This is a genomic window from Streptomyces sp. NPDC041713 (assembly GCF_055591085.1).
Map to the genome: position 1 here is coordinate 173014 of NZ_JBVIZY010000008.1, position 111624 is coordinate 284637.

A 111624-nucleotide genomic window follows, 5' to 3' on the forward strand; every position below is an offset into this window, starting at 1 on the left:
AGGGCGGCCGCCGCGAACCGCGACAGCGCCTCCACGAACCATCCGATCTTCTCGACGTCGCCGGTGGAGACGGCCACGACCTCACCGGCGGCAACGCGTCGGGTGAGCGCGGAGCCGAGTGCGGCCGTCTTGCGGGCGAGCAGCTGCTGCACGCGGGCCGCGGCCGTGATCCAGTTGGTGACCGCGGTGCGGTGCAGCATCGTGTCGCCCACCGCGATGCCGACGCCGAGCAGGCCGATCAGCGCGCCGGCGAAGGCAAGCCGGCCACCGGAGCGGTCGAGCACGGCCTCGACGGCGACGCCGACCATGTACGGCAGTCCCGCGATGCAGGAGAAGTGGAGCAGGCCCCAGGCGAGGGACTTGAGTTGTCCGCCGAGCTGGTTGCGGCCCAGCCACAGCAGGAAGCGCGGCCCCGACCGGGCATCGGGTACGCCGGGGTCGGGGAACGGAAGGTCGCGAATCTGCATGACGTCCCAGGGCTCGGTGCGGCGGCCGTCGCTCCGGACCATGACCGAGGGAGCGGACAGCGGTTGCAAACCGTGAAAGGTTCACCTCGCGCGGCACTCCGAGGCAAACGGTTTTCCGCCTCGGGGTAAAGAATCGGCCCTGTCCCGGAGTGGGCCGTGGGGCCGTGGGGGAGTACCGCGGACCAGGTGCGACCATGGGCGGATGCGTATAGCCGGTGTGGTGCGAATCGGGGTCGCGGCAGCGGCCTGCGGTGTTCTTCTGACGTCCTGCGCGAGCGGGAACGACGACGGTTCCGGAGACGGCGACGCCGGTCACGGCAAGGGCGCCCAGGGCAGCGGCAAGGGTGCCGCCGCCGCTGATCTTCGGCGCATCCCCGACGTGGGCGACGGTTTGCAGTCCAAGATCCCCGAGAACTCCCGCCAGGTGGTCGCGGTCTACGGCGACGGCGTGAACTCCGCCGACTCGACGGTCGTGCTCTACACGAAGTCGTCGGACCAGGACAAGACCTGGGAGAAGGCCCGAAGCTGGCCCGCGCACAACGGAAAGAAGGGCTGGACCACCGACCACCGGGAGAACGACAAGCGCAGCCCGGTCGGCGTGTTCACGCTCACCGACGCGGGCGGGGTGCTCGCGGACCCGGGCGCCAAGTTCCCGTACACGAAGTCGGCGTCCATCCAGGCCCCGCACTACTGGCCCAAGACGCACTGGCACGACTTCGACTACGTCATCGCCATCGACTACAACCGCGCCAAGGGCACGCCGCCGAACGACCCGACCCGGCCGCAGGGGCAGGAGAAGGGTGGCAGCATCTGGCTGCACATGGACCACGGCAGCGGCACGTCGGGCTGTGTGAGTCTGTCCAAGTCGGGCATGGAGTCGCTGCTGCGCACGCTCGACCCGAAGCAGCACCCGGTCGTGGTGATGGGCGACAAGGCGAACCTGCGGGCGTGAACCGTCGGGCAGCACCAAGGGGGAGTGCGGGGTCGGGCGGCACCACGTGGAAGTGAAGCGTCGGACCGAGCCAGGTGGACGTGAAGCGTCGGGCCGCACCATTGCGGTGATCGGGAACTGCCCATAGAAATCCCCCATGAGAAGACGCGTCATGTCCATGCTCGCCGGCGCGGCCCTCGCCGCGAGCACTCTCCTCGGCGCAGGCCCGGCCACCGCTGACGGTGCCGTCGATCGCCCCACGGCCGACACCGCCCGGCCTGCCGCGACGCCCCCGCCCGAATTCGGTTCCGACTGGCACGATCCGGTCACCGCGGCCCCGCCGGTGCCGAGACCGCACACCAGGTCATGCGAAGTGACCGTCGCGGAGGCCCAGTTCAAGGACTTCACCCCGTACGAAGGGACCTACTCCCCTCCGAAGAAGTGCGGTGCCGGGCGCTGGGGCAAGGTGGTCCTGCGCCTGGACGGAAAGGTGAAGGGACGGCAGTACGACCGGCTCGGCTACCTGCGCATCGGCGGCGTCGAGGTCTTCCGCACCTCGACACCGGAGCCCTCGGCCGACGGCATCACCTGGTCCGTGGAGAAGGACGTCACCCGCTACAGCGAGACGTTGAGCCGGGGCCAGCAGGTCGAGATGCTCATCGGCAACGTCGTCGACGACACCTACACCGGGATCATCGACGTCAAGGCGACGCTGACGTTCTACGCGCAGGAGAAGCGCCCCGCCACGCCGCAGGCGACGCCCGACCGTGTCATTCCGCTCGCGGACGGCACGTCCCTCACCACCCCGCGCAACAGCGAACGCATCGTCGCCGAGGTGTACGCCACCGGCTCCGGCGGCGGCTGCGAGGAGTACTGGTACCTGACCGTGCCGGACGCCGCGCCCTACTCCTGCAAGGCCGACAAGGGCCCCTACCGCGAGGTTCAGGTCACGGTCGACGGTCAACTGGCGGGCATCGCCGCGCCGTTCCCGACCGTCTGGACCGGCGGCCGGTCCAACCCCTTTCTCTGGTATGTGATCCCCGGGCCCCGCGCCTTCGACATCAAGCCCGTCGAGTACGACCTCACGCCCTTCGCCGGCATCCTCAACGACGGCCGTCCGCACCGGGTGGAGGTCTCCGTCGTCGGTGTCCCCGAGGCGCAGACCGGCTGGAGCACCCCGGTCAACGTCCTGGTCTGGCAGGACGAGAAGAGCGAGCACGTCACGGGCCGGCTGACCCGCCACCAGGAGGGCGCGCCGGTGAACGAGTCGACGTACAAGCCCGGTTCCGGACAGGACCCGCACCGCTTGGACACGACGGGCGGCCACCGGCTCAGCCTCTCGGGGTACGTGAACACCTCGCACGGCCGCGTGACGACGACCGTGAACCGCACGCTTGCCACCACCTCGGTCCACCGCTGGACCGACGGCGAGGCGAGGGACGCGCTCGAGGCCACATGGACCGACCGCGAGACGGTCACGACGGGCCGCAGGGCCGTGCGCACCGACCGCACGTACAGCATGGACGGCACGACGACCCTCGGAGCCGGTGACCGGCTGCGGACCGAGATCTCGCTCGGCGACCGGACGGAAAGCCGCACGAGCCACATGGGCGGCGGTGGGCCGCGCGGCAACGGCAACTGGTCGGTACGGGACGACCGTTACGACGGCGACGCGACGTACACCGCCAATGTCCCGCGCGACCAGCGCCATGCCGTGGGCACGTCGCGCGAGCGCTACCGACTGATCGGCGACACGGGCTGCTACGACCGCACCCTCGCCACGGCCCAAGGCACCCTCACCGAGGACCGCCGGCGCTGCTGACCGGCGGTTGACCGAACAGCACACGGAGAGCCCGGCGGCCGCACGCCGCACGCCGCCCGCCGCACGCCGCAGCGGCACGCCGCACGCCGCAGCCGCACGCCGCACACCACGCGTCCGCCGCGCGGCCGCCGGGCTCGCTACGCCTCCTCCGGCTTCTCCGAATCCATGCCGGGCCGCGCCTTCTTCCACAGGCCACGGGTGAAGTCGGGGATCGCCTGCGGCGCGCCCTTCGCCTTGATCGACAGATGGCTCAGCGGTACGGGCGAGGTCCAGGTCGCGGCGTCGTACACGTCGAAGTCCGGCACAAGGCCGAGCCGCATGGTCTGCATCAGCCGGAAGACCATGATGTAGTCCATGCCGCCGTGCCCGCCGGGCGGATTCGCGTGTTCCTTCCAGAGCCAGTGGTCGAAGTCGGCGTACCGGGCGAAGTCGCCCCATTCGTCGTTCGTGTGGTCCGGCTCGATGTAGATGCGCTCCGGGTAGTCCTCGAAGACGCCGCGCGTGCCGCCCAGGCTGTTGATGCGGCTGTACGGGTGGGGCGTCGACACGTCGTGTTCGAGGCGGATCACCCGGCCCTTCGCCGTCTGGACGAGACTGATCGTGCGGTCGCTCTCGATGTACGTCTCCTTCCAGCTGGGGTCGCCCGCGGGCATGTGCGCCTTGCGGTACTCGGCGAGGCCGAGCGAGGGCGTGCCGAAGCTGGAGATGTGCGTGACGCGGTCGCCGCGGTTGACGTCCATGTAGTTGGCGACCGGGCCGAAGCCGTGGTTGGGATAGAGATCGCCGCGCAGCCGGGTGTGCCACAGACGGCGCCACGGCCCCTCGTAGTAGTCGGGGTCGAACATCAGGCCGCGCAGATCGTGGTTGTACGCGCCCGCGCCGTGCAGAAGATCGCCGAACTTGCCCGCGTGCGCCATCCGCAGGACGCGCATCTCGTTCTTGCCGTAACAGCAGTTCTCCAACTGCATGCAGTGCCTGCGGGTGCGCTCGGAGAGGTCCACGAGCTCCCACAGCTCGTCCAGGCGCAGGGCGATGGGGCACTCCACGCCGACGTGCTTGCCGTTCAGCATCGCCGACTTGGCCATCTCGAAGTGGAAGTCCCAGGGCGAGGCCACGTAGACGAAGTCGATGTCACCGCGCTTGCACAGGTTCTCGAAGTCGTGCTCGCCCTTGGTGTACGTCGCCGGGGCGGGCTGGCCCGCGGCCGTGACCTTCTTCGCGGCGGCCGCGGTCTTCTCATTGACCGGATCGCACAGCGCCACGACCCGGACGCCGGGTATCGCGAGGAACAGGTCGATCATGCTGCCGCCGCGGTTGCCGAGCCCGATGATCCCGACCCGGACCGTGGAACGCCGCTGGAACGGTACGCCGATCATGGTCTTGCCCTTGCGCGCGGGAGCCTCGGCGGTGTCCGGCACCGAGGCGTCCGCGGCGGTGGCGGCGTCGGCGGTCGCGGGGGCGTCGGCGTGCGCCGTCCCGCCCGTGAGGGCGCCGACCCCGAGACCCGCGCCGGCGAGCCCCGCCGTCCGGAGCACCGCACGGCGCGAGCGGCCGTCTCCCCGCGTGCCCTCGGCGGCGTCGTCGTCGGGGCGGGTGGCGTCGGGAGTCGGTGTCGCGTTCTCGTCGTGCATCGGACCTCCGTAGCTATGGGCGGCTGGTCTCTACCACTGGGGCGGAAGCCACCCTGATGGGGGGAGGGCCGGTGCGCAAGAGGCCGAAGTGGTCGGGGAGTTGGACTTCTGCGTCGTGACGCGAAAGGCTCGCCGCCTTTGTTCGCCGGGGACGTCCTGGTCCGCGCCGGGTGGGGCTTTCGCCGCCCGGCGGAGCCCTACGGCCGCGTCGCACGCTCCAGTTCCAGGAGCACGGAGTAGTAGCCGCGGCCCGTCGCGTGGTCCATGCCGACCTCGCACATGCGATTGGCCGAGAGGTGGGCGTCGAAGGGGCGGGAGGTGACCTCCGCGGCCTCCTTGCGCGTGGCCGACTCCGTGAGTTCCTTGTGGAGCATGCCGCGGTCGCCCGCGAAGGCGCAGCATCCCGCGTCGTCCGGGACGACCACCTCGTCGGCGCAGGCCTCGGCGACGGCGCGCAGGTCCGCCTCGTCGCCCAAGTGCTGCATGGAACAGGTGGGGTGGAGCACGGCGGAGCCGACCGTCCGGCGCACCGTCAGGTGGGGGAGCAGCTCGTCGGCGGCCCAGACGATCGAGTCGACGACGGTCAGTTCCCGGTGCAGTTCGCGGTTGTCCGGGGTCAGATAAGGCACGACCTCGTGCGCGATGCCCAGCGTGCAGGAGGATGCGTCGACGACGAGGGGCAGGCGGCCGCCCGCGGTCCAGCCCCAGGCCGCCTCGACGATGCGGTTGGCCATGACCCTGTTCCCCGCCTCGTACCCCTTGGAGTGCCAGATCGTGGCGCAGCACGTTCCCGCGACATCGTCCGGGATCCAGACCGGCCTGCCCGCGCGCGCGGAGACGGCCACCACGGCCTGGGGCAGGGAGCGGTCGCCCGGGCCCCCGAAGATGCGGTTGACACAGGCCGGGTAGTAGACGGCGGTGACGTCCGCACGCGCGGTGCGCGGCAGCCTGCGCGCGGCGGCCGCGGGGATCTGGGGCAGCCACTCCGGGACGAGGTCGGGGCGGACCGCCTTGCGCGCGGTGCGCGTCACCGCCGTGAGCAGCCGGTCGCTGATCCGGTCGGCGGCGGCCACCGCGAGCCGCGCGGACGCCTCGACCGCCTTGAAGTTCTTCGCGGCGAGCGCTGCCGCCTTCTCCTCGCGGGGCGAGTGCCGGGCGTGCCGGAAGTCCTTCATCAGGGCTCCCGTGTCGATCCCGACCGGGCAGGCGATGCGGCAGGTGGAGTCGCCGGCGCAGGTGTCCACGGCGTCGTATCCGTACGCCGCCACCAGGCCGTCCTCGACCGGCGACCCTTCCGGCTGGCGCATCATCTCGCGGCGCAGCACGATGCGCTGGCGCGGTGTCGTGGTCACGTCCTCGCTGGGGCAGGTCGGTTCGCAGAAGCCGCACTCGATGCACGGGTCGGCGATGAGCTCCACCTTCGGGATGGTCTTGAGGCCGCGCAGATGGGCCTTCGGGTCACGGTCGAGGACGATGCGCGGGGCGAGGACGCCGTCCGGGTCGATGACCTGTTTCGTGCGCCACATCAACTCCGTCGCCTTCGGGCCCCACTCCAGCTCCAGGAACGGCGCGATGTTGCGGCCCGTGGCGTGTTCGGCCTTCAGCGAGCCGTCGAAACGCTCCACGGTCAGCCGGCAGAAGGCGTCCATGAAGGCGGCGTACCGCTCCACGTCGGCGGGGACTGAGGCGTCGAAGGCGAGCAGGAAGTGGAGGTTGCCGTGCGCGGCGTGGCCCGCGACGGCCGCGTCGAAGCCGTGCCGCGTCTGGAGGTCGAGCAGGGCCTCGCAGGCCTCGGCGAGCCGCCCCGGCGGCACGGCGAAGTCCTCGGTGATCAGCGTCGTCCCGGAGGGGCGGGAGCCGCCGACCGCGGCGACGAAGGCCTTGCGCGCCTTCCAGTAGCCGCCGATGGTCTTCGCGTCGCGCGTGAAGGTGTTGGTCACCGAGGCCACGGGCGCGACCAGTTCGAGCCCGTCGAGAGCTTTGGCGGCGGCCGCCTCGTACGCGTCCTGCGCGGCCTGGTCCGGAGCGCGGAACTCCACAAGGAGCGCCGCGGTCGACTTCGGGAGGCCCGCCCAGTCGGCGGGCACACCCTGCACGCTCACCGACGCGCGCAGGGTGTTGCCGTCCATCAGCTCGACGGCGAGCGCACCGGCCGCGTTGAACAGCGGCACAGCGGCCGCCGCCGCGGGCAGCGAGGGGAAGAACAGCAGGGCGGTGCTCGTGTTCCGGTCCAACGGCAGCGTGTCGAAGACGACCTCCGAGATGAAGCCGAAGGTCCCCTCGGAACCGACCATCAGACCGCGCAGGATCTCCACAGGGGTCGCGCCGTCGAGGAAGGCGTCGAGGCGGTAGCCGTTGGTGTTCTTGATCGCGTACTTGGCCCGGATGCGGGCCACCAGTTCGGGGTCCGCCGCGATCTCACGCTTGATCGCCAGCAGACCCTCGCACAGCTCCGGTTCCGCGTGCGCCAGTTGGTCGTCGGCGTCCGGAGCCGCCGTGTCCACGACGGTGCCGGAGGGCAGGACGAAGGTCAGTGACGCCACGGTGCGGTAGGAGTTGCGGGTGGTGCCCGCGGTCATGCCCGACGCGTTGTTCGCGACGACGCCCCCTACGGTGCAGGCGATCGCGCTGGCCGGGTCGGGGCCGAGCACCCGGCCGAACCGGGCCAGTGTGGCGTTGGCCCGCACCACCGTCGTACCGGGGCCGATTCGGGCCCGCTCGCCGCCGCCGAGCACCTCCACGCCCGACCAGTGCTTGCGGACGTCGACCAGGATGTCCTCGCCCTGCGCCTGGCCGTTCAGGGAGGTGCCCGCCGCGCGGAAGACGACGTCGCGGCCGTTGCCGTGCGCGTACGACAGGACGGCCGACACGTCGTCGATGTCCTCGGCGACGACCACGACCTGCGGAACGAAGCGGTAGGGGCTGGCGTCCGAGGCGTACCGCACCAGGTCGGAGACCTTCGTCAGGACCTTGTCCGCGCCGAGCAGCGCGGTCAGACCGGAGCGCAGCGGTTCCGGGGTGCCGGCGGCCCGCCGGTCGGGCACGCGGTCGTGCGACGGGCCCTGGACGCGCGACGCGGGACCGGGGCGCAGGGCGTCCGGCTCGGGCTCCAGCAGTGGCATGAGCGCTCCTCGGCGGTTGCGGTGGCGTACCCGGCGGTCGCGTACCCGGCGGTGGTGCTCGGCGGTGCGGACGGTGGTGCCCGGTGGGCCGGAGGCCTCAGCAGCGGCGGACGTCCGGCACGTCGAACAGCGCGTTGAGGAGCACGCCCAGCTGGGCGCGCTGCTCGGAGTCCAACGGAGCCAGAATGTCCTCGGCGGCGGTGCGGCGCGCGCTGCGCAGTTCGCCGAGCGCCTTGAGGCCCGCGTCGGTGAGCTCGATGCGGATCACCCGGCGGTTGGTGGGGTCGGGCGCGCGTCGTACGAGATCGGCGGACTCCAGGCCGTCGACCAGGGTGGTGACGGCGCGGGGGACGACTTCGAGGCGCTCGGCGAGGTCGGCCATGCGCGGCGGGGTCTCGTAATGCGCGAGGGTGCGCAGCAGGCGGGACTGGGCGGGCGTGATGCCGATCGGCACCAGATGGCGCTTCTGGATCCGCTGCAGCCTGCGGGTGAGCCGCAGCAACTGTTCGGCGAGCAGGCCGTCGGGGTCCGGGGTGTTCATGCGGGAACATTACCAGGACCTTGTGCATTGTGAGTATAGGTAACAGTGAGCTATGCTCCCTGAGTCATCGTCGTCCGAGATCCCGAAGGAGCCCATGCGCCACGACGAACCCACCTGGACGCCGCAGCCCTCTGCCCCCGGCGAGGAGCCGCAGCCGCGCCAGATGCGCCGCATCCTCCGCCTCTTCCGTCCTTATCGAGGCCGCCTCGCGATCGTGGGCCTCCTGGTCTGCGCCGCCTCGCTCGTCTCGGTCGCGACCCCGTTCCTGCTCAAGGAGATCCTCGACACCGCCCTGCCCGAGGGGCGTACGGGCCTGCTGAGCCTGCTCGCGCTCGGCATGATCCTCAGCGCGGTCGTCACGAGCGTCTTCGGCGTCCTGCAGACGTTGATCAGTACCTCCGTGGGGCAGCGCGTCATGCACGACCTGCGCACCGCGGTCTACGGCCGGCTGCAGAGCATGTCCCTGGCCTTCTTCACCCGCACCCGCACGGGCGAGGTCCAGTCCCGCATCGCGAACGACATCGGCGGCATGCAGGCGACGGTCACCTCCACCGCCACCTCCCTGGTCTCCAACCTCACCAGCGTCATCGCGACCATCGTCGCCATGCTCGCCCTGGACTGGCGGCTCACCGTCGTCTCGCTGCTCCTGCTCCCCGTCTTCGTCTGGATCAGCCGGCGCGTCGGCCGCGAGCGCAAGAAGATCGCCACGCAGCGCCAGAAGCAGATGGCCGTGATGGCGGCGACGGTCACCGAGTCCCTCTCCGTGAGCGGCATCCTGCTCGGCCGGACCATGGGGCGCGCCGACTCCCTGACCAAGTCCTTCGCCGACGAGTCCGAGCAGCTGGTGGACCTGGAGATCCGGTCGAACATGGCGGGCCGCTGGCGCATGTCCGTGATCTCGATCGTCATGGCCGCGATGCCCGCCGTCATCTACTGGACCGCCGGCCTCGCCTTCCAGTTGGGCGGCCCGACCGTCTCGATCGGCACCCTCGTCGCCTTCGTCTCGCTCCAGCAGGGGCTGTTCAGGCCGACGGTGAGCCTGCTCTCCACCGGTGTGCAGATCCAGACCTCGCTCGCGCTCTTCCAGCGCATCTTCGAGTACCTCGACCTGCCGATCGACATCACCGAGCCCGAGAAGCCGGTCCGCCTCGACAAGATCAAGGGCGAGGTCCGCTTCGAAAGCGTCGAGTTCCGCTACGACGAGAAGTCGGCGCCCACGCTCCAGGACATCGACATCGCGATACCCGCGGGCGGCAGCCTCGCCGTGGTCGGACCCACCGGCTCGGGAAAGTCGACCCTGAGCCACCTCGTCCCCCGTCTCTACGACGTCTCGGGCGGCCGCGTCACCCTCGACGGGGTCGACGTGCGCGACCTCGACTTCGACACCCTGGCGCGCGCCGTCGGCGTGGTCTCCCAGGAGACGTACCTCTTCCACGCCTCGGTCGCCGAGAACCTCCGCTTCGCCAAGCCGGACGCCACCGACGAGGAGCTCGTGGCCGCCGCGGGCGCCGCCCAGATCCACGACCACATCGCCTCCCTCCCGGAGGGGTACGACACCGTGGTCGGCGAGCGCGGACACCGCTTCTCCGGCGGCGAGAAGCAGCGCCTCGCCATCGCCCGCACCATCCTGCGCGACCCGCCGGTCCTCATCCTCGACGAGGCGACCAGCGCCCTGGACAACGGCACGGAGCGGGCGGTCCAGGAAGCCATCGACGCCCTGTCCGCCGACCGGACCACCCTCACCATCGCCCACCGGCTCTCCACCGTCCGCGGCGCCGACCAGATCGTGGTCCTGGACGCCGGACGCACCGCGGAGCGCGGCACCCACGAGGAGCTCCTCGCGCGGGACGGCCGTTACGCGGCCCTCGTCCGCAGGGAGGCCCAACTGGAGCCCGCGACATGAAGATATGTCCGGAATATAGACATTTGCGGGTTACCGTGCCTCCATGCAGACCAAGATTCCGCGACGGGGCACGATTCGACTGACGCGGCGGGGCAAGATCGCCCTGATCGCGACCGGAGCCGCCGCTGCGGTCACCGCCGTGACGGTGCCGCTGCTGCTTCCTGACGACGACGCGAAGCCGCAGACCCTGACCATCCCGGAAGGGTGGCGTTCGGGTCAGGTGTACGCGGCCGTGGACAAGGCCCTCGGGGTGCCCAAGGGCACCACGAAGAAGGCCCTCCCGAAGGCCGGGCTCAAACTTCCCCGGGACGCCCACGGCAACCCCGAGGGCTATCTGTTCCCGGCCACGTATCCGATCGATTCCCGGTCGACGCCGGCCTCCGTGCTGTCGTACATGGTGAATACGGCCCAGCAGAAATTCAGCGGGGGTCAGGTCACGGCGGGCGCCGACCAAAATGCCGCAAACGGCTACCAGACCGTCACCATTGCGAGCATGATCGAGGCAGAGGCGGGCTCCAAGGAGGACATGGGCAAGGTCGCCCGGGTCATCCAGAACCGTCTCGACCGGGGGATGCCGCTGCAGATGGACTCCACCATCAACTACGCGCTCAACCGTTCCACCCTGGCGACCAGCGAACGCGACACGCAGATCAAAAGCCCGTACAACACCTACGCGCGCATGGGGCTGCCGCCCACGCCGATCAGCAATCCCGGCGAGGAGGCGATGCGGGCGGCGACCAATCCGACCCCGGGGGACTGGCTGTACTTCGTGACCGTGAAGCCGGGGGACACACGTTTCACAGCGAGCTTCGAGGAACACCAGAAGAACGTGGGCGAGTTCAACAAGGCGAAGTAGCGGGAGGCCAGAGGGGGTTCTTTCGGCCGCCGGGCCGGCTTCGCCTTGACCTCGACCGTGGTTCAGGTACAACGCTTTTCACCGACCATACCGCTCAGTATGCAGAGGAGCCGACCGTGGCCGCACCGATATCACGTGCCTTCCCCGACGTCCGGCGCGCGGACGCCGGGACGATCCTCGTCAGCTCCTGGACGCTGCCGGCCCCAGGGGTGCAGAAGCAGGCCGCGGACCTCGTGATCGAGGAGTGGGAGCAGCAGGAGCGCCCGGCGGGCATGCTCTCGTTCACCACGTTCCTCAGCGAGAACGGCCGCGAGGTCCTCAACTACGCGCAATGGACGGACGACGACTCCTACCGCAGGTGGACACGGGCGGCCAAGAGCGCCGAGGACAGGGGCAAGGTCGACCGCATGGTGCTGGGCATCGGGCGGCCCGGCGAGGTGCGCTACGCGATCTACCGCAGCTATGCGCCCGACGAGGGCGCGGACCGGGACCCCGGCGCGCTGGTCACGCCCGTGTTCGAGACCGAGGGCCCGGACAGCCAGCGCGCGTTCGTCGACGGAGTCATCGGGATCCTGGAGCGGACCCGGCCGCCGGGGCTGCTGGCCGCGCACTTCCATACGAGCAAGGACGGCCGGCGGGTGCTCAACCACGCGGAGTGGGCGGACATGGCGTCCTGGCGGCGTTTCAACGAGGGCGGCGGCACCGTCGAACTGGCCATGATGATCGACAGCCTGGAGGGTGTCACCCCGGTCCCCACGCTGCCCGCCGTGCCGCGCTACCTCCCGTACAAGAGCCTGGTCAACGTCGCCGCGCCCTGACCCGGTCGCGCGCCCCGACACCGATCGCCTCCGCCATCCGCCATCCGCCATCCGCCGTCCCCGACACCGATCGCCTCCGCCACCCGCGACGGCGAGCGTGCCGCCGGATCACACCGCGGCGGGCGCCCCCGCCAGCAACCGCTGGATGTCGCGGACCGCCGCACGGCCCGCCCGGTTGGCGCCGATCGTGCTGGCCGAAGGCCCGTACCCCACGAGGTGTACGCGCGAATCGGCCGCGGCCCGGGTGCCCGCGAGACGTACGCCACCGCCTGCCTCGCGCAGCCGCAGAGGCGCGAGGTGCTCGATCGCCGGGCGGAAGCCCGTCGCCCACAGGATCACATCCGCGTCGACGCGGCGCCCGTCGTCCCACGCCACCCCGGTCGGCGTGATCCGGTCGAACATCGGCAGCCGGTCGAGCACGCCGTCCGCCCTGGCCTGCCGGATGGCGTCGTTCACCGGCAGCCCGGTCACGGAGACCACGCTCTGCGGCGGCAGGCCCTGGCGCACCCGCTCCTCGACCATGGCCACGGCCGCCCGGCCCCAGTTCTCGTCGAACGGGCCGTCCCGGAAGACCGGGGGCCGCCGGGTGACCCAGGTCGTCGAGGCGGCGTACGGGGCGATCTCCATCAGGTGCTGTGTGCCGGACGCCCCGCCGCCCACGACCACGACCCGCTGCCCCCGGAACGCCTCGGGCCCCGGGTAGATCGCCGTGTGCAACTGCCGCCCACGGAAGGTCTCCTGGCCGGGATAGCGCGGCCAGAACGGCCGGTCCCAGGTGCCCGTCGCGTTGATCAGCGCACGGGTCGAGAAGGTGCCGGTCGACGTCTCGACGAGCAGCCGTCCGTCCGTGCCGGAGCCGGAGTCGTCCTCCCGGACCCTGTACACGTCGACGGGGCGCCGCACGCGCAGGTCGAAGCGGTGCTCGTACTCCTCGAAGTACTCCCCGATGACCTCCGACGACGGGCGGGCGGGGTCCGCGCCGGTCAGCTCCATGCCGGGGAGCGCGTGCATGCCGTGCACCTTCCCGTACGTCAGGGAGGGCCACCGGAACTGCCAGGCGCCGCCGGGCCGGGGCGCGTGGTCGAGGACCACGAAGTCCCGGTCCGGTTCGAAGCCGACCCGGCGCAGGTGGTAGGCGCCGGACAGACCTGCCTGTCCGGCGCCGATGACGACCACGTCCACGACCGCATCCACGTCCTGGCCCGCCGCTGTGGCGGCCGCGTCTCCTGCCCCGATGTCGTTCACGCTTCTACTAACTTCGTCGGGGTTCGGGATCTTCCCGGAGGAAGGTGTGAGATCCCGCGGGCGGGACGCCCGGGCTCAGCGGCCCCCCGCCACCAGCAGGGGAGCCCCGCCCGGAGCCGACGCCGGGCGGCCGTTCGACGCCGGGACGCCCGCGAGCGGTGAGGCGGGAATCCGCGGCAGCAGCCCGCGCGCGGCCAGCTCCGGAATGACGCCCTCACCGAACCAGTACGCCTCCTCCAGGTGCGGATAGCCCGACAGCACGAAGTGGTCGACGCCGAGCGCGTGGTACTCCTCGATCCGGTCGGCGACATCGGCGTGGGCGCCGACCAGCGCCGTGCCGGCCCCACCGCGCACCAGGCCGACGCCGGCCCACAGGTTCGGAGAGATCTCCAGCTTGTCGCGGGAGCCGCCGTGCAGCGCGAGCATGCGCTGCTGGCCCACCGACTCGCTGCGCCCGAGCGCCTCCTGCGCGGCGGCGACGGTGTCCGGGTCGAGGTCGTCGAGCAGCCGGTTCGCGGTCGCCCACGCGTCGGCGGCCGAGTCGCGCGAAATGGTGTGCAGACGGATGCCGAAGCGGACCGTGCGCCCCTCCTTCTCGGCGAGCCCGCGAATCCAGTTGATCTTCTGCTCGACCTGCTCCGGCGGCTCCCCCCAGGTCAGATAGACATCCGTGTGCCGTGCCGCGACCGGCCCCGCGGCCGCTGACGAGCCGCCGAAGAAGATCTCCGGCAGGGGGTCCGGCGGGAGCGCGGTCAGGCCGCCCTCCACCTGGTAGTGCTCGCCGGCGAAGTCGAACGGCCGGCCGCTCCACGCCCCGCGTACGACCGAGAGGAACTCGTCGGTGCGGGCGTAGCGGCGATCGTGGTCCAAGTGGTCGCCGAACCGCCGCTGTTCCGTCGAGTCGCCGCCGGTGACCACGTTGAGCAGCAGCCGGCCGCGGGTGATGCGCTGGTACGTCGCCGCCATCTGCGCGGCGAGCACCGGGGAGAGCACGCCGGGGCGGAACGCGACGAGGAACTTCAGCCGTTCGGTGTGCTGGGCGAGGGCGACGGTCGTCAGCCAGGCGTCCTCGCACCACGTGCCGGTCGGCGTGAGGACCGCCTCGAAGCCCAACTGCTCGGCGGCCTTGGCGATCTGGGCCAGATACTCGATGTCGGGCGCGCGCACGCCGCTCACCGGGGTGACCCGGGAGCGCGTGATGCCGCCGTCGGTGTAGGCGTGCCGGTCGACGAGGGTGCGGCCGTCGCCGCCGGTCGGCAGGAACCAGTGCAGGTGGACGGTCATGGTCAGGACTCCTTGCGGTACGAGCGCGGCGCGGTGGTGGAGGGCGGCAGATCGCCGTTGAAGCGGGTGTCGACGTAGTCGCCGAAGTCGATGCGGCGCGGGATCAGCTTCAACTCGCTGAAGGTGTCGGCGATCTCCTGTTCGGAGGTGACGACGTCGCGGTCGACGGCCACCGGCACCCGTGTGCCGTTGGTCCGCTTGACCGCGTCGAGTGCGACGCCGTAGGGCAGGCCGGTGTCCTTCGCCCAGACCTTCGCCCAGGCCTCGGGGTGTTTGAAGACCCAGTCCTGGGCCCGGCGGAGCCGCTCCAGGTAGTCGGAGATGGCCTTGGACTTCTTCTTGTCGGCGAGGGCGCCGGGCGCCGCCGCCTGGAAGCCGAGGCCGTTGACCAGCCCGTCGCCATCGGTCAGGACGCGCCCCTTCTTGCCCCGCAGGACCTGCGAGGTGTACGGGTCCCAGACGGCCCAGGCGTCCACCTTGCCGCTGGTGAACGCGGCCAGGGCGTCGGCGGGCTGCAGATACTTGACCTTCACGTCCTTGAAGTCGAGCCCGGCCTTCTTTAGGGAGGCGACCAGCTGGAAGTGCGCCGACGAACCCTGCGCCACGGCAACGGACTTGCCCTTGAGCTCCTGGGGCTTCTTCAGGGGCGAGTCCTTGGGCACGAGGATCGTGTCGCCCGCCGCCGTGCCGTGCGTCGCGGCGACGACGGTGATCTTCGATCCGGCGCCCGCGGCGAAGACGGGCGGGGTGTTGCCGATGGCGCCGACGTCCACTGCCTTGGCGTTGATGGCCTCCAGGAGCGGGGGTCCGGACGTGAAGGTCGACCAGCGGATCTTGTAGTGGAGGTCGTCGAGTTCACCGGCCGCGCGCAGCACGGCCTCCGAACCGCCGCGCTGGTCACCGACGTTGAGGGTCAGCGACCCCTTGCCGTCGGTGCCGCCGCCGGCGCCACCGATCGAGGTACCGGCGGAGGAGGTGCCGGAGCAGGCGGTGAGCAGCAGGGCCAGGGGGAGCAGCAGGAGGGCGGGGGAGAGGGCGGGGCGGGGTGGTCGCATGGCGGGTCCGTTCGGTTCGGTCGGGGAGCGGGGCGGGGCGGGGCTAGCAGGCCGGTCGCGGGGCGGGGCCGGACAGGTCGGCGCGGACTTCGTTCAGAGGGCAGGCGCGTCGGCGTCGACGCCGAGCCGTCGGAGCAGCTCCGCGCGCAGTTCGCCGAAGCGGGGGTCGGCGATGCCGCGCGGACGCTCCAGATCGATCTCGGTCTCGTACGCGATGACGCCGCCGTCCATCACGAGCACCCGGTCGGCCAGGAGCACCGCCTCCTCGACGTCGTGCGTGACGAGGAGCACCGCGCAGCCGCGCCGCTGCCACAGCTCGTCGACGAGCCGCTGTGCCTTGATGCGGGTGAGGGCGTCGAGCGCCCCGAACGGCTCGTCGAGCAGCAGCAGGTCGGGCTCGCGCACCAACGCGCGGGCCAGCGAGGCGCGTTGGGCCTCGCCACCGGAGAGCGTCTTGGGCCAGGCGTCGGTGCGGTGCTTCAGACCCACCTCGGTCAGGGCCTGCTCGGCGACCTCCCGGTCGGGCTTGCCGGGCAGCCCGAGCAGTACGTTGCGCCACACCCGCTTCCACGGCATCAGCCGGGGCGCCTGGAACGCGACGGCCTTGCGGCGCGGCACCAGCACGGTGCCCTCGATGTCGCGGTCGAGGCCGGCGAGGATCCGCAGCAGCGTCGACTTGCCGCAGCCGCTGCGGCCGAGCAGCGCCACGAACTCACCCGGCCTGACGTCGAGTTGAAGGTCGTCGATGACGGGACGGCCGTCGAAGGTGCGGGTCAGCCCGTCGACGCGTACGGCGGACGGCGCGGTGCCGTCGGCGGGGGGCCGCGGGGTGGGTGCGGGTGCGGTCACCGGCCGGTGAACGTCGGTCGCCATTGGAGCAACAGCCTTTCGAGGGTGCGGACGACGAAGTCGGCGCTCAGGCCGAGGAAGGCGTAGACGACGAGGCAGACCACGATCACGTCGGTGCGCAGGAAGTCGCGGGCCTGGACCATGAGGAAGCCGATGCCTGCGTCGGCGTTGACCTGTTCGGCGAAGACCAGGGCGAGCCAGGAGACGCCCAGCGAGTACCGCAGTCCCGTCATGGCCCCCGGGAGCGCGCCGGGCAGGATGACATGCCGTACGAGACCCCACCGCGAAAGGCCGAGCGACTCCCCGGCCTCGATCAACTGGGCGTCGACGCCCCGGATCCCCGCGTACACGTTCAGATAGAGCGGGAAGGAGACGCCGAGGGAGATGATGGCGATCTTGGGCGCCTCGCCGATGCCGAACCAGATGATGAAGAGCGGGATCAGCCCGACGAACGGCACGGTGCGCAGCATCTGCACGCTGGCGTCCACGAGGTCCTCGCCGAGCCGGAAGAGCCCGGCGACGAGCGCGAGCGCCGTGCCGACGACGGTGCCGAACAGCAGCCCGAGGGCCACGCGTTGCAGAGAGACGCCCATGGCGTTAGGCAGGGACCCCTCCCGGATGAGATCACCGGCGACCCGGGCGACGGTCCCGGGCGAGGCGAGCACGTCACTGGCGAGTACGCCGGTGGCGCTCAGGATCTGCCAGAGGGCGAGCAGGGCGAGCGGCCCCGAGGTGCGGCGCAGCCAGCGCGGGACGCGGGTGCGACGGCGGGATGCGGGGACGAGGGCGACGAGGTCGGGTCCTGGTGCGGGGGTTGCGGGGATCGCGGGGGTCGGTCCGGGGAGTGGCTCGGAGCGGGGGTGGGTGTCGGGAGGTGTGGGCTGGTCCTTGACGAGGGAGATACCCGATATGTCGGGCGTCGGTGGCTGTGGCGGGGCATGGCTGATGCGCACAGGTACTCCGTGGAGGCGTGAGGGTGGAGGCGTGAGGGAGGGGTGGCTTTCGGGCCGAGGGGTGCCGGGAGCCGGGATGCGGGGTGGCGCTCGGGCGTACGGCGGACAGGAGTACGTGGCGACCAGCAGGTCGGGCCCGAGAGCCGGCTCTACGGGTCAGGCCCGAGAGTCGGCTCTACAGGTCAGGCCCGAAAGCCGGCCCTGCGGACCAGGTCGATCGAGAAGTGGGCCCGAGGAGCAGGGACACGTACTCCCGCCGGTCCACGCGAGCGACACGAGGCGCCTGCCGGGCAACCGGGCGGAGAGGGAAACGCGAAAGCGGGTGAAAGGGCGTCAGCAGCCGCGGCGACACGCGGAGGAGGCCACCCGCAGCAGGTCGATATGACCGCGCGTGGTGAGCAGGGCTGAACGCAACATGCCGCAGAACGTAGCCAGATCGCGCACGCACGGTCAATGGCGTCTCGAAAGACGGACTCCCGGTATCAGCGGATGGAAGGGCGAGTGCGGGAGAATGGGCGTATGTCCGATGCATTCACCACCCGGGTCCTGCAGGTCACCACCGGTTCCACCGAGGTGGTCGCCGACCTCACCGCCGACGTCGAGGCCTTTCTGCGGGAGGCGGCAGGAGGCCGCGACGGCCTTCTCAACGTGTTCGTGCCGCACGCCACGGCGGGCATCGCGATCCTGGAGACGGGAGCGGGCAGCGACGACGATCTGCTCGCCGCGCTGCACAGCCTGCTCCCCGCCGACGACCGCTGGCAGCACCGCCACGGCAGCCCGGGCCACGGCCGCGACCACGTCCTGCCCGCGCTGGTCCCGCCGCACGCGACCCTGCCGGTCGTCGGCGGACGCCTGCAGCTCGGGACGTGGCAGTCGGTGTGCCTGGTCGACACGAACGTCGACAATCCCGACCGCAAGGTGCGGTTGAGCTTCCTGGGCTGATCGCGTCCGGCCCTCCCTGGTCAGGCTCCGGCCGCGCAGTCCGGGCATCTGCCCCGGAACGTCACCTCCGCCACGGCGACGGTGAAGCCGTACCGCTCGGCGGGCGGCAGCGCGGTCAGCGGGTCGCCGTCGGGATGGACGTCACGGATCGCGCCGCACCCCGAGCACACCAGGTGCTGGTGGGGGTGGTGGGCGTTCGGGTCGTAGCGCTTGGCGCGGCCGTCGGTGGCGACCTCGGCCACCTCGCCGAGCGTGACCAGCTCGCCGAGGGTGTTGTAGACGGTGGCGCGCGATATCTCCGGCAGCCGTTGCGTGGCCTGGGCGAGCACCTCGTCGGCGGTGAGATGGACGTGTTCGCCGGCGAGCACCTCGGCGACGACGCGGCGCTGGGCGGTCATCCGCCAGCCGCGCTCGCGAAGTCGTTGCAGCAGGTCACTCATGACCACCAGCCTCACTGTGCGAAGTCCCGTCGAAAACCGTGCAGAGTCCCGTCGAATGAATGCGCGTGCGCCTGTCTGTCGTATTGACTTGGACTAGGTCCATCGTAGGATCGGTTCCGGCTGACAGCCAAGGGACAGGGCAACAGCAGGGAACTTCACGTGACTTCAGGAGACGGGCCCGCACGGCCCGGCATCCGGATCCGCGGCTCGCGCACCGCACGCCTCGCGAGCGGTCGGTCGGACCTGTGCCCCGACTGTTCCACCACCCTCAGCTCTTGAGCACCGTGATCCGCCCCCTCCGGAAGGATTCCCATGACTGAGAACCACGATGCGATCGTCACCGACCCCAAGCCGGAGGAGACAGGGGGAGGTTGCCCGGTCGCGCGCGCCGCACACCCGACGCAGGGCGGCGGAAACCGGCAGTGGTGGCCGGAGCGGCTGAACCTGAAGATCCTGGCGAAGAACCCCGCTGTGGCCAACCCGCTCGGCGAGGAGTTCGACTACGCCGAGGCGTTCAGCTCGCTCGACCTGCCCGCGGTGAAGCGGGACATCGCCGAGGTGCTGACCACCTCCCAGGACTGGTGGCCCGCCGACTTCGGCAACTACGGCCCCTTCATGATCCGGATGGCGTGGCACAGCGCAGGCACCTACCGCATCAGTGACGGCCGCGGCGGCGCCGGCGCCGGCCAGCAGCGCTTCGCCCCGCTCAACAGCTGGCCGGACAACGCCAGCCTCGACAAGGCCCGCCGTCTGCTGTGGCCGGTCAAGAAGAAGTACGGGCAGTCCCTGTCGTGGGCCGACCTCCTGGTCCTCACCGGCAACGTCGCCCTGGAGCAGATGGGCTTCGAGACCTTCGGCTTCGGCGGCGGCCGCGCCGACGTGTGGGAGCCCGACGAGGACGTCTACTGGGGCCCCGAGACCACCTGGCTCGGCGACGAGCGCTACACCGGCGACCGCGAGCTGGAGAACCCCCTCGGCGCCGTCCAGATGGGCCTCATCTACGTCAACCCCGAGGGCCCCAACGGCTCTCCGGACCCGATCGCCGCCGCCCGCGACATCCGTGAGACGTTCCGCCGGATGGCGATGAACGACGAGGAGACGGTCGCCCTGATCGCCGGCGGCCACACCTTCGGCAAGACCCATGGCGCGGGCCCGGCCGACGCGGTCGGCGACGACCCCGAGGCCGCCCCGATGGAGCAGATGGGCCTGGGCTGGAAGAGCTCGCACGGCACCGGCGTCGGCGCCGACGCGATCACCAGCGGACTCGAGGGCATCTGGACCGACACCCCGACCACCTGGGACAACAGCTTCTTCGAGATCCTCTTCGGCTACGAGTGGGAGCTGTTCAAGAGCCCCGCGGGCGCCTTCCAGTGGCGGCCGAAGGACGGCGCGGGCGCGGGCACGGTCCCCGACGCCTTCGACTCCGCCAAGACGCACGCCCCGACGATGCTGACGACCGACCTCTCGCTGCGGTTCGACCCGGTCTACGAGCCGATCTCGCGCCGCTTCAAGGAGGACCCGCAGGCGTTCGCGGACGCCTTCGCGCGGGCCTGGTTCAAGCTGACCCACCGTGACATGGGCCCCGTCGTGCGCTACCTCGGCCCGGAGGTCCCGACCGAGACGCTGCTCTGGCAGGACCCGCTGCCCGAGGTGACGTACGAGGGCATCGACGCCACCGACGTCGCCGCGCTCAAGTCGCAGATCCTCGGCTCGGACCTGTCGGTGTCCCAGCTCGTCTCCACCGCGTGGGCGGCGGCGTCGTCCTTCCGCGGCAGCGACAAGCGCGGCGGCGCCAACGGCGCGCGCATCCGTCTGGAGCCGCAGCGCGGCTGGGAGGTCAACAACCCCGACCAGCTCGCCACGGTCCTGCACACCCTGGAGGGCATCCAGGAGTCCTTCAACTCCGGCCGGAGCGACGGCAAGCAGGTCTCCCTCGCGGACCTGATCGTGCTCGCGGGCGGCGCCGCCGTCGAGCAGGCCGCCAAGGACGCCGGGTTCACCGTCGAGGTTCCCTTCACGCCGGGCCGCGTCGACGCGTCGCAGGAGCAGACCGACGTGGAGTCGTTCGCCGCGATCGAGCCGGCCGCCGACGGATTCCGCAACTACGTCGGCAAGGGCAACCGGCTGCCCGCCGAGTACCTGCTCCTGGACAAGGCGAACCTGCTCACGCTGAGCGCCCCTGAGCTCACGGTCCTCGTGGGCGGTCTGCGGGTGCTCGGCGCGAACCACCAGGGCTCGAAGCACGGTGTGTTCACCACGAGCCCCGGCACGCTCACGAACGACTTCTTCGTGAACCTGCTCGACCTGGGCACGCAGTGGAAGTCGACGTCCGAGGCGCAGGACACGTTCGAGGGCCGCGACGCGGCCACCGGCGAGGTCCGGTGGACCGGCACCCGCGCGGACCTGGTCTTCGGCTCCAACTCCGAGCTGCGGGCGCTCGCCGAGGTGTACGCGAGCGACGACGCGAAGGAGAAGTTCGTGAAGGACTTCGTCGCGGCGTGGGTGAAGGTCATGAACCTCGACCGGTTCGACGTCGCCTGATCCGGCTCCACGCCGGGTGAAGTGACCACCACGTCCAGGCCGGCCCACCACCACGGGCCGGCCTGGACGTGCGTCGGGCGAGCGGTCGCCGGGGCAGCGCGAGGGTGCTGGTGGGCGGTGGAGGCCGGTGGGCGGAAGCCGTCTCCGTGGCCGAGCAGACTCATAAGGCAGCCTTATGGGGTCATAAAGATGACCCGCCTACTTACTTAGGCATGCCTTAGTTTAGGCTTCCCCTTGAGTCACTCCATCACCGCTCGAAGGGAACCTGAACATGCCTCGCCCTCTGCGGGTAGCCATTGTCGGAGCCGGCCCTGCCGGGATCTACGCCGCCGACGCGCTGCTCAAGTCCGCAGTGGCGGTCGAGCCGGGTGTGTCGATCGACCTCTTCGAGCGGATGCCGGCGCCCTTCGGCCTGATCCGTTACGGCGTCGCCCCCGATCACCCGCGGATCAAGGGCATCATCACCGCCCTGCACCAGGTGCTCGACAAGCCCCAGATCCGCCTCTTCGGCAACGTCGACTACCCGCGCGACATCAGCCTGGACGACCTGCACGCCTTCTACGACGGCGTGATCTTCTCCACCGGCGCCACGGCCGACCGTGCGCTCGACATACCGGGCATCGACCTGGACGGCTCGTACGGCGCGGCGGACTTCGTATCCTGGTACGACGGCCACCCGGACGTACCGCGCACCTGGCCCCTGGAGGCGGAGAAGGTCGCCGTCCTCGGCGTCGGCAACGTCGCCCTCGACGTGGCCCGCATCCTCGCCAAGACCGCCGAGGAGCTGCTGCCCACCGAGATACCGCCGAACGTCCACGAGGGCCTCAAGGCCAACCGGGCCAAGGAGATCCACGTCTTCGGCCGCCGCGGCCCCGCCCAGGCGAAGTTCAGCCCGATGGAGCTCCGGGAGCTGGACCACTCGCCGAACATCGAGGTCATCGTCGACCCCGAGGACATCGACTACGACGACGGCTCGATCGCGACCCGGCGCGGCAACAAGCAGGCCGACATGGTCGCCAAGACCCTGGAGAACTGGGCCATCCGCGACGTCGGCGACCGGCCGCACAAGCTGTTCCTGCACTTCTTCGAGTCGCCGACCGAGATCCTCGGCGAGGACGGCAAGGTCGTCGGGCTGCGCACCGAGCGCACCGCCCTCGACGGCACCGGCAACGTCAAGGGCACCGGCGAGTTCAAGGACTGGGACCTCGGCGCGGTCTACCGGGCCGTGGGCTACCTCTCCGACGAGCTGCCCAAGCTGCCCTGGGACGTCGCCTCCGGCACGGTGCTCGACCGCGCGGGACGGGTGATCGAGGAGAGCGGCGACCACCTGACGTCGACCTACGTCACCGGATGGATCCGGCGCGGCCCCGTCGGCCTCATCGGCCACACCAAGGGTGACGCCAACGAGACGGTCGCCAGCCTCCTTGAGGACCGCGAGAACGGCCGGCTGCACGTCCCCACCTCGCCCGAGCCCGAGGCCGTCGACGCCTTCCTCGGCGAGCGGAACGTCCGCTTCACCACGTGGGACGGCTGGTACCGCCTCGACGCCGCGGAGAAGTCGCTCGGTGAGCCGCAGGGCCGCGAGCGCGTGAAGCTCGTCGAACGCGAGGACATGCTCAACGCCAGCGGCGCGTAAGGACACTCGCTCCGGCCGTCGGCCCCGGCACCCCTGCGGTGCCGGGGCCGAACGGCTTTCGCGACCGTCCGGGGTGGCCCCGGACCGGCGGTGAGGGAGCCGCCGCTTCCGTACGAGGCTCAGGCCACGTGCTTCAGCAGTTCCGTGGCGAGCGGGCCGGCGGACGCCGGGTTCTGGCCGGTGACCAGGTTCCGGTCGACCACCACGTACGGCGCCCAGGGCTCGCCCTCACGGAAGTCGGCGCCGGCCTGCACCAGCCGGTCCTGCAGCAGCCACTTGGCGCGGTCGGCGAACCCCGCCTGGCCCTCCTCGACGTTGGTGAAGCCGGTCAGGCGGTAGCCCGCGACGGACGGGGCGCCGTCGGCCGAGACGGCGGCCAGCAGGGCGGCCGGGGCGTGGCAGACGATGCCGAGCGGCTTGCCGGACTCCAGGGCCCGGGTGAGCAGCGCGCCGGAGGTGGCGTCGACGGCCAGGTCCTCCATGGGGCCGTGGCCCCCGGGGTAGAAGACGGCGGCGTAGTCGTCGAGGTCCACCTCCGCCAGCTCGACCGGGCCCTGGAGCTCGGTGAACGCGGCCAGAGCGGCCTCGACCCGGTCGGCGCCCTCCTGGCCGCCGTTGAACTCCGGGGCCAGGGAGCCGCGGTCGACGGTGGGGACGACTCCGCCCGGGGTGGCGACGACGACCTCGTGGCCTGCGGCCTTGAACGCCTCGTACGGGGCGACCGCCTCCTCGGCCCAGAAGCCGGTCGGATGCCGGGTGCCGTCGGCCAGCGTCCAGTGGTCCGCGCCGGTGACTACGAACAGGATCTTCGACATGCGGTGCTCTCCAATGACGGGCCCCCGTAGGGGCGGGGAGGGGGGAGGGGCGGACGACGCTAATCGGCGTTCTGGCACCCTGACCTACTGACCTACTCACGGGCTGACGCCGGATCTTCGGTGCGGCGATGTCCTCGACGGTAGACCGGACAGGCGCGGCCAGCGAGTAAGCGCATCGAGTAAGGCGGGGAGGCGGCGGAACCCGATGGCGTCCATGGACGGCCCGCGCCGGGCGCACGATCCGTCGTACGAACAACACCTCGGGCACCGGACCCCGCTCCCCGCTCACCCCGACCGGCCCGTCTCCTCCGTACCCGACGTCGTCCGGACCATGCGGCGGCTGCTCGACCTCGATGCCGGTCGCGGGGCGCGCGCCGCCGTGCCCGTACTCCCCGAAGTCGCGCGCACCGTTCCCGAACTCGGCGCGGAACCGGCGCGGCTGGCCACCCTGGACAGTGAACTGCTCGCCGCGCTCGCCGAGTTGTGCGAGGTCATCGGCTGGATCCTGTTCGACGCGGGGCTCCACCGCCGGGCCCACCGGGCGAACGCACGGGCGTTGGCCCTTGCCGAGCTCTGCGGCGACCGCTGGACGGGCCGGCTCGTCCTGCTGAACCACAGCATGCTCCAGGCCCACACCGGCAACCCACGCGGCGCCCTGGCCACGGCATCCCGCGTACCGGGACCGCGCCCCCTGCCGGCCAGGGTCGGCGCACTCGTCCTGATCCGCCAGGCCCACGCCACCGCCATGCTGGGCGCCGACCATGCCGCCACCCGGCGAATCGGCCGGGCCAGGGATCTTTTCCTGGACGGCGTGTCGGCGGGCGACCCGCCCTGGGCCTGGTGGATCGACGAGACCGAACTCCTCGGGCACGAGGGCTGGGTCGCGGCCCGGCTGCACCGCTGGGATCAGGCCATTCCGCTCCTTCGCCGGGCCGCCGCCGTCCCGGACGGCCCCTCGTACCGGGAGCTGTTCACCGCCGAGCTGCTCGCCGCGCTCGTGGGGGCGGGTGCCTGGCGGGACGCCGAGGAACTCATCCGCGAGGTCGCGCCGCGCGCCGCCCGCATCGGGTCGGCCCGCACCGTGCGGTCGCTGGGAGCCACCGCGGCCCTGCTGCTGAGGCGCGGCGCCGGCGTGCCGTCCGCGGCGCGTGACGCGGCGGCTCATCTCTCGGAGTCGCTCAGCGCCCCGGAGCTCCCGTCCGCAGACCGTCCATGACGAGGTCCATGAGCCGGCCCGCCCGGGTCTCCCAGTCGGTGCGCGGATCGATCTGCCAGATGCCGGCGATGGCGAGCAGGAAGTCGTCGGGGGTCACCCCCGGCCGGATCGTGCCGGCCTCCTCGTTCGCCCGCAGCAGCAACGTGATGGCCTCGGTGAGCGGGCCAGGACCCACACCGGCCAGGCTGCCGAGCGTGCTCGTGGCCTTCCGTATCGCGTCGGCCAGACCGGCCTTGGCCATCCCGAACCGGACGAGGCGGTCCATCCACTCCCGCAGCGCCCGGTCGGGGGCGCGGCACTGCAGCAACTGGCAGGCCGCGTCGCAGACCTGCATGACCTCGTAGCGGTACACCTCGAGGACGAGCGACTCGCGGTTGGGGAAGTTGCGGTAGAACGTGCCCTGGCCGACCCCCGCCTTCTTCGCGATCGCGCTGAGCGGCGCGTCGCTCGCGCGCGTCAGCTCCTCCAGGGCGACCTCGAGGATCCGCTCGCGGTTGCGCTGTGCGTCCGAGCGCAGGGGCGCGTTCTTGTGGTGACCCATGGGCTCTCCTTCCGCTCTCGCGCAGCACGGCTTGGTTGCGCCTTGCTGAGCGGACAACTGTCCGCTAGGTTCAAGCACTAACGGACGAGTGTCCGCTTAGACTCACCATAGCGGCAGACATCGCCGCCGGGGACCCCGCCGCCACCGTGCGGGGGAACGTCCCCCTGCACAGCGCCACATCCTCCCGAACTTCCCGCCGAACCGCCTCGTTCGACGCGATTCGCGAAAGAAGGCTGCTCATGGCTCCATCGACGTCCAGTGCCGTCACCCTGAACATCAACGGCGAGAAGCACTCACTGTCCGTCGACCACCGCACCACGCTGCTCGACGCACTGCGCGAGCGGCTCGATCTGACCGGCACCAAGAAGGGCTGCGACCAGGGCCAGTGCGGGGCCTGCACCGTGCTGATCGACGGCCGCCGCGCCGTCTCCTGTCTCCAGCTCGCCGTCGCCGCCGAAGGGCGTGAGATCACCACCATCGAGGGCGTCGCGGACGGCGACCGGCTGCACCCCGTGCAGCAGGCCTTCCTCGACCTCGACGGCTTCCAGTGCGGCTACTGCACCCCGGGGCAGATCTGTTCCGCCCTCGGCGCGCTCCAGGAGCACGCCGACGGCTGGCCGAGCGCCGCCACCACCGATGTACGGCCCGAGGCGGGCGTGCCCGAACTGACCGCCGAGGAGATCCGCGAGCGGATGAGCGGCAACCTGTGCCGCTGCGGCGCGTACATGGCGATCACGCAGGCCGTCGCCAAGGCCGCGCGCGCCGAGGAGGAGACGGTATGAGGGACTTCGCCTACCAGCGGGCCCACGACGTGTCGGGCGCCGTCGCCGTGCTCGGCGCCGACCCCGACGCCCGCTACCTCGGCGGCGGCACCAACCTCGTCGACCTGATGAAGACCGGCGTCGAACGGCCCGGACTCCTCGTCGACGTACGCGAACTGCCCCTGGACCGGATCGAGACCACCGACGACGGCGGGCTGCGCATCGGCGCGACCGTCACCAACAGCGACCTCGCCGCCCACCCCGAGGTGCGGCGGCGCTACCCCGCCCTCGCGCAGGCCGTCCTCGCGGGCGCCTCCGGGCAGCTGCGCAACATGGCGACGGTCGGCGGCAACCTCCTGCAGCGCACCCGCTGCGGCTACTTCACCGATCTCAGCAAGCCCTGCAACAAGCGGGAGCCGGGCACCGGTTGCTCCGCGGTCGAGGGCGAGCACCACAACCACGCGATCCTCGGCGCCACCGAGCACTGCGTGGCCGTCCACCCCTCCGACATGGGTGTGGCCCTCGCCGCCTTCGACGCCGTCGTGCACTACGAATCGGCGCAGGGACCCGGCGAGTTGCCGATCGACGCGTTCTACCTGCCCGTCGGCGACACCCCGCACCTGGAGACCGCGCTGCCGGCCGGCGCCCTGATCACCGGCATCACCCTGCCGCCCGCCCCGGTCGCCGCCGTCTCCCGCTACCGCAAGGTGCGCGAGCGCGCCTCGTACGCCTTCGCCATCGGCTCGATCGCCGCGGCCCTCGACGTCCACGACGGCGTCGTACGGGACGTGCGCGTCGGCATCGGCGCGGTCGCGTCCCGGCCGTGGCGGGCCAGGGCGGCCGAGCGGGCACTGATCGGCGGCCCGGCCGATGCCGAGGCGTTCGCCGCAGCGGCCGACGCCGAACTGGCGGCGGCCCGCGCGCTGCCCGACAACGGCTACAAGGTGACGCTCATCCGCAACCTTGTCGTGGCCGTGCTGACCGAACTCACCGAGGAGGCCGCCCGATGACCACGACCGCCGTGACCGGTGCGGCGACGAGCGCCGTCGGCACCGCGCACACCCGCATCGAGGGCCTCGCCAAGGTCACCGGCGCCGCCCGCTACGCCGGGGAGATCCCCTTCGCGGACCTCGCCCACGGCTGGCTGGTGCTCTCCACGATCGCCCGCGGCAAGGTCCGCTCTGTCGACACCGAACCCGTCCTCGCGATGCCCGGAGTCCTGACCGTCCTGCACCACGGCAACGCGCCGCGCGTCGACGGCGACTACGTCGGCATGCTGGGACGCCCCGACCCGATCGTCGAGATGTTCCAGCACGACCGGGTGCCGTTCGTCGGCTGGCCGGTGGCGCTCGTCGTCGCCGAGACGTCCGAGGAGGCCAGGGAGGCGGCCGAGGCGCTCGTCGTGCACTACGACCAGGAGCCGCACGACGTCGCCTTCACCGCGGGACGCCCGGGCACGTACACGCCGGACGGCGACAGCATGCGCAAGGGCAAGGGCGACCTGGACGCCCAACTCGCCGCATCCGCCCACCTGGTGGACGCCGAGTACACCACGCCCGAGGAGCACCACTGCGCGATGGAGCCGCACGCGGCGACCGCGCGCTGGGACGGCGGCCGCCTCGAAGTCGTCGACTCCAACCAGGGCAGCACCTGGGTCGCCGACGAGCTCGCGAAGCTGTTCTCGCTCGACCAGGCCTCGGTGCGGGTGACGTCCGAGCACGTCGGCGGAGCCTTCGGCTCCAAGGGGCTGCGGGTCCACCAGATCCTCGCGGTGATGGCGACGACCGTTCTGCACCGCCCCGTACGCGTGGTGCTGACCCGCCGTCAGCTGTTCTCGCTCGTCGGCTACCGCAGCCCCACCACCCAGCGCGTGCGGCTCGGCGCCGACCAGGACGGCAGGCTCCTCGCCTTCGACCACCAGGCGCAGAGCCTGTCGTCGACCGTCCACGAGTTCGTCGAGGAGAGCGCCGGGTACGGCCGCTCGATGTACGCGGCCGACGCCCACCACACCGTCAACCGCCTCGTCCGCCTCGACGTGCCGACGCCCACCTATGTACGCGCCCCGGGCGAGGCGCCCGGCTCCTTCGCCGTGGAGTCCGCGCTCGACGAGCTCGCCGAGACGTGCGGCATGGACCCGATCGCGCTGCGGGTCCGCAACGAACCCGACGTCGGCCCCCTCTCCGGCCTGCCCTTCAGCAGCCGCAACCTGCTGGCGTGCTACGAGGAGGGGGCCCGCAGGTTCGGCTGGGCCGACCGCGACCCACGCCCCGGCGTGCGCCGCGAGGGGCGCTGGCTGATCGGCACCGGCACGGCCGCGTCCACCTTCCCGGTGCTCGTCGCACCGAGTACCGCGGCGATCACGGCGGAGGCCGACGGCACCTTCACCGTGCGCATCACCGCCGCGGACGTCGGCACCGGCGCGCGGACCGCGCTCACCCTGATCGCCGCCGACGCCCTCGACGTGAGCCCGGACCGGGTCCATGTCCGGATCGCCGACAGCGACTTCGGCCCGGCGATGATCGCCGGTGGTTCCATGGGCACCCGCTCCTGGGGCTGGGCGGTCAACCTCGCCGCCCGCGAGCTGCGGGAGAAGCTGGTCCCCGGCGGCGACATCCCGCCGGAGGGCATCACCGCGGGAGCGGACACCGGCGCGGCCATCGGCGCGCTCAGCGAGAAGGAACGGCACTCCTTCGGCGCGCAGTTCGCCGAGGTCGCCGTGGACGTCACCACGGGCGAGGTGCGGGTGCGCCGGATGCTCGGCATCTTCGCTGCGGGCCGCATCGTCAACCCGCTGACCGCACGCAGCCAGTTGGTCGGCGGCATGATCTGGGGCCTGTCGATGGCGCTGCACGAGGAGGCGGTCAGGGACGCGGCATCGGGCGGTCTCGTGGGCCCCGACCTCGCGGGCTACCACATCGCCTCCAACGCCGACGTGCAGCAGATCGAGGCGGACTGGGTGGCCGACCCGGACGCGGACGACCCGGTCGGCATCAAGGGCATCGGCGAGATCGGCATCGTGGGCGCCGCCGCCGCGGTCGCCAACGCCGTCTGGCACGCGACGGGTGTGCGGCACCGCTCGCTGCCCATCCGCCCCGACCGCATCCTGCGCGCCGGGACCCGCTCCGGGGACACCACCCGTGCTTGACATCGCCGACGACCTCGACCGGTGGATCAGGGAGGGCCGGGACTTCGCCGTCGCCACGGTCGTCAGCGTCGGCGGCAGCGCGCCGCGCGGTCCCGGCGCCGCCCTGGCCGTCGACGGCGAGGGCACCGTCATCGGCTCGGTCTCCGGCGGCTGTGTGGAGGGCGCGGTCTACGACCTGTGCGTCGAGGCCCTCCAGGACGGCCGGGCCGTCGTCGAACGGTTCGGCTACAGCGACGAGGACGCCTTCGCCGTCGGGCTGACCTGCGGCGGGGTCATCGAGGTGCTGGTCACCCCGGTGGCCGCCGACGCGCCGGACAGGGCGGTCTTCGCCGCCGCCCTGTCCGCCGCGGCCGGCGGCGGTGCGGTGGCGCTGGCCCGCGTGTACCGGGGCCCGGCCGAACTGCTCGGCAGGCCCCTCCTGGTGACATCCGCCGAGCCGTCCGCCGATCCCGACCAGGAAGGGCGGGGCGCGGCGCACCAGGGGACCCTGGGCGGCCACCCCGAACTGGACCGCACAGCCAGGGGCGAGAGCCGCGCCCTGCTGGCGGCCGGCCGCACCGGGGAGTTCGTCGTCTCCGAGAGCGGCGCGCACTGCGGGACCGAGGTGACCGTCCTCGTCGAGTCGAGCCAACCGCCCCCGCGCATGATCGTCTTCGGTGCCGTCGACTTCGCCTCCGCGCTGGTCCGCGCGGGCAAGTTCCTCGGCTACCACGTGACGCTCTGCGACGCCCGTCCCGTCTTCGCCACCCGCGCCCGCTTCCCCGAGGCGGACGACATCGTCGTCGACTGGCCGCACCGCTACCTCCGGGACACCGAGACCGACGGCCGCACCGTCCTGTGCGTCCTCACCCACGACGCCAAGTTCGACGTGCCGCTCCTCGCGGCGGCGCTGCGGATGCCCGTCGCGTTCGTCGGCGCGATGGGCTCACGCCGCACCCACGAGGACCGCAACCGCCGACTGCGCGCGGAGGGCGTCACCGAGGCCGAACTGGCCCACCTGCGCTCGCCGATCGGCCTCGACCTCGGGGCCCGCACGCCCGAGGAGACCGCCCTGTCCATCGCCGCGGAGATCGTCGCGGCGCGGCAGGGCGGCACGGGCCGGCCGCTGACCGGCTCCCGGCACCCCATCCACCGCGACACACCCGGCGGCTCGCCGTCCCGGTCCAGGGTGGTCGCCTGACCGGACACCTCCGGAGAGAATCCCCCATGAAGATCAACGCCCTCATCATCGACGCCGCCGACCCCGAACGCCTCGCCGCGTTCTGGTCCGCACTGCTCGACAGGCCGGTCACCGGCCGCACAGGACCGTACGTATGGCTGCGGCGCGAGAACGGTCTGCTCGTCGGGTTCCAGCGGAACGACGGACCCGCACCGGGCAAGAACCGCCTGCACCTCGACCTGGAGACCTCCGATCCGGCCGCCGAACAGCAGCGGATCGAGGCGCTCGGAGGACGCAGACTCGAGGGGTACGAGGACGGCGGGTTCCTGGTGATGGCCGACCCCGAGGGCAATGAGTTCTGCGTCATCCCCGAGGGCCCGCTCGGGCTCGACGACCAGGGACACACCGACTACCTCCGCTGAGGACCCTTCGGCCGGCCGGCCGACCGTCCGTCGCGTACCGCCTCCGGCACGGCGCTTCACCGAAGCCGTTCCGGCGGGCCGCTCGGATGCGTACCGTGTAACCGTCCCGCCACATCGAGTAGCGGTGCGGCGGGCGGTGCACGGAGGGGGTGCATGAGGATGGACGCGGCTCCTGCCCTGCGGGCCGTGGGGCAGATGAGGCCGGGGGACCATCTCCTCCTCGGCCACCGCACGGACGAGGAACGCGAGGCGGTGCTCGCCGCGTTCCTCACGGACGGCCTGGCCGCCGGCCAGCGAGCGCTGCTCCTGACCTCGGACGAGGCGTCACCGGCCGCCCCGCTGGACTTCCTGCGCCGCGCGGGATGCGACGTGGCGGGCGCGCTGGCCGCCGGCAGACTGCGGACCGGCTCCCGGCCGGGCGCGGCGGGAGCCGTGCGACACCCGGGTGACCTGGTGCGCCGCGAGACCGAGGCCGCGGTGGCCGACGGCTTCCTGGGGCTGCGGGTGGCCCTGGACATGGCGCCGGACGGCGACGACGGCCCGGCCGGCGGTTTCTGCGCGACCGAGCGGCTGCTCGGACCCGCCTTCTCGACCCTGCCCGTGCTCGGCCTGTGCCTGTACGACCGACGACTCTTCGGCCCCCGTGAACTGACCGCCGCCGAGGCCCTGCACCACGGCCACGCCGTCGCCGACGACGTCTGGCAGGACGAACTGCTGCGGATCACCCGGACGTTCGCGCCGCCCGGTCTCGCCCTGTGCGGGGAGATCGACGACAGCAACGTCACCGCGCTGGCCCGCGCCCTGCGCGCCGAGGCCGACCGCGCCGCCGACCGGGCGTACGGGCCGCCCCGTACCCGGCTCGACCTGCGCGGTCTCACCTTCATCGACATCTGCGCGCTGCGCCTGCTCTTCCACACGGGCCTTTGCCTGTACGCGTCGGGCGGCGGCCTGGTCCTGGACGGCGCCGCCCCGCACGTACGCCGGGTGCTGCGCGTCACCGGCTGGGACCGCGCCCCCGGCCTCGGCCTCGGAGCGGGGGCTGAGGAGTCATGACGCGCGGCGGCTTCGTCCACCAGGCGCTCTGCTACGCCTCGGACGACGCGTTCCTGTCCGGCACGGTCGGCTTCGTCCGGGACGGGCTCGCGGCGGACGAGGCGGTGCTCGCTGTAGTCGCCCGGCACAACATCGCGCTGCTGCGGGACGCGCTAGGCGGCGCCGCACGGGAGGTCGACTTCGTCGACGCCCAGGACTGGTACCACTTCCCGTCCCGCACGCTGGGCCGGTACAACGACTACTGCGCCGAGCACGACGAAGGGGGCGCGCGGCGCGTCCGGGTCATCGGCGAACCGGTCTGGGCCGACCGCACGGGCTTCGAGACCCGGGAGTGGATGCGCTACGAGTCCCTGGTCAACGTGGCGTTCGCCGCCTCGCCGCACTGGATCGTCTGCCCCTACGACGCCCGCGCCGTCCCCGACGACGTGCTCGACGGCGTCGCGCGCACCCATCCCGAGGTCACCACGGACACCGGCCGCCCGGCCGCCGACGGCCGCTACACCGATCCGGCCGACTTCTACGCCGAGTGCGACGCCCTCGCACGGACCTCGCCCGCCCTGGCTGATCCGGCCGGCCCGGCCCGTGAAGTCGCCTTCGTGCGGGGCGAGTCGGTGGCGACCCGGATAGCCGTCGCCGAGTACGCCCGACGCTGTCAGGTCGCCGAGGACCGCGCACGCGACATGGTCGCCGCCGTCCACGAGGCCGTGGTGAACGCCGTCCGGTTCGGCGGCGGCCGGGGCACGCTGCGGCTCTGGTGCGACGCCGACTGGGTCGTCTGCGAGGTCGCCGACGCCGGGGCCGGACGACCCGCCGTCCACGCCGAGGGCACGGCGGGCTATCTCGGGCACGTCCCGCCGGACGGCAGGGCGGCGGCGGGCCACGGACTGTGGCTCGTACGGCAGTTGAGCGACCTCGTCACCGAGCGTCTCGGCGCGGAGGGCGCGGTGGTGCGGATGCACTTCCGTCGCTGAACGGCAGCCCGGCTCCCCGGGGCACGCAGCACCCGCACGCCGGTGGCGCAATTCCGGCCCTGTGACGGAGACTTCGCCGGGTCAGCCGTACGCGCACGGAAGGTGGGCCAGCATGACCGACTCGACGAAGACCCCCGCGGACGTGGTCCGCTCGGGTCCGATCCGCTACGCCACCGCGGAGCGCTTCGCCCGCCCCCGCCCGGTGTCCGAGCGCGACACCCGCCCCGCCACCGGAGAGATTCCGCCGCAGCCGCCCTCGCGGCTCGACGCGGTGATGGGCCCGCCCCGCGACGTCCACCCGCAGGGCGAGGACTGCCTCAATCTGACGGTCACCACACCGGCCAGGGACGGGGGAGCCAGACCGGTGCTCGTGTGGCTGCACGGCGGCGCGTTCAGCAGCGGCGCGGGCTGCATGGACTGGTACGACGGAGGGGTCCTGGCCGCCGAGGGCGATGTGGTCGTCGTGGGCGTCAACTACCGTCTGGGCGCGCTCGGTTACCTCTGTCTCGACGGGGTGAGCGAGGGCAACCTCGGCCTGTACGACCAGGTGGAGGCGTTGCGCTGGGTCCAGACGCACATCGCCGACTACGGCGGTGACCCGGCCGATGTCACGGTGGCCGGACAGTCGGCCGGCGGCATCTCCATCCGTCTCCTGATGCAACTTCCCGAGACCCGTGGCCTGTTCCACCGCGCGATCCTGCAGAGCGCCCCGATCGGCACCACCGCACGCCCCCACGAGACGTCCCTCGACATCGGCCGCCTCTTCGCCGACGCGCTCGGCGGGGACCCGCGCACCGCCGGCGTTCCCGCGATCCTCACGGCCCAGACCGAGACGGCGCAGACACATCAACGCAGGGTGGGCCGCGCGATGAACCCCGCCTTCATCCCGGTCGAGGGCATCGCCCCGCTGCCCGCCGCCGAGGACGCGTTCGAGGGGAACGTGCGCGGCGTCGACGTCCTGTACGGCTGGAACGCCGACGACATGAGCGCGTTCGGCGCGACGGACGCCGACCTCGCGGAGCGCACCCGCGAGGTCTACGAAAAGCCCCTCACCCGCTACGGGGCCCAACTCGCGTGCGCCGGGGCCCAGGTGTTCTCGTACCGGCTCGACTGGCGCCCCGCCGGGTCCCCCTACGGCGCCACCCACTGCCTCGACCTGCCGCTGCTCTTCGGCACCCGGGATGCCTGGCAGGGCTCGCCGATGCTGGGGGACACCCCGTGGGAGGAGACCGACCGGATCGGCAGGGCACTGCGCGCCGCGTGGGTCACCTTCGCCCGCACCGGCAAGCCCGGCGCCCTGCCCGCGCCCCTGGTCGACCTGCCCGCGCCCCCGACCGAGGGGCCGGGGCGCGGACTCTCATGAGCCGGGCAGCTCGCGGACTCTCATGAGCCGGGCAGCTCCCGGCGCTCCAGCGGACGGGTCGCCGGGCCCTGGAGCACCGCCCCGTCGGTGGCGAAGCGCGAACCGTGGCAGGGGCACTCCCATGCCGTCTCCGCCTCGTTGAAGGCGACCAGACACCCGAGGTGGGTGCAGCGGGCGGAGACCGCGTGCAGACCGCCGTCCGCGTCGCGGTGGACCGCACAGCGGCGCCCCTCGACGCGGACCACCGCTCCGGCCCCGGCGGGGATGTCGTCCACCGAGTCGACATGGGTCGTACGGAGCCGGTCGCCGATGAAGTGCCGTGCCACCTCGGCCTGTTGGCTCAGCAGGCCGGGCGCCTCCCGCAGGGTGCTCCACAGCCTGCGCGGGTCGTACAGGTCGGCCCACGGGGACTTCTGCCCGCCGATCATCTTGGCGAGCAACTGCCCGGCCATGACGCCGCCGCTCATGCCCCACCCGCCGAACCCGGTCGCCACATAGGTGTGCCGGGCGCCGGGGTGGAAGGGGCCGACCATCGGCACGCCGTCGCTGACGTCGTTGTCCTGCGCCGCCCACCGGTAGAGCGTCTCGCCGACGTCGAAGCGCTCCCGCATCCACGCGTTGAGGGAGGCGAAGCCCGCGACGGCGTCACCCGTGCCCGGCGTGAAGCTGTCACCGGTGACGATGAGGAGCCGCCCGCCGTCACCGTACGGCGCGGTCCGCACCGAACGCTTGCCCTCCTCCTGCGTGATGTACATGCCGCCCGGGTCCTGGCCGGTCAGCGGAGCGGCCACCACGAGTTCACGCCGGGGGGAGAGCCGGGCGAACAGCAGGGCGCGGTCGAAGACCGGGTAGTGGGTGGCGACGACGACGGCCCGCGCGGTGACCGTGTGCCCGGCCTCGGTGGTCACCGTGCAGGGCGAGCCCTCGTGCAGGCCGGTCACCCGGGAGCGCTCGTGGATGACGCCGCCGCGCGCCCGCAGGTCCTCGGCGAGCGCCAGCAGATAGGTGCGGGGGTGGAACTGCGCCTGGTCGTCCACCCGCACCGCGCCCGCCACCGGGAACGGCAGACCGGTCTCCTCCGTGTACACCGCGGGGAGTCCCGCCTCCCGGGCCGCGGCGGCCTCGGCCCGCAGCTCGTCCGTGTCCGCGGCCCGGGTGGTGTAGGTGTAGGCGGGCGCGCGCTCCAGATCGCAGTCGATGCCGAGCTCGGCGGCGACCGACGCCACGTGCTCCACCGCCTGCTGCTGCGACTCCGCGTAGAAGCGGGCGGCCTCAGGTCCGCGGGTGCGGCGCAGCCGCTCGTACACCAGGGAGTGCAGGGCCGTCAGTTTGGCGGTGGTGTGGCCGGTGACGCCGGCGGCGATGCGGTCGGCCTCGAGGACGGCAACGGAGCGGCCCTCGCGGGCCAGCTCCCACGCCGTGCTCAGACCGGCGACGCCGCCGCCCACCACGACGACGTCCACCTCGATGTCGTCGGACAGGGGCGGATGGGACGGCGCCGGGGCGGTCTCCATCCAGTACGACTCCGGGCGGCCCGGCAGCGGATCGGACGCGTTGCTGGTCATGCGCGGCCCCTGACGGTGGACATGGTGACCTCCAAGGTCTCTCGGCATCCGGTGGGTGCGAGTCTCCCGTGACCCGCGGGACAAACCCGGCCGCCGCGCCGCCCGCCGCCGGGAGGCGGGTCAGAGCCAGTCGCGCGGGAGCGTCTCGTTCCAGGTGCGCGAGAAGACCCGGCGCTCGCCCTCGTAGCCGTCCAGCGTCGCGTCGACGAAGAAGTTGTCCTCGTCGCACGTCATCACCGTCCGGGTCCGTACGTGCACGTCCCAGTCGCCCCGCTGGAACCGCATCGTCCAGTCCGTCTCACCGCCGACCGAGGTGAAGTCGTCCCCGGTCGCCGTGTACCGCTCGTAGGCCCGGCAGCCGACGTCGAGTCCGATCTCGTCGTAGCGCACGGTGCCGCGGTCCTTGACGATCTCCAGCGCCCAGTCGTAGCCGATCAGGTCCCGCTTGACCTCCCAGCGCTGGTCCGACGGGGTGATCTGGGTGGTGGACAGGGGCCGGGTGCCCTCGGGTTCACCGAAGGGGCGCCGCGGCGCGCCGTCCGGTTCCGCCGTCGGGCGCACCGGCAGGCGCAGCGCGCTGGTCCCCTCGTACAGGCTGAGCAGCGCGGGCCGGGGCGGGGGCCAGGCCAGCGGCCAGTACGAGGTGGACAGCGAGAGCCGGATGCGGTGGCCGGGCGGGAAGGACTGGGCGACGCCGTTCAGCTGGAGGGTCGCCCGGTAGCGGCGGCCAGGCTCCAGGGGTTCGGGCTCGCCCGTGCCGTCCCTGCGGGTCAGGTTGAGCACGCCGTAGGTGACCCGGGTGGCGCTGCCGTCCGGGGCGACGTCGGAGAGGCGCGCGGCGACCGTGGCCACCGGCTCGCTGACCGACAGGTCGAGCTCCACGGCGGGGGACCCGAGGATCTCCACCGTCTCGGTCAGCTCGGGGGAGTCGAAGACGAGGGAGCCGCCGTCCTCCTCGCGCTGGTCGTAGGGCAGGTCCGGGGGCGCGTTGTAGGAGGCCCACTTTCCGCCGAACTGGCCCACGGAGAGCGGTGACTGCACGGTCATGGCCTCGCCCTCGGCCGCCGCGTCCGCGCCTGCGTCCTGCGCCATCACGATGCGGTGCCGCCGCAGTGGGTGGCTGACCTCGGTGATGTGCGGGGAGGGCCACTCCGGTTCGGCGACCCAGCGGCCCGGGCGTTCCTCGTACGAGGTCGACGGCGGCACGCTCTCCTGCATCCAGGTCTGCAGCATCGGCCCGTCCATCACGCCGTTGTCCTCGCCCTTGAGCCAGTGGTCCCACCAGCGCACCACCTCCTGGAGGTAGCCGATGGCGGGGCCGGGCTCGCCCAGGTGCGGATACTTGTGCGACCAGGGGCCGATGAGGCCCTTGCGGGGCACGTCGAGGTTGCCGAGCAGCCGGGTCACCGCGTTGGAGTAGCCGTCGGCCCAGCCGCTGGAGGCGAGGACCGGGCAGCGGACGTCCCGGTAGTTCTCGCAGACCGACGCGTGCCGCCAGTAGTCGTCGCGGCGCTGGTGGCGCAGCCACTCGAGCACCCACGGCTTGGCGGCGTCGAGCCGCTCGTGCCACATGTCCCGCCAGCGCTCGCCGACCACCGCCGGATCCGGCGGACAGGTCGCGTAGGCGAACATCGTGCCCGCCTCGGCGAGGTTGTCGGACAGCATCGCGCCGCCCATGTAGTGCATGTCGTCGGCGTAGCGGTCGTCGGTGAACGAGGAAATGACGATCGCGCGCAGGCTCTCGGGCCGGCGGGCGGCGACCTGCAGGGCGGCGAACGCGCCCCAGGAGATGCCCATCATGCCGGTGGCGCCGTCGCACCAGGGCTGCTCCGCCAGCCAGGCGAGCACCTCCTCGGCGTCGGTCTGCTCCTGCTCGACGTACTCGTCGGTGAGGACGCCCTCGGACTCGCCGGTGCCGCGCAGGTCCACCCGCACGCACGCGTACCCGTGCCCCGCGATGTAGGGGTGGTGCATCGAGTCGCGCTGCGAGCTCAGATCCCGCTTGCGGTAGGGGATGTACTCCAGGACGGCCGGCACCGGGGTGTCGTCCGATGACGTGGGGCGCCAGATGCGGGCCGACAGCCGGACGCCGTCGGACATGGGGATGACGACGTGTTCTTCTTCTTTCGTCGCGTACGGGAGATGGTCCACGTGACGCATGGAGCGGTGCCGTCCTCTCGGTTGCCTTCCCGCCGGGCGGGCGGGTTCGTGCGGGGGGTGGGTGGCGGCGGTCGGTGCGGGTGGCCGGGCCGCGGTCAGTCGTTGGTGACGTCGCGTCCGCCGGGCTCGGTGCCGTCGAAGGAGAGCCCGAGCGCGGCCACCGACCGGTCGTACTTGCGGCGCAGGTCCTCCTCACTGTCACCGCCGGTGCTGATGTGCGCCAGCTCGAAGCTGTAGCTGTCCTGGTGGGTGGCGTCGGAGAGCCGCCGTCCCTCCTCGACGCCGACGTCGATCCGCACGCCCGGGATCTCCCGCTCGATCCGGTCGATCTCCTCGCGCGTCGGCACCTCGTGCGCGACGCCGTCGGCGAACCACCGGTAGTACCACTTGGCCGACGCCGCGTACGGCCCCTCGCGGTAGGGGAGCGCGGGGTCCTCGTCGAAGGCGAGGCTGACCATGCAGTGGTGGTTGGGGACGCCGTCGACGTAGGCGAAGAGCTCCGCGTGCGCCTGGGAGTGCCGGGGGTTGATCTCCAGGAGGTTGATGGCGTCGGTGCTCGGGTCGTAGAAGTACTCGATGCTGAACGTCGCCGCGTCCATGCCGATCTGCCGGATCACCCGCTTCGACACGTCGTGCAGGCGCTGCTGTACGGGCTCCGGCAGGGCCGAGGGGTACTGGTGGCGCAGGAAGCAGGACGAGTCGGGGTAGTTGATCGAGTCGAGCACACCGTAGACGGTGACCTCACCGCGGTAGACGTAACCCTCCACGGCGACCTGGATGCCCGAGAGCGCCTCCTCCGCGAGGCAGACCTCGCCGCCGACGCCCTCCATCTCGGGCGGCAGATCCACTTGCTTGAGTATGTACTCGAAGGGCCGGCCGACCCGGCTGATGCCCTCCTTGATGCGGGCGACGGCCTCGCGGAACTCGTCCTCGTCCTTGACGCCGTAGGCCAGCTCGGAGGAGTAGGAGAGCGCGGGCTTGAGCCACATGGGGAACCGCACGCCCTCGGGAGGCTTCGGGTCGTCCGTGTCCAGATCGACCCGGCCGAAGCGCGGATGCTCGTCGATGACCTTCTGCTGCTCCAGCCGGCTCCAGTACTTGTGCTCGCACTTGACGATCGATTCCAGGCTGGTGTGGTGCGTGCCGTACCGCTCGCCCAGGATCGCCACGAGCGTGCTGACCGGGAAGTCCCAGTAGCCGACGATCGCGTCGATGGTGCCGTCGAAGGAGTCGAGGACCGACTGCGCCTTCTCGATCAGCGCCGGCACGGACACCTCGCCGCCCTGGAGCTCCTCGACCGTGAGCAGCGGGTGGAAACGGTACTCATCCGCACGGGGGACGCTCTCCAGGGCGGGCACATTGGCCTCGTCCATACCGATCACGAAAATGTTCCTGCGCTGTACAGCCACGATGCTCCTTCAAATGGGTTGAAGCGGCCGCGTACCCCGCTGCCCGGACAGGCACACGTAGCCGGACCGCGGGGAGATCCATGACTCCCGGCACGCCGATCGGCCCCGTCCGGTCGGCGCGTCCTGGCCGGGGCCCCGATGCTGGGGCCATGACCCCGGGACCGGGCCCGCAGACGACACGCGCAGCACGCCTCGCCGCCTGGTGGACGGCGCTGCCGCCCGCGGCGGGCTCCGCGGTGATGGCCACGGGGATCATCTCCGTGGGCCTGTACCTCCTCGGACACGAGACGCTCTCGCGTATCGCGCTGGTCCTGGCCTGCGCCGCCTGGCTCGGGCTCGCCGCCGCCTTCGCGCTCCGGCTGCTGAGCCGGCGGACCCGCTGGCGGTCGGAGGCGGACACCCCCGCCGCGCTCACCGCGGTCGCCGCGACCGGCGTGCTCGGCACGCGCCTCGCGCTCCTCGGACGCTCGCCCGTCGCCCTGGCCCTCCTGCTGCTCACCGCCGTCCTCTGGCTGGTCCTGCTGCCCGCCGTGGTGCGGCACTGGGGGCACCGCATGCCGGGCGCGGTCTTCCTCGTCTGTGTCGCCACCCAGGCCATCGCGGTCCTGTCCGCCACCCTGGCCGCCGTCCTGCCCGCGCGCCCGCTCTCGGCTGTCGCCGCGGTGTTCTTCTGCCTCGGCCTGGTGCTGTACGGGGCCGCCTTCGCCCGCTTCGACCTGGCGCAGGTCAGCGCCGGGGCGGGCGACCAGTGGGTGGCGGGTGGAGCACTGGCGATCTCGGCGCTCGCGGGAGCGAAGCTGCTCGCCGCGCCGCTGGTCACCGGGGCCCGGCACGACGTGCTGCGCGCGGTGACGCTGATCGCGCTCGCGCTGGACCTCGCCTGGTACGTCGTCCTGCTCGCCGCGGAGGTACGCAGGCCACGGCTTCGGTACGACGTGCGGCGCTGGGCCACGGCCTTCCCCATGGGCATGACGGCGGTCGCCACCCTCTCGGTGAGCGCCGCGACGGGCGTCTCCTGGCTGTGGCAACCGGGGCGGGTGCTGCTGTGGATCGCCGTGGCGGTCTGGGTGTGCGTGTTCGTGGGGACGGTCCGGTCGGTGGCGGGGCGAGTCCGTGGATCGTCGTGATCCACCTCACCCGGAACAACGACGAGCGACAGAGGTAAAGCGATTACGCTTCTTTCGTAGTTCTCGTACTCACGAGGTTCTCGTACGCACGAGCAGAGGAACCTGCCATGGAGACTGTGGAAACGGCGCGGCGCACCCCTGCGGGCCACCGCGAAGACGCCCTGCCCGATCAAGATCCGCGCGCCGCACGCCTGTTGGGCCGCCCCTTCGCCCTCGGCGGCCTGACCCTGCGCAACCGCATCGCGATGGCCGCGGTGACCCGGCGGTTCTCGCCGGACGGAGTGCCCGGCGAGGACGTCGCGGCGTACTACGCGCGGCGCGCCGCCGGGGGTGCCGGCCTGATCATCACGGAGGGCACCTACATACGCCGGGACGCGGCCGCCGCCTACGACCGGGTGCCGCACTTCTACGGTGAGCGGGCGCTGGCCGGCTGGGCGCGGGTGGTCGAACACGTGCACGCGGCGGGCGGCCGCATCATGCCGCAGCTCTGGCACACCGGGGTGCTGCGCACCGGCGCGGCCCCGCACCCCGGCGTCCCCGCCGAGGGGCCGTCCGGCCTCGACCTCGACGGGCGTCCGCACGGCAGGGCCATGACGCTCGACGACATCGACGCGGTCGTCCGCGCCTTCGCCGAGGCCGCCGCCACCGCCGAGCGCATCGGCTTCGACGGCGTCGAACTGCACGGCGCCCACGGCTACTTGATCGACGCCTTCCTGTGGCGCGGCACCAACACCCGTACCGACGCCTACGGCGGCGACCCCGCCTCCCGCGCCCGGTTCGCCGCCGAGATCGTCGCCGCGGTGCGGGGCGCGGTCTCGCCCGGATTCCCGGTCCTGTTCCGCCTCTCGCAGTGGAAGACCGACCACTACGACGCACGGATCGCCGCGCACCCCCGCGAACTGGAGGCCCTGCTCACACCGCTCGCCGATGCGGGAGCCGACGCCTTCCACGCCTCGACCCGCCGTTACTGGCTCCCCGAATTCGAGGGCAGCGACCTGAACCTCGCGGGCTGGACCAAGAAGCTCACCGGCAAACCGTCCGTCACGGTCGGCTCGGTGGGCCTCGACCGGCAGTTCGCGGGCGCGCCGGGGCGCACGCAGCGTTCCGGGGTCACCGGCATCGGCCCGCTCCTGGACCGGCTGGAGCGCGACGAGTTCGATCTGGTCGCCGTCGCCCGCGCCCTGCTGGCCGACCCCGACTGGCCCACGAAGGCGCTGACCGGCCGCCTCGACGAAGCGGTGCCCTACGACGCGGCGCAGTTGAGCACTCTGGTGTGAGGCGCCGCTGCCGGCCCGGTGTGGTCGCGCGCACGCCCGGGCCGGTCGCGACCGACGTGAAAGAGTGAGGGCGCCCCGTACGAACCCCGCGTACGAACCCGCGTACGAACCCCGGAGAGTGATCCACCATGACCTGGCCGGCGACCGAGCGGTACCGCCTGGAATCCGCGCCCGGCGGCCTCGCACTCGTCCAGGATCTGCTCAACACCGTCGCCGCGGGCGGGCCCGCACACCGGGACCTGCTCGCCGATGTGGCGGACGCGCAGAAGTGGACGGACGGGGCCATCGCGGCGTGGGCGGCCGTCACGGGGCGGCAGGCGCCGCGTGTGACGCTGGACGAAGCGGGGTTGCGTGAACTCAGGGGCTTTCGTGACGCACTGCGGGAGGCCGCCGTGCGGGGCGCGGGGAGCCCGGCCGGGGGTCACCCGGAGATCCCGGAGCTCGCGGAGATCCCGGAGCACTCCGGCGAGGCCGTGCTGCGGCTCGGGGGCGACGGCGTCGTACAGCTCGAAGTCCGAGGCCACGGTGGGCATCGGCTCGTCGCGCTCGTCCTGGCCGAGGTCTACGAGGGGCAGCGGGCGGACACCGCGCGGCGCTTGAAAACCTGCCGCAATCCCGAGTGCCGCGTGGCGTTCTACGACCGTTCCCGCAACAACAGCGGGGTCTGGCACGACGTCAAGACGTGCGGCAACACGGCGAACCTGCGCGCCTACCGCGCCCGGCAGCGGGAGCGGTAGGCGTCGGAGCTCCTTCGGCGGCGACCGACCGAGGCGCGGCCGCCGCCCGACGGATCAGGACTCGATCGGGGTCAGGACGAAGAGCGGGATCTCGCGGGACGTCTTCTTCTGGTACTCGGCGTAGTCCGGCCACGCCGCCACCGCCCGCTCCCACCAGAGCTCGCGCTCCTCGCCGGAGGCGACCCGCGCGCGGTAGTCCTTCTTCACGGGGCCGTCCTGCAGCTCCACATGAGGGTTGTTGACGAGGTTGTGGTACCAGGACGGGTTCGCCGGATCACCGCCCTTCGAGGCCACCACCGCGTACTCCCCGGCGTGCTCGACGCGCATCAGGGGGTTCTTGCGGAGCTTGCCGCTCTTGGCGCCGACCGAGGTGAGGACGATGACGGGCTTGCCCTGCATGGTCGTCCCCTCCTTACCGCCGGAGCTCTCGTACTCGACGACCTGCTTGCTCGCCCAGTCCCACGTACCGGGCTCGTATTCACCAGTCAGAGGCATACCTCGCCCAACGCGAGGCGATCCCGTCTTGTTCCGCTTCCGCCACCGCCTCACCCGAACGCGTCCCCCGATCGCCCCACCCGCCCACCCGGACCTGCCGAACGCCCACGGCGACCGATGCGTTAGAAATGCCTCAAATGATTCATCACGGTGACAGCGGGTCATCGCGGCAGTGGGGGCGGACCATGGCGGGGCACGGCATACCCGAGGAGTATCTCGACGGCTATGCGCCGATGCTCGCGGCCGCGGCCGCGACCGGGCGCAGGCCCACCCGCGAGGAGCTGGACTCGCGGCGCGCGCTGGGGGAGCGGGCCGCCGAGGCGGGGCTCGGGCTGCGGGCCCTGGTGCGCGTGCACCTGGCGGCGACCCGTGAGCACTGGCCCGCCGGGGCGACGGGCTCCGTGGACAGCGTGCTGGCCGCGGCCGAGCAGGCCGTGGACGCCCTCGCCGCGGGGTACGAACGCGCCCAGCGCCTGGCGGTCCGTCAGGAGGAGGCCGCCCGGCGGGAGTTCATCGACGACCTGTTGCACGGGCGCAGCGACCTCGGCCTGCTCGCCGAGCGCGCGGAACGCTTCGGGCTGCGCCTCTCGTACGAGCACGCGGTCGCCGTCGCCCAGGGGGCCCGCGAGTACGAGGAGGGCGACGCGGTGGCCCGCGAGGTCGAGCGTGCGCTGATCGGCCGGTTCGGGGACCGCAGCATCCTGGTCACCACCAAGGACGGCCGGCTCGTCTGCATCGCCCCCGGCGACCAGGGCGAGGTGCTCTCCTTCTTCGCCAAGCACGCGTACACCGCCACCGACGGCGGCCGCGTCGTCATCGGCCGCCCGCAGCCCGGCCCCGGCGGTGTGGTCCAGTCGTACGAGGAGGCGCTCAACGCCCTGGACCTGGCCGAACGGCTCGAACTCGACGGGCCGTTGCTGCGCGCCGCCGACCTGCTCGTCTACCCCGTGCTGACCCGCGACCGGCAGGCCATGACCGATCTGGTGCTGCACACGCTCGGCCCGCTGCGACAGGCGCGCGGCGGGGCGCAGCCCCTCATCGACACGCTCGCCGCCTACTTCGACGCGGGCTGCGTCGCGGCGGAGGCGGCCCGCAGGCTTTCCCTCAGCGTGCGCGCGCTCACCTACCGCCTGGACCGCATCCACCGTCTCACCGGGGCCAGCCCGTCGGACCCCGTGCACCGCTACACGCTGCAGACGGCGGTGATCGGGGCCCGGCTCCTGGACTGGCCCGCCCAGCCGTTCTGAGCGGCGACCGCTGCTCCAGCGGTCGCCGACGGCCCGGAACCGGGGCAATTCAGCCCAGTTGCGGGATCTCGATGGCGGGGCAGCGGTTCATGACCATGTCGAGACCCGCGGCACGCGTCCTGTCGTACGCGGCCTCGTCGACCACGTCGAGCTGGAACCACACCGCCCGCGCGCCGGCGGCGACCGCCTCGTCGGCGACCTGGCCCGCCAGCGCGCTGTTCACGAACACGTCCACCACGTCGACCGGGAACGGCACGGCGGACAGGGACGCATACCCCTGCTCGCCGTGGACCGTCTCGGCCTTGGGATGGATCGGCACGACCCGCTTGCCGAAACGCCGCAGGACGGCCGCGACGCCGTACGCCGCCCGGTCCCGGTTGTTGGACAGGCCGACGACCGCCCAGGTGTCACCGGACTCCGTGAGGATCTTGCGGACCGTCTCCTGGTCGCCGTACATGACCTGCCTCCTCGATCGGGCTCCGCGGCCGGGTGCCGTCGGAGCCGTGGGCGCCGCTCGCCGGGCGCCGGACGCGTCAGACGTTCACACCGAAGTCCGACGCGATGCCGCGCAGCCCACTGGCGTAACCCTGACCGACCGCGCGGAATTTCCACTCGGCACCGTGCCGGTAGAGCTCGCCGAAGACCATGGCGGTCTCGGTCGAGGCGTCCTCGGACAGGTCGTAACGGGCGATCTCCACGCCGTCGGCCTGGTTCACCACGCGGATGAACGCGTTGCGGACCTGGCCGAAGCTCTGGCCGCGCGTCTCGGCGTCGTGGATCGACACCGGGAAGACGATCTTCGAGATGTCGGCGGGCACCTGCGCGAGGTTGACCTTCACGGCCTCGTCGTCGCCCTCGCCCTCACCGGTGAGGTTGTCACCGGTGTGCTCGACCGAGCCGTCGGGGCTCGTGAGGTTGTTGTAGAAGACGAAGTGCTGGTCGGAGACGACCTTGCCGGAGTCGTCGCAGAGCAGCGCGCTGGCGTCGAGGTCGTAGTCGGTGCCGGTCGTGGTGCGCACGTCCCATCCCAGGCCGACCAGCACGGCGGTGAGGCCCGGTGCCTCCTTGCTGAGCGAGACGTTGCCGCCCTTGGCCAGGGAAACTCCCACGATGTCCTCCTGAGGTCCGAGTGTGTGTGGATGCCGGATATCGGATGCCGACTCCCCGAAATCTACAGGAATGTAGAAGTGGGGTGTGCGGTGGTGCCCCGTTACGATAGGGCGCTCCCCGTCCGCGGTGGAGTACACGGACGACGGAGGATTCCCGGGCATGACGCACCACGACGAGCGCGACGAGCGGCCGCCGCGGCTGCGCCGTCGCGCACAGGGCGAGCTGGAGTCGCAGGTGCTCGCCGCGCTGCACGCCGCGCGCGGCCCCGTCAGTGCGGCCTGGGTGCAGCAGCGGATCGGCGGCGATCTCGCGTACACGACCGTCATGACGATCCTCACCCGGCTGCTCGCCAAGGACGTGGTCACCCGCGAGCGCGCGGGGCGGTCCTTCGCCTGGACACCGGCCTCGGACGAGGCCGGGCTCGCCGCTTTCCGCATGCGCAAGGTCCTCGACGGCGAGAGCGATCGCGAGGCCGTGCTCGCCAGCTTCGTCACGACGCTCACGCCCGACGACGAACAGCTCCTGCGCGAGCTGCTCGGGCAGGCGGACGCCGAGGCCGACGACTGACGCCCGACGGGGGTTCTCCACTGATGGGTGTGTTCGTCTTCCTGCCGCTCGTGCTGCCGCTGACCGCGTGGCCGATCGCCCGCCTTGCCGAGCAGCATCTCCATCCACGCACCGCCACACGGCTGCTGACCGCCGTCGCCGGTGTGATGGCGCTCTGCAGCACCCTCTGTCTGGCGCTCCTCATGGTCGTCGGCACCGCCCAACTGCCGGGCAACCCCCTGCCGGACGGCTGGTCCGACCCCGAGGTGCGCGCGGCCGTCCCCTACGACGAGGTCGCGGGACGGGCCGCGATCCCCGCCCTGCTCGCCGTCTGGGCCGCGTGCGCCCGGACGCTGTGGCGGCACGCGCGGGTACGGGTACGGGGGCGGCGCGCGCTGGAGGGGCTGCCCGGCAGTTCCGTCGCCGTCCTCGCCGACGAGGCGTCGTACGCCTACGCGCTGCCCTCGCGCGCGGGCGGCCGCGTCGTGGTCACCCGCGGCATGCTCTCCCGGCTCACGGCCCCGGAGCGCCGCGCGCTCTTCGCCCACGAGCGGGCCCACCTGTCCGCGCGGCACCACCGGCACCTGATCGTCACGCAACTCGCGGCCCGCGCCAATCCGTTCCTGCGGCCGCTGCGCACCTCCGTCGCCTACGCCGCCGAGCGGTGGGCCGACGAGGCGGCGGCGGGGGCGGTGCGGGACCGGCGCGTGGTGGCCCGCGCGATCGGCAAGGCCGCCCTCGTGTCGCGCGGTGTGCCCGCGCCGACCCTCGCGGGACTCGCGGCGCCCGGCCCTGTGCCGCGCCGGGTCGCCGCGCTGCTCGCTCCGGCGCCGGCCGTCCGGACCCGCCCGTCCGTGTTCACGGCGGTGGGGCTGGCCCTGTGGTCCGCGGCCTTCGGCACCGCCGTGTCGGCGATGTCCTCGGCCAACTCGGCCGTGACCATGGTCCTCATCCTGCGGGCGGCCACACCGCTGTGAGCGGCGCGGGGGTGCGGACCGGCCCGGGAGGCCGGTCCGCGAGGCGCGTCGGAGGTCGGATCAGAGGTCGAACTCGTGCGGCGGCAGCTCCAGCGCGAAGCACGCCTCGCGCACCACGGCCTGCTCGTCCTTGTCGAAGTCACCGTCGGCGCCGCCGATGACGATGCCGATCTGGATCACCGCGCGGGCCTCCGCCGGCTTCTTCTTCGCCTTGGCGACCTCCTGAAGAACGCTCACCTTGCCGAACGCGAAGTCCGCGGTGAGCTTGTCCACATACGCGTCGAAGCGGCGGCGCAGGTCGTCCGCGGGGAAGTTCTGCAGGACCTCGTTCGAACCGATCAGCTGGGCCACGCGCTGGCGCTCGGACGGGTCGACGGTGCCGTCTGCGGCCGCCACCAGGGCGCACATCGCCATGCTGGCGTCGCGGAAGGCGCCGCTCTTGAGGTCGTTCTTCTTCGCCATCAGCTGGGTCTGCATCGTCGATGCGGATTCCTTGACGCGGTCCCACAGAGCCATGGGGAACTCCATAAACGTATCGATGTGTCGATGTATCAGGGGTGTTCGACGAAGTGCCCGGTACGCTGCGCGCAAGTCCGGGCCCCCGCCAGTTTCTACAGCAGAGTAGAAACTAGCAGCCGGGCCGAGAAGTTCCCGCACAGCGGAAGGTGCGCGCCATGACGCCCACGGCACACGAACTCCTGCGGACCACGGCGGCCCGTCTGGCCCCCGACCCCGCCACGAACCCGCTCGTCCCGCGCATCGCCGACGGCTCGGCGCCGGTGCGCACGATCGCCGTCCTCGGCCTCGAGCAGCGGCACGTCATCCCCGCGGACCGGCGCTCCTTCCAGCACCTTTCCCGACGCGCGGCCGAGGCCAAGGACCTGGAATCCGCCGCGTTCTTCGACACCCTGGCCGACGGGGAGAGCCTCGCCAGGGAACGGCTCACCCCGCTGTTCGACGCCTGCGAGGTGAGCAGGAACGAGGCGGCGACGTACGAGCCGCAGGCCGGCTGCCAGGCCTACCCCTCGTACGTGGCGTGGCTCGCCCTGAACGGCGAGCCGGCCGACGTCGTCCTCGCCCTCACCGCGAACTTCGAGGTCTGGGGCCGCAGTTGCGCCGCGATCGCCCGCGCGCTGCGCGACCACTACGACTTCACCGACGAGGCCTGTGGCTTCTTCGACCTGTTCGCGGAGCCCGCGCCGGACCTCGACCGCCAGGCGCTCGCCGCGGTGCAGGCGGGCCTCGACCGGGGCCGGGTGACGGCGGCACACCTGCGCTTCGGGCGGCTGGTGGCACGGTACGAGGAGATGTTCTGGGAGACGGTCGCGCTGGGCGAGGGGGACAGGAAGGCGTAACGGCGCTTCCCAGACGCTTCCCGCGCAGAGTACGGTCCTGCCAGCTCGGACTGAGAGGCTTCAGCTTTTGGCGCGACCGAAGTTTTCGGCGCATCCGACCTCGGGGGCACGCGCGTGACCACACCGAACTCCTCCGCGTCCCGCGGCCTCAGTGGCGGCGCCATCGGGACCGGGGACCTGGTGTTCTTCGTCGTGGCCGCCGCCGCGCCCCTCACCGTCATGGCCGGGGTCGCGCCGGTGGCCATCGGCATGGCGGGCGGGGCGGCACCGCTCGGCTATCTGATCTCCGGGCTGCTCCTCGTCGTCTTCGCCGCCGGCTTCACCGCCATGAGCCGTTTCGTGCGCAACGCCGGCGCCTTCTACGCGTACATCGCACGGGGGCTCGGGAGGCCGACCGGGGCCGGATCCGCCTACGTCGCCCTCTTCTCGTACAACGCCATCGAGGTCGGGCTGCTCGCCGCCTTCGGTTGGTTCGCCGAGTCCGGGGTCGAGGACCTCGCCGGGGTCCATGTGCCGTGGTGGATCTGGGCGTTGGCCGGACTCGTCGCCATCGGCGTGCTCGGCTACCTCAAGGTGACGCTGAGCGCCAGGATCCTCGGCGTCGCGCTCGTCCTCGAAGTGCTGGTGCTGCTCGTCTTCGAAGGGGGCGTCATCGCGGACGGGGGAGGCCCGCGCGGGCTCGATCTCGGTACGCTCTCGCCCGGCGGCCTCGGCAACTCCGGGGTGGGCGGCATGTTCGTGCTGGCCATCGGGGCCTTCGTCGGCTTCGAGGCGACCGCCATCTACGCGGAGGAAGTGCGGCGACCCGAGCGGAGCGTGCCCCGCGCCACCTGCGTGGCGGTGGCGTTCCTCGCGCTCTTCTACACCTTCACCGTCTGGATGATCATCAACGCGTACGGCTCCGACCGGGCCCAGGCGGTCGCGAACGGGGACGGCGGCACCGACATGGTGTTCTCGGCCACCGAGCGGTTCGCCGGCGCGTGGGCCTCCGACTCCATGCACGTCCTGCTCATCACCAGCGCCTTCGCCGCCACCCTCGCCTTCCACAACGGCGCCGCCCGCTACTTCTACGCGCTCGGCAGGGAGGGCCTGTTGCCGGCCAGGCTCGGCACCGTCTCCGCGCGGACGAAGGCGCCGGCCGTCGCCGTCGTCGTGCAGTCGGGCATCGCGCTGGCCGTGACCGTGCTGACGATGGCCGTCGGAGCCGACCCGTACACGGTGACCTTCCTGTGGACCAGCGGCTCCGGCATCCTCGGCGTGATGCTCCTGCAGGCGCTCACCGCGCTCGCCGTGTACGGCTTCTTCCGCGCGGACCGGCGCGGATTGCCGGCCTGGCGGGTGGTCGCCGCCCCGCTGGTCGCGTGCGCGGGGCTCGCCGTCATGATCGTCCTCGTCTGCGCCGACCTCGACCTGCTCACCGGCGCGTCGACCGGGGTGAATGTCGCCCTGATCGCGCCGCTGCCGGTGCTGTTCGTGGCCGGGGTGGTGCCGGCGCTGCGGATCAGACGACGCGACGCGGCGGCGTACGAGCGACTGACGACGGTGGACGCCGACCGGGTATGACCGCGTGCGTGTGCAGACAGACCTGGAGCAAGGAGCAACAGCATGACGGCGACCACCCTCGTCTTTCTGGGCACGGTACGCACCGGCGGTAGCGGTAGCGGTGATGGTGACAGCACGGCGCTCGCCGTGCGCGACGGCCGGATCGTCACTCTGGGGGACGAGGCACGAGCTCTTGCCACGACGGCGGACGAGGTCGTCGACATCGGGACCGGACTGCTGATGGCCGCCTTCGGGGACGGTCACGCCCACCCGCTCTTCGGCGGCCTCGAAAGCTTCGGACCGCAGATCAAGGAGCTGGACTCCGTGGCCGCGATCGTCTCCGAAGTGGGGCGGTGGGCGAAGGAGAACCCCGATGCGGAGTGGATCGTCGGCGCCTCCTACGACCCAGCGCTCGCCCCCGACGGCGCGTTCGACGCGCGCTGGCTGGACGCCGCCGTCCCCGACCGGCCCGTCGTCCTGCGCGCCCACGACCACCACACGGTGTGGTGCAACACCGAGGCGCTGCGCCGGGCCGGGGTGACCGAGGCGACCCCCGAACCACGCCTCGGCTGGATCGTGCGCCGCGCGGACGGCAGCCCTCTGGGGACGTTGCGCGAATGGCACGCCTGCGACCTGGTGCTCGAGCAGGTGCCCGCGCGGGCCACGGACGACCTCGTGGAAGCGGTGCGCAGGGCCGGACACGCGTACGCGCGCGCGGGCATCACCTGGGTCCAGGACGCCTGGGTCGAACCGGAGATGGCCGAGGCCTACCTCGTCGCCGCGCGGAGCGGAGCCCTCTCCGTCCGGGTCGACCTCGCCCAGCGGGCCGACCCCGACCGCTGGCGCGAGCAACTCGCGCCGTTCGCCGCGACCCGCGCGCGGGTGGCCGCCGACGGCGGGGAACTGCTCACCGCGCGGACGGTGAAGTACTTCAGCGACGGCGTCATCGAGGGCGGTACGGCCGCCATGCTCGACCCCTACCTCGACGCGCCCCACAGCTGCGGCATGCCGGTCTGGGAGCCCCGCGCGCTCGCCGAGGCGGTGCGGGCCTTCGACGCCGAGGGGTTCCAGACCCACATCCACGCCATCGGAGACGCGGGCGTGCGCGCGGCGCTGGACGCCATCGAGTCCGCGGCGGCCGCCAACCCCGCCTGGGACCGGCGTCCGGTGATCACCCACGTCCAGGTCGTCGACCCCGCCGACCTGCCGCGCTTCGCCGCGCTCGACGTCATCGCCAACTTCGAGCCGCTGTGGGCCCAGCCGGACCCGCTCCAGACCGAGCTGTCCATCCCGCGCATCGGCCCGGAGCGCGCCGGGCGGCAGTACCCGATGGGGGAGCTGGCACGCGACGGCGTGCGGCTGTCGTTCGGCAGCGACTGGCCCGTCAGCTCGCACGTGCCGCTGGAAGGCATCCAAGTCGCCGTCACCAGGCGTACGTTCACGGGGGAGCCGGCCGGCTGCTGGATCCCGCACCAGCGGCTGACCGTCGACCAGGCGCTGACGGCCGCGACGACCGGCGTCGCCCACCAGGCGGGCGCCGACGACCGCCTGGAACTCGCGCCGGGCGCCCCCGCCGATCTGGTGCTGCTCTCCGCCGACCCGCGGACGGCCGACCCCATGGAGATCCGGCACGCGCGCGTGCGGGGCACCTGGCTGGGCGGCCGCGCCACGTATCGGGCTGCCGGGGAGTGAGCGCGCGCCCTCCTGCGGAGTCCTTCCTAGGGAGGCGTAGCGGTGCCGCGCCTCACGCCACCGGAAGCGCGGAGGTCACCGGCAGGACGATGGCCGTGGCGGCGATCCCGTCCCGCACCGCCCACCGGCCGGAGAACACCGTCAGCTCGGCGCCTTCGACCACCGGCCCCTCGACCAGCAGCCGTGCCGTGAACGTCCCCTCCGCAGTCAGCTCGACCCGGGCGTCCTCGAAGCCGAGCCAACGCCGGGTGAGCGGGAACCACGTCTTGTAGACGGACTCCTTGGCGCTGAAGAGCAGCCGGTCCCACGGGACGGCCGGGTGCCGGACACCGAGCGCTCCCAGGGCGGCTCGTTCCGTCTCGTCGGCCACCAGGTTCAGGACCTCCGGGTCGCGCAGGCGCTCACCCGGCTCCGCGTCGATGCCGACCGAGATCACCTCGCCCGCGCGGGCCACCACCGCGGCACGGTACCCGGCGCAGTGCGTCATGCTCCCGACGACCCCGGCCGGCCAGCCCGGCGCGCCGCGCTGTCCCGGGAGGATCGGCGCGGGCGGCACACCGATCCGGGCCAGGGCGGTGCGCGCGCAGTGCCGCACCGTGGTGAATTCGTTGCGCCGCTTGGCCACCGCCTTCGCGACGACCGCCTCCTCCTCGGGGAAGAGCACGGCGTCGACGGGGTCCTCGTGGGTCTCGACGACGGTGACGGGCACGTCGGCGAGCAGACTCGCCAAGGGTCCGGCGGGATCCGGCACTTGGCGCACGGGTATCGAAGGTGACGTCACGAGAGATCACCGTACCGGCCGGCGCACGCGCGCGTGCGGGCTGTGGCCCACGCCACCCGGCCGCCCTCCCGGGTGCGGCGGGCCGCCGACGAGCGCCTACGCTGGCGTGATGCAGGACGAGTACCGCACAGTGGCCCGCGAGGGCGTGCACGAGACCGAGATCAACCGCTCGCGCTTCCTGTGCGCCCTGGCACCCGCGGCCACCGAGCGGGAGGCCCAGGACTTCGTCGCGCGCGTCCGCAAGGAGCACCCGACCGCCAGCCACAACTGCTTCGCGTACGTCATCGGGGCCGACGCCGCGGTACAGAAGGCGAGCGACGACGGCGAGCCCGGCGGCACCGCGGGCGTCCCCATGCTGCAGATGCTGCTGCGCCGCGACATGCGGTACGTCGCCGCGGTCGTGACCCGCTACTACGGAGGCGTCAAGCTCGGCGCCGGCGGTCTGATCCGTGCCTACGGAGGCTCGGTCGGCGAAGCCCTCGACGCCTTGGGGACCGTCACCCGCCGCCGCTTCCGCCTGGCCACCGTCACGGTCGACCACCAGCGCGCGGGCAAGGTCCAGAATGATCTGCGCGCGGCCGGACGCGAGGTGCGTGACGTCCGCTACGGCGAAGCGGTCACGATCGAGATCGGCCTGCCCGACGCCGACGTGGACGCCTTCCGGGGCTGGCTGGCCGACGCCACCGCGGGCAGCGCGATCCTCGAGCTCGGGGGAGAGGCGTACGGGGACGCCTGACGAGCACCCGACGTTCGCCTGACGAATGCCCGACGAGGGCTGGGCGCTCCGGGACAAAGCGCATGGGTTGGGGCAAAACGGCTGAAGGCTCTGCGTGGTGTGAGGCCCCGCAGGGAGCAGTTGCGGGAGTGGCCGCCCGTGATGTCCGACCCGCCCGATAGTCTCGTGAATCATGAGGCTGCTGCACACGTCCGACTGGCATCTGGGGCGATCGTTCCACCGCGTGAACATGCTCGACGCCCAGGCCGCCTTCATCGGTCACCTGGTGGCGACGGTGCGCGAGCGCGACGTGGACGCCGTGGTCGTGGCCGGCGACGTGTACGACAGGGCGGTGCCGCCGCTCGCGGCGGTCGAGCTCTTCGACGACGCCCTGCACCGGCTCGCGGACCTCGGCGTGCCGACGATCATGATCTCCGGCAACCACGACTCGGCACGCCGCCTCGGAGTCGGCGCGGGACTCATCGACCGCGCGGGCATCCATCTGCGCACCGCCCCCGCCGCCTGCGACCGGCCGGTGATCCTCGCCGACGCCCACGGGGACGTGGCCTTCTACGGCCTGCCCTACCTCGAACCCGCCCTGGTGAAGGACGAGTTCGGCGTGGCCAAGGCGGGCCATGAGGCGGTCCTGGCGGCCGCCATGGAGCGGGTGCGCGCCGACCTCGCCGCCCGGCCGCACGGCACGCGTTCCGTCGTCCTCGCTCACGCCTTCGTCACCGGGGGCGAGGCCAGCGACAGCGAGCGGGACATCACCGTCGGCGGAGTCGCGTCCGTACCGTCCGGTGTGTTCGACGGCGTCGACTACGTGGCACTCGGCCACCTGCACGGCAGCCAGACCATCGACACGCGCGTGCGCTACTCCGGCTCCCCCCTCCCGTACTCCTTCTCGGAGACGGGCCACCACAAGAGCATGTGGCTCGTCGACATCGACGCCGAAGGGGGCATCGAGGCCGAGCGCGTCGACTGCCCGGTGCCCCGCCCCCTCGCACGGCTCCGTGGCACGCTCGACGACCTGCTCGACGACCCCGCCCTCGCCCGCCACGAGGAGGCGTGGGTCGAGGCCACCCTCACCGACGCGGTGCGACCCGACGACCCGATGGCCCGGCTCTGCGCGCGCTTCCCGCACACCCTCAGCCTCGTCTTCGACCCGGACCGGGCCCCCGACGACCCGGACGTCTCGTACGCCCAGCGCCTTCAGGGCCGCAGCGACCAGCAGATCGCCGTGGACTTCGTGACCCACGTGCGGGGGGCGGGCCCCGATGAACGGGAGCAGGAAGTGCTGCGTTCGGCGTTCGACGCGGTCCGTACCGACGACACCCTGCGCGAGGTCGCCCGATGAGGCTCCACCGGCTCCGCATCACCGCCTTCGGGCCCTTCGGCACCACCCAGGACATCGACTTCGACGACCTCAGCGCCGCCGGGCTCTTCCTGCTGCACGGCCCGACCGGCGCGGGCAAGACCTCCGTCCTGGACGCCGTGTGCTACGCCCTCTACGGCTCGGTGCCGGGCGCCCGGCAGGGCAGCGGGCAGGGCGTGACGCTGCGCAGCGACCACGCGCAGCAGGGCACCCGCACGGAGGTGTGCCTCGAACTCACCGTCGCCGGACGCCGCTTGGAGATCACCCGCCAGCCCCCGTGGGAGCGCCCCAAGAAGCGCGGCAAGGGCACCACCATGGAGAAGGCGCAGAGCTGGCTGCGCGCCTACGACGCCGGGGCGGACCCGGGCGGCTGGAAGGACCTGAGCCGCTCCCACCAGGAGATCGGTGAGGAGATCACCCAGCTGCTCGGCATGAGCAAGGAGCAGTTCTGCCAGGTCGTGCTGTTGCCGCAGGGCGATTTCGCGCGCTTCCTGCGCGCGGACGCGGAGGCGCGCGGCAAGCTGCTCGGGCGGCTCTTCGACACCCGCAGGTTCGCCGCCGTCGAACAGCGCCTCGCCGAGCAGCGGCGTTCCACCGAGGCGGAGGTCAAGGACGGGGACGCGGCGCTGCTCGCCGACGCGCACCGTATGCAACAGGCCGCCGGTGACGACGGCCACGGCGCCGAACTGCCCCTGCCCGACGCGGCCCCGGGCGACCCGGGTCTCGCGGACGCGGTCCTCACCTGGGCCGCCGTCGCCCGCGCGGGTGCCCGCGAACGCCTCACCGTCGCGCGGTGCGCGCTCTCGGCCGCCGAATCCGCCCAGGCCGCCGCCGAACGCCGGCTCGGCGAGGCGCGAGAACTCGACCGGCTGCAGGCCCGGTTCGCCGAGGCGCAGTCGCGCGCGGCGCAACTCCACGCGCGCGAGTGTGAACAGCGCGAGCTCGAAGAGCGTCTGGAGCGGGCCCGCAAGGCGGAGAAGGTCGCGCCCGCCCTCGGCCTGCGCGACACCGCCGACGCCGACCACCACCGCGCGGCGGAGGCGGAGGCACGCGCGCGTGGCCGGCTGCCCGAGACGTTCGCGGCCTCCGGCGCGCCGGGCCTCGCCGCCGCCGCACGTGCGGCGGCCGAGGAACTGGGCGGCCTCGCGTCCGCGCGCCGCGCCGAGCGGCGGATCGCCGAGATCACCGCCGAACGCGCGACGCTGGACCGCCAGGAGCGCGCGGACGACGAGTTGCTCCAGGAGGCGGCGGCCTGGCTCGACGGCTGGGAGGCGCACCGGGCCGCGCTCCAGGAGCGCATCGCATCCGCCCAGGAGGCCGCGACCGACGCCGAGCGGCTGGCGGGCCGTCTCGAACCGGCGCGGGCCCGCCTCGACGCGGCCCGCCGCCGCGACCGTCTCGCCCACGAGGCGGCGGAGGCACAACAACACGCCCTGGCCGCCCGCGAGTCCGCCACCGCCGCCCACGAACACTGGCTCGCGCTCAAGGAGCAGCGCCTCACGGGCATCGCCGCCGAACTGGCCGCGCACCTGACGGACGGCGAACCGTGCGCGGTGTGCGGGGCGACGGAGCACCCGGCGCCGACCCCGAAGGTCGCCGGCCACGTGGACCGCCGGACGGAAGAGGCGGCGCTCGCCGACCACCGGCGGGCGGACGAGGCGCGCCAGGCGGCCGAGCGGGCCCTGGGCGACGTACGGGAGTCGCTGGCGGCGGCGACGGAGGCCGCGCGAGGCGCTGGCCCGGCGACGGATCGGGGCGAGGAGACGGCCGGGGGCACGCCCACCGCGGGAGGGGGCACGGACGCGGACGCGGGCCGGTCCGCCGAGTCGGTCGACCGGACCACCGACGAACTCGCCGCCGCCGTCGATGCGTTGAAGCACGCCTACAACGAGGCCCGCGACCGTGCCTCCGGTCTGCACGCCGCGAGGGAGGCCCTGGCGCAGGCCGAGCGGGAGTACGACCGCAGGCTGGCGGGTCAGCAGGAGGCCGCGCGGCGCGCCGCGTCCCGGACCACCCTGCGGGATGCCCTCGTACGGGAACAGGAGTCGCTCGACCAGGAGTTGACGCGTGCGCGGGGCGAGAGCGGCAGCGTCGCGGACCGGGCCGCCCATTTGGAGCGGCAGGCGGCGCTGCTCACCGAGGCGGCGGACGCCGCGCGCGCGGCTGCCGACACCGCCGAGCGGCTCAAGGACGCGGACGCGCGCCTCGCCGACGCGGCCTACCGTGCCGGGTTCGACACGCCGACCGCCGCGGCCGCCGCCCTGCTCGACGACGCCCGCTACCGCGAGGTCCAGCACCGCATCGACGCCTGGCGCAACGAGGAGGCCGCGGTGCGTTCCGTACTCGCGGAGCCCGAAACGGCAGCGGCGGCGCGGCAGCCCGCCGTCGACCTGCCGGCCGCGCGCGAGGCAGCCGAGGCGGCGGACCTGCGCCTGCGGGGCGCGACCTCCGCGCGGGACGCGGCCGAACGGCGCTGCGCCGAACTCGACCGCCTCTCGGCCCGCTCGATCGCGGCGATGCGCAGGCTGGCGCCCTTGCGGGATGCGTACGACAGGGTGGCCCGGCTCGCCGGCCTGGCCGCGGGCACCTCGGCGGAGAACGAACGCAGGATGCGCCTGGAGTCGTACGTGCTCGCCGCCCGTCTGGAACAGGTGGCGGCGGCCGCGACCGTGCGGCTGCGCAGCATGTCGTCGGGGCGCTACACCCTCGTACACTCCGACGACCGTACGGGGCGCGGCCGTTCGGGCCTCGGCCTGCACGTGGTGGACGCCTGGACGGGCCGCGAGCGGGACACGTCGACGCTGTCGGGCGGCGAGACGTTCTTCGCCTCGCTCGCCCTGGCCCTGGGCCTCGCCGACGTGGTCACCGACGAGGCGGGCGGCGTCCGCCTCGACACGCTCTTCATCGACGAAGGCTTCGGCAGCCTGGACGACCAGACGCTCGACGAGGTTCTCGACGTCCTCGACTCCTTGCGCGAGCGGGACCGCAGCGTGGGCATCGTGAGCCACGTGGCCGACCTGAGGCGGCGGGTGTACGCGCAACTGGAGGTGGTGAAGGGACGAGCCGGGTCGTCGGTACGGCAGCGGGGCGGGGTCTGAGGGGCCGGCGTCGAGGGCGATGGAAGGCGTTGCCGAGGACGGGGTGTGTCAGAGCCAACCGGCCCGCACGCCGGTGATCGCTCCCGAACCCCCGTCCGCTTCGGGACGGCCGAGCTCGCCGGCCCACACCCGTTCCAGCACGCGACGGACCGTGTCCACGATCTCGGGCGCCGCCGCGCGCAGGCTGTCCGCGTCCGCCGCGGGGATGTCGTGCGGTGCGATGCCGGTCTCGGTCAGCAGGCTGGAGATATCGGTGAGCCTGTCGCTGAGCCACCCGAGCGGATCGTGGGACAGCTCCTCGACGAACGTCCGTGGGCCGGGTTCCCAGCCGACGATGTCGCGGTGGTGATGCGTCCGGTCGAAGGTGTTGGGGGCGGCGTCCGCGTCCTGCAGGAGATCCACCCGCCACAGCGGGCGGCCGATCGTGATGGGACGGGCCGAGTAGATGGACCCTGGCAACTCGCCGCTTTCGAAGACCCGCAGTTCGAGCCGCGCCCCGCGCTCGGGGCTCTCCTGGCCGTGCACCGGATGCGGATTGAGAAAGTAGAGGTCGCTCACCACGACGCCGACCTGCTCGAAGGCGAATGCGTACAGCACGACGACCCCCAGGGGTTACTCGTGGGACGGGAGAATACGGCTCCGTCGAGCGTACGGAAGGCGACCCCCGCCAACACGATCCAGAACCGGCCAACGACGTAAGCCTGCGGGCGACATGATCGGCCGCTCGGCGGTCCGCGCGCCCTCCTCACCAGGGTGGGGCCGCCGCATGGCCGCGCACGGCACGGGTGTTAGCTTCCTGCCCATGTCGGATCACCAGGACGAGACCAAGGCGGCCTACGACGGGGTCGTCGACCTGTACGCGTCGCTGTTCGCCAACCGGCTGGAGACGCAGCCGTTCGCACGGAACATGATCGGCACCTTCGCCGAGGTGGTGCGGGGCACGGGGAACCTGCGCACTGCCGACGTCGGGTGCGGGCCCGGTCATCTCACGGCCATGCTGCACGAATGGGGGCTGGACGCCTTTGGGCTCGACCTCTCCCCGGCCATGGTCGACCACGCTCGACGGGCCCACCCGGCGCTGCGGTTCGACGTAGCGCGCATGGAGGACCTGCCGGTCGAGGACGGCTCGCTGGGCGGTGTGCTGGCCCACTACTCGATGATCCACACCCCGCCCGGCGAGTTGCCCGCGCTGCTCGCCGAGCAGGCGCGTGTCCTCGCACCGGGGGGCCTGCTCCTGGTGTCCTTCTTCGGAACCGAGGGGCCGGAGCCGGTCCGCTTCGACCACAAGGTGGCGCCCGCCTACAGCTGGCCGGTGGAACGGTTCGTCGAGTCGCTGACCGGGGCCGGGTTCGTCACGGTGGCTCGGCTGCTCCATGACCCGGCGTCCGAGCGGGGCTTCCTCGACACCCACGTGCTGGCCCGCCGACCGTAGGGAGCGCCACGGGGCCGACGGCGCGGGCAGGCGTTCACGAGGACATCCGGGACCGCAGTACGTCGACCTCACAACCTGGCGCCATCGGATCGAAGCCGTGCTCGACCAGCCAGCGAACCCCCAGCAAGCTGCGCAACGACCACCACGCGCGGATCACGTCGAGGTCGACGTCGACGTCGGTGCCGTATCCGGCGACGAGGTCGCCGAGATGCTCCTCGTGTCCGAGCGTCAAGGTGGCGAGGTCGTACAGGGCATCGCCCTGGCCGGCTTCGGACCAGTCGATGATGCCGGTGACCTCGTCGTCGTCGACGAACACGTGGGCGATCTGCAGGTCGCCGTGGGTGAACACCGGCGTCCACGGCCGGAGCGCGGCCTGGGCGATCCGGCGGTTGTGGGTGACCAGGTCGGCGGGCAGGACGTCGTTCGTCACGAGCCACTCGCACTCGCCGTCGAGTTCCGCCGCCAGCTCGTCGAGGCGGGGGCCCGCCCGGCCGGGCCGGGGCGGCAACGGGGCGTCGTGCAGAGTGCGGATGGCCGCGCCCGCCGCGGCCCACGCCGCAGGCGACGCGGTAGTCGGCTCGCCGAGGCGGCCGAGCGCCGCCCCCGGGACCGCGGCGATCGCGAGCACGGGCGGCTTGCGCCACAGTACCTCCGGAGTGGGGACCGGCGCCGAGGCCATTGCCTCGACCTCGGCGTCGACGCGGGCCTGATCGGCGTCCACCTTCAGGAACACGTCGCCGACGCGCAGGGTCGCACGCTCGGAGTGCGCGACGACGACCCTGACCTCATCCACGATGCCCATGGTGACCAGTATCCGGATACGGCCGTCGACAGCACCGGTATTTTTTCTCGGGCACCGCGCGACCGCAGACGAGAGGAAGGCCGAGCCGACCATGATCCTCCCGAAGGTCAGGGACCCCCGCTTCGTGACGATCCGCCGAGGTGGGACCCTCACTGATCCGGATCACCATCTCCTCGCCCTCTGGGCGGCGGCGTGCGCGGAACACGTCCTCGGCCACTTCGAGTCGGTGCGGCCCGAGGACCCACGGCCACGCCAGGCGATCGAGCACGCTCGCGCCTGGACCCGCGGCGAGGTCAAGATGATGAAGGCGCGTGCGGCGGGCGGCCACGCCATGGGCGCGGCCCGGGATCTGCGCGGCGCGGCGCGGCACGCCGCCTATGCCGCCGGTCAGGCCGCGGTCGTCGCACACGTCGCCGCGCACGAGCTCGGGGCGGCTGCTTACGCGATCAAGGCCGCAGGCGCTGCCGCGCCAAAGGGCGAGAGCGAGACCGCGAGGCGACTTGAGTGCCGGTGGCAGCGGGAACAACTCCCGGAGCCCATCCGCGAACTCGTGCTCGACGACCAGCGGTTGCGGAACGACATCTGCTGGTCGGTGTTTGACTGCTGAGCGAAGCGCCGGAGGTCAGCGGCGGGTGGCGGTGGTGGAGGGAAGTTCGTTGAAGCGGGCGCGGTAGTCGTCGGCGAAGCGGCCGAGGTGCGTGATACCCCACCGGTACGCGATGGTGCCGACGGTGTCCGTCGTCGTGAGGATGTCCTGACGGATCCGGTCCAGGCGCAGGTTGCGTACGTACGTCATGGGGGAGGCGTCGAGCCGGTCGCGGAACGCGGAACTCAGGGTCCGCGGGGCGCAGTCGGCGGCTTTCGCGAGGTCGCCGAGGGTGATGCGCTCGGCGAGATGGGCTTCCACGAACGCCAGGGCCAGGCGCAGGGTACGTGGGTGGGCGGGCGGAGGGCCGTGACGTAACGCGGCGGTGTGCGAATGGGGTTGGGCCAGGAGCAGGGCGGTGACGATGCATGCCACTTGGCTGCGCTGGAGTTCGGCGCGCCGGAACAAGGGGTCGCCCGAGTCCAGTAGCTCCACGAGGGAGTGGACGAGGAGGTGTACGGCGCGGCCTTCGCGCCTGGCCAGGTCCAGGGTGAAGTCGAAGCGGACGGTGCCGCTCGGTGGGGCTCCGGTCAGTGCCGCGTACTGCTGATCGACCAGGGCCGCGTCGATGCGAAGTCCCACGAAGCGTGCGGGTGTTGGGTGCACGGCGGGGCGTAGTTCCTGGCTGTCGCCGGGGTTGACCACCCCGGCCGTGGCGGTGTCGAGGGTGGCGTTCAGACCGTCACGGGATGCCGCGATCGCACCGGACACGCCCATGTTGACGAAGTAGGAGCCGGGCCCCACCGTCGATGCGACACGCACGCCGAGCGGTGAGGAGAAGTAGCCGACGGCGAAGTCCGGTGCGGCCACCCCGCGCACTTCATGTTCCCCGACGCACAAGTCGCCCAGCGGCGCGGTGGCGATGGAGCCACCGAACAGACGGGTGGCGGCGTTCAGGAAGTCGACGGGGTTCCGGTTCCGGGCATGGGTGAGGGGAAAGTCGCGCAGTGGGGTCGGCGACGCGTTCATGGTTCATGCCCTCCGTGGCTACCCGGGCTCCGGTCGGCTACGCGGGCTCCGCCATGCGGCGGTGACAGGTGTCGACCAGCGGATACGTCTTGTCGTGGCGCTGAGCCTGTTCCAGACCGATGATGGCGACGGAGGTCTCCACCACCGTCCGGCACCGCTCGGCGCGTCGGTCCACGAACGCCTTGAGCGCCGCATCGACCGACGCGTGCCGTCCCACCTCTTGCGCCAGTATGAGGCCGTCCTCGATCGCCAGTGCCGCCCCGCTGGCCATCTGCGGTGCGGGCGCGTGGGCGGCGTCGCCGATGACCAGGGCGCTGCCGCGGCTCCAGGCGCCCCGGAGGAATGTGGTCTGCACCGGACGGCGGACCACGGAGGCGGGCCGTTCATCAGCGGATGCAGACGGCTCCGGTGATACGGATGTGGATGTGGATGCGTGTGCCGATTCGGACACCAGCGCGGCGAGCTCCGCGCCTCGGCCGCCGGCGAAGGGTGAGAGCAACTGCTCCATGTGCGGGGTGAGTTGGGATACGGGGAGGGCGCCCCGCTCCACCCCGTTCTCCGTCAAGAAGATGTACGCCTGGCTCTCCGAGAGGGGTATGAGCCCGGCCGTATGGGGTGTACCGGCGAAATGATGGATGCCCGTGGCCCACGACGGCCGCCGCACCCGCGCCCGCCACACCATCTGTCCGTGCCGGTCGAGCGAGGTACGGAGTCCCAGCAACTCCCGCGTCGTGGAACGGATCCCGTCCGCCCCGACGATGAGCGCGACCCGTCGCTCCGTCCCGTCCGACAGTCGCACACGGACCCCTTCCGCTTCCTGGCCCAGCGCCGTCACGGTCAGTTCGTGGCGCACCACCACGCCGCGCCGCTCGGCTTCCGTGAGCAGGACACGGTGCAGTACGGGGCGTGCGATGCCGACCATCGCCGGCCGGTGCTCCCCGATCAGACGCGGCAACTGGACTTCGTCGGCGTGCTCGCCGTGCACATCCACATGCGTGATGGCGCTCATGCCGTATCCCTCGGCGAGGCACGCGTCCGCGAGGCCCAACTCGGCCAGCGCGCGCAGCGAGGGCCCGGTCAGGCACAGCCCCCAGCCGGACGTTGCTCCTGACGCGCTGATCTCGACGACCTCGACCCGCCATCCCGTCCGTGCGAGGGCCGTGGCCGCCGTCAGACCGGCCACTCCCGCGCCCACGATCAAGGCCGTCCGCCCGCCGCGGTTGCTGTCCATGTATGCCTCCAGAGCATCGACCTGCTCCGGAACCGTAGGATCCGTCGGCCCGCCGCCTTGTCCACATCGGGCGCCAACTATCCGTTCTTGGCTATCAGTTGCCCTATGTCGTACCAGGCGCTTGGCTACTCGTACGCCTATGGACTCGCCAGCGAAGCCGTCACGACCACCGGCGCAGGCCGTCCCACCTCGCGCAGAGCCTCCGCGGTCATCTCCACCAGCCACACCGCCATGTCCGGCGACCACTCCCGTGTGCGGCAGCCGAGCCGTACGACCTCGCGCATCCCGTGCGTGTGCACCGTCCGGTCGAGATCGAGGTCCAGCCCCGGGAGCCCGTCCACCGTCGCGGGCGCGAGGGCCTCCGCATCAACGGCTCCCTGCGATCTGTCCCGTACCGCTTCGACCAGGGCGAGCGCGTCGTGTTCGCCCGGCCCGCCCTCGCCAGGACGGCAGGACACGGTCACCGTCACCTCATGACGGGCGTCCGGATCGGCCAGCTCGAACCACGGTGCCAGCTCGATCTGGTGGAAGGCCGTGTCGCGCTCGGTCGCCTGGAGAGGAAGCAGCGCGTGCAGGCCCGTGAACGTCACCGTTCCGACGCGGGCCAGGGTGTCGGACAGCACCAGGGCGATCGGGCGGACGGGGATCCCCGGCCGCGGAGGGTCCGTGCAGACTCCTGCGCCCAGCCACGCCAGTTGGTGCACCTCTCCGTCCTGGGTCCAGTCACCCCCGGCGTCTTCGTGCGCCCACGCCGTCGGCTCGTGCTCCGCCGTGACCTCGCCGTTCTCGTGCAGCAGACGGCCCACGGTCCGCCAGCCGTAGGCACCGGCCCGGTCCACGGCGAGGAAGAGGATCTCCTCCTCTACGCGGCCCTTGCCCCCGAACCCGCGCCCGCCTTCGGACCGTTCGAACCAAGGGTGTAGCCGCAGGGTCCCGTGCAGACCGACGACGACGGAAGGGGGAAACACAGGCGGATACTCCCGGGAGGAATCGCAGGCGGTGCCGGAGGATCACCTTTACATAAGCTAGCGGCATGTCCGAGGAATCCCCCCTGATACGAAGCCTGCGCGCGGCCGTCGACGCAGCGCCGCACGACATACCGCTGCGGCTGCACCTGGCCGAGTTGCTGCTGGACGCGGGAGCGCAGCACGCCGCCATCGCCGAGGCGGCCGTCGCCCTGCAACACGCTCCCGGCGACACCAACGCCCGCGCACTGATGACTCGGGCCATGGGCGAGGCCGTTCCCGCAGGCACGGAGGGGACGCGGACGCCGGACGACCCCACGGAGGCGCCCCCGGCACCCGCACCCGAACCCCCGACGCCCGCGCCGGCGCCCGCGCCGGAGGAGCACGCCACCGGTTTCGACTGGCGCGCCGCCGCGGACCAGGTGGGCGACGTGATCCCGCCCCGCTTCATCGGAACCGGAACCGGAACCCAAGCCGGCGTCGGGATCGAAACCGAACCCGCGCCCGACGCCAGGGCCAGGAGAGAGGCCCCCCTCGCTGCCGACGGCACCGGCGACCCCGCAAACACCTCCGCCTGGGACGTCGACGCCCCCGGCACACTCCGCCTGGCCGACGTCGGGGGCATGCGCGAGGTCAAGGAGCGCCTGGAGGCCGCGTTCCTCGCGCCGATGCGCAACCCCGAACTGCGCAAGCTCTACGGCAAGAGCCTGCGGGGCGGCCTGCTCCTGTACGGGCCGCCCGGCTGCGGCAAGACGTTCATCGCCCGCGCCATCGCCGGCGAACTCGGCGCGAACTTCCTCTCCGTGTCGATCGACGACGTCCTCGACATGTGGATCGGCAACTCCGAGCGCAACATGCACGAGATCTTCCGGACCGCCCGCCGCAAGGCCCCCTGCGTGGTGTTCCTGGACGAACTCGACGCGCTCGGCGCCAAGCGCAGCCGCACCCAGCACAGCGGCCTGCGCAACACGGTCAACCAGCTGCTCAGCGAGCTTGACGGGATCGACTCCGCGGCCAACGAAGGCGTCTTCGTGCTCGCCGCCACCAACGTGCCCTGGGACGTGGACATCGCCCTGCGCCGCCCCGGACGTCTGGACCGCACCCTGCTCGTGCTGCCGCCGGACGCCCCCGCCCGCGAGGCGATCCTCCGCTACCACCTGCGCGAACGGCCCGTCGAGAACGTCGATCTGGGCAAGTTGGTCAAGGCTACGGACGGCCTGTCGGGCGCCGACCTGGCCCACGTGTGCGAGGCGGCCGCCGAGAGCGCGCTGCTCGACTCGGCGCGCACCGGCACGGTCCGCATGATCGGCATGAAGGACCTTCTGTCGGCCGTCAAGCAGATCGTCCCGTCCACCGAGCCCTGGTTCGCCGCCGCGCGCAACGTCGCCATGTACGCGAACGACGGCGGCATGTACGACGACCTCGTCACCTACCTGAAGAAGAAGCGGAAGCTGTGAGCACGTTGCACCACACCGTCGAGCAGGCACAGGCCCTGATCGAGCTCGAACGCCATGACCAGGCCCGGGAGTTGCTGGCCCGAAGACTCGCGGAGGACCCCGGCGACGTACGCGCATGGGTCAAGATGGGCTACTGCCATCTGAACGCCCAGGACCCCGCCCAGGCGGCGGCCGCGGCCGACGAGGCCCTCAAACTGGACCCCGAGGACTACGGGGCCCTGCTGCTCCGCGCCGACGCGCTGGTCCGTGACAACGGCTGGCTCACCGTCCAGCCGATCCTGCGCGAGGCGATCCGTGTCGCGCCGCACGAGCCGCACGCCTATGCCATGCTCGCCGACGCCGTGTGGCGCGAGTCGCTGGTCCGGTTCGCCAAGGAGACCGGAGCCCGCGAGCTCAGCACCCGTGACATGGACCGCATCTCGCGTGACGCGGCAGACCTGGCGATGGAGGCGCTGCGCCTGGGCCCCGAGCACCTCTACGCCCACGAGATAGCCCACCGCATCGCCAGCGCCGCGGGCAACGGCACAGTCGCCGACCAGCTCGACGAGGCCATCCTCCGCATCGACCCCGGCCACTCCGAGGCGCTCGCCCGCCAGACGGCCAAGGCCGCGCGTGCGCCGGGAGTCGGGGCCGCCCAGGCCGCCGAACTGTACGCGGACGCGCTCGCGACCGAGCCCGCCTCGGACACCATGCGCCGGCAACTCGACCACGCCACCTACCGGTTGCTGCGAGGCACCCGGTGGCTCGCGGTGCTGTGCGTGGTCCTCGCGGGCGCCATGGTCGACGTCTTCCCCTCCGAGGACGAGCCCGCCCCGGAGCTGCCGGTGCCGATCGGCCAGCGCCTGTGGTGCCTCGTGCTGATGGCGGCGGTCTGGGCCTTCGGCGCCTGGCGCCGCTACCGCCGGCTGCGCACCGGCGTCCGCCTCAACGTCCGCTCGCTGCTCCGCCGCGGCCGCTGGGCCCGCGTGGCCGTCGCCCAGGCGACCTGGGCCATGCTCTGCGCCCTGCTGATCGCCGAACTCCCCTGGACGGACCTGTCCATTCCCCAGCTGCTCTTCTGGGCCGGCTTGATCCCGACGGCCGCCACGATCTGGTTCGACCGGAAGAAGCAGGGCTAGCCGCCGACGAGCCCTGGCACGCACGATTACGTGTACGTATCCGTGTACATGTCGCCGTGCCAGGGCCTCCTTCCCGCGTCTCCGCTCAGGAGAGGATCTCGACGTACCCGTCCGTCCCGTGGACGCGGATCCGCTGACCGTCCCGGATGAGCCGGGTCGCCTGTTCCACGCCCACGATGGCCGGCAGACCGTACTCGCGGGCGATCACCGCTCCGTGCGTCATCAGGCCGCCCACCTCGGTCACCAGGCCCGCGATGCCCACGAACAGCGGGGTCCAGCTGGGGTCCGTGAAGGGCGTGACCAGGATGTCTCCGGCCTCGAGATCGGCGTCCGCCATGTCGAGGACGACGCGGGCCCTGCCCTCGACGGTCCCGGCGGACACGGGCAGACCGGTCAGGGCGCCGGCGGGCACGTCGTCGCGCCGGTACGCGCCGGTGACGGCCTCGCCCTCCGACGTGAGGACCCGCGGCGGCGTCAGCGCGCCGTACGAACGGAACGCCTCCTTGCGCCGCTCGATGAGTCCCTCGTCCACCTGACGCGAGCGGACGGCGTCGTGGAACTCCTGGAACGTGAGGTGGAAGACGTCCTCGGCCTCACGCACCACACCGGCCCGCACCAGGCGTTCGGCCTCGGCCAGCAGGGCCCGCTTGTAGACGAAGTAGCGGCAGACGATGCCGTACTTGGGGTACTCCCGGTATCCGACGAAGGCGCGGACCTGGTCGATCATGCGCTTGGCCGCGTCGGCCTTCCGCTCCCCGTCCGGCAGCGCCCGCAGGCGCGACAGGACGTCCTCCTCCTTCGCCAGCGCCTTCTGCCGCCCCTGCTCGAAACGCAGCTCCGCGGCGCCGGGCGCGAAGTTCCTGACGTTGTCCAGGAGTACCGGCACGAGCGTCGCGGGGCGCTCGCTCCAGCGCGGCCTCGTGATGTCGATCTCCCCGACGCAGCGCATGCCGTACCGGTTCAGATAGGCCTCGATCGCCTCACGCGCCTCGGCGCCGCCCGCGACCTTCGTCAGTCCGTCCAGGAAGTCGTCGTCCTCGACGCCCTGCAGATACGCCACGACCTCGGGGTACGGGCGGACCACGTCGGCGACGTCGAGCAGCTCGAGCCCCATCTCCGACGTGATGTTGTCGGGAGCGGACAAGGTGAGCGTGTCGGCCGCGTTCTTCTCGCCCAGCCACTCCAGGAGCTTGTCGTTGATCCACCAGGTGGCCTCCATCCCCGCCATGATCGCGCGGAAGTTCAACGGGTCACCGAGGACCCGCTTGTGTTCCTCGAAGGCCTCCAACAGGAAGTCGAAGAGCTCCGGTCCGGTCTTCGTCCGGATGTCGCGCTGCAGGGCCGCGACGGAGGTCTCGCTGCGCTCGATCAGCTCGGCGACGATGGCCGGGTCGGCCACCTCGGGGGTCGACACGTCGTCTCCGGACCCCGAGGCGGCGAGGCCTCCGCCCGGAAGGGTTCCGTCGAGCTCCGCGTGGGGCAGCGCGGGGATGAAGTCCACGCGGTCGATGACCGTCTCCAGCGCGTCCCTGATCAACGGGTCGCCACGCCCCATCAGGTCCAGCAGAGCGGTTCGGCTGTCCGGCGAGGCGAGGCGCTGGGTGACGTCCACGAAGAGCCGGCCGCCGGCCTCGTGCATCGGCACCATGGCCGTCAGCTGCCACATGGAGTACCCCAGCGGCTTCATGGGGTCCGTCATCATCTGCTGATGACCCACGGAGACGTAGACGTGGTTGTCCTGGTCGCCGGTCTCCGGGATCGGGAAGAGCGTGGTGATCGGGCGGGACTGGACGATCTGGAAGCCCTCGTCGGAGAGGCACCACTCGATGTCCTGCGGACGGCCGAAGTGCGCCTCGATGCGCCGCCCGAGCCGCACGAGCTCCACGGCCAGGTCGTCCGACAGCGTCGCCTCTTCCTGCTGCCGCGCGTCGACCGTCACCTCCCGCGTTCCGCCCCCGGCCAGCGCGTGTACGGCACGCTGCTTGGCGGCGATCGTCCTCTCCACGACGCGGTCGTCCCGCACTTTGAAGACGTCCGGGTTCACCAGGCCGGAGACCAGGGCCTCGCCGAGACCGAAGCCGGCGTCCACGGTGGCCAGCCTGCGGTTGCCCGTGACCGGGTCGGCGGTGAAGAGGATGCCGGAGACGTCGGCGAAGACCATCTGCTGCACGACCACGGCCATGTGGACCGTGCGGTGGTCGATGCCGTTGCGCCGGCGGTAGATCACGGCACGCTCGGTGAAGACCGAGGCCCAGCACCGGCTGAGGTGCCGGAGGATCGCCGCAGGACCGACGACGTTGAGGTACGTGTCCTGCTGGCCGGCGAAGGACGCCGTCGGCTGGTCCTCCGCGGTCGCGCTGGACCGTACGGCATAAGCGGCTTTGTCACCGGCCCGGCTGAGGGCGTCGGTGATCTCCGCGGCGAGGTCGTCCGGGACGGCGACATCCTCGATGACCTCGCGGATCTCCGCGCTGAGCGTGCGGATCGCCTCGACGGCGCCCGGGGCGTCCGGGTCCAGGACCGACAGCTGGTCGAGCAGTCCGTCGAGGGACGGTGCCTCCGCGACGATCCGCTGGAACGCGCCGGTCGTGACGCAGAAGCCCGCAGGCACGCTGACGCCCTCGATCCGTGACAGGGCGCCCAGATGCGCGCCCTTGCCGCCGACGACCGCGACCTGTTGCTCGTCGACCTCGCGAAGGTCCAGTACGTATCGCTCACTCATCGACATCGACGCCATGACAGGCACGCAGTGCTCCAATTTCCGCAGGTGGTGGCTTCGGCGGACGATTGTGCGCCACGACCGGGGCCTTGCGGCAAGCCCCCCGGTGAGCTATAAGTTAAGAGTGGCAAGGAGAGATCTCTCCTTGCCTTTGCTGTTTTCGCCTCGGGTGCGGGGGACTTTCACCCCTGGGCGCGGTCGAGTTGGTCGGCCAGGTCGGTCAGGTCGTCGACGTACAGGTCGAAACGGTCCGTGGACGTGGGCGGGTCGCCGACGGGGCGGGCGACATAGGCGGTGCGCAGACCCAGACTCTGTGCCCCGCGCAGGTCCCAGGCATGGGCGGCGACCATCAAGAGGCGCTCCGGCGGTCGCCCGGAGACCGTGAGGGCCAGGCGGTAGACGGCGGGATCCGGCTTGTACGTCCGGGCGTCCTCGGCGGACAGTGCCTGGTGCCAGCGCAGCCCGGCGTGGGCGTTGAGCCCGAGGAGTGCCGTCCGGCTCGCGTTGGAGAGCCCGATCAGCGGGAATTTCGCGGCGATGCGGGCGAGCCCCGACACGGTGTCGTGCCACGGCGGCAGTCTCCGTCCGGACCGGGCCAGCTCCGCCACCGCGTCCGGCTCACTGGTGCCGGCGGCGTCGGCGACGAGCCGGGCGGCCTCCAGGTCGAGGGCGTCACTGGGCAGATAGGACCGGTCGCCGTCGAGGATGCGCTGCTGCTCCCGCTCGATGTGCTGCTGCCACAGCGACAACAGCTTCTCGACCCGGGCGTCGTCGAGCGACGGGTCGAGGGCACGGATGCCGGCGCGGAGGCCGGCGGGTTCGTCGACGAGCGTGCCGAGCACGTCGAACACGACGGCGTCGATCTGCGGCACTGGCATGGAAGGGTTCTCCTCACGTCTTCAGCGGCCGAGCGGGCGGCGGGGGAGGGGAGAGGAGTAGACGACGCTCGTCGTCACCGAACCCAGTGCGCCGATGCGTCCCGAGACCTCCTCCAGATGCTGCATCGACCGTGCGGTGACCTTGATGACGAAGCAATCGTCGCCCGTCACGTGGTGCGCCTCGAGGATCTCGGGCGTCGTCTCGACCAGGTCGTGGAAGGGCTTGTAGTTGCCGTTGGGGTACCGCAGCCGTACGAAGGCCAGGATGGGCAGGCCGAGTCGCTCCGGGTCGATCACGGCCGCGTACCCCTGGATGACGCCCGCCTCCTCCAGGCGGCGCACCCGCTCGGTGACGGCGCTGGCGGACATCGAGACGGCACGCGCCAGTTCGGCGTAGCTGGCGCGGCCCTCGCGCTGGAGGACGTCGAGTATGCGCCAGTCGGTGGCGTCCGTGGAATAACCGGTCATGTCCGAGAGGTAACAGGGAAATCCCCGGCCGATCAAGAGGTGGGCCGGGGTGAACAGGGCCGGACTCGCGTGAGGCCGTCCGCAAGGGGGCGTGGACAAAAGGGGTATGGGCATCGGCCGGCGGAAGGCGGCCGGTCCCGGGCGGCGGGCGGCGAGATGCCCGCCCCTCCCGAAACCGGCGCCCTTCGGGGCCGAGGGTTCGTCAGACGCCCGCGATGCTCTGGATCCAGGAGCGGTACGCCGTCACGTTCGTGTACGCCGTCGTGGTCTGACGGTCACTGGTGGAGGCGACGCCCACCTGCGCGCCGTTCGCCGTCATGGGGCCGCCGGAGTCGCCGCCCGCGGTGATGCCGTTGCCGCGCCGGGCGCAGATCGCCTGGCCCTGGTACGCGTCGCGGCAGCCGCCGGTCACCACGACGTTGGCGACCTTCAGGAGCCGGGACTGGCAGTTGATCTCCTGGCCGCACTGGGAGGTCGCGCCCCAGCCGTACACCTGGACGGTCTGGCCCACCGAGACGGAACCCGGGCTGCCGAGGCGGGAGTAGGTGCCGGGTACGGAGCGGTCCAGCCTGACCAGTGCGAGGTCGGCGCTCGGGTGGGTCTGGACGCCGATGCCGTTGGCCGTGGTGCCGCCCGATGTCTGGTCCAGGCTGCCGATGCGGAACGACAGGCCGCCGCCGCTGACGCAGTGCTTCGCGGTGAGGATCCAGGTGGGCGCGATGATCGTGGAACTGCAGGTCTGCTGGCCGTTGGAGAAGAGCCTGGCCGCCCAGGGCGCGTTGCTCGCGTAGCCGCCGCCGATGATCGGCTGGGGGGAGTTGACCGCCGCCGTGGGTGCTTCGCTGCTCGCGACCGTCCGGGCTTCTGCCTGGGCCGTTGCCTGGGCCACTGCCGTAGGGGCGAGGCCCAGAACGGCGAGGGCGGTGGCTGCGAGCGCGGGTACGAGTCTGGATATTCGCACGTTCGTCTCCATTGTGTGGGGAAGGGGCGTCCTGGTGAGGACGACTGCATAGGTATGCAGTGAGGGCCCGGGCGGAGGCGGGTATCTCCTGTCGCGGGCATGCCATTTCAGCTGGGGGAGAATCTGGCAGAGGAGTTCAGGGGGCGCAAGAGTCCGGGCGGTGTCAGTGATGCGGAGGGGAGGTGGGACCGTGGCGGGTAACGGCCGTGCTCATGCGTGAGATTGCCACTGACTGCATGATGAAACGGATGCTGGTCTGGGCCAACTCCCCGGTCGGACCCCGGGGGTCACCGCGCATTCGACGGTCGAGCGGTCGATACGCCGGGGATCGTCCCTTCAGGCATCAGGACCGCGCCCGTAGATTTTTTGCCATGAACAACACGCAGAACAGCACGCACACGATGAGCACCACGGACACCGGTCGGACCGCGAGCGCGCCGCTGACCGACAACCCCGTCCTGCGGGTCCCGCCCGCGTCACCGGCCGCGGCCGCCGCGTACTTCGGGGCGAGCCTCGCCTTCCACGCCGACGTCTCCGACGTGGCAACCGCGCTCGCCTCCGACGGCGACCCCGGTTTCGTCGTCATCGACACCCGCTCCACCGCCTCCTGGGACCAGGGCCACGTCCCGGGCGCACTCCACCTGCCCACCGCGCTGATCCCGGACCAGGCCGAAACGCTGCTCGACAAGTCGGTGCCCGTGGTCACCTACTGCTGGGGCCCCGGCTGCAACGGCGCGACCCGCGCGTCCCTGGCGCTCGCCCAACTGGGCTACCAGGTCAAGGAGATGCTGGGCGGCTTCGAGTACTGGGCACGCGAAGGCTTCGCATTCGAAACATGGGAGGGCCGCACACAACGCACCCCCGACGCCCTGACGGCACCGGTCGACGCGGACGACTGCGGCTGCTGAGGCGGCGGCGTTCGGCGGAGGGGAGCGCACCCGACGTGACGACGGGGCTCGAACTCCGCTCCCGCGCCCCGGACCGGATCCCGGCGGTCAACGGAATCCCGGATGCGCGCCGAAGCCCGGGCCCGCATCATGAGGCGGCATGACACACCCTGCGCGTCCCTCCCCGCACCCCTCCCCGCACCCCTCTCCTGACCAACTCCGCCGCGACCCGCTCCCGTTGCGCGGACGCACCGCGCTCGTCACCGGTGCGAGCCGGCGCGGCGGCATCGGTTACGCCGTCGCACGTCGGCTCGCCGCGTACGGTGCCGGGGTCTATCTGCACCACCACATCCCGCACGACGCCGCGATGCCGTGGGGCGCCGACCGCCCGCAGGACGTCGTCGACGGGGTACGGGAGGCACGCGGCGACCCGGCCTCGGCGGTCTGCGCCGGGCCCGGCGACCTGACCGAGGACGCCGCACCGGCCCGGCTGATCGAGACCGCGGCCGACGCGCTCGGCGGGCGGATCGACGTCCTGGTCGCCAACCACGCGCTGAGCGGTCGTGACGGGACGCTCGACCAGATCGACGCCTGCATGCTCGACGCGCACTGGGCGGTGGACACCCGCTCCGTGATCCTCCTCGTCCAGGCCTACGCCCGACTGCGTGCACACCTTCCGGAGCGGACCCCGGGCGGGCGGGTGGTGATGATGACGTCGGGGCAGGACATCGCGGGCGGCATGCCGGACGAGATCGCGTACAGCCTGCAGAAGGGCGCGCTGGCATCGGCGACCCGGAGCCTCGCGACCGCGCTCGCCGACCTGGCGGTCACGGTGAACTGCGTCAACCCCGGCCCCGTGGACACCGGTTACCTCACCGGTGACGCCCACGCGCGGATCGCGGGGCTCTTCCCCGCGGGCCGCTGGGGCATGCCGGACGACCCGGCCCGGCTCATCGCCTGGCTCGCGACGGACGAGGCCGCCTGGATCACCGGCCAGGTCATCGACTCGGAGGGCGGGATCCGCCGCTGACGCGTGTCGTGCCCGGCGGGGGCGGCGGGGTGCCTCAGCTCGTTTCCGTCCCGCCGCCCCGCGCCATCACAGCTTCGACAGCTCGTCGACCAGGTCGTCCAGGCCGAGTGAACCCTGTGAGAGTGCCGCCATGTGCCAGGCCTTGGCGTCGAACGTGTCGCCGTGGCGGCGTCGTGCGTTCTCGCGGCCGAGGAGCCAGGCGCGCTCGCCCAGTTTGTAGCCGATCGCCTGGCCGGGGATCGTCAGGTAGCGCGTCATCTCGCTCGCCACGTAGTCCGTGGGGCGGCTGCAGTGCGCGTCGTAGAACTCCTGGGCCAAGTCCGGCGTCCAGCGCTCGCCCGGGTGGAAGGGCGAGTCGGCCGGGATCTCCAGCTCCAGATGCATGCCGATGTCGACGATGACCCGCAGCGCGCGCATCATCTGGGCGTCCAGATAGCCGAGCCTGCGCTCGGGGTCGGTGAGGAAGCCCAGCTCGTCCATGAGCCGCTCCGCGTACAGCGCCCAGCCCTCGGCGTTGGCGCTGACCATGCCCACGCTCGCCTGGTAGCGGGAGAGGTCCTCCGCGACGTGCGCCCACTGGGCCAGTTGGAGATGGTGGCCCGGCACGCCCTCGTGGTACCAGGTGGAGACGAGGTCGTAGACCGGGAACCGGGTCTCGCCCATCGTCGGCAACCAGGTGCGGCCGGGGCGCGAGAAGTCCTCGGTCGGGCTCGTGTAGTAGGGGGCCGCCGCGCCGCCGGGGGGAGCGATGTGCGACTCCACCTTCCGTACCCGCTCGGCGAGTTCGAAGTGCGTGCCGTCCAGCGCGTCGATCGCCTCGTCCATCAGCTGCTGCAGCCAGACCCGCACCTCCTCCACCCCCTCGATGTGCGCGCCGTGCTCGTCGAGATGGGCGAGCGCCACCCACGGCGTGGCCGCGCCGGGCAGGATCTTCTCGGCCTCGGCGCGCATTTCGGCGAGCAGCCGGTGGAACTCCGACCAGCCGTACGCGTACGCCTCGTCGAGGTCCAGGTCGGTGCCGTTGCACTCACGGGACAGCCGGGCGTAGCGCTCGCGGCCCACGACGTCGGGGGCGCCCTCGATCGCGGGAGCGTAGACGTCCCGCATCCAGTCGCGCAGCGCCACCACCGACGCCGTGGCGGCCCGCGCCGCGGTGTCCAAGTCGGCGCGCAAGGTGTCGGGGCCAGCGGACGCGAAGTCCTCGAACCAGCCGCGGCCACGCGCGTCCCCGCCGACCTCGCCCGCCCACTCGGTGAGCTGCCCGATGAAGGTGGCCGTCGGGCGCGGCGGCCCGAACAGCTTGCGTTCCAGGCCGAGTTCGAGGCAGGCGCGATAGCCCTCCAGAGCGGCGGGCACGGCACGGAGCCGCTCGGCGATCGCCGCCCAGTCCTCCGCCGTCTCCATGGGGGTCACGGTGAAGATCTCCCGCACCTGGTGCGGGACCGTGTGCAGATTGCCGACGGCGCGGAGCCCTTCGTCCGCCTCGTACACGGCCAGCTGCGCGGTGAGCCGCTCGCGCAGCAGCCGGCCGCAGCGGCGCTCGACCTCACTGTCCGCGCCGGGCCTGCGCTCCGCCTCGTCCAGCCGGGCCAACGTGGCGCGTGCCACCCGGGCCAGGGCCTCCTGACCCTCCGGAGAGGTGTCGGGAAGCCGGCTGTTGCTCTCCTGGACGCCGAGATACGTGCCCGTGATGGGGTCGAGGGCGATGAGCTCGTCGACGAAGGCGTCCGCGACGGCGCGGGGCAGGGGACCGGTGTTCGCATGGGAGGTACTCGTGGCTGACATGCGGACATCCTCGTACGGCGAGGGGGCGCGCGTCACCATGATTCACTGACCGGATCCAGCACTTCCCCGGCCGCCGCGTCGGGCGGGAGCAGCGGACCGCAGGCCCACTGCTGGAAGATCAACCGCGTCTCCACGCGCGCCACTTCGCGCCGCACGGTGAACTCGTCGAGAACGAGCCGCTGGAGATCCGCAGGGCTCGCCACGGCCACGTGCACCAGGAAGTCCTCGGGCCCGGTGAGGTGGAACAGCGACATCGACTCGGGAAGGGCCCTGACCCGCTCCACGAACGGCCCCACGAGATCGCGGCGGTGCGGCCGCACCTGCACGGACAACAGCGCTTCGAGGCCACGGCCGAGCTTCGCCGGATCGAGCCGCAGCTGGTGTCCGAGAATCACCCCCGAACGCCGCAGCCGCGTCACGCGGTCCAGACACGTGGAGGGCGCGACGCCGACCTGCGCCGCGAGATCGCGGTACGTGGTCCGGGCGTCGTTCTGCAGCAGACGCAATATGTGGAGGTCCACCGGGTCCAGTGCGACGGAATCGGCCATCGGCCGAACGTAGCACGGTGATCCGTCGCCGGTCCCCGGCGGATGTTCAGCCTGAGCGGCATGGAAGCGAACACCGGGACAGCCCCGCACGAGCCCCTCGTCGGCACCACGTCACCGCTGCGCGCCCTGGCCACCGAGGCCGTGCACGCGGGCCGGGACGATCTGGCCGAAATCGGCCTGCACGCCCCGCCGATCGATCTTTCCACGACCTACCCCTCACGGGACAGCCGCGCCGAGGCCGCCCGCATCGACGCCTTCGCCGCCGAAGGAGCCCTCGACGACGGACCGCCCGTCTACGCACGGCTCGGCAACCCGACCGTCGCCCGCTTCGAGACCGCCCTGGCCCGGCTCGAAGGGACCGAGAGCGCGGTCGCGTTCGCCAGCGGCATGGCCGCGCTGACCGCCGTCCTCCTCATGCGGGGCGCCGCCCGCCTGCGCCATGTCGTGGCCGTCCGGCCGCTGTACGGCTGCAGCGACCACCTGCTCACCGCGGGCCTGGTCGGCACCGAGGTCACCTGGGTGGACCCGGAGGGCATCGCCGACGCCATCCGTCCCGAGACGGGCCTGGTGATGGTCGAGACGCCCGCCAACCCCACCCTCGCCGAACTCGACCTCGGCGCGGTCGCGCGGGCGTGCGGCACCGTGCCGCTGCTCGCCGACAACACCTTCGCGACCCCCGTGCTGCAGCGGCCCGCGGAGAGCGGCGCCCGGCTGGTGCTGCACAGTGCCACGAAGTACCTGGGCGGCCACGGCGACGTACTGGGCGGGGTCGTCGCCTGCGACGAGGAGTTCGCGCGCGGGCTGCGCCAAGTGCGGTTCGCCACGGGCGGGGTGCTGCACCCGCTCGCCGGATATCTGCTGCTGCGCGGCCTGTCCACCCTGCCGGTCCGGGTGAAGGCGGCGTCGGCGACCGCGGCGGAGCTGGCGCGGCGCCTCGCCGACGACCCGCGGGTCGCCCGCGTCCACTACCCGCGGCTCGGCGGCGCCATGATCGCCTTCGAGGTGGAAGGCGATCCGCACGAGGTGATCGCCGGCGTACGGCTGATCACCCCGGCGGTGAGCCTCGGCAGCGTCGACTCGCTCATCCAGCACCCGGCGTCCATCAGCCACCGCGTCGTGGACCCGGCGGACCGGCGCTCGTCCGGCGTGAGCGACCGGCTGCTGAGGATGTCCTGCGGCCTGGAGGACGTCGAGGACCTGTGGACCGACCTGGACCGGGCGCTCGGCCCGATCTCGGGCGGCGCCCCCGCCGCGGCATCCGTCACGACGACGGTCAGCGCTCCGCCTGCCCACGGTGACCGACCCGGTCGTCGCGATGCCGAGTGGAGTCGTACGGCAGCCGCGAACTGACCGGAGTCGCGTCGAGGCGGGCCGTGATCACCAGCGTGCCCTCCTCGATCTGGTAGTCGAGCGGCAGCCCGAGGCCCCGCATCGCGGCCACCATGCCGGTGTTGGACGCCTGCGTCACCGCGTACACGCTCTCGCAGCCGGCCTCCACCGCCATCGTCACCAGGCGGCCCAGGAGTTGGCCGCCGATGCCGCGCCGCTGCCAGTCGTCCTCGACGAGCAGCGCGACCTCGGTCTCGTCGCCGTCCCAGAGGAGGTGCCCGAGGCCGACGATCCGCCCCGAGGCAGTGCGCACCGCGAGCGTGCGGCCGAACCGAGGGCTGAGCAGGTGGTGGAGGTAGCGGTCGGCGTCGCGCACGGGACCGTGGTAGCGCAGGTCCAGCGTGCGCGGCGAGCAGCGCTCGTGCATGGCCTTCGCGGATTCGACGTCGGCGGTGTCGGCGCGCCGCACGGTGATGGAGTTGCCCTCGGGGAGCGTCAGGACGTCCTGGCTGTGCGGAATGCGCGGGCCGAGCCGCGTGTCCAGCTCCACCAGCGCCCGGGCGCGCGCGAACTCCGTGGGGGTGAACGGCAGATACGGCCGCTCCACGGTGATGACCTCGCCCTCCGGCCCGTTCAGCCGCAGCACCGTCCCGTCCAGTACGCCGTCGCCCGGTGCTCCCTCCGGGGCCGCGGCCTCGTCCCCGCGCGCCACGGAACGCGCGGCGGCGGGCTGCGAGCGGATGGTGCAACGGCCGAGCAAGTGCCGCAGGGCAAGCGGGAGTTCGGCGGCGTCGAGCGCGGTACGGGTGGCCAGGCCGAGGATGCGGGTGGGGGCGTCCACCAGATCGTGGGCGTCGGCGCGCTCGATCCAGGTGCCGGTGCCGCCGGCCCGGGCGATCGACCGGGTGATGTCGGAGCCGGACAGCTCCGCGGGGGCGCGCAGCAGGAACTCGTCCACGGTGCCGTCGGCCAGCGGGTGTGCCTGCAGGCTGAGGATGTCCACGCCACGCTCGGCGAGTACGACGCACAGCGCGGCGAGCGATCCCGGCTCGTCCCGCACGGTCGTACGCATCCGCCACAGCGTGGTCGCCTGGGATTCCCCGGGAGCCGCGGGGGAGGGCGTCGCGGGCCCGGCCTGCACCGCGTCCGCGGGCGGCCGGGCGCCGGTATCGTGCGCCGCCGGCGGGGCGTGGTTGTGGCGCCGCGCCCACCATGTGTGGAAGCCGACCGTGGCGAGGAGCACCACGGCCGACATCACCAGGAGGACGGGCCCGTCCGGGCCGTGCCCCACCATGTTCGCCACCGCGTCGGCCACCGCCACGGCGGTGAACAGGGCGGCCAGTTCGACCACGTCGCGCCGCCAGTGATGGACGGGGCGGCCGTGCTTGGTGCGTCGTGTCACGTCAGACAGGTCGGTTCTCATGTGGCCACTGTGCTCGACCGGTGTTGCGTGGTCGCGAACGCCCTGTGACTGATGGGTAAAGAGGCCGTCTGACCCTTTTGGCGGGTGTGTTCCCGTGGGGGCACGGGGTGTGCTCCCGTGCCCCCACGGCTCGGGTCACCGCCCGAACCGTCCCGGTCGGTCACTGCCCCTGCCGGCCCGGCCGGTCACTGCCCCACCCGTCCCGGCTGCAGCACCTGCGTGAACAGGACGTCGCCGCCCTCCTGCCGCAGTCGTACCGTCAACTCGCCGCTGCCGCCGTCGATGTCGACCTCGCCGAAGTACTGCGGGGTCTCCACCGGCGAGGTGTTCGCCCGGCTCGGTGCCTTGATGAACTTGTGCTCGGGACCGAACGTCCCGTCGAGCTGCGTGGCCGGGAAGCCGCCGGCCGCCAGCGGCCCGGACACGAACTCCCAGAACGGTGCGAAGTCCTTGAAGCCCGCGCGCGAGGGGTCGTAGTGCTGCGCCGAGGTGTAGTGCACGTCGGTGGTCAGCCACAGCGTTCCCGTGATCCTGCCGTGCTTGATGTGCCGCAACAGCTCGGCGATCTGCAGCTCGCGGCCGAGCGGGGCGCCGGGGTCGCCCTGCCCCACGGCCTCGAAGTTCACCCGGCCGTCCGACACGACGATGCCCAGCGGCATGTCGGAGGCGATGACCTTCCACACGGCCCGCGAGCGGGACAGCTCGCGCTTGAGCCAGGCCAGCTGGCGGGCGCCGAGGATGCCGGTGGTGTCGTCGGGCTGTCTGCCCGGCGAGTTGGCGTTGCGGTAGGTGCGCATGTCGAGGACGAACACGTCCAGGAGCGGCCCGTGCCGCATGACCCGGTACACCCGGCCGTCCTCGTCGCCCGGCGGCAGGGTCGACACGGGGAAGTACTCGCTGAACGCCCGCAGGGAACGGCGCGCGAGGACGTCGACGCTCTTCTCCGTGTACCGCTGGTCGTCCAGGATCTGCCCCGGGTACCAGTTGTTGTGCACCTCGTGGTCGTCCCACTGCACGATGGACGGTACCTGCGCGTTGAACCGCCGCAGGTTCTCGTCGAGCAGGTTGTAGCGGAACGCGCCGCGGAACTCCGCGAGGGTCTCGGCGACCTTCGACTTCTCCTCGGTCGTGACGTTCCGCCACACGCTTCCGTTGGGCAGGGTGACGCTGGGCAGGACGGGGCTGTCGGCGTAGATGTTGTCGCCGCTGCACAGGAAGAAGTCCGGGTCGCGCCTGCGCATCTCCTCGAAGATGCGGTAGCCGCCGCGGTCGGGGTTGATGCCCCAGCCCTGGCCCGCGATGTCGCCCGACCACAGGAAGCGCACGTCCTCCTTGCGGCCCTTGGGTACCGTCCGGAACGTGCCGCCGACCGGCCGGCCGGTCCGCCGCGGATCGTCCGGGTCGGCGAGCAGCACCCGGTAGTGGATCTGCTCACCGGCGGGCAGCCCGTGCAGGCGGGTCGTCCCGGTGAAGTCCGTGTCCGGGCCGAGCAGGGGGCCGTGCCACCGGCGGGGATTGCGGAACGACTCGGTGGCCGATGTCTCCACGATCATCCGGGCCGGACGGTCGGACCTGGTCCAGACGAGCCCCGCGTGCGCCGTCACGTCCCCGGCCTGCACCCCCCACCCGGCCTCCGGGCGTCCCGCGAGGGCGAGCGAAGGGGCCGCCCCCGCCAGCGCGGGCACGGCGAGCGCCGCCGGCACGGCGAGCGATCCGCGCAGCACGCTGCGGCGGCGGGGCGACGGGCTGGGCTCACGTTGCGACATGAATGCGCCTCCAGTTGACGGGTGCGACCAGTGTGCGGGCGCCCGGCCGGTACCGCGCCACAGCGTCCACGCGAACCACAAGTGAACAACTCCCGTCATGCACGGGGGAACCGCCGCGCGGGAACGTCCCCGAAGCACGCGGCATGGAGAGAGGGCGCGTGGAGCCCCCGCCCCGGTGCGCGTGGAGCCCCCGCCCCGGTCCACGGTCCTACGTCCTGCGGCCGGACCCCTGGGGACGTACGACCGATGGCCACAAGATCCACACCCTCCTACGCTCGGCACCGGAGCGCGCCACCCCGGCGTGCCGCGCCGAAGGGGGAACCTCGTGCCGGTCAACGGTCACAGTCACATCCGCATCGCCCGCCCGAGCCGCGACCTGGCGACAGCCGAACGCTTCTGGGTCGACGGACTCGGGCTCTCCGTGCTGTACCGGGCCGAGAGCCACGGCGTGCCCGGCGAGCACGATCTGCTCATGGTCGGCTGGCCCGACGCCTCCTGGCACCTCGAACTCGTCTACGAAGCAGACGCCCCGGTCGACCCCCGCCCCACCGAGGAGGACCTGTTGGTCGTCTACGTCGACGGAGAGGTGCCCGGGGAACTGGTGGCCCGGCTGGAGGAGCGCGGCGGGAAGCGGGTGACGTCCCCCAACCCCTACTGGAACGAGTGGGGTGTCACCGTCGAGGACCCGGACGCCTACCGTCTGGTGCTCTGCACGCGCGGGTGGTCCAACTCCTGAACCGCCGCCCGTGTGGGGTCCAGGTCCTGAACCGCCCGCGCCAGCAGCCCCACCCCCTCGCGGATCCGGGCCGTCGACAGATGCGCGTAGCCGAGGACCAGGCACACCTCGTCCGGAGCCGCGGACGCGGTGCCATGGGCCGTCACCCCCTGTTCCCTCGGCGCGTCGTAGTCGCTCAGCGGCCGCACCGCGACGCCGGCCGCGGCGGCCCGTGCCAGGAAGGCGTCCTGCGGTCCCCAGTGGCCGGGCAGCCGGGCGATGACGTGCAGGCCCGCCGCGATCCCGGTGACCCGCACGCCCGGAAAGTGCTGCTCCAGCGCGGCCACGAGTGCGTCCCTGCGGTCGCGGTAGGCCCGCTGGCAGCGGCGCAACTGCCGGTCGTAGTCGCCGCGTTGGACGAAGCGGGCCAGGCAGCTCCTGGTCGAGGGAGGGGTTGCCGAGGTCCATCACGCGCTTGCGTTCGACGACCTCCTCGGTGAGGCCGTCCGGCACCAGGAGCCACCCGAGGCGCAGCCCCGGGGCGAGTGATTTGCTGACCGAGCCGGTGTACGCGACGTGTTCGGGGTCGAGTCCCTGGAGGGCGCCGACCGGGGCACGGTCGTAACGGAAGTCGCCGTCGTAGTCGTCCTCGATCACCAGCCCGTCGACGGACCGCGCCCAGTCGAGGAGTTCTGCGCGCCGCTTCGCGGAGTAGGCGATGCCGGAAGGGAACTGGTGGGCCGGTGTGGTGACGACGGCACGCACCTCGCGCTCGCGCAGGGCCTCGGGGAGCACGCCCTCGTCGTCGAGAGGGACGCCGACCGGGGTGATCCCGGAGGCGGCGAGGAGTGTCGCGTGCTCGGGGCTGCCGGGGTCCTCGACGCCCGTCGCGGTGTGCCCGCGCGCGCGGAGCGCCAGCGCCAGCAGGGTCATGGCCTGGGCCACTCCGGAGCAGACGATCACGCGCTCCGGCTCGGCGACCACACCGCGGCGCCGCGCCAGGAGGTCGGCGAGGACCGTACGCAACGTGGGCAGCCCGCGCGGATCCGGATAGCCCAGCATGTGGTGCGGCAGTTCGGCGAGCACCTGACGGTGGGCGGTCGCCCAGGCGGAGCGCGGGAACAGCGACAGGTCGGGAACGCCGGGAAGGAAGTCCACGCGCGCGTGCCCGTCGCGCGGCGCCAGGTCACGCACCGCGGGCACCGCCGCCCGCGCCGCGTCCCCCACCCACGTCCCCGCGCCCCGGTCGCTGCGCAGATAGCCCTCGGCCGTCAACTGCTCGTACGTCTCCGTGATCAGGCCGCGCGAGACGTCCAGGTCGGCGGCGAGCTCGCGACTCGAGGGCAGCCGCGTGCCCGCCGTGAGCCGCCCCGAGCGGACGGCCTCGCGCAGGGCGGAGCGCAGGCTGCGGCCACGGGTGCGCGCGGGGGCGGCCGCGGCAGGCAGCAGCAGCTCCCACGCGGCGTGCCACTCCGCGCGGTCGTCGGCGCTCTGTGCGGCCACCGGGAATCCCTCCTCGATCGGGGACGGATGGACGAACGGGCGGTGGTGTGCGGTCGGTTCGGGGCAGTCGCTCCGTGTCGTCGCGCGGACCCGTGAGGAAAGTGGTCCCCGAACACACCGTGGAAGTGGACCTTAAGGGGGACCGCCGCGCTTCCTAACGTCGGGGCATGACCACGAACTCCTCCCGCGGGGCACTCCTCGCGGGCCTCGCCTGCCTCCTCGTGGGCGGCTCATTCACCGCCAACAGCCTTCTGGGCGCATACCCGTACACGGGCGGCCAGTTCCTCCGCTACGGCCTGGCCTGTCTGCTCCTCCTGCCCTGGCTCGGCGCCGGCGGCACCGCCCCGCTGCGCCGGCTGCGGCCCTCCCAGTGGGGGCGCCTCGCGCTGCTCGCGGCCGTGGGCATGGTCGGCTTCAACATGGCGATCCTGGCCGCCGAGCAGTCGGCGGAGCCGGCCGTACCGGGTGTCTTCGTAGGCTGCGCCCCCGTTGTCGTCGCCCTCTTGGTGCCGCTTCTGGACCGGCGCACTCCCCAGCGGGCCGTCCTGCAGGGCGCCCTCCTGGTCGCCGCCGGGGCGTTCGTCGTGCAGGGATGGGGCCGTACGGACGCGGCCGGGCTGCTCTTCTCGGTCGGCGCCCTCGCGGGCGAGGTCGGCTTCGCGGTGCTCGCCGTGCCCGTGCTGCGCCCCCTGGGGCCCAGGCTGCTCGCCGCCACCGTATGTGCGGTGGCCGCCGTCGAGTCGGCCGTCCTCGGGCTCGTCCTCGACGGCGGCGGGTTCCTCCGGTGGCCCGACCGCACCGAAGGGGCCGCCCTGTTGTGGCAGGCGGTGATCGTCACCGTGGTCGGCTTCGTGCTCTGGTACACGGGCCTGCAGAGCATCGGCGCCGAGCGGGCCACGCTCTTCTCGGGCCTCATCCCGGTCGCGGCCGCCTGCACGGCTCCGCTGGTGGGCACGGGCACGTACGGGGCACCCCAGGCCGTCGGCAGCGCGCTCGTCGGCGCAGGGGTGGCCCTGGGCTCGGGAGTGCTCGCCCGCCGTCCGTCAGCGGCGGCAGGTGTCGAGGATGACGCGGGAGACGAGCGCCGGGTCGTCGTTCATCGGGACGTGGCCGCAGCCGGGGAGCCGGATCAGCCGCGCGCCGGGGATGGTGTGCTTGGCGCGGATCCCCTGGCGGCGCAGCAGCAGCCGGTCCCGGGTGCCCCAGGCGACGGTGACCGGGACATCCGTCACGTCGTCCCGGAAGAGGACGTCGCGGCCGGCCGCCAGCGTCGCGTCGAAGGCCGTCGCGTCCCGCAGCGCGAGCGTCTCGGCGACGACGGCTCCCGGTGAACGGCGCCAAGGGCGGGCGTAGATGGTGCTCGTGAGGGCGGCACGGCCCGCCGCGCTGCCGGACAGTCGCTCGATGGCGGGAAGCGGCAGCACGCGCGCGCCCTGCCGCATCCCGAGGAGGGTGGCGAACGCGTACCGGCGCTCCGCGGGCGTCCAGAAACCGGCGGGGGACAGGGCGGTGACGGAGCGGACCAGCTTCTCGCGGCCCAGTTCGAGGGCGAGCAGCCCGCCCAGGGAGTTGCCCGCCACGTGCGGGCGCTCCACGTCGAGCGCCTCGCAGAGCGCGCCGAGGACCGGCACGACCGTGGCGAGATCGTGCGCGAAGCCGTCCGGCAGGTCGGGCGAGCGCCCGAACCCCGGCAGGTCCACCGCGATCACGTCGTGCTCGGCGGCCAGGATCTCCAGGACCGGATCCCAGGCCTGCCGGTGGTGGCCTATCCCGTGGAGCAGCAGCAACGGCTCGCCCGCGCCCGCCCGTTCGTAGGAGACCGTCACGGTGCGGGTGCCGTGGGGCGACGCGACATCGAAGGACACCTCTGCGGCCATGACTGCTCCTGTCCCCGCCGTCGGGCGACGGCTCCTCGGTACGTTAGACACGCTGTCAGCAACAATTACCGCTCAGTAGGCCGCAGTTCAAGCCCCCGCACGAGGTTCGGTCCACCCGGTGCCGTACCCGCTCCACCTGGACACCCGCACCCCGGTGGGTTGGGATGGAAGGGTGGCTACCGACAGCATGACCGACGTCTTCGAAGAGCACCGTTCCGTCCTGATGGGCGTCGCCTATCGCATGCTCGGCCGCGTGGTCGACGCGGAGGACGTCGTCCAGGAGGCCTGGCTTCGGTGGTCGACGTCGGACCACGACAGCGTGCGCGAACCGCGCGCCTACCTGGTGCGCATCACGACGCGCCTCGCCATCGACCGCCTGCGCCATGTCCAGTCCCGCCGTGAGGCGTACGTGGGGCCGTGGCTCCCCGAGCCCTGGGTCACCGAGTTCGGCCCCGCGGTCCCCGACACCGCCGAGCGTGCCGTGCTCGCCGACTCCGTATCCCTTGCGGTGCTCGTGGTCCTGGAGTCCCTCTCGCCGTTGGAACGCGCGGTGTTCGTGCTCCGGGAGGCCTTCGGGTTCCCCTATGCGGAGATCGCGCTCACCCTCGAACGCAGTGAGGCCGCGGTGCGCCAGCTCGCGGGGCGCGCCCGCAAGCACGTCGACGCCGGTCGGCCCCGCTACAAAGTGGACCCCGCCGAGCGCCGCGACCTGACGGAGCGGTTCCTCGCCGCGGCGAGCGAGGGCGACCTGGACGGGCTGATGGCGCTGCTCGCGCCCGACGTCCGGCTGATCGGCGACGCCGGGGGCAAGAACAAGGCTCCGCTGCGCGTCCTGGAGAGCGCGGACAAGGTGGGCCGCTTCCTGCACAGCACCGCGGCCAGTGTCATCCGGGCCGCCCGCGAGGTGGAGTTCCGTTTCCTGGAGGTCAACGGAGCCGAGTCCGCGTACCTGATCATCGACGGCAAGCCCGACAGCGTCTTCCAGCTCGACGTCGGCGACGGGCGCGTCCAGAGCGTCTACATCATCCGGAATCCGGACAAGCTCACGAGCCTCGCCCGGTAGAGACCCGGCGCCCCGCCGCGCTCGGCGGCACGTCCACGCAGTGCAGAGCCCCCGTCCGACCGGGCGGGGGCTGTGTCGTGCGGTCGTCCTCGGCCGTTCACCCGACCGTGGCCGATTACGCCCGCTTGGCCGCACGCGAACTCCGCGTGAATGCTCTGTGGCATCACCCCTGTGCACCCTGTAACCGAACGAGGATTGGTCTTGACCAAGGGTGGGAGCGGCTCTATGGTCGCAGAGATAGTGCAGGAACCTTTAATAAACAAGGGCGCTAAAACGCCGCCGGTTCAACGGCGATTGCGGAGGACAGGGTGGGGACCACGCAGCTCGAAACGGTGCCGGAGCCGAAGTACTGGCACCTGAAGACGGTGCTCAGTGAGGCGCTCGACTCCGAATTCGCCGTAGGGGAGATCCTGCCGAACGAGCGTGATCTCGCTGCCCGCTTCGGTGTCGCCCGCGCCACGCTCCGGCAGGCGCTGGAGCAACTGGAACTCGAAGGCAGGCTGCAGCGCCGCCGTGGCGTGGGCACCACCGTCGCCCCGCCGCGCATGGGCGTGGCCGTCGGATCGGCGCAGGGCACCTGGCCCGGCGCGGCCGGCGACGCCTGGCAGCTCGCGGACTGCGCGCCTGCCGTCCCGCCCGCGGACGTGGCCCGCATGCTGGAGACCGTCGCGGACGAGCAGGTGCACGTGGTGCGCCGCTCCCGCGTCTCCGAGGGCCAGCCCGTCGCGGCCGAGCTGCTGTACGTGTCGACGTCGGCCGTCGCCGAACTGACCGGCATGGACGAGCCGTCCGGGGCCGCACGCGCGCGTGTCGTCCTGCGCGAACTCGCCCGACTCGGCCTGGAAGGCCAGGACCGGGCCGTCGAGCTCGGCTCGGCCCGCGCCGACGACGCCCGCGCCCTCGACCGTCTCCCCGGCGCGCCGGTGCTTGTCGTGACGACCCGCTTCTTCGCCGAGGGGCGCACGGCCGCGGTCTCCGTGGCCACCTACCGCGCGGACACCTGCAGGCTCACCTTCGGGGACGCCGGTGGCGTGGAGATCCGCCACGAGCGGCACGCCTCCTGATCACGCGGACCGGTGCCCGCCCCGGCACCGGTCATGACCCGCGCCCGGCACGCCACGTGCCGGGCGCGGGGCGTTTCCGGCTCCCGGCTCACCGCCGCGCGGTGACCGTCCCCTCGACGGCGAACAGCTGCTCCTCGACATGGTCGAGCGCCAGCCGCAGCGCCCCGGTCGCCACCACCGCGTCGCCGAGCAGCGACAGCGCCACCCGCGGCGGCCGCAGACAGTAGCGGGCCAGCTCACGGTGGAGCGGTTCGAGGACGCCGTCGAGCCCCGCCGCCCAGCCGCCGACGACGACCAGTTCGGGATCGAGGGCGAGCACGAGGGCCGCCACGTCGTGCACGAGCCGCTGGATGAAGCGTTCCACGGCGGCCCGGGCCCGCTCGTCGCCCCCGCGCGCGTGGGCGAAGACCTCCGCGACCGCCTGCTCGTCGAGGGGGTGCAGCGGCTCGTCCGTGGTGGAGAGCAGCGTCTCCGGAGTGACCTCACGGCCGAGGAGGTGCAGCGCGCCGATCTCCCCCGCCGCGCCCCCGTACCCCCGGTGCAGCCGCCCGCCGATCAGCGACCCGGCCCCCGGGCTCAGCCCCGCGAGGACGAACACCACGTCGTCGGTGTCGGCGGCCGCGCCCTTCCAGTGCTCGGCCACGGCCGCCGCGTTCGCGTCGTTCTCCACAAGCACCGGGCACTTGAACGACCGGCGCAGCCGTTCGCCCAGCTGCAGGCCGTTCCACTCGGGCAGCGCGGTGCTCAGCCGCACCGTGCCGTCCGCGTCCAGGATGCCGGGGCTGCCGACCCCGACGGCGCGCAGCGAGCTGCGGGCGACCCCGGTGCGGCGCAGCAGATCGGCGACCACGGTGCGCACGCGCTCCAGCCGGTCGTCCGCGGAGGCCTCCTCGGAGACGCTCTTCGACGCCGTGCCGAGCACCTTGCCGTCCAGATCCGCGATGACGGCGGCCACCCGGTGCGGGCCGATCTCCAGGCCGAGGAGATGCCCCGCCTCCGCGCGGAATCGATACTTCCGTGCGGGCCGCCCCTGACGGCGGGCGCCACCATCGTCGGCCGCCGACTCCACCACGAGCCCGGCCTCGATGAGCCCCTCGACGACCCCCTCGACGGTGGGCCGGGAGAGCCCGGTCACACGGGTGATCTCCGTGAGCGTCGCCAAATCCGCGGCGCGCAGCGCGTGCAGCACCACCGCGGAGTTGATACGCCGCAACAGAGAGGGGTCCCCGCCGGTCAGCCGCCCCAACGTCCTACCTTCCAGCTCGTGCGCATGATGGCCGGATCGTACTCGCCGCACGGGTCCGCGGCGAGTGCCGGGCCCGCATTTCCCCTGCGTACGGCCGTCATCCGGGCGAGACGAAGCCGGACTCGTACGCGACGATGACCGCCTGCGTCCGGTCGCGCGCCGCCAGCTTCGCCAGCACGGAGCTCACATGGGACTTGACCGTCTCCGTGCCGACCACCAGGCGGGCGGCGATCTCCGCGTTCGACAGGCCGCGCGCCATCAGCCGCAGCACCTCCGCCTCGCGCTCGGTCAGCGCCGCCCGGTCGAGCGCGGCCCGCGCCTCGGCGTTGCCCCGCTCCTTGCCGTGCTCGCCCGCCAGTTGCCGGACCGCCGCCGGGAAGAGCAGCGACTCACCCTCGGCGACCAGCCGCACGGCGTGCACGATCTCCGCGGGGCGGGCGCGCTTCAACAGGAACCCGTCGGCACCGGCGCGCAGCGCCTCGTACACGTACTCGTCGTTCTCGAAGGTCGTCACCACGAGGATCTTCGGCGGGTCCTGCACCGTGCGCAGCACGGCCCGGGTGGCCTCGATGCCGTCGAGCAACGGCATCCGGACGTCCATCGCGACGACGTCGGGCCGCAGCTCGCGGACGAGGGGGATCACCGCCGCGCCGTCCGCCGCCTCGCCGACGACGTGGATGTCCGGCTGTGCCTCCAGGACGGCGCGCAGACCCGCGCGTACGAGGGGTTCGTCGTCGACCAGGAGCACTGTGACCGGCATCCGGCCAGCGTAGATCACCCGAGGGGCAGCTCGACGTGCACCTGCCACTGGCCGTCGTCGAGCGGTCCGGTGGTGGCCCTGCCGCCGAGCAAGGTGGCCCGCTCCCGTATGCCGCGCAGGCCGCTGCCGCCGCGCCCCGTCGAACTGGTGGCGCGGGGGAGGGTGTTGCGGACGTCCATCACCAGGCGTGCGTCGTCGACGGTGATCCGCAGCCGGACCGGGACCGGACCGGAGTGCCGCAGCACGTTCGTCAGGGACTCCTGGAGCATGCGGTAGCCCTCGCGGGACACGGGGCCCGGCAGCCGTTCGACCGGTCCCGATATCTCCGCGTCGACCTCGGCGCCCGAGGCGCGCGCCGAGTCCAGGAGCCGCTCGGCGTCGGTGAGTGTCGGCCGGCCGCTCGCGGGCCGCCCGTCCTCGCGCAGCACCCGCAGCACCCGCTCCAGGTCCTCGAGGGCGGCCCGGCCGGTCTCCTCGACGGCCTCCAGGGCCCGGTCGGTGAACTCGGGGTCGGCCGCGGCCCGCGCGGCGCCCGCCTGGACGACGGCGACGGTCAGCGCGTGGCCGATGGAGTCGTGCAACTCCCGTGCGATGCGGTTGCGTTCGAGGAGCTGCTCGGTGCGTTCCTCCAGGGCGGTGAGGCGTTCGGCGGGGGAGGGGCCGAGGAGGCGGGGCGCGGCCCAGGTGATCACCCGCCCCGCCGCGACGAGCATCAGCACCTCCGCGAGCACCAGGAGCAGCGCCAGCGGCAGTCCACCCCAGCCCAGGTACGACACCGGCAGGATCAGCCCGTCGCTCTCCGGCGGCTCGTCGGTCGCGCCGAGCACCATGAAGACGGAGCCGATGAGCTGCCCCGTGAGCAGGACCGTCGCGCACCCGACCTCCAGGCGGAGCACCAACCAGGCGGCGGTCCTGGCCCGCTCGCGCCACGAGGCGGACGCCGCTACAGAGATGCCCGGATCCGTCTCGTCGCCCTCCCCGCGCGCGTGCGGACCGGGGAACAGCATCATCCGGGCCTGCAGTCCCTCGGCCCGCCGCATGGCGGGCACCATGCCGGCCACCACCATCAGGGGGATGGGGTCGAGCACCACGAGCAGCCAGCCCGTCGGCGTGGGACTGCTGAGCCCCGGATAGATCGAGGCGCAGACCCACACGACCCCTGAACCGATGAGGAGATGCAGCCACCGCGTGTAGGTGACCGCACGCGTCAGCGGTCTCAGGAAGCCGGACATGGCGCCATCGTGCCAGGCCCGCGCCGCCGCACGGCTCCCCCGCACGGGGGAGACGATCTCCCCGCGCGGGGGAGGCGCACCGGTGCGTACGGCGGCCAGGCTGACGCCCATGACCAGCATCGACGTCCAAGACCTCACCAAGGAGTACGGCACGACCCGGGCCGTGGACGCCCTCACCTTCAGCGTCCGCCCCGGCCGGGTCACCGGCTTCCTCGGCCCCAACGGCGCCGGCAAGTCGACCACCATGCGGCTCGTCCTCGGGCTCGACCGCCCCACCTCCGGATCCGCCACCGTGGGCGGCCGCCTCTACGCGTCCCTGGAGGACCCCCTGCGCCATGTCGGGGCGCTCCTCGACGCCCAGGCGCCCCATGGATCCCGCACCGCCCGTGACCACCTGCGCATCCTCACCGCGACCAACCGGCTGCCGGAGGACCGGGTGGAAGAGGTCCTCGACGAGACGGGGCTCGCCTCGGTGGCGGGCAGGCGGATCAAGGCGTTCTCGCTGGGCATGCGGCAGCGCCTGGGCATCGCGGCGGCCCTGCTCGGCGACCCCGAGGTCGTGATGCTGGACGAGCCCTCCAACGGCCTCGACCCCGAAGGCATCATCTGGATCCGCGAGTTGCTGCGCCGGCTTGCGGCGGAGGGCCGCACGGTCCTCGTCTCCAGCCACCTCATGAACGAGACCGCCACCTTCGCCGACCACCTCGTGGTCCTGGGGCGCGGCAGGCTCCTCGCGGACACGTCCATGCGCGACTTCATCGCGGCACACAGTCGCCCGAGAGTGCGGGTACGGGCGGCGGATCCGGAGCGCCTGCGGTGCCTCTTGAGCGACCGGGGATACGTGCTGGGGGAGGCGCACGACGGACGCTGGACGGTCGACGGGGCGCAGGCCGCGGAGATCGGCGCGCTCGCCGCCACCGCGGGCATCCCCGTCCTCGAACTCGCCGACGAACACGCCTCCCTGGAGCAGGCCTACCTCGCCCTGACGGCCGACGAGACCCCGTTCGCGGCGGCCGCCCCCATCCCCCGCCAGGAGGCCTGACGATGTCGCACACCGCCGCCCCCGCCGCACTCCCCGTCGCCCGCGCCGAGTGGCTCAAGATCAAGTCGCTGAGGTCCAGCCTGGTCTCACTCATCGTCGTCTTCGTGGCGACGGTCGGCATCACCGCACTGGTCTTCGCGACGGTCGGCCGGGCGGAGGCCGACAACGCCGACGCCGAACCGCTCTTCGACGCCTTCTACGCCCTCAACTTCGGGCAGATCGCGGCCATCAGCTTCGGCACGACCGCCGTGTCCTGCGAATACACCAGCGGCGCCCTGCGGATCTCCCTCACCGCGGTGCCGCGCCGCGGACTCTTCTATGCGGCCAAAATGGCGGTCATAGGGGGTCTTGCCCTGCTCGTCGGTCTCGCCACGAGCTTCGGCACCTTCCTGATCGGGCAGGCCTTCCTGGGGGATGACGCCATCGGTCTCGGCCACCCCGGCGCGGTACGGGCCTGCGTCGGTGGAGGCGTCTACCTGTCGCTGATGGCGCTCCTCGCGGCGGGGCTGACCGCCGTGCTGCGCAGCGGAGTCGCCGTCCTGAGCATCCTGATCCCGTTCACCCTGATCGTCTCGTTCGTGGTCGGTGACGTGACGAGCGGAGTCGCGGGCTTCCTGCCGGACAAGGCGGGGCAGCAGGTACTGCACGAGACCACGGCCGGAGCCCTCGGTCCCTGGTCGGGGCTGGCTGTGTCCGCGGCCTGGGCGGCCGCCGCGCTGCTCGCCGGTTGGTGGGCGGTGCGGCGCAGGGACGCATGAGTTCACCCTGGAACACGACGTCACACTGGATCACGACGTCACCCCGGATCACGACGTCCGTCCGCCCGTCCGCCCGTCCGCCCTTCCACCTTGGCTCGTGACGCGTTGTCAGTGGCGCCCGCTTTACTGGACGTCATGAGCACCGCACAGCATCTCGCCGTGATCGACCTGCTGCGCTCCCGGGAGTTCTCCGCGGAGCACGGCAGGTCGCAGTGCGGCAGTGAGGGCCCCGGGTTCCACATCGCCGAGTTACTGACCAGCGAGACGTTCTGGGAGGACGACGGCACGCGTCGGCACCTCGTCGAGGAGCAGTACGACGCCGAGCGCGACGCCCTGACCGTCCTCCTCGCCGACCGGTGGGGCCCGCCGCAGAGGTTCAGCCTGGCGAGCCTCTTCGAGCGCACCGTGGCCGTGGACTTCGGCGACGCGGACGAGGAGATACCGGAGCCGTGGGCCCAGTTGAGCGCCTGCGTGCCCGACCTCCACCTCTGGCGGGCGGACGGCCGCTGGATAGCCCTCGGCGTCGCCCAGTGGGACAAGGAGCTGCCTTTTCAGCTGCTCGCCGTGGTCACGGAGACCGACCCGCCATGAGGGACGGCTGCCCCGGCCCCTCAGACGAGGCCGAGCGAGCCGTCGGGAGTCCGCTCGAAGTGCCGGGCGACGTCCGCCTCGGTGACCTGGGCCAGCTTCGCCGGCGACCAGCGCGGCGTGCGGTCCTTGTCGACCACCTGGGCGCGGATGCCCTCCGCCAGGTCGGGGGAGGCGAGCGCCGCGCAGGAGACGCGGTACTCCTGCTCCAGGACGGCCTCCAGGGACGGCAGTTCCCGGGCCCGGCGCAGCGCCGCCAGGGTGACCTTCAGGGAGGTCGGTGACTTGGCGAGGATCGTCTCGGCCGCTTCCTTGGCGTGCCGGTCCCCGGACGCGTGCAGCCGGTCGACGATCTCCTCGACGGAGTCCGCGGCGTAACAGTGGTCGATCCACTCCCGGTGCGCGGCCAGTTCACCGGCGGGAGCGGCCGTCGCGAACTGCCGTACGGCGTCGGTCACCTCGGTGTCCGTGAGCGCCGCGGTGAACTCCGGGAGTCGCTCGGACGGCACGAAGTGGTCGGCGAGGCCGCACAGCAGCGCGTCGCCCGCGCCCACCGGCGAACCCGTCAGCGCGAGGTGCGTGCCGAGCTCACCGGGCGTACGCGTCAGGAGGTACGTCCCGCCCACGTCGGGCACGAAACCGATGCCGGTCTCCGGCATCGCCACCCGGGAGCGCTCGGTGACCACCCGCACGCTCCCGTGCGCCGAGACGCCCACGCCACCGCCCATCACGATGCCGTCCATCACCGCGACGTACGGCTTCGGGAAGCGGGCGATACGGGCGTTGAGGAGGTACTCGTCGTGCCAGAAGGCGGCCGAGGCGGCGGGGCGCCCGGCGCGGACGTCGTCGTGGATGGAGCGGATGTCACCGCCGGCGCACAGCCCGCGTTCCCCGGCCCCGGTGAGCACCACGGCCGCCACCGCCTCGTCGTGCTCCCACGCGTCGAGGGCGTCCGCCATGATCCGGACCATCGCGTGGTTCAGGGCGTTGATGGCCCGGGGGCGGTTCAGGACGAGGTGCCCGGCGCGGCCTTCCCGGCGCAGCAGGACGGGGGCTTCGTCGGCGGTGGCGTTCATGGTGCGGGTGGCTCCGTTCACGTGGGACGCGTCGTCGGGCTGCCGCCCTGGAACGCGTCGAGGATCTGCTCGGCGGCCGAGGTCGCCGTCAACGTACCCTCCCGTACGCGCTGCTCCAGCTCAGGGGTGACCCCGCGCACCGCGGGGTGGTCCCGCAGCCTGCCCAGCAACTCGTCCCGCACCATCGCCCACGTCCAGTCGATCTGCTGGTCGCGGCGTTTCGCGGCGAGGCGGCCGGACGAGTCGAGCAGGGCGCGGTGCTGCTCGATCCGGTCCCACAGGGTGTCGAGGCCGCTGGACTCGCGGGCGCTGCAGGTGAGCACCGGCGGGGTCCACGCCGCGTCGGCCGGATGCATGAGGCGCAGCGCGCCCGCCAGTTCACGCGCCGCCGAGCGCGCGTCCCGTTCGTGCGGGCCGTCCGCCTTGTTCACGGCGATGACGTCCGCGAGCTCCAGGACGCCCTTCTTGATGCCCTGCAACTGGTCGCCGGTGCGGGCCAGCGTCAGCAGCAGGAACGTGTCGACCATGTTCGCCACGGCCGTCTCCGACTGCCCCACGCCCACGGTCTCCACGAGCACCACGTCGTAGCCGGCCGCCTCCATCACCACGACGGACTCCCGCGTCGCCTTGGCGACACCGCCGAGTGTGCCCGCGGAAGGGGACGGGCGGACGAAGGCCGCGGGGTCCTGCGAGAGCCGCTCCATCCTGGTCTTGTCGCCCAGGATGGAGCCGCCCGTGCGCGTCGACGACGGGTCGACGGCCAGCACCGCGACCCGGTGGCCGAGCGAGGTGAGCATCGTGCCGAGGGCGTCGATGAACGTGGACTTGCCGACGCCCGGCACCCCGCTGATGCCGATCCGCCGCGCCCGCCCGCTGTGCGGAAGCAGCTCGGTGAGCAACTCCTGCGCCAGCTCCCGGTGGTGCGGCCGCGTGGACTCGACGAGCGTGATGGCGCGCGCGATGAACGCGCGCTTCCCGTCGAGGACGCCCTTCGCATACGTGTCGATGTCGATCGTCACAGCCATGGGTCGGCGCTCACCGGCTCACAGCGTGTGGCCGAGGTCGGCCGCGAGGCGGTTCACCAGGTCGTACGCCGCGTCCGGGATCACCGTGCCGGGCGGGAAGACCGCGGTGGCGCCCGCCTCGTGCAGCGCCTCGACGTCCTGCGGCGGAATCACCCCGCCCACCACGATCATGATGTCCTCGCGCCCCTCGGCGGCCAGCTCCTCGCGCAGCGCCGGTACGAGGGTGAGGTGCCCCGCGGCCAGCGAGGAGACGCCGACGATGTGCACGTCCGCCTCGACGGCCTGGCGCGCGACCTCCGCCGGGGTCTGGAACAGCGGGCCGACGTCGACGTCGAAGCCCAGGTCGGCGAAGGCGCTGGCGATGACCTTCTGGCCGCGGTCGTGGCCGTCCTGGCCCATCTTGGCGACCAGGATGCGCGGCCTGCGCCCCTCGGCCTCGTCGAACGCGTCCACCAGCGTGCGCGTCCGCTCGACGGACGGGGACTGGCCTGCTTCGGTGCGGTACACACCGGAGATCGTACGGATCTGGCCCGCGTGCCGCCCGTACACGCTCTCCAGTGCGTCGGAGATCTCACCGACCGTGGCCTTCGCGCGGGCGGCGTCGACCGCGAGGGCGAGCAGGTTGCCCTCGAGACCCTGGCCGGAGCCGCGCTGGGCCGCCGAGGTCAGCGCGCGCAGCGCGTCCTGGCACGCCCGCTCGTCGCGCTCCTCGCGCAGCCGCCGCAGCTTGGCGATCTGCTGGGCGCGCACCGAGGAGTTGTCGACCTTCAGGACGTCGATCTGCTCGTCGCTCTCCACCCGGTACTTGTTGACGCCGATGACCGGCTGGCGCCCCGAGTCGATGCGCGCCTGCGTGCGCGCCGCGGCCTCCTCGACGCGCAGCTTCGGGATGCCGGCGTCGATGGCCTGCGCCATGCCGCCCGCCGCCTCGACCTCCTCGATGTGCTGCCAGGCACGGCGCGCCAGGTCGTACGTGAGCTTCTCGACGTAGGCGCTGCCGCCCCACGGGTCGATGGTCCGCGTCGTCCCCGACTCCTGCTGGATCAACAGCTGGGTGTTGCGGGCGATGCGGGCGGAGAAGTCGGTCGGCAGGGCGAGCGCCTCGTCCAGGGCGTTGGTGTGCAGCGACTGGGTGTGGCCCTGCGTCGCCGCCATCGCCTCGACGCAGGTGCGTGTGACGTTGTTGAACACGTCCTGCGCGGTCAGCGACCAGCCCGACGTCTGCGAATGGGTGCGCAGTGAAAGGGACTTGGCGTTCTTCGGGTCGAACTGCTTGACCAGCTTGGCCCAAAGGAGGCGCGCCGCGCGGAGCTTGGCGACCTCCATGAAGAAGTTCATGCCGATCGCCCAGAAGAAGGAGAGCCGCGGCGCGAACGCGTCCACGTCCAGGCCCGCCTCCTGGCCGGCGCGCAGATATTCCACGCCGTCGGCGAGGGTGTACGCCAGCTCCAAGTCGGCCGTCGCGCCCGCCTCTTGGATGTGGTAGCCGGAGATCGAGATGGAGTTGTAGCGCGGCATCTTCTGCGAGGTGTACGCGAAGATGTCGGAGATGATCCGCATCGAGGGCTTCGGCGGATAGATGTAGGTGTTGCGGACCATGAACTCCTTGAGGATGTCGTTCTGAATGGTCCCGGCCAGCTTCTCGGGCGGTACGCCCTGCTCCTCGGCCGCCACAATGTAGAGCGCGAGCACCGGCAGCACGGCGCCGTTCATCGTCATCGACACCGTCATCTTGTCCAGCGGGATGCCGTCGAAGAGCTGACGCATGTCGTAGATCGAGTCGATCGCCACGCCCGCCATGCCGACGTCACCCGTCACGCGCGGGTGGTCACTGTCGTATCCGCGGTGCGTGGGCAGGTCGAAGGCGACGGAGAGGCCCTTCTGGCCGGCCGCGAGGTTGCGGCGGTAGAAGGCGTTGGACTCGTCGGCGGTGGAAAAACCCGCGTACTGCCGGATGGTCCAGGGCTGGTTCACGTACATCGTCGGGTACGGACCGCGCAGATACGGCGCGACGCCCGGGTACGTCCCGAGGAAGTCCAGGCCCTCCACGTCGGCGCCGGTGTACAGCGGCTTGACGGCGATGCCCTCGGGCGTCTCCCACAGCAGATCGCTCTCGGACCTGCCGGTGGACTCATTCACCGCCGTGCGCCACTGCTCGTGCGACCCGTGGGCGCCGGTGCCCGCGTCCAGGTCGATGGAGGAGAAGTCGGGGATCCGCATTACGCCACTCCCATGCGGTCGAGGGCGGAGGAGAGCACGGCGACGGCGTCACAGCCCGCGAAGACGTACGCGTCGACATCGGCGTACTCCCCGCGTCCGGCCAGGAACACCCGCTCCGCGCCCGCCGACTTGAGGGCCCGCGCGACGGCGTCGGCCTGTTCGGCGTAGAGCGCGTCGCTGGAGCACAGACACGCCACGCTCGCGCCACTGGCCCGGAACGCCTCGGCGGCCGTGCCGGGGTCCACCGTCGCGGGCTCGTGGACGGCCTCGATGCCGCCCGCCTGGAAGAGGTTGGCGGCGAACGAGGCCCGCGCGGTGTGCGCGGCCGCGGGGCCGAGCGCGGCGAGGAACACCTTCGGGCGCGCACCGGTCCGGGCGAGGTGGGCGTCCGAGCGGGCGCGCAGCGCCTCGTACGCCTCGTCGCGGCGCACCCGGGGCAGCCCGCCCGACGGGCCGGCCGGCGCGGCCTCGCGCTCCACCGGACGCTCGACGAGCTGCGGGAACTCGCTGACGCCGGTGATGGGTTCACGGCGCTCGGCGAGCTTCTTGCTGCGCTCGGCCCAGGTGGCGGCGAGGCGTTCGCCCACCATCCCGGAGCGCAGGGCCGCCGCCTGGCCGCCCGTGCGCTCGATCTGCTGGAAGAACTCCCAGCCCGCCTGCGCGAGTTCGTCGGTGAGCCGCTCCACGTACCAGGAGCCGCCCGCCGGGTCGATCACCCGGGCGAGATGGGACTCCTCGATCAGGATCGTCGACGTGTTGCGGGCGATGCGGCGCGCGAACGCGTCGGGCAGGCCCAGGGAGTGGTCGAACGGCAGCACGGTGACGGAGTCGGCGCCGCCGACGCCCGCACCCAGACAGGCCACGGTGGTGCGCAGCATGTTCACCCACGGGTCGCGGCGGGTCATCATCACCGGTGAGGTCACCGCGTGTTGCCGCTGCGCGCCCGCCGCGGCGGAGCCGCACACCTCGGCCACCCGCGCCCACAGCCGCCGGGCCGCGCGCAGCTTGGCGATGGTCAGGAACTGGTCGGCGGTGGCCGCGTAGCGGAACTCCAGCTGGGCGCAGGCCTCTTCGATCGAGAGCCCCGCGGCGGTCAGCTCCCGCAGATAGGAGACGCCCGTGGCGAGCGAGGCGCCGAGCTCCTGCGCCGCCGAGCCGCCGGCCTCGTGGTAGGGCAGCGCGTCCACGGTGAGGGCCCGCACGCCGGGGTGGCGCCGTACGCACAGCCGCGCCAGCTCCACGGCCTCGGCCGGGTCCAACGCCTCGCCGGTACGGGCCTCGTGGGCGAGGACGTCCGCGCCGAGGGTGCCGCGCGCCGACTCCGCGGGGACGTCCGCGGTCTCGTACAGGTCGAGCAACGCCCGTGCCGCCGGGCCGAATTCGGCGCCCGCGTCCAGCGCGATCGGCGCGAGGTCGAGATAGACGCCCTTCAGCGCCGACGCCAGAGCGGAGACCGGGACGCCGTTCGCGCCCACACCCAGCCACACGGACGTGACGCCGTTCTCCAGGTCCCCGAGGACGGCCTCGTTCGTCCGGGCGGGGTCGGAGCCCGTGTGGCGCTGCCGCACGTCCCAGCCCGCCGCCGCGGTGCCGCCGGGTGTGCCACCCCGTACGAAGGGGGCAAAACCGGGATGTCCGACATCGGGTGTCGCGTCGCGGGCGGTGTACAGGGGGCGGGTGGTGAGCCCGTCCTCGAGGGCGGTGGACAGCGCTTCCTCGGCGGCCGTCCCCGATGCGTCCTTACCCGATTTGCGCAGCACGCCTTCCACAAGGCGCTGCCACTGCTCATGGGTCGCATCAGGGAACTCGGCGGCCAGCGGAAGCCCGTCGTCAGGCAGGACCGTCATGCCCCGATGCTAGGGCGCAACCCATGGCACGCGGTGCCATCAAGGGCTGTGACCTTGCCCTCTTCTGATCGCTCTTGATCTCGAACGAGCGGACAGCTATTGATTGCCGCAGGCATCAAGCCGGGCAGAGGGCAGGGTTTCGGGCCACGCGAACGCGCACCCCTCGTCCATCCCCGTGTCGGGCCGTGGCGACCGTCAGGCGGAGGCGCGGGCGGCCTGGCGGGGCGGTGCCACGGGCGTCCCCGTGACGTACTGGACGTACTCGCGCTGCAGCCGGAAGCCGGCGGTCCAGGCCAGCAGACGGCTGGGGCGGTTGTCGCGGCCGCAGGACCAGCTCGCCGTGCGGCCGCGCGCGGCGATGTCCGCGCACAGCGCGGTGACACAGGCGAGGGCCAGGCGCTCGCGGCGGCGCTCGGGCGCGGTGAGCACCGCCACGTCCTCGTACGCCTGCCCGGTGAAGTAGCTGCACGCCACGGCGGCGACCCGGCCGCCGCGGTCGACGGCCGCCCAGCCGTGCCCGGAGGCGGCGAGGCCTTCGGGCCCGCCCCAACTGTCGTGGATCCAGGCGGACTCGGGGCCGAGGGCCGTGAGTGCGGGGGCGTCGTCGGGCGTCAGCCGGCGGACCGTCACGCTGCGCGGCGTGCGGGGCGGGTCCGTCTTCTCGCGGTGTACGTACACCATCCGCTCGGCCGGTACGAGCCGGTCGAAGGCGGCGCCGAGCACCGGCAGGAACCGGGCGGGAGCCTCGACGTGGCTGCGTGCGAAGGGGGCCAGCAGGTCCGGCGCGAGGCTGCCCGCGTCGCCGCGCAGCAGCACGTGGCCCGCGCACGAGACCGCCACGGCCCGCGGGTCGAGCGCACGGTCGGCCCACCAGCGCCCGACGCCGACGGCCGCCACGTGCTCGGGCAGGGAGCCGGGGCCGGGCGTGCCGGGGGTGAACCAGCGGGGCACGGCGGGCAGGTGGTGCGGGGGGACCTCGATCATCAGGCGCTCCTCCGGAGTGAGACCTTCGGGTGAAACGGGTGAAACGGGTGCGACGGCGGGTGGAACCGGTGTGCCGGGGCGGGACGGGTGTGCCGGGAGGGACCGGTGCGCCGGTCGATCGGCCCCCGGCCGGAGGGCCGGCCGCCCCGCGCCGAGCACCATCGCGCCGGACTCCCGCTGTGCCGCACATCCAACTGTCCCGCGCCCACAGGCTCAAGACCGCCTCATCGACTCCGACTCGACCCGTACGAGTGGACGGTGTGCGCGTCGGCATCGCGTCAGAGGACGGCGACGTCGCGTCAACGTCACGTCAGGGAGGGTCGGTTGGCACGGGGTGCCGGGCATAACGTCGTCGTGTCCCGCAGGTTTCGTACGCCCCCTGTCTCCACCGGAGGAATCCCATGACCGCGCTTCTGTACGGCGAGGACCCCGAGCCCTGCGAACCCGGCCCGGCCGGGCCCCTGTTCGTCCCCGTCCGGCCGGGACCCGCGGGCTGCGTGGCCCGCCTGTTCCGTACCCCCGTGGGCGGACGCACCGCCGTCGCCTTCACCACCGAACAGCGGCTGCGCGCCGCCCTCGGGCCCCGGCAGCCGTGGATCCGCCTCTCCGAACCGGCGCTCAGGTCGCTGACCGAGCCGCTCGGCGTCGGTGAGGTCACCGTCGACCCGCGCCTGGCCGCGCACGCCGTGGGCCACCCGCGGCGGCTGTCCCCGGAGCGCCCCACGACCGACTGGCGGAGCCCGGACCTGGACGCGGACCTGAGGCCGACGGGCAGCCCCCGGCGGCTCACCGGCGCCGCCGCCCAAGTGGGCGCCCTGACCCTGTGGTTCGGCTGAGGACGAGGCGAAGAGAGAAACCGTCATGACCACACTGCGCGTACCCCCGCTCACCCAGGCCCCGGCCCGGTACGACGAGGCCGTAAGGCACGAAGAAGTCATCAGGCACGAAGAAGTCATCAGGCGCGACGAGGTCATCAAGCCCGACGATGCGATCCGGCACGACGAGACGCTCCCGTACGACGACGACCTGTCCGTCTGGCCCGCGTCCACCGCCCGCCTCCCCGACGGCGACCTCACCGTCGGCGGCGTGCCGCTCACCGAGGTCGCCGAGCGGTTCGCCACCCCCGCCTACCTCATTGACGAAGGCGACGTACGGGCCCGCTGCCGCACGTACCGGCGCGCCTTCCCGGACGGCGAAGTCCTGTACGCGGCCAAGGCGTTCCTGTGCCGCGCCATGGCGCACTGGGTGGACGAGGAGGGCCTCGGCCTGGACGTGTGCTCGGCCGGTGAGCTGGAGCTGGCCGTCACGACGGGGTTCCCCGCCCACCGCGTCGTGCTGCACGGCAACGCCAAGAGCCCGCAGGACCTGCGGGCCGCCCTGCGGCTCGGGGTGGGCCGGATCGTCATCGACAGCGCGTCGGAGATCGCCAGGATCGCCGCCGCCGTACCCCCGGGCAGCCGGCAGAAGGTGCTGGTCCGGGTGGTGCCGGGGATCGCGGCGGGCGGCCACGCCAAGATCCGGACGGGCACCGACGACCAGAAGTTCGGCCTGTCCCTCAACGACGGCTCCGCCCAGCACGCGATCGCCCGCATCCTGGACCAGCCGACCCTCGAACTCGTGGGCCTGCACTGCCATCTGGGCTCACAGATCACTTCGGTGAAGCCGTTCGTCGCCGCGGTGCGACGCCTGGTCGGGCTCATGGCCCGCATAGCGGACCAGCACGGCGTCACCCTCCCCGAACTGGACCTCGGCGGCGGCCACGGCATCGCGTACCGCCCCGGCGAGGAGGCGCTCGACGTCACCGCGCTCGCGCGCCGGGTGCGCGCCGAGCTCGAACAGAGCTGCGCGGCGGCGGGCCTGCCGGTGCCGCGCCTCGTGGTGGAGCCGGGCCGCGCCATCGCGGGGCCCGCCGGGGTGGCGCTCTACCGCGTCCTCGCGGTCAAGCGGACCGGCGGCACGACCTTCGTCGCCGTCGACGGCGGGATGAGCGACAACCCGCGACCGGCCCTCTACGGCGTGCGCTACGTGCCACGCCTGGTCGGACGGCGCTCCACGGCGGCCCCCGCCCCGGTGACGGTCGTCGGCCGGCACTGCGAGGCGGGCGACATCCTCGCCTCGGACGTGGCGCTGCCCGGCGACGTACGGCCCGGAGACCTGCTCGCCGTCCCGGTGGCCGGGGCGTACCACCTGTCGATGGCCTCCGGCTACAACCTCGTGGGCCGCCCACCTGTGGTTGCCGTGTCCGAGGGGCACGCACGGCTGCTGGTCCGCCGTGAGTCGCTGGAGGACTTCCGCAGCCGCGACGTGGGCCTCTGACCGGAACGCGCGACGGCCCCGGGGCGGGAAGCCCCGGGGCCGTGACGTCGTACGTTGTGCGCTGGGGCAGCGGTCGGCCGGCCCCCAGCCGGCGCTAGAGGATCGCGCCCGGCGTGTAGGCCGCGGCCTCCGGGTGCTCCTTGAGCAGCGCCTCGATCTGCGCGACGACCGTGCCGACCTGGTCGCTCGCGGCGCCGGTGAAGGACAGCTTGTCGGCCATCAGCTCGTCCAGCTCCGCGCGGCCAAGAGGGATGCGGGCGTCCGCGGCGAGCTTGTCGAGCAGTTCGTTGCGCTCGGCGCCCTGCTCGCGCATGGCGAGCGCGGAGGCGACCGCGTTCTCCTTGATCGCCTCGTGGGCCTCCTCGCGGCCGACGCCCGCGCGCACCGAGGCCATCAGGACCTTGGTGGTGGCGAGGAAGGGGAGGTAGCGGTCCAGCTCGCGCGCGACGACGGCGGGGAAGGCGCCGAACTCGTCGAGCACGGTCAGGAAGGTCTCCAGCAGCCCGTCGAGCGCGAAGAACGCGTCCGGCAGGGCGACGCGCCGCACCACGGAGCAGGAGACGTCGCCCTCGTTCCACTGGTCGCCCGCCAGCTCGCCGGTCATCGACGCGTAGCCGCGCAGGATGACGGTGAGGCCGTTGACGCGCTCGCAGGAGCGGGTGTTCATCTTGTGCGGCATCGCGGACGAGCCGACCTGGCCCGGCTTGAAGCCCTCGGTCACCAGCTCGTGGCCGGCCATCAGGCGGATCGTCTTGGCCAGCGAGGAGGGCGCCGACGCGACCTGCACGAGGGCCGTGACGACCTCGTAGTCGAGCGAGCGCGGGTAGACCTGGCCGACCGAGGTGAACGCGCGGTCGAAGCCGAGGTGCCCGGCGATCCGCTGCTCCAGGTCGTTCAGCTTCTCCGCGTCGCCGCCGAGCAGGTCGAGCATGTCCTGGGCGGTGCCGACCGGGCCCTTGATGCCACGCAGCGGGTAGCGGCCGAGCAGGTCGTCGAGGCGGCGGTAGGCGACGAGCAGTTCGTCGGCGCCGGTCGCGAAGCGCTTGCCCAGCGTCGTCGCCTGCGCGGCGACGTTGTGGGAACGGCCCGCCATGACCAACTCGGCGTACTCGCCGGCGAGCTTGCCGAGCCGGGCGAGGACCGCGACGGTACGCGAGCGGATCAGCTCCAGGGAGAGCCGGATCTGCAGCTGCTCCACGTTCTCGGTGAGGTCGCGCGAGGTCATGCCCTTGTGGACGTGCTCGTGCCCGGCCAGGGCGTTGAACTCCTCGATGCGGGCCTTCACGTCGTGGCGCGTGACCTTCTCGCGCTCGGCGATCGAGGCCAGGTCGACCTGGTCGAGCACGCGCTCGTAGTCGGCGATGGCGGCGTCCGGGACCTCGATCCCGAGGTCCTTCTGCGCGCGCAGCACGGCGAGCCAGAGCTGACGCTCCAGCTTCACCTTCTGCTCGGGCGACCAGAGGGTGGCGAGCTCGGCGGAGGCATAACGTCCGGCGAGGACGTTCGGGATACGGGGCTTTGCAGGCGCGGCAGTCACGTGTACGGATTCTACTGGGCGTTCGTGCAGGCCAGCGCCACGCCCCCGTTCGTCGGAAGCTACGAGACGGGCGCCGTCCGTCGCCGCGCGGGCGGGCCCCGTACGACTGCGGGTCGGCCCCTAGGGGCGCGGGTCCTCGTAGGGGAGCAGGTCGGGGCGCTTCGGGGCGCGGCCGTCGCCGGAGGAGCGGCCGGTGAGGCGGCGGCCTATCCACGGCCCGAGGTACTGGCGGGCGAAGCGGGCGTCGGCGATCCGGCGCGAGGTCCAGCCCGGCGGCACGGCGACGGGCAGCGGGCTCTGCCAGTCGTCCTCGGCGTCGTACCCGAGCGCCTGCCACACGGCCTCGGCGATCCTGCGGTGGCCCTCGGCGGTCGGGTGCAGCCGGTCCACGTCCCACAACCGCTGGTCGCCGAGGACGGCCGCGCCGTACAGGTCCACGACCAGCGCGCCGTGCCGCCCCGCCAGATCCTCGACGTACGAGTAGAGCTCCTCCATGCGCGGCCGGAATCGCTGCAGGACGGGGCCGTTGCGGCCCGGACTGCGCATCAGGACGAGCTGCTTGCAGGAGGGGGCGAGCCGCTCGACGGCCTCCTCGAGCAGGGCGCGCACGCGGCCCATGTCGCACTTGGGACGCAACGTGTCGTTGAGCCCGCCGACCAGGGTGACCACGTCGGCCTGCATGGCGGCCGCGATGTCCACCTGCTCGTCGACGATCTGGCCGATGAGCTTGCCCCGCACCGCGAGGTTCGCGTAGCGGAAACCGGGGGCGCGCGCGGCCATCCGGCCGGCCAGGAGGTCGGCCCAGCCGCGATAGGTGCCGTCGGGCATGAGGTCCGACATGCCCTCGGTGAAGGAGTCGCCCACCGCGACGAGACTGGTGTAGTTGGCATTCATCTGCATGGCGGGAGCGATGGTATCTCGCCGGGGCCAGTCGGCGTCGGGCGTCGGGCGTGATCGGCTTCGGAGAGCCGGGCGACGGCCGCCCGGACCCTGGGCAGCGTGGCGGCCCCGCGGTATGCCGGAGGCACGCCGTCGTCACGAGAGAGCGAGCCCGCCATGTGGACCGCAGCATTCTGGAAGGCCACCGCGGAACGCGCGGTCCGCACGTTCGCCCAGGCGCTGGCCGCCGTTCTGGTGGCTGGGGCGACGAGCCTCCTCGACGTCCCCTGGGGCGCCGCCTTCGCGACGGCGGGACTGGCCGCGCTGCTCGCCGTCCTGACGGCGGTCGGCGCCTCGGAGGCCGGCGCGCACGGCCCGGGCATCACCGAGCGTCCGAACCCTACGACTCACGCCGGGGCGGGAGAGCCGGCCCGCTGAGGGGCGGGGGAGGCGTGGCGCCGGAGCCACGACGACGGGTCGCGGCTCCGGCGGCCCCCTAAGGGGCCCAAGAGGGCCCAAGGGGCCGTCCAGCCGATCACGCGGGCTGGCCGAAGAGCTCCCGCAGCACGTCCTCCATCGTGACCATGCCGGCCAGCCGCCCGTCCGCGCCGAGCACCGCCGCCACGTGCGTACGGCTGCCGCGCATGGCGGTCAGCACGTCGTCCAGCGGCGTCGTCTCGCGCACCTGGGCGATCTTGCGCATCTCCGGCACCCGGAAGGGCAGATCGCGCGGCGCCCGGTCCAGGGCGTCCTTGACGTGCAGATAGCCGACGATGCGTCGGCCGTCGTCCACCACGGGGAAGCGGGAGAACCCGGAGTCCGCCGAGAGCTGCTCCAGCTTCTCCGGGGTGACGCCCACGCGCGCGTAGACGACGTCCTCCAGCGGCAGGACCACGTCCCTGACCGGACGGCGCCCCAGCTCCAGCGCGTCGTGCAGCCGCTCCTGCGCGCGGTCGTCGATCAGCCCCGCGTCACCGGAGTCCTTGACCATGCGGGCGAGGTCCTCGTCGGAGAAGCTCGCCGACACCTCGTCCTTCGCCTCCACGCGCAACAGCTTCAGGAGTCCGTTGGCGAACGCGTTGATCGCGAAGATCACCGGGCGCAGCGCCCGCGCGAGCGCCACCAGCGGCGGGCCGAGGAGCAGCGCCGAGCGCACCGGCTCGGCCAGCGCGATGTTCTTCGGGATCATCTCGCCGAGCAGCATGTGCAGGTAGGTCGCCACGATCAGCGCGAGCACGAACGAGATCGGGTGGACCAGGCCGTCCGGCACACCGACCACGTCGAACACCGGCTCCAGCAGATGCGCGAGGGCCGGCTCCGCGACGATGCCGAGGACCAGGGTGCACAGCGTGATGCCCAGCTGCGCCGCGGCGAGCAGCGCCGACACATGCTGAAGACCCCACATCACGCTCTTGGCACGCCGGTCCCCCTCGTCCGCGTACGGCTCGATCTGACTGCGGCGTACGGAGATGAGCGCGAACTCGGCGCCCACGAAGAAGGCGTTGACGACGAGCGTCGCCAGCGCGATCAGCAACTGGATGGCGGTCATCGGGCATCCTCCTCGTGGTCGTCGGTGTCCAGGGGTGCGTGCAGCATGACCCGCGCGGCGCGCCGGCCCGCGGCGTCCACGACGTCGAGCCGCCACCCGCCCACGTCGACGCCGTCACCGACGGCGGGGATGCGGCCGAGCTCGGTGGCGACGAGGCCGGCGAGCGTCTCGTACGGCCCGTCGGGCGCCCGCAGGCCGACCCGCGCGAGCTGGTCGGTACGGGCCGCGCCGTCGGCGGAGTAGAGGGTTCTGCCGTCGTCGTCGGTGCCGGCGAGGGCGATGTCGGGCGTTTCGTGGGGGTCGTGCTCGTCCCGCACCTCGCCGACGACCTCCTCGACGATGTCCTCCAGGGTGGCGACGCCTGCGGTGCCTCCGTACTCGTCGATGACCACGGCCATGGTGCGCTTGCCCGAGAGCCGGTCGAGGAGCCGCTCGACGGTCAGCGTCTCCGGTACGAGCAGGGGCTCGCGCATCAGCTCGGCGACGGACACGCGCTGCCTGCGCTCGGCCGGTACGGCGAGCACGTCCTTGATGTGGGCGATACCGACGACCGTGTCGAGGTTGCCGCGGTAGACCGGGAAGCGGGAGAGGCCCGTGGCGCGCGTGGCGTTGGCGACGTCCTCGCAGGTGGCGTGCACATCGAGGGCCATGACCTGGACGCGGGGCGTCATCACGTTCTCCGCGGTCAGGTCGGCGAGGTTCAGGGTGCGCACGAACAGCTCGGCGGTGTCCGCCTCCAGGGCCCCCGCCTTGGCGGAGTGCCGGGCCAGCGCGATGAGTTCCTTGGGGCCGCGGGCGGAGGCGAGCTCCTCGGTGGGTTCGAGGCCGAAGCGGCGCACCGAATGGTTCGCGGTGTTGTTCAGATGGGCGATGAAGGGCCGGAACATGGCGCTGAACAGGCGCTGCGGCGTGGCCACCCGCTTGGCGACGGCGAGCGGCGAGGAGATCGCCCAGTTCTTCGGGACCAGCTCGCCGATGACCATCAGGAAGACCGTCGACAGGGCCGTGCCGAGCACCAGGGCGATGGACGATGCCGCCGACCGGGACGCCCCGAGGTCGCGCAGCGGGCCGGCGATGAGCTTGGCGATGGAGGGCTCGGAGAGCATGCCGACCACCAGGTTGGTGACCGTGATGCCGAGCTGTGCGCCGGAGAGCTGGAAGGTGAGGTTCTTGACGGCTTTGAGGGCGCCGGCGGCGCCGCGCTCGCCCCGCTCGGCGGCCCGCTCGAGCTCGCTGCGCTCGACCGTCGTGAGGGAGAACTCCGCGGCGACGAAGACGCCGCACGCCAGGCAGAGCAGCAGCGCCACGAGGAGCAGAAGCACTTCGGTCATCGGGTCACCTCCGTCCCATGATCGGACAGGGGCGGGAGGAATGCGCGATGTCGGGTACTGGGAGGCTCGCCCATGGGCGGACGCTCACACCTTTCAGTCGGATACGAGTGGTGGAACCATGGTAAAGGATCAGCAAAGCCACTCGAGCCCCTGTGGGGCCCGGCCGGTCAGGCCGTGGCTCACTCGGTGAGCGGCTTCACCCAGCGGCTCCACTGTGGCTCGGGAGCGTAGCCCGCCGCGCGCCAGGTGTGCTGGGCGGGTTCGTTGCGGTCCAGGACCATCGCGTCCCCGCGGCGCCCGCCGAGCCGTACGAACCGCTCCTCTGCGGCGGCGAGCAGTGCCGTCCCCACACCGCGCCGCCGGTGGTCCGGGTGGACGGCCAGGCGGTAGAGGTGGCAGCGCCAGCCGTCGAATCCCGCGATGACCGTGCCCGCGAGCACCCCGTCGCGCTCGGCCAGGATCAGCGCCTGCGGATCGCGGGCCACGAGCCGCTCCACGCCGGAGCGGTCGTCGCTGATGCTGGTGCCCTCGGCGGCCACCTTCCAGAAGGCCAGCACCGCGTCGAGGTCCTCGGGCGCAGCGGCCCGTACACGGAGGTCGTCCCTGCCGTCACGAAGATCATCCATGCCGGCATCCCACCACCGGCCAATCCCTGGCGCAGCGCGTTTCAGGATGCGGACGATGGACCGGGGTCGGGGCGCGGTCGAGAGGCCGGGGCGCCGGGCCCGTACACGCCCCGTCGCCCCGTCACTCGTGCGCGATGGCCGCCAGCACGTTCATGCGCGAGGCCCGCAGGGCGGGGAGCAGCGCCGCCGCGAGCCCGACGACCACCGAGCCGATCACCACCGCGACGATCGTCGTCCAGGGGAACGCCAGCTCCTTCATGCCCTGGAGCGCGAGGATCTGCTGCACGGCGACGCCCCAGACCAGACCGAGCGCGAGGCCGAGCAGCGCGCCGAACACCGCGATCACCACCGACTCCAGGCGGATCATGCGGCGCAGCTGACGCCGGCCGAGCCCGATGGCGCGCAGCAGCCCGATCTCCCGGGTGCGCTCCACGACCGACAGCGCCAGGGTGTTGACCACACCAAGGACGGCGATGACGATCGCGAGCCCGAGGAGCGCGTAGACGAGGTAGAGCATCACGGCGATCTGCTGCCGGATCAGCTCCTTGTAGTCGGCCTGGTCGCGCACCTGCACCTGCGGATACGGGTCGAGGGTCCTGTCCAGGCGCGCCCGCAGCGTGTCCGCGTCCGTGCCGGGGGCCGCGTTGACGTACAGCGCGGAGTCCTGGCCGCCCGGCACGTACTTCTCGACCGTGCCGAACCCAAGGAAGAGGCCGCCCTCCACGCCGAACCCCTCGGGCGAGTCCTGGTCGGTGAGCGCGCCGACCGTCAGCTTCGCCGCGCGCCCGCCGGGGAACGTCACGGACAGCGTGTCGCCGACGCGCACCCGGTGCTTGTGCGCGAAGTCCTTGTCCATGCCGATCCGGCCTGCCGCCAGCGCGGCGCGTGAACTCCCTTGCGCGTACGTGACCTTGGCGACGTCGTCGAGCCGAGGATCGTATCCCGCGGCGGTCGACTCGACGTTCTTGCCGTCGGGCAGGGCCAGTTCGACGGGGGTGAAGCGCTGGCGCACGACGAGGCCCGCGCCGTCGGTGCCCTTGACCTTTCCGGTGATCTCCGAGGAGAACGGCAGGAAGTTGCTGTTCTGCACGACGAAGTCGGCCCCGAGGGTCTTGTCGATCTGCCGGTCGAACGACTTCGTCATCGACGCGCTGGCCACCGAGAGCCCGCCGACCAGCGCGAGTCCCACCATCAGCGCGGCCGCCGTGGCGCCCGTGCGGCGCGGGTTGCGCAGCGCGTTGCGCTGGCTCATCCGGCCGACCGAGCCGAAGACCGCGGGGAACGCGCCGCCGAGGACCCGGATCACCGGCCGGACCAGGAGAGGCCCCGCGATGATGGTGGCGACCAGGGTCAGGACGATGCCGAGGCCGAGCAGGGACGACGCCGACGCGGTCTTCTCCGCGGTGGCGCAGCCCACCAGTGCGGCGGCGCCGGCCGCGCCGACGAGGGCGCCGGCGATCGCCCGTACCCGCAACGGCCGCCCCACACCCGCGATCTCGGCGTCGGCGAGGGCCGCCATCGGTGAGACGTGCGCGGCCCGCCGGGCCGGCAGATACGCCGCGACGAAGGTGACGCCGACCCCGACCACGTACGCGGCCACCGGCGTCACCCACCCGATGACCATCTCCGTGGACTTGAGGTTCATCCCGAGCAGGCCGATCAGCTCGATCAGACCGAGGGCGAGACCGATCCCGGCGGCGAGCCCCAGCGTCGAGCCGGCCAGGCCGAGCAGCAACGCCTCGATGAGCACGGAGCGGCGCACCTGCTTGCGGTCGGCGCCGAGCGCGCGCAGCAGGCCCAGTTCGCGCGTGCGCTGCGCGATGAGCATCGAGAAGGTGTTGACGATCAGGAAGATGCCCACGAGGACGGCGACACCGGCGAAGCCGAGCATCACGTACTTGATGACGTCCAGGAATCCGCCGAGCTGGGCGGCGGCCGAGTCGGCCTGTTCGTCGGCGGTCTCCAGCTCGTAGCCGGAGCCCAGTTCGGCGGCGATCCGCCGCTTGAGGGCGGTGTCGGAGACGCCGTCGGCGGCCGTCACCGAGATGCTCGTCGCCTCGTCCGCCGAGCCGAGGAGCTTGTCCTGGGCGGTCGGTGTGTCCAGGTAGACCAGGGCGGCCCCGGGGTTGGTGGTGGTGAAGGTGGCGATGCCGACGACCTCGACCTTGAAGGAGCCGGGGCGCGCGAGGACGGTGAGGGTGTCGCCGATCTCCACGTCCTTCTTGTCGGCCGTGTCCGCGTCGAGCATCGCCTGGCCCGCACCGCGCGGTGCGTGGCCCGAGGTGAGCTCCACGGGGCTGCGGTCGCTCGGGTACCAGTTGGTGGCGACGGTGGGGGCGCCCGTCGTCGGGCCCACGGATTCGTTGTCGCGGTCGACGACGGTGATGTTGTCGACCGACGCGTCGACGTGCGTGTCCTCGACCCCGGCGACCCGGTCGACCCGGTCCTTCAGGCGCACCGGCACCGTCGGCGTCTGTCCCGAGGGCACCGCCTCGTCCAGGTCGTCCTTGGGCGAGACGGTCACGTCGGCCGCTGTGGAGGCGAAGAGCCGGTCGAAGGTGCGGGTCACCGTGTCCGAGAAGATCAGGCTGCCCGTCACGAACGCCACCGAGAGGATGACGGCGAGCGCGGAGAGCATCAGCCTGCCCTTGTGCGCGAGGAAACTCTTGAGCGTCGCCTTCAGCACCGCGGGCCCCGGCTCAGTCCTGCGCGGACGGACGGTCGGTCTGCGGGGAGGTGGGTTGGCGCGCTCCGGGTGCCATCGCCTGCAGCGTGTCGAACCGCTTCATGCGCTCCAGGACGGCGTCCGCCGTCGGGCGCTCCATGTCGTCCACGATCCTGCCGTCGGCGAGGAAGAGGACCAGATCGGAGTGGGCGGCCGCGCCGGGGTCGTGGGTCACCATCACCACCGTCTGACCGAGCTGGTCCACCGCGTCGCGCAGGAAGCCGAGGACTTCGAGCCCGGCCCGCGAGTCGAGGTTGCCCGTCGGCTCGTCGGCGAAGATCAGCTCGGGTTTGGCGGCCAGGGCCCGCGCACAGGCCACCCGCTGCTGCTGCCCGCCGGACAGCTGGGCGGGCCGGTGTTTGAGGCGGTCCCGCAGGCCCAGTGCGTCGATCACGTGCTCCAGCCAGTCGCGATCCGGCCGCTGCCCCGCGATGTCCATCGGGAGCGTCATGTTCTCCAACGCGTTGAGGGTGGGGATGAGGTTGAAGGACTGGAACATGAAGCCGATGCGGTCCCGCCGCAGCCGGGTCAGCTCCCTCTCCTTCAGACCCGTGATCTCCGTGTCGCCGAGCCACACCTGGCCGGCCGAGACGCCGTCGAGCCCCGCCAGACAGTGCATCAGGGTGGACTTCCCGGAGCCGGAGGGGCCCATGACAGCCGTGAACCGCTCACGCGCGATGTCCACGTCGACCGAGTCGAGGGCGAGGACGGCCGTCTCGCCCGAGCCGTACGCCTTGGTGAGGCCGCGGGCGCGCGCGGCGGTCCCGGCGGCCCCCGAACGTCCCGTGAACGGTGCCGAAGCAGCTGTGGACAAGGCGGCCTCCTGGGTTGTGGCCGTTCCAACTCCCGTGACCGTGCCGAGAGTAGTGGGCCGCCTGAGTGTCCGGTATCCCTCCGAGGTCGGGCCCCGAGACGCATGTAAGGGGCATGGTCCGGCGCCCTTGTCGCGCTAGCACTTGGGCGCTAGCTTGACGGTATGGCGAAGACCCAGTTGAACGTACGCGTGGACGAGGGCACCGCCCGGGCCGCGCGGGAGCGGGCTTTGGCCCGGGGCATGAGCGTCAACCGCTACATCGAAGAACTCGTCAGACAGGACTCCGGCGAGGTGGGACACACCTTCGTCGAGGCCGCCGCCGACTTCATGAAGCAGTACGAGTCCGTATTCGCCGAGGAGTTCGGCGTCGAACGCGAAGGCAGCCGCCCGCTGCGTGAAGGTCGTCGCTGAGCCGTTGAACCTCAGAATCGACCTTGCCTGGCTCCTGATGATCGCCGAACACAAGACGCCCGGAGACCCCCAGGTCACCGACTGGGGCGCACTCGTCGCCGCCGTCGGCAGACACGAGGCGGAGTTATTCGGGATGCCCGTCTACGAGACCCCGCACGACCGCGCGGCGGCGCTCCTCCAGCTCCTGCTACACATCCCCGCGCTCGAACGCTCCAACGCGCTCTTCGCCGCCTCCGTCGCGTACGCCTACCTCGTCTCCAGCGGCCTCAAGGTCGTCACCTCGCCCGAGCAGGTGCGCGACCTGGCGCGGCTGGTGAAGGAGGACGGCGCGA

At 72.4% G+C, this 111624-nt stretch carries 97 protein-coding genes and 2 pseudogenes (2 of these 99 cut by a window edge); 48 read left to right on the top strand and 51 right to left on the bottom strand.

The features are described from left to right. Positions 1–467, bottom strand: partial view of an ABC transporter transmembrane domain-containing protein gene (locus tag ACZ6CV_RS24570; protein ID WP_469253023.1) — the 5' portion only. It extends 1567 nt beyond the left edge of the window; only the first 467 of its 2034 coding nucleotides appear in the window; it begins with the start codon at positions 465–467; the stop codon falls past the left edge of the window. 202 nt (positions 468–669) lie between these two features. On the opposite strand from ACZ6CV_RS24570, the gene ACZ6CV_RS24575 reads away from it, so the two are divergent. Further along, positions 670–1419: a L,D-transpeptidase family protein gene (locus ACZ6CV_RS24575; protein WP_469252870.1), complete on the top strand. Its 750-nt coding sequence runs from the start codon at positions 670–672 to the stop codon at positions 1417–1419. Between the two features lie 136 nt (positions 1420–1555). Beyond that, on the top strand, positions 1556–3220 hold the full coding sequence (locus ACZ6CV_RS24580; protein ID WP_469252871.1) for a peptide-N4-asparagine amidase: 1665 nt from the start codon (positions 1556–1558) through the stop codon (positions 3218–3220). A 137-nt stretch (positions 3221–3357) separates the two neighbouring features. On the opposite strand, the gene ACZ6CV_RS24585 is transcribed toward ACZ6CV_RS24580, so the two are convergent. The 3 genes from ACZ6CV_RS24585 to ACZ6CV_RS24595 all read right to left on the bottom strand — a co-directional run bounded on the left by ACZ6CV_RS24585 (position 3358) and on the right by ACZ6CV_RS24595 (position 8514). After that, entirely contained in the window at positions 3358–4851 is a 1494-nt protein-coding gene (locus ACZ6CV_RS24585; RefSeq protein WP_469252872.1) for a Gfo/Idh/MocA family protein, read from the bottom strand. Between the two features lie 197 nt (positions 4852–5048). After that, a complete protein-coding gene (locus ACZ6CV_RS24590; RefSeq protein ID WP_469252873.1) occupies positions 5049–7973 on the bottom strand; it encodes an FAD-binding and (Fe-S)-binding domain-containing protein in 2925 nt (974 codons plus the stop codon). 97 nt (positions 7974–8070) lie between these two features. After that, a complete protein-coding gene (locus tag ACZ6CV_RS24595; protein WP_355809498.1) occupies positions 8071–8514 on the bottom strand; it encodes a MarR family winged helix-turn-helix transcriptional regulator in 444 nt (147 codons plus the stop codon). A gap of 94 nt (positions 8515–8608) precedes the next feature. On the opposite strand from ACZ6CV_RS24595, the gene ACZ6CV_RS24600 reads away from it, so the two are divergent. From ACZ6CV_RS24600 to ACZ6CV_RS24610, 3 genes are all read left to right on the top strand, one after another. Continuing rightward, entirely contained in the window at positions 8609–10417 is a 1809-nt protein-coding gene (locus ACZ6CV_RS24600) for an ABC transporter ATP-binding protein (RefSeq protein WP_469252874.1), read from the top strand. A gap of 43 nt (positions 10418–10460) precedes the next feature. After that, positions 10461–11273, top strand: a complete 813-nt coding sequence (mltG, locus tag ACZ6CV_RS24605; RefSeq protein WP_469252875.1) for an endolytic transglycosylase MltG — start codon at positions 10461–10463, stop codon at positions 11271–11273. A gap of 116 nt (positions 11274–11389) precedes the next feature. Then, positions 11390–12091: an antibiotic biosynthesis monooxygenase gene (locus tag ACZ6CV_RS24610; RefSeq protein ID WP_469252876.1), complete on the top strand. Its 702-nt coding sequence runs from the start codon at positions 11390–11392 to the stop codon at positions 12089–12091. A 108-nt stretch (positions 12092–12199) separates the two neighbouring features. Here the strand turns inward: ACZ6CV_RS24610 and ACZ6CV_RS24615 are convergent, their stop codons facing one another. The 6 genes from ACZ6CV_RS24615 to ACZ6CV_RS24640 form a co-directional block, all read right to left on the bottom strand. Further along, on the bottom strand, positions 12200–13327 hold the full coding sequence (locus ACZ6CV_RS24615) for an NAD(P)-binding domain-containing protein (RefSeq protein ID WP_469253024.1): 1128 nt from the start codon (positions 13325–13327) through the stop codon (positions 12200–12202). An 84-nt stretch (positions 13328–13411) separates the two neighbouring features. Further along, positions 13412–14620, bottom strand: a complete 1209-nt coding sequence (locus ACZ6CV_RS24620) for an LLM class flavin-dependent oxidoreductase (RefSeq protein WP_362373443.1) — start codon at positions 14618–14620, stop codon at positions 13412–13414. 2 nt (positions 14621–14622) lie between these two features. Continuing rightward, positions 14623–15675: an ABC transporter substrate-binding protein gene (locus ACZ6CV_RS24625; RefSeq protein WP_469252877.1), complete on the bottom strand. Its 1053-nt coding sequence runs from the start codon at positions 15673–15675 to the stop codon at positions 14623–14625. Positions 15676–15768: 93 nt separating this feature from the next. Continuing rightward, positions 15769–16548, bottom strand: coding sequence for an ABC transporter ATP-binding protein (locus ACZ6CV_RS24630; protein WP_469252878.1), 780 nt, complete (start codon positions 16546–16548; stop codon positions 15769–15771). Further along, entirely contained in the window at positions 16521–17477 is a 957-nt protein-coding gene (locus ACZ6CV_RS24635) for an ABC transporter permease (protein ID WP_469252879.1), read from the bottom strand. The genes ACZ6CV_RS24630 and ACZ6CV_RS24635 overlap by 28 nt, the downstream gene beginning before the upstream one ends. A gap of 333 nt (positions 17478–17810) precedes the next feature. Further along, positions 17811–17894: a putative leader peptide gene (locus tag ACZ6CV_RS24640; RefSeq protein ID WP_355809829.1), complete on the bottom strand. Its 84-nt coding sequence runs from the start codon at positions 17892–17894 to the stop codon at positions 17811–17813. Positions 17895–17996: 102 nt separating this feature from the next. Between ACZ6CV_RS24640 and ACZ6CV_RS24645 the strand changes: the two genes are divergently transcribed. After that, a complete protein-coding gene (locus ACZ6CV_RS24645; protein ID WP_469252880.1) occupies positions 17997–18419 on the top strand; it encodes a secondary thiamine-phosphate synthase enzyme YjbQ in 423 nt (140 codons plus the stop codon). A gap of 20 nt (positions 18420–18439) precedes the next feature. On the opposite strand, the gene ACZ6CV_RS24650 is transcribed toward ACZ6CV_RS24645, so the two are convergent. Next, positions 18440–18859: a Fur family transcriptional regulator gene (locus ACZ6CV_RS24650; protein ID WP_469252881.1), complete on the bottom strand. Its 420-nt coding sequence runs from the start codon at positions 18857–18859 to the stop codon at positions 18440–18442. Between the two features lie 312 nt (positions 18860–19171). Here ACZ6CV_RS24650 and katG point away from each other — a divergent pair, with 312 nt between their 5' ends. Together katG and ACZ6CV_RS24660 are read left to right on the top strand one after the other, a co-directional pair. Then, positions 19172–21400: a catalase/peroxidase HPI gene (gene katG / locus ACZ6CV_RS24655; RefSeq protein ID WP_469252882.1), complete on the top strand. Its 2229-nt coding sequence runs from the start codon at positions 19172–19174 to the stop codon at positions 21398–21400. 271 nt (positions 21401–21671) lie between these two features. Continuing rightward, positions 21672–23036 (top strand): FAD-dependent oxidoreductase, encoded by a 1365-nt coding sequence (locus ACZ6CV_RS24660; RefSeq protein WP_469252883.1) that lies wholly within the window; start codon positions 21672–21674, stop codon positions 23034–23036. Between the two features lie 119 nt (positions 23037–23155). Here the strand turns inward: ACZ6CV_RS24660 and ACZ6CV_RS24665 are convergent, their stop codons facing one another. Then, the gene (locus ACZ6CV_RS24665) at positions 23156–23851 is read right to left on the bottom strand and encodes a type 1 glutamine amidotransferase domain-containing protein (RefSeq protein ID WP_469252884.1); all 696 of its coding nucleotides are present in this window, start codon (positions 23849–23851) and stop codon (positions 23156–23158) included. A gap of 205 nt (positions 23852–24056) precedes the next feature. Between ACZ6CV_RS24665 and ACZ6CV_RS24670 the strand changes: the two genes are divergently transcribed. Next, complete coding sequence (locus tag ACZ6CV_RS24670; protein ID WP_469252885.1) at positions 24057–25067, top strand: DNA-binding protein; 1011 nt, start codon at positions 24057–24059, stop codon at positions 25065–25067. Here ACZ6CV_RS24670 and ACZ6CV_RS24675 read toward each other — a convergent pair. Next, positions 25030–25608, bottom strand: coding sequence for a TetR/AcrR family transcriptional regulator (locus ACZ6CV_RS24675; protein WP_469252886.1), 579 nt, complete (start codon positions 25606–25608; stop codon positions 25030–25032). The genes ACZ6CV_RS24670 and ACZ6CV_RS24675 overlap by 38 nt on opposite strands. Positions 25609–25847: 239 nt before the next feature. On the opposite strand from ACZ6CV_RS24675, the gene ACZ6CV_RS24680 reads away from it, so the two are divergent. From ACZ6CV_RS24680 to ACZ6CV_RS24715, 8 genes are all read left to right on the top strand, one after another. Beyond that, positions 25848–26390: a (2Fe-2S)-binding protein gene (locus ACZ6CV_RS24680; RefSeq protein WP_362373421.1), complete on the top strand. Its 543-nt coding sequence runs from the start codon at positions 25848–25850 to the stop codon at positions 26388–26390. Next, positions 26387–27379, top strand: coding sequence for an FAD binding domain-containing protein (locus tag ACZ6CV_RS24685; RefSeq protein ID WP_469252887.1), 993 nt, complete (start codon positions 26387–26389; stop codon positions 27377–27379). Before ACZ6CV_RS24680 ends, ACZ6CV_RS24685 begins: the two co-directional genes overlap by 4 nt. Further along, complete coding sequence (locus ACZ6CV_RS24690) at positions 27376–29514, top strand: xanthine dehydrogenase family protein molybdopterin-binding subunit (RefSeq protein ID WP_469252888.1); 2139 nt, start codon at positions 27376–27378, stop codon at positions 29512–29514. Before ACZ6CV_RS24685 ends, ACZ6CV_RS24690 begins: the two co-directional genes overlap by 4 nt. Continuing rightward, positions 29507–30694: an XdhC family protein gene (locus ACZ6CV_RS24695; protein WP_469252889.1), complete on the top strand. Its 1188-nt coding sequence runs from the start codon at positions 29507–29509 to the stop codon at positions 30692–30694. The genes ACZ6CV_RS24690 and ACZ6CV_RS24695 overlap by 8 nt, the downstream gene beginning before the upstream one ends. A gap of 26 nt (positions 30695–30720) precedes the next feature. Then, a complete protein-coding gene (locus tag ACZ6CV_RS24700; RefSeq protein WP_359330432.1) occupies positions 30721–31095 on the top strand; it encodes a VOC family protein in 375 nt (124 codons plus the stop codon). A gap of 153 nt (positions 31096–31248) precedes the next feature. Then, positions 31249–32148 (top strand): MEDS domain-containing protein, encoded by a 900-nt coding sequence (locus ACZ6CV_RS24705; RefSeq protein ID WP_469252890.1) that lies wholly within the window; start codon positions 31249–31251, stop codon positions 32146–32148. Then, positions 32145–33119, top strand: a complete 975-nt coding sequence (locus ACZ6CV_RS24710; RefSeq protein ID WP_469252891.1) for an anti-sigma factor RsbA family regulatory protein — start codon at positions 32145–32147, stop codon at positions 33117–33119. The genes ACZ6CV_RS24705 and ACZ6CV_RS24710 overlap by 4 nt, the downstream gene beginning before the upstream one ends. Positions 33120–33231: 112 nt before the next feature. Further along, positions 33232–34482, top strand: coding sequence for a carboxylesterase family protein (locus tag ACZ6CV_RS24715; RefSeq protein WP_469252892.1), 1251 nt, complete (start codon positions 33232–33234; stop codon positions 34480–34482). A gap of 20 nt (positions 34483–34502) precedes the next feature. On the opposite strand, the gene ACZ6CV_RS24720 is transcribed toward ACZ6CV_RS24715, so the two are convergent. The 3 genes from ACZ6CV_RS24720 to ACZ6CV_RS24730 form a co-directional block, all read right to left on the bottom strand. Then, on the bottom strand, positions 34503–36047 hold the full coding sequence (locus ACZ6CV_RS24720; protein WP_469252893.1) for an FAD-dependent oxidoreductase: 1545 nt from the start codon (positions 36045–36047) through the stop codon (positions 34503–34505). Between the two features lie 120 nt (positions 36048–36167). Then, a complete protein-coding gene (locus tag ACZ6CV_RS24725; protein ID WP_469252894.1) occupies positions 36168–38207 on the bottom strand; it encodes a CocE/NonD family hydrolase in 2040 nt (679 codons plus the stop codon). Between the two features lie 95 nt (positions 38208–38302). After that, the gene (locus tag ACZ6CV_RS24730; protein ID WP_469253025.1) at positions 38303–39580 is read right to left on the bottom strand and encodes an ATP-grasp domain-containing protein; all 1278 of its coding nucleotides are present in this window, start codon (positions 39578–39580) and stop codon (positions 38303–38305) included. A 185-nt stretch (positions 39581–39765) separates the two neighbouring features. Between ACZ6CV_RS24730 and ACZ6CV_RS24735 the strand changes: the two genes are divergently transcribed. The 3 genes from ACZ6CV_RS24735 to ACZ6CV_RS24745 all read left to right on the top strand — a co-directional run bounded on the left by ACZ6CV_RS24735 (position 39766) and on the right by ACZ6CV_RS24745 (position 42757). Further along, the gene (locus ACZ6CV_RS24735; RefSeq protein WP_469252895.1) at positions 39766–40743 is read left to right on the top strand and encodes a tellurite resistance/C4-dicarboxylate transporter family protein; all 978 of its coding nucleotides are present in this window, start codon (positions 39766–39768) and stop codon (positions 40741–40743) included. Between the two features lie 107 nt (positions 40744–40850). Further along, positions 40851–42020, top strand: coding sequence for an NADH:flavin oxidoreductase (locus ACZ6CV_RS24740; protein ID WP_469252896.1), 1170 nt, complete (start codon positions 40851–40853; stop codon positions 42018–42020). A gap of 128 nt (positions 42021–42148) precedes the next feature. Then, a complete protein-coding gene (locus tag ACZ6CV_RS24745) occupies positions 42149–42757 on the top strand; it encodes a CGNR zinc finger domain-containing protein (RefSeq protein ID WP_469252897.1) in 609 nt (202 codons plus the stop codon). 54 nt (positions 42758–42811) lie between these two features. On the opposite strand, the gene ACZ6CV_RS24750 is transcribed toward ACZ6CV_RS24745, so the two are convergent. Beyond that, a complete protein-coding gene (locus ACZ6CV_RS24750) occupies positions 42812–43252 on the bottom strand; it encodes a nitroreductase family deazaflavin-dependent oxidoreductase (RefSeq protein WP_355806725.1) in 441 nt (146 codons plus the stop codon). Between the two features lie 185 nt (positions 43253–43437). On the opposite strand from ACZ6CV_RS24750, the gene ACZ6CV_RS24755 reads away from it, so the two are divergent. Then, positions 43438–44499 carry a PucR family transcriptional regulator gene (locus ACZ6CV_RS24755; protein ID WP_469253026.1) on the top strand — a complete coding sequence of 354 codons (1062 nt, stop codon included), beginning with the start codon at positions 43438–43440 and terminating at the stop codon, positions 44497–44499. Between the two features lie 49 nt (positions 44500–44548). Here the strand turns inward: ACZ6CV_RS24755 and ACZ6CV_RS24760 are convergent, their stop codons facing one another. After that, positions 44549–44956, bottom strand: coding sequence for a CoA-binding protein (locus tag ACZ6CV_RS24760; RefSeq protein ID WP_469252898.1), 408 nt, complete (start codon positions 44954–44956; stop codon positions 44549–44551). A 76-nt stretch (positions 44957–45032) separates the two neighbouring features. Then, on the bottom strand, positions 45033–45608 hold the full coding sequence (locus tag ACZ6CV_RS24765; RefSeq protein WP_355806729.1) for a TerD family protein: 576 nt from the start codon (positions 45606–45608) through the stop codon (positions 45033–45035). 160 nt (positions 45609–45768) lie between these two features. On the opposite strand from ACZ6CV_RS24765, the gene ACZ6CV_RS24770 reads away from it, so the two are divergent. Together ACZ6CV_RS24770 and ACZ6CV_RS24775 are read left to right on the top strand one after the other, a co-directional pair. After that, positions 45769–46176 (top strand): BlaI/MecI/CopY family transcriptional regulator, encoded by a 408-nt coding sequence (locus ACZ6CV_RS24770; protein WP_469252899.1) that lies wholly within the window; start codon positions 45769–45771, stop codon positions 46174–46176. Positions 46177–46199: 23 nt separating this feature from the next. Further along, positions 46200–47132, top strand: a complete 933-nt coding sequence (locus tag ACZ6CV_RS24775; protein WP_469252900.1) for a M56 family metallopeptidase — start codon at positions 46200–46202, stop codon at positions 47130–47132. A gap of 60 nt (positions 47133–47192) precedes the next feature. On the opposite strand, the gene ACZ6CV_RS24780 is transcribed toward ACZ6CV_RS24775, so the two are convergent. After that, a complete protein-coding gene (locus ACZ6CV_RS24780) occupies positions 47193–47648 on the bottom strand; it encodes a tellurite resistance TerB family protein (protein ID WP_362373391.1) in 456 nt (151 codons plus the stop codon). 158 nt (positions 47649–47806) lie between these two features. Here ACZ6CV_RS24780 and ACZ6CV_RS24785 point away from each other — a divergent pair, with 158 nt between their 5' ends. The 3 genes from ACZ6CV_RS24785 (at position 47807) to ACZ6CV_RS24795 (ending at position 51721) form a co-directional block, all read left to right on the top strand. Next, a complete protein-coding gene (locus tag ACZ6CV_RS24785) occupies positions 47807–48487 on the top strand; it encodes a thiaminase II/PqqC family protein (RefSeq protein ID WP_469252901.1) in 681 nt (226 codons plus the stop codon). A 114-nt stretch (positions 48488–48601) separates the two neighbouring features. Further along, positions 48602–50050 (top strand): APC family permease, encoded by a 1449-nt coding sequence (locus ACZ6CV_RS24790; RefSeq protein ID WP_469252902.1) that lies wholly within the window; start codon positions 48602–48604, stop codon positions 50048–50050. A gap of 42 nt (positions 50051–50092) precedes the next feature. Then, the gene (locus ACZ6CV_RS24795; protein ID WP_469252903.1) at positions 50093–51721 is read left to right on the top strand and encodes an amidohydrolase; all 1629 of its coding nucleotides are present in this window, start codon (positions 50093–50095) and stop codon (positions 51719–51721) included. 52 nt (positions 51722–51773) lie between these two features. On the opposite strand, the gene ACZ6CV_RS24800 is transcribed toward ACZ6CV_RS24795, so the two are convergent. Next, positions 51774–52451 (bottom strand): 4'-phosphopantetheinyl transferase family protein, encoded by a 678-nt coding sequence (locus ACZ6CV_RS24800; protein ID WP_469253027.1) that lies wholly within the window; start codon positions 52449–52451, stop codon positions 51774–51776. 160 nt (positions 52452–52611) lie between these two features. Here ACZ6CV_RS24800 and ACZ6CV_RS24805 point away from each other — a divergent pair, with 160 nt between their 5' ends. From ACZ6CV_RS24805 to ACZ6CV_RS24815, 3 genes are all read left to right on the top strand, one after another. Further along, the gene (locus ACZ6CV_RS24805; protein ID WP_362373383.1) at positions 52612–53238 is read left to right on the top strand and encodes a YigZ family protein; all 627 of its coding nucleotides are present in this window, start codon (positions 52612–52614) and stop codon (positions 53236–53238) included. Positions 53239–53410: 172 nt separating this feature from the next. Then, positions 53411–54574, top strand: coding sequence for an exonuclease SbcCD subunit D (locus ACZ6CV_RS24810; protein WP_469252904.1), 1164 nt, complete (start codon positions 53411–53413; stop codon positions 54572–54574). Continuing rightward, complete coding sequence (locus ACZ6CV_RS24815; protein ID WP_469252905.1) at positions 54571–57690, top strand: AAA family ATPase; 3120 nt, start codon at positions 54571–54573, stop codon at positions 57688–57690. Before ACZ6CV_RS24810 ends, ACZ6CV_RS24815 begins: the two co-directional genes overlap by 4 nt. 48 nt (positions 57691–57738) lie before the next feature. Here ACZ6CV_RS24815 and ACZ6CV_RS24820 read toward each other — a convergent pair whose 3' ends face one another. After that, the gene (locus ACZ6CV_RS24820; RefSeq protein WP_469252906.1) at positions 57739–58287 is read right to left on the bottom strand and encodes a hypothetical protein; all 549 of its coding nucleotides are present in this window, start codon (positions 58285–58287) and stop codon (positions 57739–57741) included. 205 nt (positions 58288–58492) lie between these two features. On the opposite strand from ACZ6CV_RS24820, the gene ACZ6CV_RS24825 reads away from it, so the two are divergent. After that, positions 58493–59122, top strand: coding sequence for a class I SAM-dependent methyltransferase (locus ACZ6CV_RS24825; RefSeq protein ID WP_469252907.1), 630 nt, complete (start codon positions 58493–58495; stop codon positions 59120–59122). A 34-nt stretch (positions 59123–59156) separates the two neighbouring features. On the opposite strand, the gene ACZ6CV_RS24830 is transcribed toward ACZ6CV_RS24825, so the two are convergent. Further along, positions 59157–59915 (bottom strand): phosphotransferase family protein, encoded by a 759-nt coding sequence (locus tag ACZ6CV_RS24830; protein WP_469253028.1) that lies wholly within the window; start codon positions 59913–59915, stop codon positions 59157–59159. A gap of 100 nt (positions 59916–60015) precedes the next feature. Between ACZ6CV_RS24830 and ACZ6CV_RS24835 the strand changes: the two genes are divergently transcribed. Beyond that, positions 60016–60531: a putative immunity protein gene (locus tag ACZ6CV_RS24835; RefSeq protein WP_469252908.1), complete on the top strand. Its 516-nt coding sequence runs from the start codon at positions 60016–60018 to the stop codon at positions 60529–60531. Between the two features lie 15 nt (positions 60532–60546). Here the strand turns inward: ACZ6CV_RS24835 and ACZ6CV_RS24840 are convergent, their stop codons facing one another. The 3 genes from ACZ6CV_RS24840 to ACZ6CV_RS24850 form a co-directional block, all read right to left on the bottom strand. After that, positions 60547–61539 (bottom strand): helix-turn-helix transcriptional regulator, encoded by a 993-nt coding sequence (locus ACZ6CV_RS24840; protein ID WP_469252909.1) that lies wholly within the window; start codon positions 61537–61539, stop codon positions 60547–60549. Between the two features lie 37 nt (positions 61540–61576). Beyond that, positions 61577–62770 (bottom strand): FAD-dependent monooxygenase, encoded by a 1194-nt coding sequence (locus ACZ6CV_RS24845; protein ID WP_469252910.1) that lies wholly within the window; start codon positions 62768–62770, stop codon positions 61577–61579. 137 nt (positions 62771–62907) lie between these two features. After that, positions 62908–63738, bottom strand: coding sequence for a hypothetical protein (locus ACZ6CV_RS24850; RefSeq protein WP_469252911.1), 831 nt, complete (start codon positions 63736–63738; stop codon positions 62908–62910). Between the two features lie 65 nt (positions 63739–63803). Here ACZ6CV_RS24850 and ACZ6CV_RS24855 point away from each other — a divergent pair, with 65 nt between their 5' ends. After that, the gene (locus tag ACZ6CV_RS24855) at positions 63804–65192 is read left to right on the top strand and encodes an ATP-binding protein (protein WP_469252912.1); all 1389 of its coding nucleotides are present in this window, start codon (positions 63804–63806) and stop codon (positions 65190–65192) included. Then, positions 65189–66310 (top strand): tetratricopeptide repeat protein, encoded by a 1122-nt coding sequence (locus ACZ6CV_RS24860; protein ID WP_469252913.1) that lies wholly within the window; start codon positions 65189–65191, stop codon positions 66308–66310. Before ACZ6CV_RS24855 ends, ACZ6CV_RS24860 begins: the two co-directional genes overlap by 4 nt. An 85-nt stretch (positions 66311–66395) precedes the next feature. Here the strand turns inward: ACZ6CV_RS24860 and rph are convergent, their stop codons facing one another. The 4 genes from rph to ACZ6CV_RS24880 form a co-directional block, all read right to left on the bottom strand. Further along, a complete protein-coding gene (gene rph, locus ACZ6CV_RS24865) occupies positions 66396–69032 on the bottom strand; it encodes a rifamycin-inactivating phosphotransferase (RefSeq protein ID WP_469253029.1) in 2637 nt (878 codons plus the stop codon). 179 nt (positions 69033–69211) lie between these two features. Beyond that, complete coding sequence (locus tag ACZ6CV_RS24870; RefSeq protein WP_469252914.1) at positions 69212–69907, bottom strand: haloacid dehalogenase type II; 696 nt, start codon at positions 69905–69907, stop codon at positions 69212–69214. Positions 69908–69928: 21 nt separating this feature from the next. Continuing rightward, positions 69929–70375, bottom strand: coding sequence for an Lrp/AsnC family transcriptional regulator (locus tag ACZ6CV_RS24875; RefSeq protein ID WP_355806755.1), 447 nt, complete (start codon positions 70373–70375; stop codon positions 69929–69931). Between the two features lie 202 nt (positions 70376–70577). Continuing rightward, the gene (locus ACZ6CV_RS24880) at positions 70578–71336 is read right to left on the bottom strand and encodes a S1 family peptidase (RefSeq protein WP_469252915.1); all 759 of its coding nucleotides are present in this window, start codon (positions 71334–71336) and stop codon (positions 70578–70580) included. Between the two features lie 401 nt (positions 71337–71737). On the opposite strand from ACZ6CV_RS24880, the gene ACZ6CV_RS24885 reads away from it, so the two are divergent. Next, positions 71738–72244 (top strand): rhodanese-like domain-containing protein, encoded by a 507-nt coding sequence (locus ACZ6CV_RS24885; RefSeq protein WP_469253030.1) that lies wholly within the window; start codon positions 71738–71740, stop codon positions 72242–72244. A gap of 139 nt (positions 72245–72383) precedes the next feature. Then, positions 72384–73253: an SDR family oxidoreductase gene (locus tag ACZ6CV_RS24890; protein ID WP_469252916.1), complete on the top strand. Its 870-nt coding sequence runs from the start codon at positions 72384–72386 to the stop codon at positions 73251–73253. Between the two features lie 66 nt (positions 73254–73319). Here the strand turns inward: ACZ6CV_RS24890 and ACZ6CV_RS24895 are convergent, their stop codons facing one another. Continuing rightward, complete coding sequence (locus tag ACZ6CV_RS24895; protein WP_469252917.1) at positions 73320–75038, bottom strand: DUF885 domain-containing protein; 1719 nt, start codon at positions 75036–75038, stop codon at positions 73320–73322. Between the two features lie 32 nt (positions 75039–75070). After that, positions 75071–75586, bottom strand: coding sequence for an Lrp/AsnC family transcriptional regulator (locus ACZ6CV_RS24900; protein WP_469252918.1), 516 nt, complete (start codon positions 75584–75586; stop codon positions 75071–75073). A gap of 60 nt (positions 75587–75646) precedes the next feature. On the opposite strand from ACZ6CV_RS24900, the gene ACZ6CV_RS24905 reads away from it, so the two are divergent. Beyond that, positions 75647–76936, top strand: coding sequence for a trans-sulfuration enzyme family protein (locus tag ACZ6CV_RS24905; protein ID WP_469252919.1), 1290 nt, complete (start codon positions 75647–75649; stop codon positions 76934–76936). On the opposite strand, the gene ACZ6CV_RS24910 is transcribed toward ACZ6CV_RS24905, so the two are convergent. Beyond that, complete coding sequence (locus ACZ6CV_RS24910) at positions 76860–78338, bottom strand: GNAT family N-acetyltransferase (RefSeq protein ID WP_469252920.1); 1479 nt, start codon at positions 78336–78338, stop codon at positions 76860–76862. The genes ACZ6CV_RS24905 and ACZ6CV_RS24910 overlap by 77 nt on opposite strands. Before the next feature lie 185 nt (positions 78339–78523). After that, positions 78524–80104, bottom strand: coding sequence for an alkaline phosphatase D family protein (locus ACZ6CV_RS24915; protein WP_469252921.1), 1581 nt, complete (start codon positions 80102–80104; stop codon positions 78524–78526). Between the two features lie 325 nt (positions 80105–80429). On the opposite strand from ACZ6CV_RS24915, the gene ACZ6CV_RS24920 reads away from it, so the two are divergent. Further along, positions 80430–80840, top strand: a complete 411-nt coding sequence (locus tag ACZ6CV_RS24920; RefSeq protein ID WP_469252922.1) for a VOC family protein — start codon at positions 80430–80432, stop codon at positions 80838–80840. Here the strand turns inward: ACZ6CV_RS24920 and pdxR are convergent. Beyond that, positions 80798–82340 (bottom strand): annotated as a pseudogene (gene pdxR, locus ACZ6CV_RS24925) (MocR-like pyridoxine biosynthesis transcription factor PdxR). The gene ACZ6CV_RS24920 and the pseudogene pdxR overlap by 43 nt on opposite strands. A gap of 149 nt (positions 82341–82489) precedes the next feature. Between pdxR and ACZ6CV_RS24930 the strand changes: the two are divergent. Beyond that, positions 82490–83278 (top strand): annotated as a pseudogene (locus tag ACZ6CV_RS24930) (EamA family transporter); the annotation flags it as partial. A gap of 87 nt (positions 83279–83365) precedes the next feature. Here the strand turns inward: ACZ6CV_RS24930 and ACZ6CV_RS24935 are convergent. Further along, positions 83366–84199: an alpha/beta fold hydrolase gene (locus ACZ6CV_RS24935; protein ID WP_469252923.1), complete on the bottom strand. Its 834-nt coding sequence runs from the start codon at positions 84197–84199 to the stop codon at positions 83366–83368. 172 nt (positions 84200–84371) lie between these two features. On the opposite strand from ACZ6CV_RS24935, the gene ACZ6CV_RS24940 reads away from it, so the two are divergent. Next, a complete protein-coding gene (locus ACZ6CV_RS24940; protein ID WP_469252924.1) occupies positions 84372–85262 on the top strand; it encodes an RNA polymerase sigma-70 factor in 891 nt (296 codons plus the stop codon). Between the two features lie 308 nt (positions 85263–85570). Beyond that, positions 85571–86326, top strand: coding sequence for a GntR family transcriptional regulator (locus tag ACZ6CV_RS24945; RefSeq protein WP_362373335.1), 756 nt, complete (start codon positions 85571–85573; stop codon positions 86324–86326). Positions 86327–86414: 88 nt separating this feature from the next. Here the strand turns inward: ACZ6CV_RS24945 and ACZ6CV_RS24950 are convergent, their stop codons facing one another. The 3 genes from ACZ6CV_RS24950 to ACZ6CV_RS24960 all read right to left on the bottom strand — a co-directional run bounded on the left by ACZ6CV_RS24950 (position 86415) and on the right by ACZ6CV_RS24960 (position 89564). Beyond that, positions 86415–87572 (bottom strand): ROK family transcriptional regulator, encoded by a 1158-nt coding sequence (locus ACZ6CV_RS24950; RefSeq protein WP_469252925.1) that lies wholly within the window; start codon positions 87570–87572, stop codon positions 86415–86417. Positions 87573–87669: 97 nt separating this feature from the next. Further along, a complete protein-coding gene (locus ACZ6CV_RS24955; RefSeq protein WP_362373331.1) occupies positions 87670–88332 on the bottom strand; it encodes a response regulator transcription factor in 663 nt (220 codons plus the stop codon). A gap of 14 nt (positions 88333–88346) precedes the next feature. After that, positions 88347–89564 (bottom strand): sensor histidine kinase, encoded by a 1218-nt coding sequence (locus tag ACZ6CV_RS24960; RefSeq protein ID WP_469252926.1) that lies wholly within the window; start codon positions 89562–89564, stop codon positions 88347–88349. Between the two features lie 109 nt (positions 89565–89673). On the opposite strand from ACZ6CV_RS24960, the gene ACZ6CV_RS24965 reads away from it, so the two are divergent. The 3 genes from ACZ6CV_RS24965 to ACZ6CV_RS24975 all read left to right on the top strand — a co-directional run bounded on the left by ACZ6CV_RS24965 (position 89674) and on the right by ACZ6CV_RS24975 (position 91955). Next, positions 89674–90606 carry an ATP-binding cassette domain-containing protein gene (locus tag ACZ6CV_RS24965; protein ID WP_469252927.1) on the top strand — a complete coding sequence of 311 codons (933 nt, stop codon included), beginning with the start codon at positions 89674–89676 and terminating at the stop codon, positions 90604–90606. 2 nt (positions 90607–90608) lie between these two features. Then, positions 90609–91364 (top strand): ABC transporter permease, encoded by a 756-nt coding sequence (locus ACZ6CV_RS24970; protein ID WP_469252928.1) that lies wholly within the window; start codon positions 90609–90611, stop codon positions 91362–91364. A 135-nt stretch (positions 91365–91499) separates the two neighbouring features. After that, positions 91500–91955 carry a hypothetical protein gene (locus ACZ6CV_RS24975; RefSeq protein ID WP_469252929.1) on the top strand — a complete coding sequence of 152 codons (456 nt, stop codon included), beginning with the start codon at positions 91500–91502 and terminating at the stop codon, positions 91953–91955. A 20-nt stretch (positions 91956–91975) separates the two neighbouring features. On the opposite strand, the gene ACZ6CV_RS24980 is transcribed toward ACZ6CV_RS24975, so the two are convergent. The 5 genes from ACZ6CV_RS24980 to ACZ6CV_RS25000 all read right to left on the bottom strand — a co-directional run bounded on the left by ACZ6CV_RS24980 (position 91976) and on the right by ACZ6CV_RS25000 (position 99104). Continuing rightward, positions 91976–93028: an enoyl-CoA hydratase/isomerase family protein gene (locus tag ACZ6CV_RS24980; RefSeq protein WP_469252930.1), complete on the bottom strand. Its 1053-nt coding sequence runs from the start codon at positions 93026–93028 to the stop codon at positions 91976–91978. Positions 93029–93045: 17 nt separating this feature from the next. Beyond that, on the bottom strand, positions 93046–94053 hold the full coding sequence (gene meaB / locus ACZ6CV_RS24985) for a methylmalonyl Co-A mutase-associated GTPase MeaB (RefSeq protein ID WP_469252931.1): 1008 nt from the start codon (positions 94051–94053) through the stop codon (positions 93046–93048). Between the two features lie 18 nt (positions 94054–94071). After that, positions 94072–96273 carry a methylmalonyl-CoA mutase gene (gene scpA, locus ACZ6CV_RS24990; RefSeq protein ID WP_469252932.1) on the bottom strand — a complete coding sequence of 734 codons (2202 nt, stop codon included), beginning with the start codon at positions 96271–96273 and terminating at the stop codon, positions 94072–94074. Next, a complete protein-coding gene (gene mutA, locus ACZ6CV_RS24995) occupies positions 96273–98120 on the bottom strand; it encodes a methylmalonyl-CoA mutase small subunit (RefSeq protein WP_469252933.1) in 1848 nt (615 codons plus the stop codon). Before mutA ends, scpA begins: the two co-directional genes overlap by 1 nt. Before the next feature lie 195 nt (positions 98121–98315). Continuing rightward, positions 98316–99104, bottom strand: a complete 789-nt coding sequence (locus ACZ6CV_RS25000) for a GNAT family N-acetyltransferase (RefSeq protein ID WP_469252934.1) — start codon at positions 99102–99104, stop codon at positions 98316–98318. A 401-nt stretch (positions 99105–99505) separates the two neighbouring features. Here ACZ6CV_RS25000 and ACZ6CV_RS25005 point away from each other — a divergent pair, with 401 nt between their 5' ends. Together ACZ6CV_RS25005 and lysA are read left to right on the top strand one after the other, a co-directional pair. Continuing rightward, complete coding sequence (locus ACZ6CV_RS25005) at positions 99506–99940, top strand: SAV_915 family protein (RefSeq protein ID WP_469252935.1); 435 nt, start codon at positions 99506–99508, stop codon at positions 99938–99940. 25 nt (positions 99941–99965) lie between these two features. Beyond that, entirely contained in the window at positions 99966–101420 is a 1455-nt protein-coding gene (gene lysA, locus ACZ6CV_RS25010) for a diaminopimelate decarboxylase (RefSeq protein WP_469252936.1), read from the top strand. A 94-nt stretch (positions 101421–101514) separates the two neighbouring features. Here the strand turns inward: lysA and purB are convergent, their stop codons facing one another. Further along, on the bottom strand, positions 101515–102957 hold the full coding sequence (gene purB / locus ACZ6CV_RS25015) for an adenylosuccinate lyase (RefSeq protein ID WP_469252937.1): 1443 nt from the start codon (positions 102955–102957) through the stop codon (positions 101515–101517). A gap of 120 nt (positions 102958–103077) precedes the next feature. Then, positions 103078–103857, bottom strand: a complete 780-nt coding sequence (locus tag ACZ6CV_RS25020) for an SGNH/GDSL hydrolase family protein (protein WP_469252938.1) — start codon at positions 103855–103857, stop codon at positions 103078–103080. Positions 103858–104013: 156 nt separating this feature from the next. Between ACZ6CV_RS25020 and ACZ6CV_RS25025 the strand changes: the two genes are divergently transcribed. Continuing rightward, a complete protein-coding gene (locus ACZ6CV_RS25025; RefSeq protein WP_469252939.1) occupies positions 104014–104274 on the top strand; it encodes a holin in 261 nt (86 codons plus the stop codon). Positions 104275–104371: 97 nt separating this feature from the next. Here the strand turns inward: ACZ6CV_RS25025 and ACZ6CV_RS25030 are convergent, their stop codons facing one another. From ACZ6CV_RS25030 to ACZ6CV_RS25050, 5 genes are all read right to left on the bottom strand, one after another. Continuing rightward, positions 104372–105385 carry a hemolysin family protein gene (locus tag ACZ6CV_RS25030; protein ID WP_355806805.1) on the bottom strand — a complete coding sequence of 338 codons (1014 nt, stop codon included), beginning with the start codon at positions 105383–105385 and terminating at the stop codon, positions 104372–104374. Next, the gene (locus ACZ6CV_RS25035) at positions 105382–106716 is read right to left on the bottom strand and encodes a hemolysin family protein (protein WP_469252940.1); all 1335 of its coding nucleotides are present in this window, start codon (positions 106714–106716) and stop codon (positions 105382–105384) included. The genes ACZ6CV_RS25030 and ACZ6CV_RS25035 overlap by 4 nt, the downstream gene beginning before the upstream one ends. A 179-nt stretch (positions 106717–106895) precedes the next feature. Then, positions 106896–107342 (bottom strand): GNAT family N-acetyltransferase, encoded by a 447-nt coding sequence (locus ACZ6CV_RS25040; RefSeq protein ID WP_469252941.1) that lies wholly within the window; start codon positions 107340–107342, stop codon positions 106896–106898. A 121-nt stretch (positions 107343–107463) separates the two neighbouring features. After that, positions 107464–110028 carry an ABC transporter permease gene (locus ACZ6CV_RS25045; protein ID WP_469252942.1) on the bottom strand — a complete coding sequence of 855 codons (2565 nt, stop codon included), beginning with the start codon at positions 110026–110028 and terminating at the stop codon, positions 107464–107466. A 13-nt stretch (positions 110029–110041) separates the two neighbouring features. Then, complete coding sequence (locus ACZ6CV_RS25050) at positions 110042–110881, bottom strand: ABC transporter ATP-binding protein (RefSeq protein WP_362373302.1); 840 nt, start codon at positions 110879–110881, stop codon at positions 110042–110044. A gap of 162 nt (positions 110882–111043) precedes the next feature. Between ACZ6CV_RS25050 and ACZ6CV_RS25055 the strand changes: the two genes are divergently transcribed. Next, positions 111044–111292: a toxin-antitoxin system HicB family antitoxin gene (locus ACZ6CV_RS25055; RefSeq protein ID WP_355806815.1), complete on the top strand. Its 249-nt coding sequence runs from the start codon at positions 111044–111046 to the stop codon at positions 111290–111292. Positions 111293–111329: 37 nt separating this feature from the next. Beyond that, positions 111330–111624: the 5' portion of a fic family toxin-antitoxin system, toxin component gene (locus ACZ6CV_RS25060; protein WP_469253031.1), read on the top strand. 44 nt of this gene lie beyond the right edge of the window; the window shows 295 of its 339 coding nt (coding positions 1–295); its start codon is at positions 111330–111332; its stop codon lies off the right edge, out of view.

Excerpts from the sequence above, each read along its gene's own strand:
- ACZ6CV_RS24575 (WP_469252870.1), top strand. The coding sequence starts at position 670 with ATGCGTATAGCCGGTGTGGTGCGAATCGGGGTCGCGGCAGCGGCCTGC.
- ACZ6CV_RS24580 (WP_469252871.1), top strand. The coding sequence starts at position 1,556 with ATGAGAAGACGCGTCATGTCCATGCTCGCCGGCGCGGCCCTCGCCGCG.
- ACZ6CV_RS24585 (WP_469252872.1), bottom strand. The coding sequence starts at position 4,851 with ATGCACGACGAGAACGCGACACCGACTCCCGACGCCACCCGCCCCGAC.
- ACZ6CV_RS24590 (WP_469252873.1), bottom strand. The coding sequence starts at position 7,973 with ATGCCACTGCTGGAGCCCGAGCCGGACGCCCTGCGCCCCGGTCCCGCG.
- ACZ6CV_RS24595 (WP_355809498.1), bottom strand. The coding sequence starts at position 8,514 with ATGAACACCCCGGACCCCGACGGCCTGCTCGCCGAACAGTTGCTGCGG.
- ACZ6CV_RS24600 (WP_469252874.1), top strand. The coding sequence starts at position 8,609 with ATGCGCCACGACGAACCCACCTGGACGCCGCAGCCCTCTGCCCCCGGC.
- mltG (WP_469252875.1), top strand. The coding sequence starts at position 10,461 with ATGCAGACCAAGATTCCGCGACGGGGCACGATTCGACTGACGCGGCGG.
- ACZ6CV_RS24620 (WP_362373443.1), bottom strand. The coding sequence starts at position 14,620 with ATGACCGTCCACCTGCACTGGTTCCTGCCGACCGGCGGCGACGGCCGC.
- ACZ6CV_RS24625 (WP_469252877.1), bottom strand. The coding sequence starts at position 15,675 with ATGCGACCACCCCGCCCCGCCCTCTCCCCCGCCCTCCTGCTGCTCCCC.
- ACZ6CV_RS24630 (WP_469252878.1), bottom strand. The coding sequence starts at position 16,548 with ATGGCGACCGACGTTCACCGGCCGGTGACCGCACCCGCACCCACCCCG.
- ACZ6CV_RS24640 (WP_355809829.1), bottom strand. The coding sequence starts at position 17,894 with ATGTTGCGTTCAGCCCTGCTCACCACGCGCGGTCATATCGACCTGCTG.
- ACZ6CV_RS24645 (WP_469252880.1), top strand. The coding sequence starts at position 17,997 with ATGTCCGATGCATTCACCACCCGGGTCCTGCAGGTCACCACCGGTTCC.
- ACZ6CV_RS24650 (WP_469252881.1), bottom strand. The coding sequence starts at position 18,859 with ATGAGTGACCTGCTGCAACGACTTCGCGAGCGCGGCTGGCGGATGACC.
- katG (WP_469252882.1), top strand. The coding sequence starts at position 19,172 with ATGACTGAGAACCACGATGCGATCGTCACCGACCCCAAGCCGGAGGAG.
- ACZ6CV_RS24660 (WP_469252883.1), top strand. The coding sequence starts at position 21,672 with ATGCCTCGCCCTCTGCGGGTAGCCATTGTCGGAGCCGGCCCTGCCGGG.
- ACZ6CV_RS24665 (WP_469252884.1), bottom strand. The coding sequence starts at position 23,851 with ATGTCGAAGATCCTGTTCGTAGTCACCGGCGCGGACCACTGGACGCTG.
- ACZ6CV_RS24670 (WP_469252885.1), top strand. The coding sequence starts at position 24,057 with ATGGCGTCCATGGACGGCCCGCGCCGGGCGCACGATCCGTCGTACGAA.
- ACZ6CV_RS24675 (WP_469252886.1), bottom strand. The coding sequence starts at position 25,608 with ATGGGTCACCACAAGAACGCGCCCCTGCGCTCGGACGCACAGCGCAAC.
- ACZ6CV_RS24680 (WP_362373421.1), top strand. The coding sequence starts at position 25,848 with ATGGCTCCATCGACGTCCAGTGCCGTCACCCTGAACATCAACGGCGAG.
- ACZ6CV_RS24685 (WP_469252887.1), top strand. The coding sequence starts at position 26,387 with ATGAGGGACTTCGCCTACCAGCGGGCCCACGACGTGTCGGGCGCCGTC.
- ACZ6CV_RS24690 (WP_469252888.1), top strand. The coding sequence starts at position 27,376 with ATGACCACGACCGCCGTGACCGGTGCGGCGACGAGCGCCGTCGGCACC.
- ACZ6CV_RS24700 (WP_359330432.1), top strand. The coding sequence starts at position 30,721 with ATGAAGATCAACGCCCTCATCATCGACGCCGCCGACCCCGAACGCCTC.
- ACZ6CV_RS24705 (WP_469252890.1), top strand. The coding sequence starts at position 31,249 with ATGAGGATGGACGCGGCTCCTGCCCTGCGGGCCGTGGGGCAGATGAGG.
- ACZ6CV_RS24710 (WP_469252891.1), top strand. The coding sequence starts at position 32,145 with ATGACGCGCGGCGGCTTCGTCCACCAGGCGCTCTGCTACGCCTCGGAC.
- ACZ6CV_RS24715 (WP_469252892.1), top strand. The coding sequence starts at position 33,232 with ATGACCGACTCGACGAAGACCCCCGCGGACGTGGTCCGCTCGGGTCCG.
- ACZ6CV_RS24720 (WP_469252893.1), bottom strand. The coding sequence starts at position 36,047 with ATGACCAGCAACGCGTCCGATCCGCTGCCGGGCCGCCCGGAGTCGTAC.
- ACZ6CV_RS24725 (WP_469252894.1), bottom strand. The coding sequence starts at position 38,207 with ATGCGTCACGTGGACCATCTCCCGTACGCGACGAAAGAAGAAGAACAC.
- ACZ6CV_RS24730 (WP_469253025.1), bottom strand. The coding sequence starts at position 39,580 with ATGGACGAGGCCAATGTGCCCGCCCTGGAGAGCGTCCCCCGTGCGGAT.
- ACZ6CV_RS24735 (WP_469252895.1), top strand. The coding sequence starts at position 39,766 with ATGACCCCGGGACCGGGCCCGCAGACGACACGCGCAGCACGCCTCGCC.
- ACZ6CV_RS24740 (WP_469252896.1), top strand. The coding sequence starts at position 40,851 with ATGGAGACTGTGGAAACGGCGCGGCGCACCCCTGCGGGCCACCGCGAA.
- ACZ6CV_RS24745 (WP_469252897.1), top strand. The coding sequence starts at position 42,149 with ATGACCTGGCCGGCGACCGAGCGGTACCGCCTGGAATCCGCGCCCGGC.
- ACZ6CV_RS24750 (WP_355806725.1), bottom strand. The coding sequence starts at position 43,252 with ATGCCTCTGACTGGTGAATACGAGCCCGGTACGTGGGACTGGGCGAGC.
- ACZ6CV_RS24755 (WP_469253026.1), top strand. The coding sequence starts at position 43,438 with ATGGCGGGGCACGGCATACCCGAGGAGTATCTCGACGGCTATGCGCCG.
- ACZ6CV_RS24760 (WP_469252898.1), bottom strand. The coding sequence starts at position 44,956 with ATGTACGGCGACCAGGAGACGGTCCGCAAGATCCTCACGGAGTCCGGT.
- ACZ6CV_RS24770 (WP_469252899.1), top strand. The coding sequence starts at position 45,769 with ATGACGCACCACGACGAGCGCGACGAGCGGCCGCCGCGGCTGCGCCGT.
- ACZ6CV_RS24775 (WP_469252900.1), top strand. The coding sequence starts at position 46,200 with ATGGGTGTGTTCGTCTTCCTGCCGCTCGTGCTGCCGCTGACCGCGTGG.
- ACZ6CV_RS24780 (WP_362373391.1), bottom strand. The coding sequence starts at position 47,648 with ATGGCTCTGTGGGACCGCGTCAAGGAATCCGCATCGACGATGCAGACC.
- ACZ6CV_RS24785 (WP_469252901.1), top strand. The coding sequence starts at position 47,807 with ATGACGCCCACGGCACACGAACTCCTGCGGACCACGGCGGCCCGTCTG.
- ACZ6CV_RS24795 (WP_469252903.1), top strand. The coding sequence starts at position 50,093 with ATGACGGCGACCACCCTCGTCTTTCTGGGCACGGTACGCACCGGCGGT.
- ACZ6CV_RS24805 (WP_362373383.1), top strand. The coding sequence starts at position 52,612 with ATGCAGGACGAGTACCGCACAGTGGCCCGCGAGGGCGTGCACGAGACC.
- ACZ6CV_RS24810 (WP_469252904.1), top strand. The coding sequence starts at position 53,411 with ATGAGGCTGCTGCACACGTCCGACTGGCATCTGGGGCGATCGTTCCAC.
- ACZ6CV_RS24815 (WP_469252905.1), top strand. The coding sequence starts at position 54,571 with ATGAGGCTCCACCGGCTCCGCATCACCGCCTTCGGGCCCTTCGGCACC.
- ACZ6CV_RS24825 (WP_469252907.1), top strand. The coding sequence starts at position 58,493 with ATGTCGGATCACCAGGACGAGACCAAGGCGGCCTACGACGGGGTCGTC.
- ACZ6CV_RS24835 (WP_469252908.1), top strand. The coding sequence starts at position 60,016 with ATGATCCTCCCGAAGGTCAGGGACCCCCGCTTCGTGACGATCCGCCGA.
- ACZ6CV_RS24840 (WP_469252909.1), bottom strand. The coding sequence starts at position 61,539 with ATGAACGCGTCGCCGACCCCACTGCGCGACTTTCCCCTCACCCATGCC.
- ACZ6CV_RS24845 (WP_469252910.1), bottom strand. The coding sequence starts at position 62,770 with ATGGACAGCAACCGCGGCGGGCGGACGGCCTTGATCGTGGGCGCGGGA.
- ACZ6CV_RS24855 (WP_469252912.1), top strand. The coding sequence starts at position 63,804 with ATGTCCGAGGAATCCCCCCTGATACGAAGCCTGCGCGCGGCCGTCGAC.
- rph (WP_469253029.1), bottom strand. The coding sequence starts at position 69,032 with ATGAGTGAGCGATACGTACTGGACCTTCGCGAGGTCGACGAGCAACAG.
- ACZ6CV_RS24870 (WP_469252914.1), bottom strand. The coding sequence starts at position 69,907 with ATGCCAGTGCCGCAGATCGACGCCGTCGTGTTCGACGTGCTCGGCACG.
- ACZ6CV_RS24875 (WP_355806755.1), bottom strand. The coding sequence starts at position 70,375 with ATGACCGGTTATTCCACGGACGCCACCGACTGGCGCATACTCGACGTC.
- ACZ6CV_RS24885 (WP_469253030.1), top strand. The coding sequence starts at position 71,738 with ATGAGCACCACGGACACCGGTCGGACCGCGAGCGCGCCGCTGACCGAC.
- ACZ6CV_RS24890 (WP_469252916.1), top strand. The coding sequence starts at position 72,384 with ATGACACACCCTGCGCGTCCCTCCCCGCACCCCTCCCCGCACCCCTCT.
- ACZ6CV_RS24895 (WP_469252917.1), bottom strand. The coding sequence starts at position 75,038 with ATGTCAGCCACGAGTACCTCCCATGCGAACACCGGTCCCCTGCCCCGC.
- ACZ6CV_RS24900 (WP_469252918.1), bottom strand. The coding sequence starts at position 75,586 with ATGGCCGATTCCGTCGCACTGGACCCGGTGGACCTCCACATATTGCGT.
- ACZ6CV_RS24905 (WP_469252919.1), top strand. The coding sequence starts at position 75,647 with ATGGAAGCGAACACCGGGACAGCCCCGCACGAGCCCCTCGTCGGCACC.
- ACZ6CV_RS24910 (WP_469252920.1), bottom strand. The coding sequence starts at position 78,338 with ATGAGAACCGACCTGTCTGACGTGACACGACGCACCAAGCACGGCCGC.
- ACZ6CV_RS24915 (WP_469252921.1), bottom strand. The coding sequence starts at position 80,104 with ATGTCGCAACGTGAGCCCAGCCCGTCGCCCCGCCGCCGCAGCGTGCTG.
- ACZ6CV_RS24935 (WP_469252923.1), bottom strand. The coding sequence starts at position 84,199 with ATGGCCGCAGAGGTGTCCTTCGATGTCGCGTCGCCCCACGGCACCCGC.
- ACZ6CV_RS24955 (WP_362373331.1), bottom strand. The coding sequence starts at position 88,332 with ATGCCGGTCACAGTGCTCCTGGTCGACGACGAACCCCTCGTACGCGCG.
- ACZ6CV_RS24960 (WP_469252926.1), bottom strand. The coding sequence starts at position 89,564 with ATGTCCGGCTTCCTGAGACCGCTGACGCGTGCGGTCACCTACACGCGG.
- ACZ6CV_RS24965 (WP_469252927.1), top strand. The coding sequence starts at position 89,674 with ATGACCAGCATCGACGTCCAAGACCTCACCAAGGAGTACGGCACGACC.
- ACZ6CV_RS24970 (WP_469252928.1), top strand. The coding sequence starts at position 90,609 with ATGTCGCACACCGCCGCCCCCGCCGCACTCCCCGTCGCCCGCGCCGAG.
- ACZ6CV_RS24975 (WP_469252929.1), top strand. The coding sequence starts at position 91,500 with ATGAGCACCGCACAGCATCTCGCCGTGATCGACCTGCTGCGCTCCCGG.
- ACZ6CV_RS24980 (WP_469252930.1), bottom strand. The coding sequence starts at position 93,028 with ATGAACGCCACCGCCGACGAAGCCCCCGTCCTGCTGCGCCGGGAAGGC.
- meaB (WP_469252931.1), bottom strand. The coding sequence starts at position 94,053 with ATGGCTGTGACGATCGACATCGACACGTATGCGAAGGGCGTCCTCGAC.
- scpA (WP_469252932.1), bottom strand. The coding sequence starts at position 96,273 with ATGCGGATCCCCGACTTCTCCTCCATCGACCTGGACGCGGGCACCGGC.
- mutA (WP_469252933.1), bottom strand. The coding sequence starts at position 98,120 with ATGACGGTCCTGCCTGACGACGGGCTTCCGCTGGCCGCCGAGTTCCCT.
- ACZ6CV_RS25000 (WP_469252934.1), bottom strand. The coding sequence starts at position 99,104 with ATGATCGAGGTCCCCCCGCACCACCTGCCCGCCGTGCCCCGCTGGTTC.
- ACZ6CV_RS25005 (WP_469252935.1), top strand. The coding sequence starts at position 99,506 with ATGACCGCGCTTCTGTACGGCGAGGACCCCGAGCCCTGCGAACCCGGC.
- lysA (WP_469252936.1), top strand. The coding sequence starts at position 99,966 with ATGACCACACTGCGCGTACCCCCGCTCACCCAGGCCCCGGCCCGGTAC.
- ACZ6CV_RS25020 (WP_469252938.1), bottom strand. The coding sequence starts at position 103,857 with ATGCAGATGAATGCCAACTACACCAGTCTCGTCGCGGTGGGCGACTCC.
- ACZ6CV_RS25025 (WP_469252939.1), top strand. The coding sequence starts at position 104,014 with ATGTGGACCGCAGCATTCTGGAAGGCCACCGCGGAACGCGCGGTCCGC.
- ACZ6CV_RS25030 (WP_355806805.1), bottom strand. The coding sequence starts at position 105,385 with ATGACCGCCATCCAGTTGCTGATCGCGCTGGCGACGCTCGTCGTCAAC.
- ACZ6CV_RS25035 (WP_469252940.1), bottom strand. The coding sequence starts at position 106,716 with ATGACCGAAGTGCTTCTGCTCCTCGTGGCGCTGCTGCTCTGCCTGGCG.
- ACZ6CV_RS25040 (WP_469252941.1), bottom strand. The coding sequence starts at position 107,342 with ATGGATGATCTTCGTGACGGCAGGGACGACCTCCGTGTACGGGCCGCT.
- ACZ6CV_RS25055 (WP_355806815.1), top strand. The coding sequence starts at position 111,044 with ATGGCGAAGACCCAGTTGAACGTACGCGTGGACGAGGGCACCGCCCGG.